This is a genomic window from Campylobacter sp. 2014D-0259, assembly GCF_008000505.1.
GTDB classification, from domain to species: domain Bacteria; phylum Campylobacterota; class Campylobacteria; order Campylobacterales; family Campylobacteraceae; genus Campylobacter_D; species Campylobacter_D jejuni.
The window spans coordinates 57,672-151,044 of record NZ_VOAQ01000014.1 but is presented as its reverse complement, the minus strand read 5'-3'; the positions used below and the strand labels follow the sequence as shown (position 1 = coordinate 151,044).

At 30.3% G+C, this 93,373-nt stretch carries 100 protein-coding genes and 2 pseudogenes (1 of these 102 running past the window's edge); 42 read left to right on the top strand and 60 right to left on the bottom strand.

The window, feature by feature from the left end:
* Positions 1–127: 127 nt before the first annotated feature.
* Both SR63_RS03130 and SR63_RS03125 read right to left on the bottom strand, forming a co-directional pair.
* Positions 128–865, bottom strand: coding sequence for a hypothetical protein (locus tag SR63_RS03130; protein WP_002877269.1), 738 nt, complete (start codon positions 863–865; stop codon positions 128–130).
* Positions 858–2,084, bottom strand: coding sequence for a membrane protein (locus tag SR63_RS03125; protein ID WP_002866017.1), 1,227 nt, complete (start codon positions 2,082–2,084; stop codon positions 858–860). Before SR63_RS03125 ends, SR63_RS03130 begins: the two co-directional genes overlap by 8 nt.
* Positions 2,085–2,211: 127 nt before the next feature.
* Here SR63_RS03125 and SR63_RS03120 point away from each other — a divergent pair, with 127 nt between their 5' ends.
* Positions 2,212–2,796, top strand: coding sequence for an IMPACT family protein (locus SR63_RS03120; protein WP_002866018.1), 585 nt, complete (start codon positions 2,212–2,214; stop codon positions 2,794–2,796).
* Positions 2,797–2,839: 43 nt separating this feature from the next.
* On the opposite strand, the gene SR63_RS03115 is transcribed toward SR63_RS03120, so the two are convergent.
* The 6 genes from SR63_RS03115 to SR63_RS03090 form a co-directional block, all read right to left on the bottom strand.
* Positions 2,840–3,223 (bottom strand): hypothetical protein, encoded by a 384-nt coding sequence (locus SR63_RS03115; RefSeq protein WP_002857569.1) that lies wholly within the window; start codon positions 3,221–3,223, stop codon positions 2,840–2,842.
* 75 nt (positions 3,224–3,298) lie between these two features.
* Positions 3,299–3,634 (bottom strand): hypothetical protein, encoded by a 336-nt coding sequence (locus tag SR63_RS03110; protein ID WP_002859498.1) that lies wholly within the window; start codon positions 3,632–3,634, stop codon positions 3,299–3,301.
* The gene (locus SR63_RS03105; protein WP_147498354.1) at positions 3,624–5,201 is read right to left on the bottom strand and encodes an ABC-F family ATP-binding cassette domain-containing protein; all 1,578 of its coding nucleotides are present in this window, start codon (positions 5,199–5,201) and stop codon (positions 3,624–3,626) included. The genes SR63_RS03110 and SR63_RS03105 overlap by 11 nt, the downstream gene beginning before the upstream one ends.
* A 77-nt stretch (positions 5,202–5,278) precedes the next feature.
* Positions 5,279–5,746: a hypothetical protein gene (locus tag SR63_RS03100; protein ID WP_002866020.1), complete on the bottom strand. Its 468-nt coding sequence runs from the start codon at positions 5,744–5,746 to the stop codon at positions 5,279–5,281.
* A gap of 49 nt (positions 5,747–5,795) precedes the next feature.
* The gene (locus tag SR63_RS03095) at positions 5,796–6,149 is read right to left on the bottom strand and encodes a hypothetical protein (protein WP_002783105.1); all 354 of its coding nucleotides are present in this window, start codon (positions 6,147–6,149) and stop codon (positions 5,796–5,798) included.
* 251 nt (positions 6,150–6,400) lie between these two features.
* Positions 6,401–6,823, bottom strand: a complete 423-nt coding sequence (locus tag SR63_RS03090) for a hypothetical protein (protein ID WP_012006651.1) — start codon at positions 6,821–6,823, stop codon at positions 6,401–6,403.
* Between the two features lie 166 nt (positions 6,824–6,989).
* Here SR63_RS03090 and SR63_RS03085 point away from each other — a divergent pair, with 166 nt between their 5' ends.
* Together SR63_RS03085 and SR63_RS03080 are read left to right on the top strand one after the other, a co-directional pair.
* Entirely contained in the window at positions 6,990–7,199 is a 210-nt protein-coding gene (locus SR63_RS03085; protein WP_002778401.1) for a transcriptional regulator, read from the top strand.
* Between the two features lie 60 nt (positions 7,200–7,259).
* Positions 7,260–8,216, top strand: coding sequence for a membrane protein (locus tag SR63_RS03080; protein ID WP_012006650.1), 957 nt, complete (start codon positions 7,260–7,262; stop codon positions 8,214–8,216).
* Positions 8,217–8,220: 4 nt separating this feature from the next.
* Here the strand turns inward: SR63_RS03080 and SR63_RS03075 are convergent, their stop codons facing one another.
* Together SR63_RS03075 and SR63_RS03070 are read right to left on the bottom strand one after the other, a co-directional pair.
* Positions 8,221–8,793, bottom strand: coding sequence for a YceI family protein (locus SR63_RS03075; RefSeq protein ID WP_002866323.1), 573 nt, complete (start codon positions 8,791–8,793; stop codon positions 8,221–8,223).
* A gap of 73 nt (positions 8,794–8,866) precedes the next feature.
* Positions 8,867–9,229 carry an HIT family protein gene (locus tag SR63_RS03070; protein WP_002857306.1) on the bottom strand — a complete coding sequence of 121 codons (363 nt, stop codon included), beginning with the start codon at positions 9,227–9,229 and terminating at the stop codon, positions 8,867–8,869.
* A gap of 106 nt (positions 9,230–9,335) precedes the next feature.
* Between SR63_RS03070 and SR63_RS03065 the strand changes: the two genes are divergently transcribed.
* Complete coding sequence (locus SR63_RS03065; protein ID WP_002861166.1) at positions 9,336–10,040, top strand: putative metalloprotease CJM1_0395 family protein; 705 nt, start codon at positions 9,336–9,338, stop codon at positions 10,038–10,040.
* A gap of 62 nt (positions 10,041–10,102) precedes the next feature.
* On the opposite strand, the gene SR63_RS03060 is transcribed toward SR63_RS03065, so the two are convergent.
* The 11 genes and pseudogenes from SR63_RS03060 to lgt form a co-directional block, all read right to left on the bottom strand.
* Complete coding sequence (locus tag SR63_RS03060) at positions 10,103–10,309, bottom strand: hypothetical protein (protein ID WP_063674916.1); 207 nt, start codon at positions 10,307–10,309, stop codon at positions 10,103–10,105.
* 31 nt (positions 10,310–10,340) lie between these two features.
* A pseudogene (locus SR63_RS08620) lies at positions 10,341–10,427 on the bottom strand (hypothetical protein); the annotation flags it as partial.
* Between the two features lie 170 nt (positions 10,428–10,597).
* On the bottom strand, positions 10,598–12,319 hold the full coding sequence (locus tag SR63_RS03050; RefSeq protein ID WP_002865876.1) for a GMC family oxidoreductase: 1,722 nt from the start codon (positions 12,317–12,319) through the stop codon (positions 10,598–10,600).
* Position 12,320: 1 nt separating this feature from the next.
* A complete protein-coding gene (locus SR63_RS03045) occupies positions 12,321–13,049 on the bottom strand; it encodes a gluconate 2-dehydrogenase subunit 3 family protein (protein ID WP_002865877.1) in 729 nt (242 codons plus the stop codon).
* Between the two features lie 135 nt (positions 13,050–13,184).
* Positions 13,185–13,889 carry a tetratricopeptide repeat protein gene (locus SR63_RS03040; RefSeq protein ID WP_002865878.1) on the bottom strand — a complete coding sequence of 235 codons (705 nt, stop codon included), beginning with the start codon at positions 13,887–13,889 and terminating at the stop codon, positions 13,185–13,187.
* Complete coding sequence (locus tag SR63_RS03035) at positions 13,889–15,718, bottom strand: dynamin family protein (protein WP_002865879.1); 1,830 nt, start codon at positions 15,716–15,718, stop codon at positions 13,889–13,891. Before SR63_RS03035 ends, SR63_RS03040 begins: the two co-directional genes overlap by 1 nt.
* On the bottom strand, positions 15,708–17,894 hold the full coding sequence (locus tag SR63_RS03030; protein ID WP_012006649.1) for a dynamin family protein: 2,187 nt from the start codon (positions 17,892–17,894) through the stop codon (positions 15,708–15,710). Before SR63_RS03030 ends, SR63_RS03035 begins: the two co-directional genes overlap by 11 nt.
* A 27-nt stretch (positions 17,895–17,921) precedes the next feature.
* A complete protein-coding gene (locus SR63_RS03025; RefSeq protein WP_002854302.1) occupies positions 17,922–18,647 on the bottom strand; it encodes a fumarate reductase iron-sulfur subunit in 726 nt (241 codons plus the stop codon).
* Entirely contained in the window at positions 18,640–20,631 is a 1,992-nt protein-coding gene (locus tag SR63_RS03020) for a fumarate reductase flavoprotein subunit (RefSeq protein ID WP_002854193.1), read from the bottom strand. Before SR63_RS03020 ends, SR63_RS03025 begins: the two co-directional genes overlap by 8 nt.
* Positions 20,615–21,397, bottom strand: coding sequence for a fumarate reductase cytochrome b subunit (locus SR63_RS03015; protein WP_002854660.1), 783 nt, complete (start codon positions 21,395–21,397; stop codon positions 20,615–20,617). The genes SR63_RS03020 and SR63_RS03015 overlap by 17 nt, the downstream gene beginning before the upstream one ends.
* 68 nt (positions 21,398–21,465) lie before the next feature.
* The gene (gene lgt, locus SR63_RS03010) at positions 21,466–22,281 is read right to left on the bottom strand and encodes a prolipoprotein diacylglyceryl transferase (protein WP_002854600.1); all 816 of its coding nucleotides are present in this window, start codon (positions 22,279–22,281) and stop codon (positions 21,466–21,468) included.
* Between the two features lie 89 nt (positions 22,282–22,370).
* Between lgt and SR63_RS03005 the strand changes: the two genes are divergently transcribed.
* Positions 22,371–23,270 carry a membrane lipoprotein lipid attachment site-containing protein gene (locus SR63_RS03005; RefSeq protein ID WP_147498353.1) on the top strand — a complete coding sequence of 300 codons (900 nt, stop codon included), beginning with the start codon at positions 22,371–22,373 and terminating at the stop codon, positions 23,268–23,270.
* A 73-nt stretch (positions 23,271–23,343) separates the two neighbouring features.
* On the opposite strand, the gene SR63_RS03000 is transcribed toward SR63_RS03005, so the two are convergent.
* The 8 genes from SR63_RS03000 to gatC form a co-directional block, all read right to left on the bottom strand.
* Positions 23,344–24,132 carry a shikimate dehydrogenase gene (locus SR63_RS03000; protein WP_002865881.1) on the bottom strand — a complete coding sequence of 263 codons (789 nt, stop codon included), beginning with the start codon at positions 24,130–24,132 and terminating at the stop codon, positions 23,344–23,346.
* Positions 24,129–24,965, bottom strand: a complete 837-nt coding sequence (locus SR63_RS02995; RefSeq protein ID WP_002854542.1) for an SPOR domain-containing protein — start codon at positions 24,963–24,965, stop codon at positions 24,129–24,131. Before SR63_RS02995 ends, SR63_RS03000 begins: the two co-directional genes overlap by 4 nt.
* Positions 24,966–24,978: 13 nt before the next feature.
* Complete coding sequence (locus SR63_RS02990; RefSeq protein WP_002859481.1) at positions 24,979–25,524, bottom strand: DUF1882 domain-containing protein; 546 nt, start codon at positions 25,522–25,524, stop codon at positions 24,979–24,981.
* Positions 25,521–26,765, bottom strand: coding sequence for a serine hydroxymethyltransferase (locus tag SR63_RS02985; RefSeq protein WP_002865882.1), 1,245 nt, complete (start codon positions 26,763–26,765; stop codon positions 25,521–25,523). Before SR63_RS02985 ends, SR63_RS02990 begins: the two co-directional genes overlap by 4 nt.
* Positions 26,762–28,267 (bottom strand): lysine--tRNA ligase, encoded by a 1,506-nt coding sequence (gene lysS / locus SR63_RS02980; protein WP_002854385.1) that lies wholly within the window; start codon positions 28,265–28,267, stop codon positions 26,762–26,764. The genes SR63_RS02985 and lysS overlap by 4 nt, the downstream gene beginning before the upstream one ends.
* Positions 28,268–28,741: a Fur family transcriptional regulator gene (locus SR63_RS02975; RefSeq protein WP_002854230.1), complete on the bottom strand. Its 474-nt coding sequence runs from the start codon at positions 28,739–28,741 to the stop codon at positions 28,268–28,270.
* 1 nt (position 28,742) lies between these two features.
* The gene (locus SR63_RS02970; protein WP_002865883.1) at positions 28,743–29,306 is read right to left on the bottom strand and encodes a CvpA family protein; all 564 of its coding nucleotides are present in this window, start codon (positions 29,304–29,306) and stop codon (positions 28,743–28,745) included.
* A gap of 67 nt (positions 29,307–29,373) precedes the next feature.
* A complete protein-coding gene (gene gatC, locus SR63_RS02965) occupies positions 29,374–29,658 on the bottom strand; it encodes an Asp-tRNA(Asn)/Glu-tRNA(Gln) amidotransferase subunit GatC (protein ID WP_002854550.1) in 285 nt (94 codons plus the stop codon).
* Between the two features lie 143 nt (positions 29,659–29,801).
* Here gatC and SR63_RS02960 point away from each other — a divergent pair, with 143 nt between their 5' ends.
* The 7 genes from SR63_RS02960 to SR63_RS02930 all read left to right on the top strand — a co-directional run bounded on the left by SR63_RS02960 (position 29,802) and on the right by SR63_RS02930 (position 35,967).
* Complete coding sequence (locus tag SR63_RS02960) at positions 29,802–30,380, top strand: hypothetical protein (protein WP_002865884.1); 579 nt, start codon at positions 29,802–29,804, stop codon at positions 30,378–30,380.
* Positions 30,377–31,375, top strand: a complete 999-nt coding sequence (locus tag SR63_RS02955) for a hypothetical protein (protein ID WP_002865885.1) — start codon at positions 30,377–30,379, stop codon at positions 31,373–31,375. Before SR63_RS02960 ends, SR63_RS02955 begins: the two co-directional genes overlap by 4 nt.
* Complete coding sequence (locus tag SR63_RS02950) at positions 31,372–31,662, top strand: hypothetical protein (RefSeq protein WP_063674915.1); 291 nt, start codon at positions 31,372–31,374, stop codon at positions 31,660–31,662. Before SR63_RS02955 ends, SR63_RS02950 begins: the two co-directional genes overlap by 4 nt.
* On the top strand, positions 31,649–32,278 hold the full coding sequence (locus SR63_RS02945; protein WP_002854234.1) for a type III pantothenate kinase: 630 nt from the start codon (positions 31,649–31,651) through the stop codon (positions 32,276–32,278). The genes SR63_RS02950 and SR63_RS02945 overlap by 14 nt, the downstream gene beginning before the upstream one ends.
* Positions 32,279–32,396: 118 nt before the next feature.
* Positions 32,397–33,743 (top strand): FAD-dependent oxidoreductase, encoded by a 1,347-nt coding sequence (locus SR63_RS02940; protein ID WP_002865886.1) that lies wholly within the window; start codon positions 32,397–32,399, stop codon positions 33,741–33,743.
* 48 nt (positions 33,744–33,791) lie between these two features.
* Positions 33,792–35,234 (top strand): pyruvate kinase, encoded by a 1,443-nt coding sequence (gene pyk / locus SR63_RS02935; protein WP_002865887.1) that lies wholly within the window; start codon positions 33,792–33,794, stop codon positions 35,232–35,234.
* Positions 35,235–35,331: 97 nt separating this feature from the next.
* Positions 35,332–35,967, top strand: coding sequence for a hypothetical protein (locus SR63_RS02930; protein WP_002860276.1), 636 nt, complete (start codon positions 35,332–35,334; stop codon positions 35,965–35,967).
* A gap of 30 nt (positions 35,968–35,997) precedes the next feature.
* Here SR63_RS02930 and pflB read toward each other — a convergent pair whose 3' ends face one another.
* The 5 genes from pflB to der are packed head-to-tail and all read right to left on the bottom strand — an operon-like array spanning position 35,998 to position 42,538.
* On the bottom strand, positions 35,998–38,460 hold the full coding sequence (pflB, locus tag SR63_RS02925) for a motility protein PflB (protein WP_002877519.1): 2,463 nt from the start codon (positions 38,458–38,460) through the stop codon (positions 35,998–36,000).
* A 9-nt stretch (positions 38,461–38,469) separates the two neighbouring features.
* Positions 38,470–39,705 carry a serine--tRNA ligase gene (gene serS, locus SR63_RS02920; RefSeq protein ID WP_002865890.1) on the bottom strand — a complete coding sequence of 412 codons (1,236 nt, stop codon included), beginning with the start codon at positions 39,703–39,705 and terminating at the stop codon, positions 38,470–38,472.
* Positions 39,706–39,715: 10 nt separating this feature from the next.
* Entirely contained in the window at positions 39,716–40,675 is a 960-nt protein-coding gene (gene trpS / locus SR63_RS02915) for a tryptophan--tRNA ligase (RefSeq protein ID WP_002877518.1), read from the bottom strand.
* The gene (locus SR63_RS02910) at positions 40,672–41,169 is read right to left on the bottom strand and encodes a shikimate kinase (RefSeq protein ID WP_002865893.1); all 498 of its coding nucleotides are present in this window, start codon (positions 41,167–41,169) and stop codon (positions 40,672–40,674) included. The genes trpS and SR63_RS02910 overlap by 4 nt, the downstream gene beginning before the upstream one ends.
* Entirely contained in the window at positions 41,156–42,538 is a 1,383-nt protein-coding gene (gene der, locus SR63_RS02905; protein WP_002865894.1) for a ribosome biogenesis GTPase Der, read from the bottom strand. The genes SR63_RS02910 and der overlap by 14 nt, the downstream gene beginning before the upstream one ends.
* Before the next feature lie 101 nt (positions 42,539–42,639).
* Between der and SR63_RS02900 the strand changes: the two genes are divergently transcribed.
* The 7 genes and pseudogenes from SR63_RS02900 to SR63_RS02870 all read left to right on the top strand — a co-directional run bounded on the left by SR63_RS02900 (position 42,640) and on the right by SR63_RS02870 (position 47,440).
* Positions 42,640–43,572, top strand: coding sequence for a DMT family transporter (locus tag SR63_RS02900; RefSeq protein WP_002877515.1), 933 nt, complete (start codon positions 42,640–42,642; stop codon positions 43,570–43,572).
* Positions 43,569–44,384 (top strand): 3-deoxy-8-phosphooctulonate synthase, encoded by an 816-nt coding sequence (gene kdsA, locus SR63_RS02895; RefSeq protein ID WP_002877513.1) that lies wholly within the window; start codon positions 43,569–43,571, stop codon positions 44,382–44,384. Before SR63_RS02900 ends, kdsA begins: the two co-directional genes overlap by 4 nt.
* Entirely contained in the window at positions 44,381–44,845 is a 465-nt protein-coding gene (ribE, locus tag SR63_RS02890; protein WP_002854278.1) for a 6,7-dimethyl-8-ribityllumazine synthase, read from the top strand. The genes kdsA and ribE overlap by 4 nt, the downstream gene beginning before the upstream one ends.
* On the top strand, positions 44,845–45,243 hold the full coding sequence (gene nusB / locus SR63_RS02885) for a transcription antitermination factor NusB (RefSeq protein WP_002854405.1): 399 nt from the start codon (positions 44,845–44,847) through the stop codon (positions 45,241–45,243). The genes ribE and nusB overlap by 1 nt, the downstream gene beginning before the upstream one ends.
* Positions 45,240–45,917 (top strand): annotated as a pseudogene (gene pyrF / locus SR63_RS02880) (orotidine-5'-phosphate decarboxylase); the annotation flags it as partial. The gene nusB and the pseudogene pyrF, both read left to right, overlap by 4 nt.
* 57 nt (positions 45,918–45,974) lie before the next feature.
* Positions 45,975–46,868: a protein-methionine-sulfoxide reductase catalytic subunit MsrP gene (gene msrP, locus SR63_RS02875; protein ID WP_002877511.1), complete on the top strand. Its 894-nt coding sequence runs from the start codon at positions 45,975–45,977 to the stop codon at positions 46,866–46,868.
* Positions 46,868–47,440 carry a sulfite oxidase heme-binding subunit YedZ gene (locus SR63_RS02870; RefSeq protein ID WP_063674914.1) on the top strand — a complete coding sequence of 191 codons (573 nt, stop codon included), beginning with the start codon at positions 46,868–46,870 and terminating at the stop codon, positions 47,438–47,440. Before msrP ends, SR63_RS02870 begins: the two co-directional genes overlap by 1 nt.
* On the opposite strand, the gene SR63_RS02865 is transcribed toward SR63_RS02870, so the two are convergent.
* From SR63_RS02865 to rpsU, 8 genes are all read right to left on the bottom strand, one after another.
* On the bottom strand, positions 47,405–49,117 hold the full coding sequence (locus SR63_RS02865) for an AAA family ATPase (RefSeq protein WP_002861139.1): 1,713 nt from the start codon (positions 49,115–49,117) through the stop codon (positions 47,405–47,407). The two genes, SR63_RS02870 and SR63_RS02865, sit on opposite strands and share 36 nt — an antisense overlap.
* Complete coding sequence (locus SR63_RS02860) at positions 49,117–49,941, bottom strand: hypothetical protein (RefSeq protein ID WP_002877506.1); 825 nt, start codon at positions 49,939–49,941, stop codon at positions 49,117–49,119. The genes SR63_RS02865 and SR63_RS02860 overlap by 1 nt, the downstream gene beginning before the upstream one ends.
* A gap of 10 nt (positions 49,942–49,951) precedes the next feature.
* A complete protein-coding gene (locus SR63_RS02855) occupies positions 49,952–50,428 on the bottom strand; it encodes a hypothetical protein (RefSeq protein ID WP_002854442.1) in 477 nt (158 codons plus the stop codon).
* Between the two features lie 8 nt (positions 50,429–50,436).
* Entirely contained in the window at positions 50,437–50,928 is a 492-nt protein-coding gene (locus SR63_RS02850; RefSeq protein WP_002854188.1) for a YajQ family cyclic di-GMP-binding protein, read from the bottom strand.
* Complete coding sequence (locus tag SR63_RS02845; protein ID WP_002866628.1) at positions 50,918–51,853, bottom strand: D-2-hydroxyacid dehydrogenase; 936 nt, start codon at positions 51,851–51,853, stop codon at positions 50,918–50,920. Before SR63_RS02845 ends, SR63_RS02850 begins: the two co-directional genes overlap by 11 nt.
* Positions 51,854–51,855: 2 nt before the next feature.
* Positions 51,856–53,025 (bottom strand): glutathionylspermidine synthase family protein, encoded by a 1,170-nt coding sequence (locus SR63_RS02840; protein WP_147498352.1) that lies wholly within the window; start codon positions 53,023–53,025, stop codon positions 51,856–51,858.
* Positions 53,026–53,034: 9 nt separating this feature from the next.
* Entirely contained in the window at positions 53,035–53,640 is a 606-nt protein-coding gene (locus SR63_RS02835) for a UPF0323 family lipoprotein (RefSeq protein ID WP_002866630.1), read from the bottom strand.
* A gap of 122 nt (positions 53,641–53,762) precedes the next feature.
* Entirely contained in the window at positions 53,763–53,975 is a 213-nt protein-coding gene (gene rpsU, locus SR63_RS02825) for a 30S ribosomal protein S21 (RefSeq protein WP_002780697.1), read from the bottom strand.
* Between the two features lie 159 nt (positions 53,976–54,134).
* Between rpsU and ccoG the strand changes: the two genes are divergently transcribed.
* The 5 genes from ccoG (at position 54,135) to cmeC (ending at position 61,920) form a co-directional block, all read left to right on the top strand.
* Positions 54,135–55,511 carry a cytochrome c oxidase accessory protein CcoG gene (ccoG, locus tag SR63_RS02820; protein WP_002866631.1) on the top strand — a complete coding sequence of 459 codons (1,377 nt, stop codon included), beginning with the start codon at positions 54,135–54,137 and terminating at the stop codon, positions 55,509–55,511.
* The gene (gene cmeR / locus SR63_RS02815; protein WP_002866632.1) at positions 55,498–56,130 is read left to right on the top strand and encodes a multidrug efflux system transcriptional regulator CmeR; all 633 of its coding nucleotides are present in this window, start codon (positions 55,498–55,500) and stop codon (positions 56,128–56,130) included. The genes ccoG and cmeR overlap by 14 nt, the downstream gene beginning before the upstream one ends.
* 93 nt (positions 56,131–56,223) lie before the next feature.
* Positions 56,224–57,327, top strand: a complete 1,104-nt coding sequence (gene cmeA, locus SR63_RS02810; protein ID WP_002866633.1) for a multidrug efflux RND transporter periplasmic adaptor subunit CmeA — start codon at positions 56,224–56,226, stop codon at positions 57,325–57,327.
* Complete coding sequence (gene cmeB, locus SR63_RS02805) at positions 57,327–60,449, top strand: multidrug efflux RND transporter permease subunit CmeB (RefSeq protein WP_002866634.1); 3,123 nt, start codon at positions 57,327–57,329, stop codon at positions 60,447–60,449. The genes cmeA and cmeB overlap by 1 nt, the downstream gene beginning before the upstream one ends.
* A complete protein-coding gene (gene cmeC, locus SR63_RS02800; RefSeq protein WP_147498351.1) occupies positions 60,442–61,920 on the top strand; it encodes a multidrug efflux transporter outer membrane subunit CmeC in 1,479 nt (492 codons plus the stop codon). The genes cmeB and cmeC overlap by 8 nt, the downstream gene beginning before the upstream one ends.
* Before the next feature lie 22 nt (positions 61,921–61,942).
* Here cmeC and cmeU read toward each other — a convergent pair whose 3' ends face one another.
* Positions 61,943–62,194, bottom strand: a complete 252-nt coding sequence (cmeU, locus tag SR63_RS02795) for a CmeU family protein (protein WP_002857293.1) — start codon at positions 62,192–62,194, stop codon at positions 61,943–61,945.
* Between the two features lie 127 nt (positions 62,195–62,321).
* On the opposite strand from cmeU, the gene SR63_RS02790 reads away from it, so the two are divergent.
* Positions 62,322–63,668, top strand: a complete 1,347-nt coding sequence (locus tag SR63_RS02790; RefSeq protein WP_002877497.1) for a coproporphyrinogen III oxidase family protein — start codon at positions 62,322–62,324, stop codon at positions 63,666–63,668.
* Here the strand turns inward: SR63_RS02790 and hemJ are convergent.
* The 4 genes from hemJ to SR63_RS02770 form a co-directional block, all read right to left on the bottom strand.
* Positions 63,665–64,117: a protoporphyrinogen oxidase HemJ gene (hemJ, locus tag SR63_RS02785; protein ID WP_002866637.1), complete on the bottom strand. Its 453-nt coding sequence runs from the start codon at positions 64,115–64,117 to the stop codon at positions 63,665–63,667. The genes SR63_RS02790 and hemJ overlap by 4 nt on opposite strands.
* Positions 64,101–64,571, bottom strand: coding sequence for a signal peptidase II (gene lspA, locus SR63_RS02780; RefSeq protein ID WP_002877495.1), 471 nt, complete (start codon positions 64,569–64,571; stop codon positions 64,101–64,103). Before lspA ends, hemJ begins: the two co-directional genes overlap by 17 nt.
* Positions 64,564–65,901, bottom strand: a complete 1,338-nt coding sequence (gene glmM / locus SR63_RS02775; protein WP_002857318.1) for a phosphoglucosamine mutase — start codon at positions 65,899–65,901, stop codon at positions 64,564–64,566. Before glmM ends, lspA begins: the two co-directional genes overlap by 8 nt.
* A gap of 93 nt (positions 65,902–65,994) precedes the next feature.
* Positions 65,995–67,020 (bottom strand): cytochrome-c peroxidase, encoded by a 1,026-nt coding sequence (locus tag SR63_RS02770; protein ID WP_002857587.1) that lies wholly within the window; start codon positions 67,018–67,020, stop codon positions 65,995–65,997.
* Between the two features lie 199 nt (positions 67,021–67,219).
* On the opposite strand from SR63_RS02770, the gene plsY reads away from it, so the two are divergent.
* The 5 genes from plsY to SR63_RS02745 all read left to right on the top strand — a co-directional run bounded on the left by plsY (position 67,220) and on the right by SR63_RS02745 (position 70,698).
* A complete protein-coding gene (gene plsY, locus SR63_RS02765; RefSeq protein ID WP_002860289.1) occupies positions 67,220–67,828 on the top strand; it encodes a glycerol-3-phosphate 1-O-acyltransferase PlsY in 609 nt (202 codons plus the stop codon).
* Entirely contained in the window at positions 67,813–68,130 is a 318-nt protein-coding gene (locus tag SR63_RS02760; protein WP_002854273.1) for a dihydroneopterin aldolase, read from the top strand. Before plsY ends, SR63_RS02760 begins: the two co-directional genes overlap by 16 nt.
* 78 nt (positions 68,131–68,208) lie before the next feature.
* Positions 68,209–68,880 (top strand): homeostatic response regulator transcription factor HsrA, encoded by a 672-nt coding sequence (hsrA, locus tag SR63_RS02755; RefSeq protein ID WP_002857553.1) that lies wholly within the window; start codon positions 68,209–68,211, stop codon positions 68,878–68,880.
* Positions 68,881–68,992: 112 nt separating this feature from the next.
* Positions 68,993–69,238 carry a YfhL family 4Fe-4S dicluster ferredoxin gene (locus SR63_RS02750; protein WP_002854647.1) on the top strand — a complete coding sequence of 82 codons (246 nt, stop codon included), beginning with the start codon at positions 68,993–68,995 and terminating at the stop codon, positions 69,236–69,238.
* The gene (locus tag SR63_RS02745; protein ID WP_002866641.1) at positions 69,238–70,698 is read left to right on the top strand and encodes a Ppx/GppA phosphatase family protein; all 1,461 of its coding nucleotides are present in this window, start codon (positions 69,238–69,240) and stop codon (positions 70,696–70,698) included. Before SR63_RS02750 ends, SR63_RS02745 begins: the two co-directional genes overlap by 1 nt.
* Here the strand turns inward: SR63_RS02745 and SR63_RS02740 are convergent.
* The 9 genes from SR63_RS02740 to SR63_RS02700 all read right to left on the bottom strand — a co-directional run bounded on the left by SR63_RS02740 (position 70,695) and on the right by SR63_RS02700 (position 77,935).
* Positions 70,695–71,492, bottom strand: coding sequence for a hypothetical protein (locus SR63_RS02740; RefSeq protein ID WP_002876919.1), 798 nt, complete (start codon positions 71,490–71,492; stop codon positions 70,695–70,697). The genes SR63_RS02745 and SR63_RS02740 overlap by 4 nt on opposite strands.
* On the bottom strand, positions 71,493–71,801 hold the full coding sequence (fliN, locus tag SR63_RS02735) for a flagellar motor switch protein FliN (RefSeq protein WP_002824739.1): 309 nt from the start codon (positions 71,799–71,801) through the stop codon (positions 71,493–71,495).
* Complete coding sequence (locus SR63_RS02730; RefSeq protein ID WP_002854524.1) at positions 71,801–72,223, bottom strand: chemotaxis protein CheX; 423 nt, start codon at positions 72,221–72,223, stop codon at positions 71,801–71,803. Before SR63_RS02730 ends, fliN begins: the two co-directional genes overlap by 1 nt.
* 70 nt (positions 72,224–72,293) lie before the next feature.
* A complete protein-coding gene (gene trpA, locus SR63_RS02725; RefSeq protein WP_002854645.1) occupies positions 72,294–73,043 on the bottom strand; it encodes a tryptophan synthase subunit alpha in 750 nt (249 codons plus the stop codon).
* Positions 73,036–74,214 (bottom strand): tryptophan synthase subunit beta, encoded by a 1,179-nt coding sequence (gene trpB, locus SR63_RS02720; RefSeq protein WP_002854204.1) that lies wholly within the window; start codon positions 74,212–74,214, stop codon positions 73,036–73,038. Before trpB ends, trpA begins: the two co-directional genes overlap by 8 nt.
* A complete protein-coding gene (locus SR63_RS02715) occupies positions 74,211–74,810 on the bottom strand; it encodes a phosphoribosylanthranilate isomerase (protein ID WP_002866645.1) in 600 nt (199 codons plus the stop codon). The genes trpB and SR63_RS02715 overlap by 4 nt, the downstream gene beginning before the upstream one ends.
* Entirely contained in the window at positions 74,797–76,398 is a 1,602-nt protein-coding gene (trpD, locus tag SR63_RS02710) for an anthranilate phosphoribosyltransferase (protein ID WP_002866646.1), read from the bottom strand. The genes SR63_RS02715 and trpD overlap by 14 nt, the downstream gene beginning before the upstream one ends.
* Positions 76,395–77,645: an anthranilate synthase component I family protein gene (locus tag SR63_RS02705; RefSeq protein WP_002866647.1), complete on the bottom strand. Its 1,251-nt coding sequence runs from the start codon at positions 77,643–77,645 to the stop codon at positions 76,395–76,397. The genes trpD and SR63_RS02705 overlap by 4 nt, the downstream gene beginning before the upstream one ends.
* A 164-nt stretch (positions 77,646–77,809) precedes the next feature.
* The gene (locus SR63_RS02700) at positions 77,810–77,935 is read right to left on the bottom strand and encodes a hypothetical protein (protein ID WP_002866648.1); all 126 of its coding nucleotides are present in this window, start codon (positions 77,933–77,935) and stop codon (positions 77,810–77,812) included.
* 121 nt (positions 77,936–78,056) lie between these two features.
* Here SR63_RS02700 and SR63_RS02695 point away from each other — a divergent pair, with 121 nt between their 5' ends.
* From SR63_RS02695 to SR63_RS02685, 3 genes are all read left to right on the top strand, one after another.
* A complete protein-coding gene (locus SR63_RS02695; protein ID WP_002854334.1) occupies positions 78,057–78,842 on the top strand; it encodes a sulfite exporter TauE/SafE family protein in 786 nt (261 codons plus the stop codon).
* A 72-nt stretch (positions 78,843–78,914) separates the two neighbouring features.
* A complete protein-coding gene (gene uvrA, locus SR63_RS02690; RefSeq protein ID WP_002866649.1) occupies positions 78,915–81,740 on the top strand; it encodes an excinuclease ABC subunit UvrA in 2,826 nt (941 codons plus the stop codon).
* A gap of 4 nt (positions 81,741–81,744) precedes the next feature.
* On the top strand, positions 81,745–82,188 hold the full coding sequence (locus SR63_RS02685; RefSeq protein WP_002866650.1) for a YqaA family protein: 444 nt from the start codon (positions 81,745–81,747) through the stop codon (positions 82,186–82,188).
* On the opposite strand, the gene SR63_RS02680 is transcribed toward SR63_RS02685, so the two are convergent.
* On the bottom strand, positions 82,144–83,151 hold the full coding sequence (locus SR63_RS02680) for a nucleoside hydrolase (protein ID WP_002866651.1): 1,008 nt from the start codon (positions 83,149–83,151) through the stop codon (positions 82,144–82,146). The genes SR63_RS02685 and SR63_RS02680 overlap by 45 nt on opposite strands.
* On the bottom strand, positions 83,148–84,509 hold the full coding sequence (locus SR63_RS02675; RefSeq protein WP_147498350.1) for an MFS transporter: 1,362 nt from the start codon (positions 84,507–84,509) through the stop codon (positions 83,148–83,150). The genes SR63_RS02680 and SR63_RS02675 overlap by 4 nt, the downstream gene beginning before the upstream one ends.
* Before the next feature lie 160 nt (positions 84,510–84,669).
* On the opposite strand from SR63_RS02675, the gene polA reads away from it, so the two are divergent.
* The 3 genes from polA to motB are packed head-to-tail and all read left to right on the top strand — an operon-like array spanning position 84,670 to position 88,847.
* Positions 84,670–87,309 carry a DNA polymerase I gene (gene polA, locus SR63_RS02670; RefSeq protein ID WP_002854726.1) on the top strand — a complete coding sequence of 880 codons (2,640 nt, stop codon included), beginning with the start codon at positions 84,670–84,672 and terminating at the stop codon, positions 87,307–87,309.
* 15 nt (positions 87,310–87,324) lie between these two features.
* Positions 87,325–88,101, top strand: coding sequence for a flagellar motor stator protein MotA (gene motA / locus SR63_RS02665; RefSeq protein WP_002854170.1), 777 nt, complete (start codon positions 87,325–87,327; stop codon positions 88,099–88,101).
* A gap of 2 nt (positions 88,102–88,103) precedes the next feature.
* Positions 88,104–88,847 carry a flagellar motor protein MotB gene (motB, locus tag SR63_RS02660; protein WP_002854333.1) on the top strand — a complete coding sequence of 248 codons (744 nt, stop codon included), beginning with the start codon at positions 88,104–88,106 and terminating at the stop codon, positions 88,845–88,847.
* Positions 88,848–88,852: 5 nt separating this feature from the next.
* On the opposite strand, the gene flhB is transcribed toward motB, so the two are convergent.
* Entirely contained in the window at positions 88,853–89,941 is a 1,089-nt protein-coding gene (gene flhB / locus SR63_RS02655; RefSeq protein ID WP_002857279.1) for a flagellar biosynthesis protein FlhB, read from the bottom strand.
* A 118-nt stretch (positions 89,942–90,059) separates the two neighbouring features.
* Positions 90,060–90,656 carry a peroxiredoxin gene (locus tag SR63_RS02650; RefSeq protein ID WP_002854219.1) on the bottom strand — a complete coding sequence of 199 codons (597 nt, stop codon included), beginning with the start codon at positions 90,654–90,656 and terminating at the stop codon, positions 90,060–90,062.
* Between the two features lie 205 nt (positions 90,657–90,861).
* Here SR63_RS02650 and SR63_RS02645 point away from each other — a divergent pair, with 205 nt between their 5' ends.
* The 6 genes from SR63_RS02645 to SR63_RS02620 form a co-directional block, all read left to right on the top strand.
* Positions 90,862–91,146: a DUF362 domain-containing protein gene (locus tag SR63_RS02645; RefSeq protein WP_002866653.1), complete on the top strand. Its 285-nt coding sequence runs from the start codon at positions 90,862–90,864 to the stop codon at positions 91,144–91,146.
* Positions 91,147–91,258: 112 nt separating this feature from the next.
* Complete coding sequence (ndk, locus tag SR63_RS02640) at positions 91,259–91,672, top strand: nucleoside-diphosphate kinase (RefSeq protein WP_002854376.1); 414 nt, start codon at positions 91,259–91,261, stop codon at positions 91,670–91,672.
* Positions 91,673–92,026, top strand: a complete 354-nt coding sequence (locus SR63_RS02635) for a hypothetical protein (protein WP_002854546.1) — start codon at positions 91,673–91,675, stop codon at positions 92,024–92,026.
* Between the two features lie 23 nt (positions 92,027–92,049).
* A complete protein-coding gene (gene rpmF / locus SR63_RS02630; protein WP_002858674.1) occupies positions 92,050–92,196 on the top strand; it encodes a 50S ribosomal protein L32 in 147 nt (48 codons plus the stop codon).
* Between the two features lie 5 nt (positions 92,197–92,201).
* Entirely contained in the window at positions 92,202–93,188 is a 987-nt protein-coding gene (plsX, locus tag SR63_RS02625; RefSeq protein WP_002854249.1) for a phosphate acyltransferase PlsX, read from the top strand.
* Positions 93,181–93,373: the start of a beta-ketoacyl-ACP synthase III gene (locus SR63_RS02620; RefSeq protein WP_002866654.1), read on the top strand. 782 nt of this gene lie beyond the right edge of the window; the window shows 193 of its 975 coding nt (coding positions 1–193); it begins with the start codon at positions 93,181–93,183; its stop codon lies beyond the right edge, outside the window. The genes plsX and SR63_RS02620 overlap by 8 nt, the downstream gene beginning before the upstream one ends.

The following is a 93,373-nucleotide window of genomic DNA, read 5'->3' as shown; positions in this document are numbered from 1 at the left end:
CTTTTTTTCAAAAAAGGAAATGAAAGTATAACCAATTAAACTTAAAAGGGGATTAAATAAAGGATTAAATAGTATAAATATTTGTGTAAGTATTTATATAAGTATTTGGTGGGTTGAAAAATGGGGGTTATATTTTAGAGCACTCGTAATTTTTATTTTTTATATTAACAAATTGACTTTTAAGTGTTTTAAAATCTGGAATATAAGCATAACCGCTAAGCGTATCTATAACGATACAAAGAGCATGCTTTTTTGATAACAAACGTATAATGCAATCTGAATTATTCTTTGCTAAAGTTTTTTCATATGCATAATTGGCATTTTTTAATGGAGAATACACTCTGCCCATTTCATCAAATACCAATCTAGTAAATCCCGAACAAGATCCTTTGAATTCAACCTTTTCTATTCCGAATCTTTTCGTAATATTAAATCTTTGTGTAGTTTTTTCATCATCTTTACTAATAACTCCACTTTGACCTGAATTCATTAATTTGTTATGATTGATTACATCAACAGCAATTTCTCTATCTATATTGATTTCAGTTTTGCCTAAATTAGCATTTCCATCGCCATTTTTATCCAAGAAAATAGTATATGTTTGATCATAACCTGTAGCAGCTGATTTTATAAAATAAATCTGCCACTTACTTTTAAACCACTCTCTTTTTGCGATAGCCAACTCATCAACTCTTATGCCTTCTTGCATCATGGCTAAACTTTGGGTATATTGGATATCATTAAGAATTTGTATTGCACCTTCTAATAGATTGTCTTTTTTTAAGTAAAGACTGCCTAAATTAAAAACTATACCTAAAATGAGAATTATAAACACAAATTCCAACAAACTGAAAGCTTTAATCATAGTTTAAAATCTGATATACTTTTTCATATTTTCCAAGTTTTACTTTAACAATTTTTTTGTCCATATCATGCTTATCGGCTTGTTTTAAAGCTTTTAAATAAAACTTATTGCTATTTTTTATTCCATAAAATCGCAATCTTTTTTGCAAACTTGGGGCTGTTGCAAGCTCTAAAACATCTTGTTTTTTTAATTCTAGTGCCAATTCTTTAGCAAAATGATAATTATTGGCAAAATGACGATTTGGATTGTTTATAAAATAATACAATAATTGATTAGCGACGATTAAAAAGTAACAAAATATCAAAAAAATTATAGAACATTCTATAAAGATTTTATACCTTAATCGAAAAACTGGCAATCTCACCCTATAACTTTGCATTAAAGTTTTTATAAGCAAAGGAGTGCAAATAACACAAAAAGGCAAAAAATCATCTAAAAAAAGTTTTTGTCTTAAAGAAAGCAACAAACAAAATACAAATGTTACGCTCATTAAAAACCATAATAAATTTTTATATTTTTGAAAAGTCAAACGATAAATAGTATAAAAAAAGTACACAAAAACCAAAGGAGAAAAACATGCAGCAAAAATTCCTAAGGTATCTAAAAAATAACCTCTTGGACGACCACCTGTATCAAAACCATAAAAACTGATACTCGCTCCAAACAAAACAAGAGATAAGGTAAATAAAATAGCATTTCTTTTATAAATCCCAAAAAAGAAAAAAGTTAAAAATAAAATATTAAAAGATTTATCAACAAATAATACTATAATCAATAATATATAAAAAAGCCATTTTTTTTCATATTCGTAAGCACATAATATAGCAAGGGTTAAAAAAATCACCAAAGATGCGGCATTAACCAGTAAAGCACTTGCAACAGTACCTGGTAATAAAACAAATAACAATAAAGAAAAAAAAGCATCAATTTTAGTTTTAGTATATTTTAAAGCTAGCAAATACAAAAGCAAACAACTTAAAAAATGAAAAAATAAAAAAGGAAGCCTTAAACCAAAATCATTTTGCCCAAAAATAAAAGTTCCAAAATGAGATATATAATAAAGCAAACTATGGGAAAAAATAAGTGATTTACCCTGCTCACCAAAATAAATATCAGCTTCATCAGCACTAATACTCAGTGTTGAAATTCCATAAAGCAAAGCCAACAAATCAAGACTAAGTAAAATGATGATAAGTTTATAATTTTTGATTTTTTCCATAATGAAAATTTTACAAAATTAAACTTAAAATATCAATGCAAATCATATAAATATCAAATATCTTAAAAATTAACATCAAATTGATTTTAGTTTTTATAAGTATAATTTTAAACAAAAAAAGGCAAAAATGCAAACTATTGATCAAATTTTTCAAACACAAATCGATATTAAAAAATCTATTTTCTTATCTTTTCTTTGCCCTTTTAAAGATTTTAAATTTTTAATAGAAACGCTAAAAAAAGAGCATCCAAAAGCTGTTCATTTTGTCTATGCTTATCGTGTTTTAAATGATTTTAATCAAATTGTAGAAGATAAAAGCGATGATGGAGAGCCTAAAGGAACTTCTGGAATGCCAACTTTAAATGTTCTAAGGGGCTATGATCTTATCAATGCGGCTTTAATCACTGTAAGATATTTTGGCGGTATAAAACTTGGTACAGGGGGACTTGTAAGAGCTTATAGCGATGCAGCAAATGCCGTGATTAATAATTCTTCTTTACTTTCATTCGAATTGAAAAAAAATATATCCATTGCTATTGATTTAAAAAATTTAAATCGTTTTGAATATTTTTTAAAAACTTATTCTTTTAATTTCACAAAAGATTTTAAGGATTGCAAAGCTATATTACATATCAAATTAAATGAAAAAGAGGAGCAAGAATTTGAAATTTTTTATAAAAATTTTGCACCTTTTGAAATAGAGAAATTATAAATTCTTGCAAGTAAATACAAAAGCTCCAAAATGGAGCTTTTGATTAAATTGCGTTCAATAAATCATTTAACAAAGTATTATTCTTACTTTGTTCATTTGCACCTTGTTGCACAAGATCATTGTGAACGCTAGCACTTTGAGCTCTCATAGACAACTCACCTTCATTTTGTCTAAAACGATAAGCGTAAACATTTGACATTTGAGCATAATTACTTAAATTTGAATTTGAGTTTTGCGCATTGCTTTGAAAACTATTGCTAGAATTTAAAGCATCTCCGCTTGACTTCTCATCCGCCTTATTTAATATATCCATAAAATCAGATTTTCCAGATGAAGAATAATCTTCAACCTGTTTATCCACCTGTTTATACTGACCACTAATAGCATCGTATTCATACGAGCTGATCGTTCTATAATTTACCTGCATAGTTTTCTCCTTTCAAAATATGCAAAAACTATACAAGCAAAAAGTGTTCCTTTTTTATGCAAAAATTAATGTTTTTCAATCATGATGAGTAGGCAAATGCTCCACATCAAGCTCATTATTAGCTATAAATTCTTCCTTGGCTTTTTTACAGTTTTCATCACGCATTTTGCGGTATTCATTGCGAATCGTGATTTCTTTATCGCTTAAAGGTCTATCTTCTAAAAAACTAATATGAAAATAAGTATCATCGCTCTTTGAATAAGTTTTATAAAAATCTATATAATCAAAATAATCCTTGCCATTATCAAACTCTACGACCTCTTCTATATAAATCGTAGGTCCAAAACCCTTGTGATTTTGCGTATAGTGCCCAAAACCTGCGCTGTATTGAATTCTAAATTTAGCCATCATTTTCTCCTAAAAATTCTTGATAAGTTCCACGAAAATCCGTAAGCTTACCATTTTCTAAATGCCAAATTCTATTAGCAAAAGCAGAAACTAACTCCCTATCGTGGCTGATACAAAGCACTACACCTTTGAAATTATACAAAGCTTCACCCAATGCAATAATACTTTCAAGATCTAAATGGTTATCAGGTTCGTCTAAAAGCAAGAAATTCGGACGCTCTAGCATTAAACGAGAAAGCATTAAACGATGTTTTTCACCCCCACTTAAACTTGCTGCCATTTTTTCTTGATCGCTGCCACTAAAAAGCATTCTACCTAAACACTTGCGGATTTCATCTAGATCTTTAAATTTTTCACTCATAAGCCATTCATAAAGTTTCAAATTTTCACAAATTAAATTACTTGTATCTTGAGGAAAATATCCAAGCTCTATAGTTGCCCCAAGGTGCATAGATCCAGTATCTGGACTTATAGCATGAGCGATGATTTTTGCCAAAGTACTTTTACCCACACCATTTGCCCCAATCAAAGCGATTTTATCATTTTTTTCTATTTTTAACTCCAAGTTTGAAAATAGTTGTTTATCATAAGCCTTGCCTATACCTTTAAATTCTAAAACTTCATTACCTATTTCACGATTGGCTCTAAACACTATACTAGGATCTCTACGACTTGAAATTTTAATCTCTTCAAGCTCTAGTTTTTCAAGTGCCTTAGCACGGCTCGTAGCTTGTTTTGCCTTAGAAGCATTCGCACTAAAACGGCGAATGAAATTTTCTAATTCTTCTCTTTCTTTTAAGGTTTTATCACGTTTAAGCTCAGCTTGTTTTGCCAAAAGCGTTGAAGCCATATACCAATCATCGTAATTTCCCGCAAAATCACGAATTTGTTTAAAATCCACATCCAAAATCCTTGTGCAAATTTTATTTAAAAAATGTCTATCATGAGAGATAACAACCAAAGTTCCTTCATGTCTTAAAAGCTCATTTTCAAGCCAAGAAATCGCCTCTAAATCAAGGTTATTTGTAGGCTCATCTAAAAAAAGCACATCCGCACCCAAAAATAAAACTTGAGCTAGTAAGACTTTAAATTTATCCGCACTTTGCAAGGTGCTCATCAAAGCATCAAAATCTTTAATCTTTAAAGAACTTAAAATTTTTTCACAACGCGTTTCACAATCATAATTTGGATCTTCTTCAGCCGTTATTATCTCAAGCTCACCTAAACGCTCATTGATCTCATCTGTAAATTCCTCGCTCATATAAAGCTTTTCTTTTTCTTTTAAAGCCTCATATAAACGCTTATTTGCACACATCACCGCATCTTTGATGGTGTAGTTTTCAAAAGCAAATTGATCCTGTCCTAAAACTGCGATTTTTAAACCTTCATCAAATACTATTTCACCACTACTTGACTCAATTTCTCCTGAAAGAATTTTTAAAAAAGTCGATTTTCCTGCACCATTAGCACCAATAAGTCCGTATCTTTGTCCTCTAACAAGCTTTAAATTAACATTTTCAAATAAAAGCTGATTTGCAAAACGCATAGTAAGATTTTTTACTTCAACCATGATTTTCCTTAAATTTTTTACTTATAAAAATTTTTAAGAAATTGTAGCGAAAAAGGCTTGAATTTTTAATTTTAAAATTAAATTTTTTGATAGTTAAAAATAAATTCTATAATTTTATTATAATTTTGTTTTTTAATTTTTTTATAGACTAAAAATAAATCTACTCCCCACCAAATAATGCCCAATAATAGAAAAATTCCAAACAACCCAAAAAAAATTTCAGAAATATCCAAGTTAGAATCATTTTCATAGCTAATTCCTAGTATCAAAAATAACACACAAGGAAATAAAGATAATATTATACGCAATATTCCTAATGCATAGTCTTTTATCATAAATCTATCGATTGCCAACCAACCTAAACTTAAAAAACCACATATCATACTCATAATTAGAGGTTTTATAGGATCTTGAAGTCTTAAAAATACCAAATTTGATAAAGCTTCTTTTTTATTTTGTAATTGTTCAAACTTAAGCTTTAAATTGAAAAAATCTTCTTGATTTATTTTATCTTGTATATTTAAAAGAAAAACATTATAGTCCATATCCAGTCTCCTCAAAATTAACTTTTTAAGGCATTTTTGCCTTAAAAAGTTATCTGGTAATTTCTACATATACCATACCATCATCAGTATATCTAGCAAAATACTCGATCCAAGCATCCCATTTGTAAGGGCGAGAATCAATACTTCCATTTGCTTTTACTTGAGCTTTACAATACTGTGTTTTACTTTCCTTATCGGTTAAATCGCTCATAAAACCGCTATAAGTAAATTTCAACTTTTTACGATCAACCTCAGAAAATCTACCAAAATTGTGTTCTAAAATAATCTCAGTTAAAACATTTTGTACATCTTGATCACTACATTTTGGAATACCGCTACTACAAGCACTCAAAAATACTGCCAAAATTCCAACAAACATAAATTTCGCATTAAAACATTTCATTAATTTCCTCCTTTTTTGTTCACCTAAATAATATTTTAGTTTCTCTTCATCTGTACCAAGTTCACCATTTTACTTGTAATCTCTAAAAAAACCTGTGCAATATTTAGAGCAACAGACAAAATATTTAAAAGCAATTTTCTTTATTGCTTAAGAATTCTAAACCTCACTTGCCACAAAAACAAAATTTACTAAAAACTTGATAAAAATATTTTGCAAACTTATTTTTGATTGTTTTTCATAAAAACTCGAAATTATTGTATAATATTTGCAATCTTTTCAAAATTTTGTTTTCTTAATTTTTTACCCACTAAAAACATATCTACAATCCACCAAATCCAATTAACAAGCCACAACAAACCATATATTATCCCTAAAGCACTATATGTAATCATTAAAACACCGCAAATCATAGCTACAATTGTAATTCCCAAGCGTATAAGCCCTAAAACCCAATCTCCTATCATAAAACGACCCACTCCAAAAGCACCAAATAAAAAAGTCCCTACCCAAAATACTAGAGCGGGACTTTTTAGCTTTATCATTGGAAGCTGTGCTACTACTTCTTTTTGTTTATCCTCATTTAAGCGATCAAATTTCTTTTTTAGCATCACGGTAGATGTTGCATCTTTTGGCAATTTATCGCCAATGCTGAAAAGAACCGAATTGAAATCCATAACTACTCCTTGAAAATTAAAAAATATCTCGAATTATTCCATACTATAACTTAATTAATATTGAAATATTAAATATATTTTATATAAAAGATTGAATATTTCAAGTGTTTTTAATAAAGAAATTTTAATGTAAAATTTTTTAAAGGCTAAATTTTTAAGGTAAAAAATGACAAAAAAGAGCAAGCGTGATATGGCATATGAACTAGACATTGATGTTAGCACTTTATATAATTGGAGAAAATATAAACCCAATTTATATCGTATTGTTATGCTTGGCTTTAAATTTGATGAACTTTTAGAAAATAGTAAAAAAACTCATGAAGAATTACTTCATATAGAACAAACTATACAAGATGAGATTGCTAAATTTAAATAAAGTCCACTTTTAAGCTTTTTTCTATACAATTATCACTTTTATTAAAATCAAGGATTTGAAATGTTTTTATTAGATTTTTTAATATCATTGAGTTTTATTTTTGAAATTTCAGCACTTGTGCTATCCTTTTACTTTAAAAATTCAAGAATTTTCTTTTTGACTTTAGTGCTATTAGGAGCTAAGTTGCCTTATTTTTATACAAGTTTTTTTCAAGCTAATTTATTTGTGGCTTTGTTTTTACCTATGATTTTTACTCTATTTTGCCTTGGAAAACATCATGCTTTAATTTTAAGTAAAAAAAATATCGCTTCAATTACAACCCTTATTTTTATAGGCGTTTTAAGCATCATTTTACCTAGAAATACTACTTTTAATAGTGCTGGTTTAGAATTCCATTTTATTACATTAAATTTTTTTAAACCTGTGAGTGAATTAGGATTTTTATTTTTTTTAGTCGGCTTAATACTCATTTTTATCAAAATCTTTAAAACTAAAGAATATTATCTTATTATCGCATTTTTTGCTGCATATTTTCAGTTTTTATTTCAAGAAGGAGCAGGAATAAGGTATTTTGAATTTGCAAGTTTAGTTTTTTGTTTTTATCTTTTAAATCACGCTTATAAATTGGCTTTTTTTGACATCTTAACAAAGCTACCTAATGAAAAAAGCCTTACACGCTTTACAAAGGGAAAAAACAACTATATCATTGCCTTGCTCCATTTTAATGAACTAAAAGACACTAAAGAAAGCTATGCCAAACTCATTTTAAAACAAATTGCAAAAATTTTAAAACGCTTTAGAGCAAAAATTTTTATCGTAGAAAATGATTTTATTTTAATTTTTAATGACAAAAATCAAGCTTTAAATCATCTTGCTTTTTTAGAATCCACCTTGAAAAACACGGAATTTAATTTAGAAAATGAAAATTTTAAACCGGATTTTAAATTGATTTGGCAAGAAAGTGAAGAAAATTTGGATAAAAATTTACAAAGTCTAAGAGCAAGACTCTTAGACTAAAAAATTATTTTTCGTTTGCTTCAACTTCGATATTTAAATTAATATCATCACTTAAAGTAATAGTTGAAGTACTTGTCGCAAATTTAAAATCAGAGCGTTTGATTTTTCCATTTAAAGAAAAGCCTATTTTTTCTTTTCCATCTTTGCCTTTAACTACACCGCCGATTTCAGTATCTAAAACGATATCTTTAGAAACTCCAGCTATAGTTAAAGTTCCTGTCATTTTACCTTTTTCATTATCGATTTTTTCATATTTTTTCATTGTAAAAGTCATATCAGGATATTTTTTTGCTTTGAAAAAATCATCTTGCTGTAAGTGATTATCTCTTGTTTGATTTTCTGTATTTACAGATGCGATTTTTATAGTTGCATCAAGCTTTTTAAATTCAGCACTCGCAGGGTCAAAATCAATCACCGCAGAATAATCTTTGAAATTTCCTTTTACATTGCTAATTTGTAAATGTTTGATTTTAAAACCTACATCTGTATGTGCTTTATCTAAAGTATATTCTTTAGCAAACAAACCTGTACTTAACAAAGACACCGCAACCAATGAACTTAATAAAACTTTTTTCATTTTTTTCCTTTTTTATAGTAATTTTCAATATAAAAATTTTATTAGATAAAACATAACAAATCATTAATAAAAATTAAAAAATTTTACTATTTAAAAATTTTACAAATTCTTCAAATTTAGGCAAATCAAGCTTTATTGCTTCTCTTTGCTGTTTTCCCCACATACACTCTGGAAAAAACGCATCTTCTTTAAATCTTGCCATAACATGAAAATGCACCCTTGGCACATAATTTGCAAAAGAGGCGATATTGATTTTTTCAGGTTTGTAAAATTCTATCATAGCCTTTTCACAAAGTAAAATTTTTTCAAAAAGTTCTTTTTGCAACTCTAAAGGACAATCGCTAAATTCTTTATAAATTTCTTTAGTAAAAATTTTAAGCCAAGGCACTTGAGCCTCCTCTTTCTCTATATAAATCAAATCATTTTCATAAATCATTACATTCCTTTGAAATTGTATTTATGATTATTTTACAAAATTTATCAAATTTTTAAGTCAAAATGCGTTAAAATTCCTAAAATTTAAAAAACAAAAAGGAGGATAAATGCAAATTAGTTCAAGTTATAACTCTTATGATTACTACTCTAGCAAACCTTCTTTTGATAAAACAAATCAATCTGATTCCACTCAAAAAGATGAAAAAAATCTTAGCGAAAATAAAGATGATAAAGAAAAAAATGGCGAACAAACCCAAATGGTTAATGGCGTAGAGCTAAGCCAAAAAGAAGTAGCTCAAGTTCGCGAACTCCAAAGTATCGATAGAAATGTAAAAGCTCATGAAGCTGCACATCAAGCAGCGGGCGGCGGCTTAGCAGGTGCTGCAAGTTTTACTTACACAAGAGGCCCTGATAATCAAATGTATGCTACAGCGGGCGAAGTTCCTATCAGCATGCAAAAAGGAAACACACCAGAAGAAACTATAGCCAATGCAAGACAAATCGCAGCAGCAGCTATGGCTCCTGCTGATCCTAGCCCACAAGACTATAAAGTTGCAGCAAATGCTACAAAAATGGAATTTGAAGCAAGAGCTGAAGCAATGAAACTTAAAGCCGAAGAAGCCAAAGAAAAAGAAGAAGAAAATAAAGAAAAAGATGACAAAAATTCAGAAAATAGCTTAGAAAAAACAGATAAAGATTCAAAAAACAACGATAAAAATTCAAATTTTGATAAAGACTTTAAAAATTTTGTCGCTAGAACTTATCAACAAAACTCGCAAAATAACGACATTAAATTCAATATCGCATCTTAAAATTCTTAGATTTAAATAAAAAATTTACGCCAATCTTCCTTATAAATAAAGCTTTTTTAAAGCTAAACGGACATGTCTAAAAATTTATCTTTTTTATTATCTGCTTTATCTGTATTTGTAGAATTACTTTGCTCTTCTTTTTTGGCTTCTACTTTTTTTGTATCTTCTTGCTGTTCCATAAGCTTTAAAGCATCATATATTTGATGAACTTCCTTAGGCATACATTTATGGAAACGATGACTTGAATTTGCATGTAAAATATTTAACATTTTTTATCCTTTTTATAATTTAAATTTTTGCATTTTCAATACTTTCATCTCTAATTTTAGTAAGTGTCTGCAGGGGATTATTTCCAAAATATCTATTAAAAGAACTTAAAGTAATCATCTTGCATACCACCCTCCAAGAGCAGACTACATTTGCCTTTTTGTATAATTGTAGTTTGAATAAGAATTTATACCATTAATCATTTTTGCTTTCCTTGATATTATATACTATATCGGAAGAAAATTAAAAATTTATAATCTTGAGAGTTTTCAAAAACTCTCAAGTTATTATCAAGCTAAGCTTTTTCCACTTTTATGATATTTTAAAATACCTTCAGCACAGCGATAAGCCAAAGCTCCCACAGTATCAGTTGGATTATATCCACTATTGTGTTGGAAATTTCCTGCTCCTACAACAAAAAGATTATCCGCATCCCAGTGTTGTAAATAAGTATTAACCACACTAGTTTCTCTATCTGCGCCCATGGTTGTTCCACCTGTGTTATGAGTAGATTGATAAGGCACAACGCTATAATCCTTAAGATAAGCACCTTTTTTGATTGATTTTACTCCTTGCATTCTTTTTGCTACCTCAGCTGTTTTATCTGTGATAAATTTATGCAAAGCTCTATCTTGATCGGTGAAATTATAAGTTAAGCGTAAAAGTGGCATACCAAAAGCATCTTTATAAGTTGGATCAAGACTTAAATAATTATTCTTATGAGGCAAAGAAGCACCTTGCCCTCCTACTGTAATAGCTCTTGTGAAATTATAGTTTAATGCTTTTTTAAATTCGGCACCCCAAGTTGGAGCTCCTGCTGGAAGTGGGGCTGATTGTATAGGGCGAGTTCCAAGCTGAACGCTATAAATCATAGCTCCATGAAGGAATTTTTCCTTAGAATGATCAAAATTATCTCCGTTAAAATCATCACTCGTAGTTCCTAAAGCACCTGAACCCATAAAGGTGTTAAATTGCTCATCAAAGAAAGCTGTTGTGCCCATATTCATTTGGTAACAATAATTTCTACCTAAAGTTCCTTTACCTGTTTTTGGATCGTATTGCTCGCCTATGTTGCTTACCATTAAAAGCTTAGCATTGTTAAACATATAACTTGTAAGTACAACTATATCAGCAGGCTGGATATACTCTTTCATCGTTCTAGTATCGACAAATTTTACCCCCGTTACTTTTCCGTCTTTTTTAAGAATTTGCGTTACATTGCTATAAGTGCGTATGGTGTATTTACCTGTGCTCATAGCCTTTGGAATTACTGTGTTTAAAGGACTTGCTTTTGCGCCATACTCACAACCAAAACGCTCACAATACGCACAGTATTGACAAGGAGCTAAATCTTGACCATCAGGGTTTGTATAGCCACCTTTAGAATTTGAAGCTGGCAAACGATAAGTGTGTAAATTTGAACTTTTTGCTGCACTTTCAAATCGTTTAAGCATTTTAGTATTTTCAAGAGGTTCTTGTGGATAAGGACTGGATCTAAAAGCTCCCATTTTTTCCGCTAAAGGATTTGGTTCACCTGATACCCCGCAGGTTTTTTCAAATCTATCATAATAAGGCTCCATATCCTTATAAGTCACGCCCCAATCTTGCAAGGTATAATCATTACCTAATTTATTACCATATCTTTGTTTGCTTAGGGTTTGAATTTCAAAGTCATAAGGCATAAACCTAAAAGTCCAACCATTCCAATGCACCCCTGCACCGCCAACATTATTACCCAATAAAAACGAACCCATTTTACGATAAGGCAAGGCTAAACCACTAGGATCATGGCGAAAAGTCACAGTGTCTTTTGAGCAATCTTGCATCAAACCATAATTAATCCCGTATCTCCACTCATCATGGATAAAATTAAAATTTTCAGTACTTTGCATATGTCCGCGTTCTAAACTAAGTACATTCAAACCTGCTTTAGTAAGCTCTGCAGCCACTATACCTCCAGTCCATCCTGCTCCAACTGTTACCACATCTACTTTTTTTAATACTTCAGCCATTTTAACTCTCCATATCTGCTAAACTCATAGGTTCAATGTTAAAAAATTCATCACTTGCAATTTTATCCACATAGCTCATTTGTGCACCTGGATATTGCATCATTCTCCAACCATTTTTATTATCATTTCCGCCATAAATTGGATCAGCTAAAACTCCAGCTACTGTCATATCTCTTAAAAGTGTGAAAAAATAAGAAGATTTAAAACCTGTAGTTTGAATTTTTCCTTTTTCAAAATCGCTTAAAATTTTATCCTGATCTCCACCTTTAAGCAAAGAAAAAGATTTTTTATAACGCTTTTGAGCATTTTCTTCAAGAGCATGCACACCTTCTAAAAAAATATCTTTGCGTTGCATAGGAGTTTGATAGCCTTGTTCGGCTTTGCCCTCCATGAAAGGCCCTTGCATATATTCTCTATCATTATAACCATAAGCACTAGCTAGCTGATTATCGATAAAATAAGGCACGCCTAAACCTATAGCTCCTTCTCCTTGCTCATCTTTAGGATAAATTCTTTCACAGGCTGCACTTAAGGTATCAAATTCAGTTTGAGTTTGAAAAAACATTCTACCTCTAACTTTATTTGATTTCCCTTGTGAAGCTTGATGCGAATGCGTAAGTTCTGCTGCCTTTAAAACAGCACCGCCACCTATAGTGCTAGCTGCTACTACAGAACCACCTAGAAGCCCTAGTTTAAAAAAGCTTCTGCGATCAATAATATTGTCTTGCATTACTTCTCCTTGATAATAATTTAAACAAGACTATATTAGTCCTATTAATATAAATTTAACTTTAAAAAGCGATAAATTTTGTGTTATTCTTAATTTTATTTAAGTATATCTTTGAAAGTAATGAAAATAGAACTTTTAATAAAGCTCTATATCTTTAGAATTAAGTTCTTTATAAGCTGCGCAAGCTTCTTGATGTTTTTGATCGCAAGCCATTCCAAAATATCTTTTTGCCTTTGTTAGATCTTGTTTTTCTAGTTGATTATAGCGTCCTAGCAAATAACAAGCCTCACCAAAACCTAAAGTGCAAGATTTAGAATAAAAAGCAAGAGCAGATTTTACACTTGCTTTAACAAGTTCTCCTTTATCATATAAAGATCCTAACTGATAACAAGCTCTTGCATTTTTTAAGTCACAAGATCTTTTATAAAAACTTGAGGCCATTTGTCCATCTTTTTCTTTTTCATAAAATAAAGCTATATTATTACAACTTAACGATTCTCCTAAAGTGCAAGCTTTATTAAAAGCCAAAAGAGCTTCATTTTTATAACCTTGATTTTGCAAAAGCAAAGCCATATTAGAACACGCATTTGCTAAACCCAATTTACAAGCTTTATCATAAAATTTATAAGCTTGATTTAAATCCTTACTCACACCCTTAGCACTTTCATGCATAAAAGCTAAAGAAAAACAAGCTTTAGAAATATCTTTTTCACAAAGATTCTTAAAAATTTCATAAGCTTTATCAAATTTATTTGCCTCGTAAAGTTTTAAACCCTCTTCTAATTCACTTAATGCAAATAATGAATTAAAAAATAAAAATAAAGCTAAAAATATTCTCATTAATCTTCCTTTATACTTTCTCTAACATTTAAAATCTGCGCTCTTCTTTTTTGAAGTTCTGCTTTTTTAAGATCTAAAAATTTATTTTTTTCTTGGATTAAATTTTGACTTTGTTCTAAGAAATTTTTTGCAATTTTTGTCAAAATAGGCTTATTAATAAGCAAAGCTTCAAACTCATAAACATTTAATTCATTTAAAACTCTTTCATAAATTTCACTTTTTTTGGGATAAAAAAGTACAAATTCAGAACTATCAAGCTCATAAAGAACACGGCTTTCATTGATTTTACGACTAAAAAATGCAAGGCTTAGTTTCGTAGCATTTTCATAATTTGTAAAAGCTTTAAGATTTAATTTTTCAAAAAATAAATCAAGCTCTAAAATACTTTTAAATAAAAGCTCCTTAAAATCTTTCAAAAAGTACTCATCGCTTGCATTGCAAAAAGCCCTTAATTCGCTAAAATTTTTATCACTTTGGAAAATGTGATCTTTTTGTATGTTTGAAAATTCTGCTTTAAAAAGCAAAATTTCTCTTTCAAGTATGTTTATAAAATCTTTTAATTTCATCTTAATTTCTTCAAAAGATTTATAAAGTTCATTTTTGATTTTTTTAAACTCTTTACTCATCACATCACTATTATAAAACATCGCCAAAAAAGCATCGTCACTTGAAATATAAGGCGCTTTATAATCATATCTTGTATATAAATCTTTCTTTAAAAATCCTTTGCTTTCTTTGTAAAAATAAGCATCTTTTTCCTTAACACTTGCAAAAATTTCACTAGAAATTCTTTCGCTAATGCTTTTAAGCTGTTCTAAAATCTGATGATTTAAAATTTCAATCTCTTTTAAAAAATTTTCATACGCTAAAAGTAAATGCTTTTCATAATTTTGAAATTGATTTAATAAACGATCAAAAATACCTACAAAAAGTTGATTTTCATCTTCTAAAATTTCGCATAAATTTAAAATTTTTCTTTTAACAAATTTTTCTTTTAAAGCTGTTGTATCTAGCTGAGTTAAAAAATCAAGCAAAGATTGAAAATTAGATTTTTCATAGCTTTGCTCATCTTTAGCTTCTTTGCAAGAAATAGCAATAAGCTCATTAAAATATTTTAAAAACACACTTTTTGCATAATTTAAAACATTATCTAGTTCTTCTGTGCTTAATTTATCTTTTTGATTTAATACACAAATGCTATTTTCTCCTAAAAGTTCCAAATTTGCTTTTATGGCATCTTCTTCACTTTTTTTACCTGCATTATCAATCAAACTTAACCAAATCGCCCCATGAATATTTTTAAGCTCATCAAGAGTTGTTAAAGTATCATTTTCATTTGCATTTAAACCTGGAGTATCTACAAGAGTAATTTTTTCAAGTAAAGGAATAGGTGCAAAAATATGCAAACTTTTTGCTTGTTTTACTTCATTTCTTTGATCCGTATAAAAGGCTAATTTTTCTATATTTGTGATAATATCACTTCCATCTTCAAATTCTACTCTTAAAAAATATTCTTTTGCATAGCGTAAAAAAGTAGGTTTAAAAGTAACAGGAACAACACCCGTAGGCAAACAATCACACCCTAATATCAAATTTAGCAAACTTGATTTACCACTTGAAAACTGCCCTATAATAGCGATATTAACATTCTTATCCAAAGAAAACACAAGCTCTTTTAATTCATTTTCTAAAGCATAACTTGCGTGCATAAAAGGCTCGTTAAGTTCCTTACAAAGCTCTTGAATACGCCCTTTAAAACTATCATCAAAACTCACACTATAGGTATTTTCATAGGCTTTTATAAAATCATTTAAAAGATTAATCTGCATTTAAAAGCCCCATTTCAAGTTGTTTTAATTTTTCAATTTTTTCTAAATTTTCTTCAAAAGAATTTAAAATATTAGCATCTTGATTTTTCAGACTCTGTAAAACTTTTTCAAGACTTTCTAATTTTGATTTTTGATTTTTTTCATAATGTTTTAATTTATCATTTAAAAACTCAAAAAATGCTCCATTGATATTTAAAGAGTTTAAAATTTCGCTCATTTTAAATTCTTTAAAAGTATCAAAAATAACCGTATCTAAATTCGTTTCAAGCTCATATAAATCTGATTTTAGATTGCTTAATTTTTCAATTTTCAATCTTAAAAGTGCAAATTTTTCGCTTTGAAAAATACTATCTATATTTTTTGAAATTCCATCTTTAAAACCTTCAAAACCATTGTCAAAATCATCTTTTAAAAAATCATATTTTAAAGATAAATTTGTTTTAAGCTCCTCGATTTTTTTAATATTTTCAAATTTAATTTCTCTTAAAATATCATTAATCCCATCTTTCGTGGTAATATCAACTATATTTAAAATACGAGAAAGATTAAGCTTTTGTGCATTATTTTTCAAATATTTAAACTCATCTATCAAGCGTTCTTTTAATTTTTTAACCAAAAGTAAAACAAGATTATCTATGCCACTATCTATATTTTTAAGTTTTGCAACGGAATTTGAAATTTCATCTTGTGCTTCTTTTAATAAGGTGTTTTGCTTTTGAAGTTCAAGTAAAAGCTTTTGATTTTCTTCACTTACACCTTGTTTATTCTCCTTAATAAGACGATTTTGCATTTCATATTCGCTTAGAATATTTTTAAGCTCTAAATGCAATTCTTTTTTGTAAGCTCTTAAGGCAATCTTACTTTTTTCTCCTGCGTAAAGCTCGTTAAAAAGATAGTTTTCAAATTCTTGCATACCACTTTTTTGCAAACTTTCCTTAGGCGCTAAACTCTTATAAAAATCACTTGCCATTTTAGCACTCACACATAAAAAATCAATCTTTTCCACCAAATTTTCATCTAAATCCACAAGTCTTGATTTTAAGCTTTCTTTGGTATAAACAATGACTTCTTCTAAATCCTTTTTGCTTAACAAATCCGCTTTAGTTAAAACAATTAAAAACTTACTCAGCCTTGAATTTAAAAGACAATGCACCAAAAAGTCTGCATCTTTTTGAGTCAAGCTTTGAGAAGCATTCATTAAATGAATTAAAAAATCACTTTCTCTAAGATACTCATTTGTAACAATTTCTCTTTGAACTACAACATCATCAAGCCCTGGAGTATCAACTATGGAAATATTATTTTTTAAAAAATCTAAATGACTTTTAATTTCTATTTTTTTAATTAAAGCTGAAATTTTATTTTTAGCTGAACTGAAATTTTTAAGCTCGCAAAGTGCGATATTTTGTATTAAAGGTTTATCTTTGATAAAATCCTGTATATTTACACTCTTATCCAGCTTGTCAATAAATTCTTTTAAATCTGCATTAAAGTGCGAACTTTCAAGTATATTTTGCCATTCTTTTTTATCCCAAAAATATATCTTTGCTTCTTCACTCTTACCATAGCTTAATACTGTTAAATTAGCTGTTTCAGGTATGTTTGAAACGCCTAAAAAATCTTCTTTTAAAAGAGCATTTAAAAGGCTTGATTTTCCTGCATTCATCACGCCAGTGATGGCTATATTAAACTCTAAATTTTGAAATTTTTCCAAAGTTTTTTGAAGTCTTGATTTTAAATTTTCATCAAAACTTAGCTTTTGAAGCTCTAAATTAATGGTGTTTAATTCTTTAAAATCATTTTGAAATAAAGCTTTTTGATCTATACTTTGAACTTTTTCTTGTGAAATAAAATCAAATATTTCAGTATTTTTTGAAATTTTTTCTAAAATTTTTAGAGCCTTAAGTAAATCTTGCTTTGGAATAAAACCTGATTTAAAAAGATTTAAAATACAAATTTGAGCATTTTGTATACTAAAAATATCCACTCTTAAATCAATTTTTTTGCAAAGCTCTTGAAATTCTTTTAAGAGAAAATATCTTTCATAATTGTCTTTATTGACACTTAAAATAATCGCACACTCGGCTGTATCAAGTTTGTTTTTATCTTGAAATTTAGCATCAAAATTTAAAAATTGGAGTTCATTTTGCCAAATTTTTTGGAATAATTCTTTCATAATCTTCCCCTTAAAAAGGGGAAAGATTTATTTATTTCTTTGAGCGACAAGTTGTCTTCTCATATAAGCGATTTTACTTTGTAAAGGTAATTCTTTAGGGCAATTATCTTCACAAGCAAGCAACGACATACAACCAAAAACACCATCATCATCGCCTACTAATTCATAAAAATCTTCCACACTTCTATGGTCATGCGGATCTTGTAAATATCTAGCTGTTCTTAAAAGCCCTGTAGCAGCTATGAAATTTGGGCGCATAAGTTTAGTTGCACAAGAAGCTACACAAATTCCACACTCTATACAACGATCAAGTTCAAAAGTTTCATCCGCAACTTCTGGCTCAATGCGTTCTTCAAGTTTAGAAATATCAGTTTCTTTTTCATTATGCACCCAGCTTTCAACACGCTTACACATGTCTTCAAACCACTCGCCTGTATTCACGCTTAAATCTTTAATATGCCTAAATGCAGGCATAGGCATAAGCTCTATCACTCCATCAGGATAATCTTTAGTCAAAGTTTTACAAGCAAGTTTTGGCACTCCATTAATCATCATTGCACAAGATCCGCAAATCCCTGCACGACAAACAAAGTCAAAACTCAGATCTGCATCCATTTTTTCACGGATCAAAGTCAAACATACAAAAACCGTCATAAAAGGAGTTTCTTCAAGCTCATAAGTCACAAAATGTGGTTTAGAAATTTTGCTTAAAGGATTGTATTTAAATGCCTTTATTGTCAATTTTCTACTCATAATCAACTCCTATTCTTTGGTTTGGTGCTTTATATTTAGCTTGCAATTCATAAGGCATTAAAGCGTTTTGAATTTCATAACGACCTTTGCCTTCAGCTTCCATTTTTTCACGGATAGCATCCACTTCAGCTTGGCGTTTTTCACTTAAAGGATTTTCTATAATATTTCCTTTAGCTCCATATCCACGGAATGCTGGTGGAATTTCCATTTTCATAATATCAAGCTCTTCGTATTCTATGCGTGGTAAGGTTTCGCCTTCTACCCAAAAAGTATTGGTTCTTTTCATCCAATTTAAATCATCTCTTTTTGGATAATCTTCCCTATAATGCGCCCCGCGACTTTCTGTTCTTAAAAGCGCTCCATAAGCTACGCAAAGTGCTATTTTTAACATTCTTGGCACTCTATACGCTTCTTCAAGCTCTGGATTTGCACAATCAAGTTCTTTACAATGTACTTTAACGTCTTGAGAATCTTTATAAAGTTTTTCAAGTTCATCTACTGCTTCTTTCAAACCTTCACCTGTTCTAAAGATGGCCACCTTATCCCACATGATTTCTTTCATTCTGTTTTTGATTTCAAAAACATTATGTTTACCTTCTTTATCTACTAAAGATTTTAAATATTGATACTCTTTAGTTAAGAAGTCTTTTACTACATTTGTATCAATTACTTCACCATTATTTTTACAATAATCTGCAAAATAATCTCCCACTATCATACCTGCTACAACAGTTTCAGCACATGAATTTCCACCTAAACGATTAAATCCGTGCATATCCCAGCAAGCTGCTTCCCCACAAGCAAAAAGTCCGTTTAACCATTGACTTTCACCCGTTGGTTTAGTTCTAATTCCACCCATAGAATAATGCTGCATTGGAAGAACTGGTGCCCAACCTTTTGGACCCTCGTCTGCTGGATCAATACCATTAAAAGTTTTACAAATATCTTGCACATCACGAAGATTTTTTTCCACATGAGCACGACCCAATATAGAAATATCAAGCCATAAATGATCCCCATAAGGGCTTTTTACACCTTTGCCTTTACGAATATGTTCCATCATTCTACGACTTACCACATCACGGCTTGCAAGTTCTTTTTTCTCTGGTTCATAATCAGGCATAAAACGATATCCATCCACGTCACGTAAAATTCCGCCATCACCACGACAACCCTCAGTAAGCAAAATACCGCTTGGTACAATAGGAGTTGGATGAAATTGCACTGCTTCCATATTTGAAAGTCTGCAAAGCCCTGTTTCAAGAGCGATGGCTGCACCCGTTCCTTCGCAAATTACCGCATTTGTAGTTTGTTTATAAATTCTACCATAGCCCCCTGTTGCTATCATGGTTCCTCTTGCAATATAAGCAATGAGTTGTCCATTAGTTAAATCTCTAGCAATTACACCTAAGCATTTTTTACCATCATGGATGATTCTTACCGCTTCCATTCTATCGATGATCTTTACTTGGTGCTTAATGGCTTCATTTGCTACACCATAAAGCATACAATGCCCTGTTGCATCTGCGATATAGCAAGTTCTCCATTTTTTAGTTCCACCAAAATCTCTAGCATTAATAAGCCCGTGCGCTTCTTCTTTTTCTTCAATCACAGTTTTTTGTGCATTGATTACAACAGTTCTTGGACCTTTAGTAACTCTAGTCCAAGGCACACCCCAAGCCGCAAGTTCACGCACTGCTTTTGGTGCAGTTTGAGCAAACATTCTTGCTACTTCTTGATCACAGCCCCAATCACTTCCTTTTACTGTATCTGCGAAGTGAAGATCTTCATTATCACCCTCACCTTTTGCCCCATTTGCTAAACTTGCCTGCATACCTCCTTGCACCGCTGCAGAGTGAGAACGCTTCACTGGACAAATACTTAAAAGTGTTACACTTTGGCCACTCTTTGCTACTTCAATAGCCGCTCTAAGACCTGCTAATCCTCCGCCTATTACTAAAGCATCACTATATTGTATATTCATAATTTGCTCCATTGTAGTTTTTTATCATCGCAGTAGTTTGGGTTTGATTTTGGTAGTTTTCATAACCTATTTTTATAAATGCTGCAAGACTTAACACACCTAAAACTAGGAAGAAAATACTGATTATCCATTTAGCAGTTTTAAGCTTTTTGCGACTTTCTTTTACATTTTTTCCTTCAAACCAACCCCATTTAACACAAAGTCTATAAAGCCCTATACTTCCATGAAGTTCAACACAGACTAAAAGAACAGCATAAAAAAGCCACATAAAATGACTTACAACCCTATCTCCTGACATATCGCCGCTGATTTTATCTGCATTGGTTACAATAAAAATAAGATGAGCAGAACCTAAGAAAAACATAATAAAACCTGTAAAAGCTTGAACCCACCATAACGAAGTATCGCTGTGATTCATTTTTTTACTGTGTGTTCTTAGTATTTGATACTGACGGTAATTAATAGGAAATTTTCTCATTGCAAGTAAAGCATGAACGAAAAAAACCACTAAAACACAGGCGGCTAAAAATGAAGTAAGATAACTCATAACAGGATTATCGTAAACAAATTTTAATTCTAAAAAATGCACTACAGAATTAAAAAAATCCTCACTGACTAAAATTGTAGAAACAAAAAGCATATGCACCCACATAAAAAGACCTAAAAAAAGCCCTGAGGCACTTTGGATAAAGTCTAATTTCGCAGGCATTTTACTTTTTTTGCCCTCAATGCTCTTACCCAAATAACCTTCGATAAGCTCACGCATCTTTACTCCTTTGTAAAAAGAAATTAAAAAAATCCATTTCATTATATTACAAAAGTCTTTAAGATAGATTAAATATTTACTTTTTTAAACTTTATACAAATATAAACTAACAAAGCTGTTATAAACATTATAAAACTTAAAATTTGCCCCATACTCATACCCCATAAAACAAAACCTATACCAAAATCAGGCTCGCGATAAAATTCACATATAAATCTTGCTAATGAATAAGCACCAGCATAAACAAGAATCAATTCCCCTTGAAAACTTTGCTTAAATCTTGCTAAATAAACTATAATAAAAACAACAATACCTTCTAAAAATGCTTCATAAAGTTGCGATGGATGGCGCAATACTCCATCAACATAAATTCCCCAAGGCACATTTGTAATGCGACCAAAAAGCTCTTGATTTAAAAAATTTCCTATACGACCAAAAACATAAGCCAATGGAACACTTAAAGCAACCAAATCAAGAAAAATCCAAGGATTTGTTTTATATTTTTTACAAAACAATAAAGTAGCTATCAAAAATCCTATAATTGCTCCATGATAACTCATACCTCGAATACCTACAAATTCACCATTAATATAAGGATTAAAAATTTGCCAAGGATGAGTAATATAATACATAGTATTTGCATCATAAATCAAAATATATCCAAGCCTTGCACCTAAAATAACCCCTATTTCAACCCATATAAAATAACTATCCAAATGTTTTTCATTAATGTCTAGTTGAAATTTTCTTACAAAAAATTTAGCCAAAAGCAAAGCCAAAAGCAAAGCTATAACATACATAATGCCATACCAATGCACCTTTAAACCAAAGATGCTAAAAGCTATAACATTAAAATTTGAATAAATATGCTGCCAAAATTCCATATATCTTTCCTAATTTTCTTTTATAAAAATATAACAAAAAAACTTTAACTTGCTATAATTAACACAAACACATTAAATAAAGGTAAAAAATGAAAAAATATATTTTACTTGCTAGTAGTATGTTAATTTTAGCAGCTTGTGGGGGTACAAGCAGTAATTTTGTCAATGTTTCTATGCCAAATTTTAAACCCCAAGTTCCAACAAAGGTTGAACCTATTGATTCTGGAGTAAGCATTGCTCTTGAGCCTATTAATATAGAACAAAATAACAATTATTCTGATTATTTTGAAAATTCAGTGCTTAAAATTCGCATAGAAAAAGAAATTGATCTTTTAAAACGAAATTTAGAAGAGCAGATCAAAACCATCGCTCAACTAAAAGGCTATAAAATAGTTACTACTAATCCAGACTATACTCTTAAAAGTTCAATCAGTATTTATACGGAAGAAAAAAATGCACAAAAAACAAGCAATTTTATGAGTGGAGATTATGTAAAATCCAATTTAGGTATAAATTTTAAAGGTAAAATAGATTTTATAGATGCACACAATCCACAAAATTCAACCAATCTTTCAAGCAGCACCAAACTAGATTCTTTAGTTGCGCTTAACTATCCTATTAAAAATGATGATGGGGTTGATATGTTTAAAACTACTATCTCCACCGTACCAACTCAACTTAATAAAGGTTTAGAGCAACCTGCTTTTGAAATTGATAAAAGTTTTTTAGCTTTTTATAAAAATACATTAAATACACTTTATAACAATCTTCCAAAAGCAACAGACATAGGCAAAACTATACCTAATACAAACAGTGGTTTTAATAGTTTTGATGGCGATGCTACTTTTGAAGAAAGTCTACCTCAAACAAACTCTAATCAAAATAATACAATTGAAAACACACCTACACAAAATATTCCTACAAATCCATCTTCAACAAATCAAAATAATCAAAGTAAAAATCAAGATGGGGTAGAAATATTTGAATGATAAAACTTGTGAGAAAATTAAACTTTCTCACACAAAAAATAAGATTTTCTTATACAAAAAAATAACTATCATTCTACTTTAAAATCAATGCCTGTTGCATTGCATTTTTTATCATCTCTCTTTTATCTCGTATTTCAAAAAAAAGCTCAAAAGCAAAAACCCCTTGCCATAAAAGCATATCAAGTCCATCTTTAATTTTTAAATGATACTCTTTACACAATCTATAAAAAGGTGTTTCTCTGCCATAAATTACCTCAAAAGCAAATTTAGCTTTAGGTAAAATTCTATCTAAAAGCTCTCTATCACAAGGTAAATTTTCATCTTTTAATCCAGCAGAAGTTGAATTTATAACCAAATCAAAGTCAAAATCTTGCAAGTTTTTATAAAGATAAGTTGGATAAGCTAAAAAATCTTTAAATCTTTCTTTACTACGATTAGCTATATACACTTCTACGCCTTTTTGTTTTAATGCATAAGCAAGCGCCAAAGCTGTACCTCCAGCACCCAAAATCAAAGCTTTTTTTATATTATCAAAATCCTTAATAGCCTCTAAAAAACCTAAAGCATCAGTATTATAAGCGTAAATTTTATCTTCTTTTAAGCATAAAGTATTTGCAGAGCCAATATTTCTAGCAAAATCATCCTTCACATCAGCAATATCTAAAGCTTTTTCCTTAAAAGGCAAAGTAATATTAGCTCCACTAAGTCCTAATTTAAAAAAATCTTCTCTTAAACAGTTAGCATTTCTTAAATGATAGCGTGTATAAATGCTATCAAGCCCTAAGGCATTAATAGCATTATTATGCATTCTAGGCGATTTAGAGTGAGAAATAGGATCGCCTATAACTGCTAAAAATTTCATTTTAAAGTGAAAGAAAAAGCATCTTTTGCAATATCCTTACGGATTTTAGCAAGTTCTGCTGCAATATCTGCCTTTTCAAATGGTCCTATTAAAACCTTGGTAATTTCTTTACCTCCAACTGTAGTTTTATAAAGTTTATAATCATAACCTTTCTGTTTTACAGAAGCAAGTTCTTTTGATTTTTGATCTAAATTACTTACTGAGAAAATTTGCACATAAATGCCCGATGCTAAACCACTTGGATGCACAGGTTTAGCATCAACATTTTTAAATAAATCATTTGCATTTTGTTCTTTTTTAGGGATTTGTTTTGTACTTTCTTTTTCTTTTTTTACAGCTGTTTGTTTTTTTGCTTCTTCTTTAGGTTTTGCAGTTTGTGTTACTTCTTGTTTAGGAGTACTTGCTTGTGGAGTGGTATTTTCTGAAGTAGTTGCTGTGGGTTCTGCTGGAACTTCTTGATCAGGCATAGCAAAATTTGTAGTATCATTGTTATTTGAACTAGAGGTTGTTGTATTTTGAGTTGTATTTTGTTCATCTTGAAATTGTTTTCTTAATGCCTCAAATTGATCTTCTGCTGAAGTATTATCTGTAATTGGCATACTTTCAAAAGAAGTATCATTGTTATTGTCTTGAGTTGCTATAGGTTCACTTGGCAATACACTTTGATTTTGCGTATTTTCATCACCACTACCATTAATAAGCTTCATAACTATCATGATAGCTAAAAACAAAATAACTAAAGCAATAACTCGTAAAAGAATTTTTTTTACTTTTTCACTTTTATTACTTTTTTCTAAAATAATATCATCAAATTCATTTTTTTGATTTTCCATAATTTGTCCTTTCTTACATATGCTTAGACCAAGAACTTCCTCGTTCTTTTTGATAAACCTCATAAGGCAATATTAAAATATTAAATTCCCTAGGTACATCCATACTAGGAAACACCTTCCATTCTACTGGCATTTTACTTGCAAACATCATTGAAAGTTTAGACGCTAAAGAATAACCTTCGTTTAACGCCGTGTGTCCTTTGTGAATATAAAGATGTAAATGTCCTGGAGTTTTAGTCTTATAGGCTGTGAAATTTATAAAACCTTCTTCTCTTAAAATAAGTTGTGCACGGTGATAAAATCTTTCAGCATTAAAACCATTATAATCAAAGACAATATTTTCTACTTTATTATCTTTTGTTATTAAATCATGAGCGACAACAATTTTTTTAGCAGCGTGTTCTCTCATGACATTTAAATTTAAAGGAGCATCAACTCTTTCAAATTTATCAAAAAATAAGCGACCTCTATGTGTAATTTTATTTACAATTTTATCGCGTCTTATATAATAATGATCGCCAATTATTTTAATTAGCGACATATCCATTGGTGAAATCAAAACATAGCCCTTTCATAAATAATAAAATTACTTGCAAGTTTTTTTAATTCTTGTTTAATATTCTCTTGTAATTTTTCATTATTAATATCATCTAAAATATCTGCAATATAATTTGACACAATTTCCATTTCTTTTTCTTTAAAACCTCTGGCAGTAAGCGCTGGAGTTCCAAGTCTTAATCCACTTGTGATAAAAGGACTTCTAATCTCTCCTGGAACGGTATTTTTATTTGCAGTAATACCTGCATTTCCAAGAGCTAAATCTGCATCTTTTCCACTAAATTCACGATCTAAAAAACTCATTAAAACAAGGTGATTATCCGTTCCATCGCTAACAAGTTTAAATTTTCTATCCATTAAAACATTAGCTAAAACTTGAGCATTGGTTCTTACTTGTTTTGCATAAACTTTCCACTCATCGCTAAGATTAAATTTAAATCCTACTGCTTTTGCAGCAATTACATGCATCAAAGGACCACCTTGAATACCTGGAAAAATGGCAGAATTAATTTTTTTAGCAAGCTCTTCATCATTTGTCATAATAATACCACCTCTTGGACCACGCAAAGTTTTATGTGTGGTTGAGCTTACTACATGAGCGTGCGGAAAAGGACTTGGATGCTCGCCTGCCACAACAAGACCTGCAATATGTGCTATATCAGCAAAAAGATAGGCACCTATTTCATCAGCAATTTCTCTAAATTTAGCAAAATCAATCACTCTTGCATAAGCACTAGCTCCACAAACTATTAATTTTGGCTTTTCTTTCTTAGCGATTTCTCTTACTTTTTCATAATCAATTCTTCCATCAAGTTCTACGCCGTAAAAACAACTTTCGTACATTTTACCCGAAGAACTTACTTTTGCACCATGAGTTAAATGTCCACCATGACTTAAATCCATTCCTAAAATTTTATCACCTGGATTAATCAAAGCCGCATAAACACCTTGATTAGCTTGAGAACCTGAATTAGGCTGAACATTAGCAAATTTACAATTAAAAAGTTTTTTACATCTTTCAATAGCTAGAGTTTCAATCTCATCAACAAATTCACAACCACCATAATATCTTTTACCTGGATAACCTTCTGCGTATTTGTTCGTCAAGATACTTCCTATAACTTCCATTACTTCAGGTAAAGTGAAATTTTCACTCGCTATCATTTCAAGACCTTCGCATTGACGCTCTAACTCTTTGTTTGTTAAATCAAAAATTTCTTTATCAAACATTTCTAAACTCATTCTTTCTCCTTTAGTTCTGATTTTAATGGACGCATTGCAGGAAACAATATCACATCTCGAATAGATTTTTTATTTGTCAAAAGCATAACAAGTCTATCTATACCTATACCCTGCCCTGCCGTTGGAGGCATTCCATAACCCAAAGCATTTACAAAATCTTCATCCATTTCGCAAGCCTCTTCATCGCCTGCATTTTTAGCTTCAATTTGTTTTAAAAATCTCTCATATTGATCAAGAGGATCATTAAGCTCATTAAAACCATTTGCCAATTCTCTTCCACAAATAAACAACTCAAATCTCTCAGCAATCTGAGAATCCTCATCGCTACGTCTTGATAAAGGACTTATGGAAATAGGAAAATCAATCACAAAAGTAGGATTGATCAATTTTTCTTCCACATAATTATCAAAAAGTTCAGCTTGTAAATGTCCAAGTTCAAGCTTTTCATTCGCTTCAAAACCATCTACTTTTAATTTAGTAAGAATTTTTTCCTTATCTTCAATTAAATCCCTATCCAAACCACCATATTTACAAAGTGCATCTTTGTAAGTAATTCTTTCAAAAGGTTTAGAAAAATCTATCATTTTTCCATCAAATTCTATTGTTTTTCCCAAATTAAGTTTATCTAAAAGTAAAGCAAAAAGTTCTTCAGTTAAATCCATTAAATCTTTATAATTATGATAAGCCCAATAAAATTCTATAGTTGTAAATTCAGGATTATGGGTTAAATCCATACCTTCGTTTCTAAAACAACGATTGATTTCAAAAACTGCCTCAAAACCACCCACTACAAGTCTTTTAAGATAAAGTTCTGGAGCAATTCTTAAAAATCTTTCTACGCCTAAAGAATTGTGAAAAGTTACAAAAGGCTTAGCGTTTGCTCCACCTGCAATCGGATGCATCATAGGAGTTTCTACTTCTAAAAAGCCTTTATTTTCAAAAAAATGACGAATCAAACTCACCACTTTAGAACGCACTAAAAAATCTTTTCTAACTTCTGCATTCATTATCATATCAACATAACGTTTACGATATCTTTGCTCAATATCTGTTAATCCATGATATTTTTCAGGTAAAGGAACAATAGCTTTTGTAGCGAGTTTTACTTCACTTGCATGCAAACTAAACTCACCTGTTTTAGTTACAAAAGGAAAACCTTTAACCAAAACAATATCACCTACTTCTAAATTCTTTTTCAAAATCGCATAAAGTTCTTCACCTACACTATCTTTATTAAAATAAATTTGCAAATTTGTATCTTCATCTTCAATGTTTGCAAAAATCGATTTCCCAGCTATACGCAAAAGTTTCAAACGTCCTGCAACAACAGCATTGACACTTTCATCTCTTTTTTCAACTTGCTCTAAAATATAAGAAAATTTATCCTTAAAAGTCTTTAAAGACATTTCTTTTTCTAAAAAATGAGGATAAGGATTGATCCCTAAATTTTTTAATTCCTTGGCTTTTTCTATTCTTTGCTGCTCTAAAATATTATCAAACATTTATATTTTTACCTTTGCTTTTTGATTGTTACAATCACCACAAACACCATAAAGCTGCATCAAATGCCCTGTAAGTTTAAAACCATGTTCTTTTGCAATCAAGGCTTGCTGTCTTTCTATAATAGGATTTTCAAACTCTATAATTTTTCCGCAATTTTTACATATCATATGATCATGGTGAGGTTTATTGGCAAGCTCGTATTTTTTACCTGCTGAACCAAAAGAAATGGAAGTTACCATTTCTGCTTCTTCAAGCAAATTTAAAGTACGATAAACAGTTGCAATTCCTACATTTAAATCGGGTTCAGCTTGTTTGATTTCCATATATAAACTTTCGGGTGTGTAATGAGTATCACTGTGATAAAGAGTTTTTAAAAGTACTTCTCTTTGCTTGGTATATTTAAGTCCGCCTTGTCTTAATATTTTTTTAAATCTCTCAAGTAAAACATCATATTCCACATTTTCTATCAGCATATCACTCCCCTTTTTGAGTATTGTTTAAATCACTTACAATATCTTGCAACTTTTCACTAGCATGATCTAGACTATTTTCTGTTAAAGGTTGATTCATAATAAAAGATCCAGTTTCTTTAAGCAAATTCAAAGTATAGCTATTTTTAGCAAAATTATCTAATTTATCATTTAAAAAATCGATTCTTGCTACACAAAAAACTAAAATTGCAAAAATTAAAAAGATTTTTGCCCCACCAAATATAAAGCCACCAATACGATCTAAAAAACCTAGGCCACTTAATTTGATCAACTTAGAAAGAAAATTACCTGCCAACAAACAAACTATCCAAAAAATAATTAATATGGCCAAAAATCCAGCAAATCCAGCTAAGCTTTGATTTTCTATCTTATAAAAAGTACTTTGTATAAATTCAGCCGCTTGAGTTGCGTATTTTGAAGCAATAAAAACACCACCAATAATACCCAAAAGTCCAAAAATTTCTTTTATCAAACCATTGATAATACCCTTAAGCCCTAAAAGCAAGGTAAATCCTAAAATAAAAGCATCAAACCAATAAAAATTCATTTCAATCACTCTCTGATTTTTTTTGTTTTAAATTTATTCTACAAATAAGCACTAAATGCTAAGTTAATCATTCTATGATTTTAGGAACAACAAAAAAATGTTCTTGTTTTTTTGGAGCACAATCTAAAACCTCATCAATAACATTGCTATTTCTTATCTCATCAATCCTCAAAGGAGCTCCACCTTTTATAGTGCTTACAGTAATCTCTTGGGAATCTAGATCAAGTTCGTTTAATTTTTCAACAAAATTCACAATTTCACTTAACTGTACAATGGTTTCATTTCTGTTTTTTGTTATTTGTAAAGCACTTAATTTTTCAAGCTTGCTTAATAATTTCTCATCTATTTGCATTTCTTAAACCTTAATAAAAAAGTTAAAATTTTGAAAATTATATCATAAAAAGCTTTAAATTGTTTAGGATATTTTGCAATTTATATGATACAATACCATAATTTTTCTATACAAAAATAAAAATATTTTTTCAAGGATAAATTTTGGGACTAAAAGATAATTTAAAAGCTGTTAAAAATGAACTTAACACAGAAGAACAATTTATAGAAAATTTTATCAAAGGAGAGAGATTTATACGCAAGTATAAATTTTATATATCTGCTGTCGTGATAATTTTAGTTGCTTGGTTTGCTGGAAATTTTATAATCTCAAAAATAAACGATTATAAAACAAAAGAAGCAAATGAAATTTATGCCAATCTAATACAAGATCCTAGCAATAAAAATCTTTTAGAACAACTTAAAAATAAAAATACCAATCTTTACGCTATCTTTTTACTAAAAGAAAATATTAATGATTTTAATAATACAGCTCTCCAAAATGAACTAAAACAAATTTATAATAATGCTCAAACAAACACTTTACTTAAAAATATTATTGCATTATCTTTAGGGGATAAATCGATATTTTTAAAAAATTATGATAAATTATTAGAAGCTTACAAACTTTTAGAGCAAAATAAAATCGAAGAAGCTAATGTTTTACTTTCTCAGATAAAAGAAAATTCAAGTTTAAATCAAATAGCTAAAAACCTCAAACATTATCAAGGCATTACACAATGAAAAAAATATTTTTAACACTATTTTGTTTAATATTTCTATGTGCTTGTGGCACTAAAAGACAATATTTTGAACCAGAACAAACCAATGGAGATTTAAGCCACAATGGTAATTTAAAAAGCAAAATCGTTGACTGGAATCTAGTTTCTGCAAAACTTAGCAATAATACTGCTATATTAAAAAATAATATTTCTATAGATAAGTTTAAACTTCCTAAAAATTATATACTTATAGCTTATCAAGATGGAGAATATTTTACCGCAGATGACAATGGGAATTTAAAAATTTTTGACAATTCTTATAATGAAATTTATAATTTTCAATTTGACGCTAGTGTTGTAGGAGTAGCTTCTAATGGAGATGATTTAGCCCTTGTACTTGCAAATAATACTATAGTTCTTGCAAATCGTTCTTTGGGTATTAAATTCAGTCAAACCCTAACCTCAGCTCCAGCTCAAGACAGTCGTACCGCTAATCCTATATTTTTAGACAATATCATCGTATATCCAACGCTAGATGGCAAAATTTTAATTCTTTCAAGAAACAATCTTCAAGTCATTAAAGATGTGGTTATTTCAGCAGAAAATTTTTTCAACAATGTAATCCATCTAAGTGTAATTGGAGATAAACTTATAGCAGCAACAGCTAAAAAAATCATTGTTGTAAGCCCTGCTAGAACTCTTTATCTTGACGCTGACATAAAAGATGTTGCACTTAGTGATGATGGTATTTTTATACTAGAAAAAGATGGCACTATTATTAAAACTGATTATAACTTAAGAAAAATTGCAGAAAAAAAATTTGAATTTGCTATTTTTGTAAAAAGCAATATATACAATAATTATTTATATATTTTTGAAAAAACAGGCTATCTTATCAAAATGAATCTAAATTTAGATAATACACAAGTATTTAAACTTTCAGAAGCTGTTGATAAAATTTCTTTCATGGGGAATGGTAAATTTTACTACGGAGATAAAATTTTAGATTTGCTATGATAAAAATTTTAGAACAAACAATAAAGGCTTTAAAATTAAATTTAAAGTCCTATGACTTAAGTATGTTGACTAGAAAAAAAAGTTATATTTGCGCTAAAGATCAAAATAACATTCTTTTTATGTATACAGGAAAAACAAAATTTTTAATGAAAGATGCCTTATTTTTAGAAAATCTAGCACAGCAAATTAACATAAATAACAAATATTTTTTTAGCATGGCTTCTCTTTGCTCTAAAGCAAAAAATCATCTAGAAATGAAAGGATTTAATATCTATGTTGCTCTGTGATATTGGGAATTCAAATGCTAATTTCCTAGATGATAACAAATATTTTACTCTTAGTATAGATCAGTTTTTAGAATTTAAAAATGAACAAAAAATTTTTTATATCAATGTCAATGAACATCTCAAAGAACATTTAAAAAATCAAAAAAATTTTATCAATCTTGAACCTTATTTTTTATTTGATACAATTTATCAAGGATTAGGAATCGATCGCATAGCAGCTTGTTATACTATTGAAGATGGAGTTGTTGTAGATGCAGGTAGTGCTATTACAATTGATATTATTTCTAATTCTATACATCTTGGTGGTTTTATCTTGCCAGGTATTGCAAATTATAAAAAAATTTATAGCCATATTTCACCACGATTAAAAAGTGAATTTAACACTCAAGTTAGTCTTGATGCATTCCCACAAAAAACCATGGATGCTTTAAGTTATGGTGTTTTTAAAGGAATTTACCTACTGATAAAAGATGCCGCTCAAAATAAAAAGCTTTATTTCACTGGTGGAGATGGGCAATTTTTAGCAAATTATTTCGATCACGCAATTTATGATAAACTTTTAATCTTTCGAGGAATGAAAAAGATTATAAAAGAAAATCCTAATTTACTTTATTAAAAATGTTACAAAAATTCTCATTGATATCAAACCTTAATGAAATTTAACTTTTTATAAAACAAATTCAATTAAACTTCTATTTAGAAAAAAGTTTATTAAAATAAAAAAAGGAAAAACAATGAGCCAACAAGAATTTGATGTGCTTGTCATCGGAGCTGGAATTTCAGGAGCAGCATTATTTTACGAGCTTGCAAGATATACAAATATTAAAAATATTGCTTTGATAGAAAAATATAATACAGCTGCAACATTAAATTCTAAGGGAACGAGTAATTCTCAAACCATTCATTGTGGAGATATTGAAACCAATTATACTTTAGAAAAAGCGCGAAAAGTAAAAAGAACAGCTGATATGATAGTTAAATATGGACTCATGCAAAATGCGCAAAATAATTTCATGTTTTCTCATCAAAAAATAGCTCTAGCTGTTGGAGATATAGAATGTGATTATATGAAAAAACGCTATGAAGAATTTAAAGAACTTTATCCTTATATAAAATTTTTCGATAAAGCAAAAATCAAACAAATTGAACCCAAGGTTGTTTTAGGAGAAGATTGCAATCAAGATAGACCTGAAAATATCTGCGCCATGGGTGTTGAAAGCGGCGAGGTTTTTACAACTGTAGATTTTGGGAAAATGAGTATAAATCTAATAGAACAAGCCCAAAAACAAAATAAAAATACTTTTGTTGCCTTTAATCAAGAAATTGTTCACATAGAAAAAAAGGATGATATTTTTATATTAAAAACCTCAAATCATCAAGAATACCATGCCAAAAGTGTAGTTGTTAATGCTGGGGCGCACTCTTTATATTTGGCGCATAAAATGAATTTAGGTATGGATAAGTCTTGTTGGCCTGTTGCAGGAAGTTTTTATTTAACCAAACAAAAACTTTTAAATGGCAAAGTTTATATGGTGCAAAATCCTAAACTTCCATTTGCAGCTCTTCATGGAGATCCTGATTTGCTTGCTGATATGAACACTCGCTTTGGACCTACTGCACTTGTTATTCCAAAACTAGAACGTTATCATGGACTAAAATCAGTTCCAGAATTTTTCGAAGCACTAAAACTTGATAAAACTGTTTTAAAAGTAACTTTTAATATGTTTAAAGATGCAACAATTAGAAATTACATCTTTTATAATTATCTTTTTGAACTACCTTTTATTGATAAAAGCTTATTTGTTAAAGATGCTAAAAAAATAGTTCCAAGTCTTAAAACAAGTGATATTTATTATGCAAAGGGTTTTGGAGGCGTAAGACCACAAGTTATTGATAAGACTAAAGGGGAATTAATGCTAGGTGAAGCAAGCATCACAGAGACCCCTGGCATTATTTTCAATATGACTCCAAGTCCTGGGGCAACAAGTTGTCTAGGAAATGCTGAAAGAGATGCAAAGCTTATATGTAATTACCTAGGAATGGAATTTAACGAAGATAAATTTTCTTCAGAATTATTGTAATCATTTTGTTTCTATTTTTAGCTACAATAATTTCAAAAGGAGTTTACCATGCTTAAAAAAACAAAAATTGTAGCCACAGTAGGTCCAGCAAGTGAAAAGGAAGAAATTCTACGCCAAATGATTATCAATGGTGTAAATGTTTTCCGTTTAAACTTTTCTCATGGAACACATGAGTATCATAAAAAAAACTTAGATACCATAAGAAGAGTAGCTAAAGAATTGCATACTCGTATTGGAATTTTACAAGACATTAGTGGTCCTAAAATTCGTACAGGTGAACTTAAAGAACCATTTGAATTAAAAAAGGGTGATAGACTTGATTTTTATCGTGAAACAATTTTAGGGGAGAAGATTGCTCAAAATCATTATAAAATCAGCATCAATCAAAAATCCATTTTAGATATGTTAAAAATTGATGAATATATTTATCTATATGATGGATCAATTCGTGCTAAAGTAGTAAGCATAGATAATCAAAAAATTGAAACCATTATAGAAAATGATGGTTTTTTAAACTCAAATAAAGGTATTAATTTTCCGAATACTAAAATCAATATTGATGTTATTACACAAAAAGATAAAAATGATTTACTTTGGGGTATAAAAAATGAAGTAGATTTTTTAGCAATATCTTTCGTACAAAATGCACACGATATTGATGAAGTTCGTGAAATTTTAGCACAAAATAACGCAAAAATATCTATTTTTGCAAAAATTGAAAAATTTGATGCAGTAGAAAATATTGATGAGATTATTAAATCTAGCGATGGCATAATGGTTGCAAGAGGAGACTTAGGTATTGAGGTACCTTATTATAAAGTTCCTAATATCCAAAAAGAAATTATACAAAAAGCAAACAATGCCTCTAAGCCTGTTATTACTGCGACTCAGATGCTTTTTTCATTAGCCAAAAGCAAAACCGCCACAAGAGCTGAAATTTCAGATGTTGCAAATGCTGTTTTAGATGGAACAGATGCAGTAATGCTAAGTGAAGAAAGCGCCGTTGGTATAGATCCTGCAAACGCTGTTGATATAATGTGCCAAACTATAATAGAAACAGAAAAACGCTATCCATATAACAAATTTAATGATTTTAATGATTTAGACAATACAGATAAAATCATGCGTTCTTCAGCTCATCTTGCAACAGATCTTAACGCTGATGCTATTTTTTCTTTAACAAGTAGTGGAAAATCTGCTATTAAGATTGCGAGATATCGTCCAAATATAGAAATCATAGCAGTAGGGCATTCTGAAAAAACCTTAAACTCTTTAAGTATAGTTTGGGGAGTTAATCCTGCGATCTTGGTTAACAAAAGTAATGAACTTACAGAATTATTAAAAGACTCTGTAAGATCAAGTGTTGAAAAAGGTTTTATGGATGAAGACAAATGCTATCTTCTAACTGCAGGCTTTCCAACAGGAGTAGAAGGTACTAGCAATCTTATCCGCATTCTCAATAAAGAGCAAATTGCTTATTATCTACAATAAAACATTAAATTCCTTTGAAAATAAGGAATTTAATGTCCTTATAAATTTTTTAAGTCAAAAGTCGATATAAATTAAAGCCTCACACAAAGGAGCAAATATGCAAGTGAATACTTTTTCAAATATCGCTAGCATGGCACAAACACAAGTTAGCAATAAGAAGGCAGATGATGCTAAGGAAAACACAAAAGACAAAAATGTTCAAAGTGCTAATTCTAGCAAGGATGTAGATAAAAATACCCTTGAAAAATTAAATGCACTTGGTGGAAAGGGCATTACACAAATTTACCTAGTTCAGTTTCAACAGCAAACAATGAATGCTGTAATAGGTTCGAGCAATGCCCAAACTGGACTAGATAGTCTTTTAAATGGTGCCAATTTAGATACTGCGAAATCTATACTTACAAATATTGATTTTGCATCCTTAGGCTACAGTGGCAAAAATCCACTTGATATGAATACAGATGAACTTCAACAACTTGTAAGTGAAGATGGTTTTTTTGGAGTGGAAAATACAGCCAATCGCATCGCGGATTTTGTTATTAAAGGCGGTGGCGACGATGTTGAAAAATTGAAAAAAGGTCTTGAAGGTATGAAAAAAGGATTTGAGCAAGCAGAAAAAATGTGGGGTGGAGAACTTCCTCAAATCAGTCAAGATACAATAGATGCGGCACTTAAAAAAGTTAGCGATCGCATTGATGAACTAGGCGGAAAAACTCTAGATCTTCAAGCTTAACTAAAAATGCTTAGAAATTTCTAAGCATTTTTAGTTGTTATTAATATCAAAAGTAAAAAATTCACTCTTAAAATTATTAGGTAAAGTTTTATACTGAGATATCGCAGCTTCATAGTTCTTTACTTCTTGATACAACATACCAAGAGCTGCTTTACTTTCTTTGTTATTTTTATCTGTAAGTTTAGAAAGCTGCAAAAGCGCTATAGCTGAATTTGGATTATTTGCACCTACGGCTGCTACGGCTGCTAAAAATAAAGTTTTAGTATCTTTAGCTCCATAATCATCAATCAAAGAATTGTAAAGCGCATAAGCCTCCTCGTATTGCTGTGCAAAAATATCCAAATAAGCTAAAGTTTGCAAAATACCCTCATCTTTTGCTCCTGAAACATTAATCAACTCTTTAAATTTCTGTCTTTCTAAATTTAAAAGCCCTGCAATATGCATTAAATTAACATAAAATTCCCTAGCGATACTTGGCCCACCAAAAACACTACGATAATCAAGTTTTAAATTTTTAAAATGAATTTGAGCATTTTGAGCATATTCTTTAATATTTAAATTTGAATTTAAAGAATTAAAATACAAAATATTTGCCAAAATATCTTCAGGCAACTCTGAACGCAATTTAGCAATTTTCACATCTACTTGATTATTAAGGTTATTATTTTTAGCAACAATAGCTTCAAAAATCAAACTCAAAGGCGTGTCTTTTTTTGTTTCATCTAAATAAGGAAGCATAGAAATATAATTATTATTAACTAAAAATAACATACTTTTTTGCATATTAGCTTTAAAATTAGAATCAGCAGCTATATTATCAAGAATTTCATTGTAAAGTTTAGTTGTATCAATATCAATTAATTTTGCACAAAACATAGCAAAAGCACCTGCTAAGTAATTTTTAGGATTAAGATGATATGAACTTGAAAAATGCTTATAAGCAAGTTCATAATTTTGCATTTGGGCATAAGTTAAAGCCAAATTATAATGTAAAATACTATGTTCTGGATAATCCTTGATAAGTTTTTGAAATTCTTGGTTAGCAAGGCGTAACTTCTGATTTAATGCATAGTTAATAATATTGGCAATTTTTACATTGGTAGATGAAAGAGCCTTGCTTGTATTAAGATAAACTCCCGCATCAGCACTATCATCAACGAAATCTGTAACATTAGCTTTTTTAATATATAAAGCAGCCTGCTTACTATCAAAAACTTGATAAGGCGCAAAATAAAAAAGCAAATCGAATTGATCTTTTTGTTTTTTTAACAAATCTTTTGAAAAAGAATTTTGAGCAACTGCTATATTAAAAAGATCCTTATTTAAACGAACTTGAATTTTATAAGCATCTAAAATCTTATATCTATCTTTATCATTATCATAAGAATTTTGCAAGCGCGCTAACATATCTTGATAATTTCCTGTTTTAATATCAACCAATGTTAAAGCCGCCAAACTTTGATTAAAATCTCTTTCAATTTTCATCGCTGTACTTAAAGCGACTTTAGCTTTAGCATATTCTCCTATTCTAGCGTATAAAAGACCTAAAGATAAACTAGATTCAAAATTGCCTTGAGAATTTAATTGCTGTATAGCCTTGGAATCAAAGTCCATTTTTGCATAAATTTTAGCAGACAAATACTTTGCAACATCAGAATACGGCTCCACATCTGTTCTTTGTAACATTTGTAAAGCCTCAGGGTAATATCCTTTGTAATAATTAATCAAGCTTAAATAATAATCATATAATTTTGATTTTCCTTCTTTTGGAAGATACACTTGAGCTAAATCAATATAATATCTAAATTTTTCCTTATCATTAAGCTTTAAAGCACAAACAGCAGCATTGATAGCAGCTACACTTTGATTTTCTCCATTGGCTATAGCTTTCTTGAAGCTTTCAAAAGCTTCTTGGAATTTATTCTCATTCATTTGAGAAACGCCTAAATTATAATTAGATAAAGATTCGTTATATACGGCAACTTGCTCATAAACTTTTAAAGCCTGTTCAACCTCACCCTTTAAATATAAAGCATTTGCTTTTTGGATCATACCATCAATTCTTTGCATATCATTGTATTTATATGATTCATCAGGCATAACAACAGGTTGTTCTAAAGGCTTAGAAGCTATAATATCTGGTTTAATTTTTCCTTCACTAAAAGTTAAATAAAAAAGTGTAAAAACTAAAATACAAATAATCCCCAAAGATAAACCCACAAGAGACATAAACTTACGATCTTTATACCAAGGCGTAGGCTCTTGACTTTCAACTTCTTCAAAAGTTGATACATCTTCAGGCGCACTTTCTCTTGTAAATTTAAAACCACTATCACTATTTTCTTGAGGTAATTCTTCTGGCAATGATGCAAATTCTTCATCTTCTGGAGCTTGCCCCTCTTGCCCTTTAAATCCCTCTAAACTCTCATCAAGTCTTGGTTGATTTAAGCCATCTTCGGGTTTTTCTAGTATTATATCTTCTTGTTCAGCCATCTATACTCTTTAAAAATATTTTTTCAAAGCATCAGGAATATGAATTTTTCCTTCTTTATCTTGATAATTTTCCATAATCGCTACCAAGGTTCTTCCTACTGCCAAAGATGAGCCATTAAGAGTGTGAACGAGTTCATTTTTTCCTTGTTCATTTTTATAGCGAATTTTAGCACGTCTTGCTTGAAAATCACGACAATTTGAAACCGAGCTAATCTCACGATATTTATTTTGTCCTGGAAGCCACACTTCAAGATCCACAGTTTTTGCTGCACTAAAACCCAAATCTCCAGTGCAAAGCATCAAATGTCTATGTGCTAAACCTAAAGAACTCAGCAAATCACTTGCACACTCAAGCATTTCATTAAACACACTATCACTTTGCTCAGGTTTAGTGATACTTACAAGCTCTACTTTTTCAAACTGGTGTTGTCTGATAATACCTCTTGTATCACGCCCTGCACTACCTGCTTCTTTTCTAAAACAAGCGCTATAACAAGTCATTTTTATAGGTAAAGTTTCACTCGCTAAAATTTCTCCACTATAAAGATTGGTTACTGGAATTTCAGAAGTTGAGATTAAATACAAATCCTCATCATCTACCTTATACATATCTTCTTTAAATTTTGGCAACTGACCCGTCCCAAACATAGTAGCACCATTTACCAAAAAAGGTACATTAACAAACTCAAATCCATGACTTCTATTAAAATCTATCATATAATTTACCAAAGCACGGCTTAATAAAGCTCCTTCGTTCTTAAGCACACAAAAACGGCTTTGTGAAATTTTTACCCCACGCACAAAATCAAGCCAATTTAAACTCTCGCCTAATTCAAAATGTTCTTTTGGAGTAAAATCAAAGCTAGGCGGATTTAATACTTTTTTAAGCTCCACATTTTCATCTTCATCTTCACCCACAGGCACACATTCATCAGGAATATTTGGGATGGCATGAGCGATTTCTTCAAGCTCATTTTCTAAAGCATTTACTTTAACGCTTTGCTCATTAATTTTGCTTTTATTTTCGCTTAATTTTGCTTTTAAACTTTCTTTATCTTCGGCTGTAGCAAGCTCTTTACTGAATTTATTTTGAAAAGCTTGAAATTCTTCTAAAGCTGTTTTTTCTTTTTTTAAACTTGCAAAAAGTTCAGCAAGTTTTTTTAAAATATTTTCATCAACTTTTTTATTTTTTAACTTTTTAGCCACTTCATCAAAATTATTTTGCAAATTTTTTAAATCTAGCATTTTCTACTCCTTAAAGTCCGATTTTTTCATAAATTTTTTGCATTTTTTCTTGGGCGATTTTTCTTGCTTTTGTCGCACCAAAATCCAAAATTTCTTTCAAATGTGAAGGCTTTTCTAAAAGCTCATTGTATTTTTCTCTCGCTTCTTTAAAATAAGCATTTACAAGCTCGTTTAAATACATTTTAAAATGTCCATAACCCTCACCACCTTTTTCATAGCGTATTTGTAATTCTTTTTGCCCTGATTCATCTAAAAAAAGCTTTGCGATTTTAAAAATATTGCAGTTTTCATGATCTTTTGGATCTTCTAAAGCGGTGCTATCTGTAACTATGGAAGAAATTTGTTTTTTTAAGGTTTTTTCACTGCTAAAAATATCTATAGTATTTTGATAAGATTTACTCATTTTTGCCCCATCGGTGCCTACAACTACAGCTACTTCTTCATTAACTTTAGCCTCTGGAAGGGTAAAAATTTCACCCCATTCATTATTAACTTTTAAAGCAATATCGCGTGCGATTTCAACATGCTGGATTTGATCTTTTCCTACAGGGACAATTTGTGTATCAAAAAGCAAAATATCAGCTGCCATTAAAACAGGATAAGAAAAAAGCCCATGTGAAGCACTAAGCCCCTTAGCAACTTTATCCTTGTAACTATGCGCACGCTCTAATAAACCCATAGGAGTAAATTGCGATAAAATCCAATAAAGCTCCATAACTTCCTTAACGTCACTTTGCAACCAAAAAACGCTTTTTTGAGGATCTATACCAAGGCTTAAAAAAGCCGCAGCAGCTTTTAAGGAATTTTGTTTAAGTTTTTCTCCATCTTGAGAAGAAGTCATGGCATGATAATTAGCAATAAACATAAACATTTGGCTTTTTTCTTGTGCATCTACCATTTGCTTAATCGCACCAAAATAATTACCTATATGCAAATCGCCACTTGGCTGAAGGCCTGTTAATACTCTCATTTTATCACCTTTTTAATCTCGCTTAAAAGCTCATCTATATTTTTATTTTCTATATTTAAAATAAAATTTGCCTTTAGTTCATACTTGCTTAAACGCTCATTATATAATTTTTTTGCTTTAATTTCATCATAAAATAAAGGTCTTTTAGAAATTTCATCTTTGTCTAAACGCTTTTTTAAATATTCAAAACTTGCTTTTAAATAAATACAAAAACCTACTTTTTCTAAATTTGAAACATTAACAAAACCCCCGCCTGTAGCAATACAAGTTTTCTCACAAGAACTAAAAAAATCAGCCATTTTTTGCTCTTGTTCTCTAAAAAAAATCTCGCCTTTTTGTGCGAAAATTTCACTGATTTTTTGATTAAATTTTTGTTCTATTAAAAAATCACTATCTAAAAAAACAAGATCTAAATCCTTAGCCAAAGCTCTTGCTAAAGTGCTTTTTCCAGAACCCATAAATCCTATAAAAACGATATTTTTAGCTTTCATCATTTTCTTTACTGCCCTTTTTACGCGAAGCAATCACTAAAGGCACACCTTCGAAATTAAATTCTTTTCTGATTTGATTTTGTAAATAACGCTTATAGCTAAAATGCAAGGCCTTAGGACGATTCATAATAAGCGCAATTTTTGGCGGTGCTAAGTCGTATTGTACTGCATAATAAATTTTAACCAATTTCCCATAATCATGCGGCAAAGGATGTGATCTTGTGGCATTTTCTATCAGAGTATTAAGCTTAGAAGTTTGGATTTTTTGAGTGAAATTCTCAAAAATTTGCAAAATTTTATCGAGTAAAACATGCACCCTTTTTCCACTTAAAGCCGATACGCTAATCACAGGTGCGTAAGCTAGAAATTTAAAACGATCAAGATGCAATTCTTTTACAGTTTTATCAAAATCCATCTCACTTTTATCCCATTTATTTAAAACAATAATCACACCCAAATAATGCTTAGCCACAAGCCCAGCAATGCGTTCATCAAGTTCGTTAAAGCCCTCATGCGCATCTAAAACCAAAAGTGCTATTTGAGAATGAGATAAAATTTTTTCCGTGCGATTTAGGGCAAAGCGTTCGAGTCCTTGAATTTTACCCCTTTTTCTAATACCTGCAGTATCAACAAATTCTATCACTTTATCTTTATGAACTACACTTTCATTAACAGGATCTATAGTAGTTCCTGCGATAGAACTTACAACACTGCGTTCTTGTTTAACCAAAGCATTTAAAAGACTTGATTTTCCAACATTTACACGCCCTACAATACCCACTCTGATATGATTTTGATCGACTTCTTTAAATTGAAATTCTTTTCCTTCTTCATAATGCTCTAAAAAATCTTCTAAATTTTCTTCTTCATCAGGGATTAAAAACTCTTCATGTAAAAATTTTTCAAGCCATTCATAAAGTTCATCTAAGCCTACATTATGGGTTACTGAAAGATTGAAGATTTCCTTTACTCCAAAATTTGCAAACTCCCAAGCCCTTTCTTCATCTTTTTTATTATCTACTTTATTAACCACTAAGGCTATAGGTTTTCCAAGTTTTTTTAAAGAATAAAAAAACTGTCTATCCTCATCATCAGGCGCTAATTTCCCATCAACTAGATAAAGTATGATATCGCTTTCTTTAGCTACTTTTAAAGTGTTTTTTTTCACATTTTTAAAAAGTTCATCACTTTCATCAAGCCCTCCACTATCAATAAGCATGGCTTTTTTTGAATGAATATGAATTTGCGTTTTATTTGTATCTCTAGTTGTACCTGAAATATCACTTGTAATAGCTATTCTTTGTCTTGCCATTCTATTAAAAAGACTTGATTTTCCAACATTTGGCTTGCCTATAAGTATGATGCTTTGCATTTTTTTCCTAGAAAATTATATTTTTAAAATTATATAAAATTTGGCTTAATATTAAGCAAAAAAAGACTAGAATTAGCCCAGATTTTAGTCAAGGAAAAAAAATGCTAAAAGTAATCAAGCATAATTTAGGAATTTATTTCATGATTTTAGCATGTTTGGATTTTGCACTTATGGGAGCTTGTGCAAAAATTCTTAGCAAGGAAATGAGTTCTATAGAAATTATGTTTTTTAGAAATATCATAGGAATTTTTTTCATAGTCTATCTTTTAAAACGATCTAAGGCACATAAAGAAGGGGGACATTTTTGGCTCTTGGTATTTCGTGGAGTAGTAGGCACGCTTTCACTATATATGTTTTTCTATAATGTTTCAAATATTACACTAGGTGGAGCTTTTGCTTTTCAAAAAACTGCTCCTATTTTTATTACTTTAATAGCTTTTGTTGTTTTTAAAGAAAATATTGGCATCAAAGGCTGGATAGGAATTTTAATAGCATTTGGTGGAGTGCTTTTAATCGCTCAACCTTGGGCTCATAATTTAAATCATTCAGGCTTTGATTTAAAAAATTCAGTTATAGGTATCACGAGTGGATTTTTAGCCGCTTTAGCTCTTACAAGTGTAAGAGAACTTAGAAAATCTTACACTACAGAACAAATTGCCTTTTCTTTTATCCTTTTAGGAACCTTAATGCCTTTAATTTCTATGATCAGTGCTGAATTTTTTGAACCACAGCATCTTGATTCTTTACATTTAGATTTCATTCTAGCACCTTTTGTGATGCCAAGTCTTACAGCTTGGCTTATCATTGCCATTATGGGAACTTTAGGCACCATTTATCAAATTCACGTCACTAAAGCTTATGGTATCGCTAAACAAGCAGGAGTAGTTGCTGGAGTTAGTTATCTTGATGTGGTATTTAGTATGATAGTTGGGATAATTTTAGGAGATAATTTACCAAGTACTATGGTTTTTTTAGGTATAATAGGCATTATTTTTGGTGGATTAATTTTAGTTAAGAACAAAGGAAAAAAATGAAAAAAATGATACTCATTGCTGGTCCTTGCGTGATAGAAAGCAAAGATTTGATTTTTAAAGTTGCTGAACAGTTAAAAAATTTTAATGAAAATCCAAATATAGAATTTTATTTCAAATCAAGTTTTGATAAGGCCAATCGCACAAGTATTAATTCTTTTCGAGGTCCTGGTCTTGAAGAAGGATTAAAAATTTTACAAAGCGTAAAAGATGAATTTGGTATGAAAATCTTAACCGATATACACGAAAGCAATCAAGCAGCAGCCGTAAGTGAAGTAGCTGATGTCTTGCAAATTCCTGCTTTTTTATGTCGTCAAACCGATTTACTTGTAGCCGCAGCAAAAACTAAGGCAAAAGTTAATATCAAAAAAGGGCAATTTTTAAACCCAAGCGATATCAAATACAGTGTTAAAAAAGTTCTACAAACCCGTGGCATAGAAGATGAAGGCTATGAAGCTGCTCAAAAAAATGGTGTTTTTGTAGCTGAAAGAGGAGCTAGCTTTGGCTATGGAAATCTAGTAGTAGATATGCGTTCTTTAGTTATCATGCGTGAATTTGCTCCAGTTATTTTTGATGCTACCCATAGTGTACAAATGCCAGGGGCTGCAGGTGGAAGTAGCGGGGGGAAAAGCGAATTTGTAGAACCTTTAGCAAGAGCGGCAGCAGCCGTAGGCATAGATGGCTTTTTCTTTGAAACACATATTAATCCTTGCGAGGCTTTATGCGATGGACCTAATATGCTTAATCTTACACGCCTTAAAAATTGCGTTAATACATTACTAGAAATACAAAATATCATAAAGGAAAACAAATGAATATTATTGAAGGAAAATTAAATTTAGACTCAAATACAAAAATTGCTATCATTAATGCAAGATTTAATCATATCATCACAGATCGCCTTGTAGAAGGAGCAAAAGATGCTTTTTTAAGACACGGAGGCAAAGAGGAAAATCTAAGCCTTATACTTGTTCCTGGTGCTTTTGAGCTTCCGTATGCATTAAAAAAAGCTATAGAAAGCAAAAAATTTGATGCAATTTGTTGCGTAGGTGCAGTAATTCGTGGCTCAACTCCGCATTTTGACTATGTTTCAGCAGAAACCACCAAAGGCATAGCCAATGTGAGTTTAAATCATAATATCCCTGTAAGCTTTGGTGTTTTAACTACAGATACAATAGAACAAGCCATAGAAAGAGCTGGAAGCAAGGCAGGTAATAAAGGCTTTGAAGCTATGACAACTGTAATCGAGATGTTAAATTTAAGCAAGGAGCTTTAATGGCAACGCGTCATCAAGTTCGCCAAAGCGTCATCTCCTTGCTTTATGCTTTTGAATTAAATTCTCAAAACAACGTTTTTGTAGATGAAATTTTAGATGAAAAAAAAATACGCAATGAACAAAAAAATTTTACCTTAAATTTATATCATGGAATTTTAGACAATTTAAACAATATTGATGAAACCTTAAATTCATTTCTAAATGATAATCAAATTACAGCTTTAGGACATGTAGAAAGAGCTATACTAAGACTTGGGGCTTATGAGTTACTTTTTACCGATACTCCTAGCGCCATTGTTATCAATGAGGCTATAGAACTTGCCAAAGAACTTGCTAATGACAATTCTCCAAAATTTATAAATGGAGTTTTAGATGCCTTGATAAAGGCTAAAAAATGAAGCTTTGTGTCGCACTTGATCTTTCTACAAAAGAAGAATGCTTGCAACTTGCTAAAGAATTAAAAAATTTAGACATATGGTTAAAAGTAGGTTTAAGAGCATATTTAAGAGATGGTTTTAAATTCATAGAAGAACTTAAAAAAGTTGATGATTTTAAAATATTTCTTGATCTTAAAATTCATGATATTCCCAACACTATGGCAGATGCTTGCGAAGAAATATCAAAACTTGGTGTTGATATGATCAATATCCACGCAAGTGCTGGAAAAATAGCTATGCAAGAAGTTATGACACGGCTTAGCAAATTTTCAAAAAGACCTTTAGTTTTAGCAGTTTCTGCTCTTACGAGTTTTGATGAAGAAAATTTCTTTAGTATTTATAGACAAAAAATCGAAGAAGCTGTAATTAATTTTTCAAAAATATCCTATGAAAATGGACTTGATGGTATGGTATGCTCTGTTTTTGAAAGTAAAATCATCAAAGAACACACTCAAAGAAATTTCCTAACTCTCACTCCAGGAATTCGTCCATTTGGAGAGAAAAATGATGATCAAAAACGCGTCGCTAATTTAACAATGGCTAGAGAAAATTTAAGCGATTTTATAGTAGTTGGACGCCCTATTTATAAAGATAATAACCCTAGAAAAATTTGCGAAAAAATTCTACAAGAAATTTAATAATCATTATCCTTGTTATGTTTTAATAATAAAAATTTTTAACAAGGAAAAATTATGATTATAACCCCTGAGAATTTATATAAAAAAAGAAGAGATTTTTTAAAACTTGGAGCAGGTGCTTTAATAAGTTCAAGCGTGCTTGCTTCTAAATTATCTGCTTTAAATTTCACAAGCGATACTAATCCAAACAAACTTGAAATCAGCGATGAAGAACTTGCTACAAATTATGTCAATTTTTATGAATTTTCAACAGATAAAAAAAAGGCTGTATCATTGGCACAAAATTTCAATACTCAAAATTGGAAAATCGATATCAGTGGAGAAATAGAAAAACCTTTAACTTTAAGCATGGAAGATATTTTAAAATTCTCACTAGAAGAAAGAATTTATCGTTTTCGCTGTGTTGAAACTTGGTCTATGGTGGTACCTTGGGTAGGCTTTGAATTGCGTCGTTTGATTGAAATGGCAAAACCTACAAGCGAGGCAAAATTTGTTAAATTCACCACTCTTTTAGATAAGAGCCAATTTCCCGATCAAGACGCTTTATTTCCAACTATAGACTATCCTTATGTAGAAGGACTTCGCATGGATGAAGCTATGCATCCTCTTACCTTGCTTGCAGTAGGAATGTATAAAAAAGCCTTAAAGCCTCAAAATGGTGCTCCAATACGCCTTGTTGTTCCTTGGAAATATGGCTTTAAAAGTATTAAATCCATAGTTAAAATAGAATTTACCAAAGAACAGCCTAAATCCACTTGGGAAAGTTACGCTCCAAGTGAATATGGTTTTTATGCTAATGTCAATCCTAATGTTTCTCATCCTAGATGGTCTCAAGCTAACGAGAGGGCTTTAGGAGACTTCTTTACCAAACCTACTTTAATGTTTAATGGCTATGAAAAAGAAGTGGCAAGTTTATATAAAAACATGGACTTGAAAGTGAATTTTTAATGCGGACAAAATACTTTAAATTTCTTGCTTATTTTAGCTTTATCATAAGTTTAATATATGGCTTTTATCATATCATAAAAGCCTTTGATTTTGTAAAAGAAGCCTATATTTACACCGGAATATTTGCTTTAATCTTTTTAAATTTAAGTCTTTTATTTTCTTTACTTAAATTTAAAAAAACAAAAAATTATCCTAAAATTTTAGGTATTTTTGCAGCTTTTTGGGCGATTTTACACTTTTTAAATTATTTTATTTTTGATAGAAATGCTCAAATTTCAAGGCTTTTCGATGATATTTCACATCGTTTATTAGAAGTAAGTGGATTTATCGCATTTTTAATCATATTTTTAATGCTTTTAAGTTCTTTTGAAATCTTTAAAAAACTTAGTAAAATCAGAAAACTAGGATATTTATGCTTAGTTTTGGCAAGTTATCATTATTTTTTAACCCCAAAAGTTCCTATGTTTTGGGAATGGAGTGCTTTAATTGTAGCTTTGTTTTATTTTATAGTTCGCTATACAAAAACATTAAAAAAGTTAAAATCCAACAATCTTACTTTTATCAAAACTTGAATTTAATTCTTTTTGTATGCTTTCTATAAAATCTTGCATTTTAAAAACCCCATCTTGTGATACAGCTACTTTCAAAGCTGTATTCTTTACTACCATTAAAATTTGTGCTCCACTTAATTCATAATTTGATAAAATATTTATATCAAAATCTTTTTCAAATAATGCTTTTTTAGGTAGAAATTTTTCCCAAATTTTAAGCCTATCTTTAAAATCAGGTTTTTTAAATTCTATCTTATAATCAAATCTTCTTGAAAATGCACTATCTAAGCTTTCTAAAAAATTTGTCGTAGCGATAATCACACCACTAAAACGCTCAATTTGCTCTAAGAATATATTTTGCATTTGATTATGCATTTTATCACTACCACTACTTCCATCTACACGCGTACTTAAAAACTGATCAGCTTCATTGAGAAGTAAAATAGGACTTTGTTTACAAGTTTGCACGATATTTTTATAAGTATCAAAAATTTTTCTTACATTTTGCTCACTCTCTCCAACCCATTTGCTCAAAATTTTAGAACAGTCAAAACTAAGAACAGATTTTTTCATTGATTTAGCCATAGCTAAAGCTGACATAGTTTTTCCAGTACCAGCAGGACCATAAAAAATAATTTTAGCTTCTATATTTTTATTACTCTTTATACCCCAAGAATGAAGTCTTTCTAGGACTTTTTTATCTTGTTGTTTTAAAATATTTTCTAAAAGCTCTTTTGTATTTTCAGGCATAATAATATCATTGATGTCAGTGCTTGGTTCTATAAGCTCGAAAATATCTTGATCTTTTAAAACACTTTCAATTTTGATTTTTTTACTTTGTTTTGGTTCAAAATTTATAATTCTTTGTAAAATTTCATCGATAATAAAAAAACTTTTAGAAATATCTCCAAAAGCATTTAAATATTCATCATACTCGATTAAGTTTAAAAGAGGAGCATTTTCTTGTAATAGTTTTTTATTTTTATGCCTTTCTAAATCATTTTCACTGATTAAAGAAAGTAAAGAATTCATTTCTCTAGAAATCGAACTTTCATTACTTAAGGCGTATTCTTCTTTTAAAAGTGCTAGAAAAATAATTTGTTCTTTATGTTCAAGATTGTATTCTTTAAAAATATCAGCCAATACATTATAAAATTTACTTTTTTTTAGTCTTTCTTTGATATGTTTTTCATAAAGTTTAATTTGATTTTTTATTTCACTATTATAAGCACTTTTTTGTATAAAACTTAATCTTTCGTATAATTGAATACGCACAAATTCATCTTTTAAATATTCTAAATAATCTGCATAAGCCTCTTGTTTCTCAAAGTTTAAACGAGGTTTTGCTTCTAAAAATTCTAAAAAATATTCACTTAGACTAAGCTCACTTTGCAATAAGGCAAGAGTTAATGTTTGAGTTTTATTATTTTCTAAACTTTTAAAAAAACTCGAATTTTGATTTACAAAACCTCTTTCGATAAGTTTTTTTAAATCCTCCAAAGCATCAAGATAAAGATACTTATCATTTCCAAAAATTGTCGATAATAAAGTAAAGGCATTGATAGAAGAAATAGAAACGACATAATTTCTACAAAGCTCTCTAAGAATCAAAGCTTCATTTTTAGCACACTTAAGCTCTTTATAAATTTGAGTATCTTCTATATTTTTCAAACTTAAAAAATTTTTTAATTTTTCCATTATTTTTTAAATTCCTTAAGCTCATCTTCATTAAATTCTACGCAAATATTTTCATCTAAAAAATGACCTTCAAAAGGTAGATAACAAATTTTTAGTTTTCCATTATTAAGCAAAAAATTATTATTAAATTGTAAATTTTGCAGATCTTCAAAACACTCATCACATGTATTTTTAAGCTTCTCATGTAAAAGATTTTGAAATTTTTGATTTTCAGTATTATACAAATCATTTAGTTTTACAAATGCGTGAGCATTAATATCATAAACAAAATTATTTAACTCTAAAATAGCACGACTCATACCATCTTCATAAAAATAATACCATTCTTCAAAACTAATTTTTCCATCTTGTAAAAAAATAGGTTTTTGGCGAATTTGCTCAAAGCTAAATACACCCTTATGAACAGGATGAAATTCTTTAAAATCATCATTAAAACCTATAAAATCAAGACTACGCTTTATACGAATGCCATCTTGCGTTTCGACAAGTTCTAAAGTAGTTGTTCCTAAATTTTCTCCTTGAAAATTTTTATTATCATACGTAAGCATTTTAGAAGAATTGATTTTATATTTTTTACGCTCATCCTGCCAAAAATCATTTGTCTTAACGAGCGGAATCTCTAAATTTCCATTTATATCATCAACAATTAAAAAACTAGAACTTGTTTGATTTTTATCCCTGTCAAAAAGTGGGGTCATAGGTGCATTATCATAAACTATGGCAAAAATTTCTTTATCCTGCAAATGATAAAAATACAATTCACCTTTATAAACTTGCGCTAAAGCTAGATTTACAAAGCAAAATACCAGTAAAAAAAATTTCAAACTCTATCCTTCAATTTTGAATATGCGTTAAGATAATTTTAGTATGTGAAATTTTATCAAAAAAACTTACTTTATTATCACAAACTTGATAAAAAATTTCATAATTTTTTGCTTTTAAATTTTGCTCAAAACCACAATCAGTTTTTTCTAAATTTTTACCCTGCCATAAAGCATTTGCCTTTAAAATATCACTTAAAATATCATCATAATATACATTTTTAAAAAATTTTTGATTAAACACTTTTTTATCATAACACACTGCATTGATACAAATTTTATCTTTGATTTTGAGTTCAAAAAAAGCTTGCCCTAGTTTATAAACTTCCAAATTTAAAGCATTATTTTCTTTTTTTAAAAAAGCTGCGTCATTGATTTTTATCATAGGAGAAGCAATCAAAACCATCAAGCTTTGACTTGAAAAATTTTGATTTTTCACACTACAAGCACAAAGAAAAAAAATAAAACACAGAGCTAAACAATGCTTCAAATTTGACCTTATTTAAGATTTTTAAAACTGATATTTAACTCTAAATCAAGCTCTTTTACAAGCTTCATTACAGCTTGTAAATCATCAATTTGTTTTGCTACAACACGAATTTCTTCACCACGAATCGAAGAATTAACTTTAAGTTTGCTATCTTTGATAGCTTTATTGATTTTTTTGGCATTTTCACTATCAATAGCATCGTTTGCTTTCAAATTTAAACGAAACATTGCTCCACTTTCACGAGAAAGCTCTTTAATAGCATTAGGATTAATTCCTCTTTTGATAAGTTTAGAAATCACTATATCTTTTAAAACATCAAGCTTTCCTTCACTAGAAGAACTGAGTTTAAAAATACTCTCTTTTTCGCTTAAATCAATCTCACACTTAATTCCTTTTAAGTCATAACGACTATCAAGTTCTTTTTTAGCTTGTTCAAAAGCATTTTTTAACTCTTGTTTATCCAAAGCTGCTGAAATATCAAAACTATGTTCACTTGCCATTTTCTATCCATTCTTTTAAATTATTATAAACTATATCCATTAAAGCATTTAAAGCCTCCTTGCTCGCCCACGCAACATGAGGAGTGATAATAAGATTTTCTTTATTTTTAATGCTTAAAAGTGGATGATTTTTCATCATAGGTTCAATTTCTAAAACATCAAGCCCTACACGAATATTTTTTTCATCTATGATTTTAGCTAAATCATTTTCATTGACAATCCCACCTCTTCCTACATTAATCAAAATCGCATTATCTTTTAAATGCTTTAATTCTTCAAAGGCGAGTAAATTTTTGGTTTTTTCATTTAAAGGTGCGTGGATACTTATAATATCGCAAGTTTTTAATAAATCTTTTAATTCCAAATGTACAAAATCTGCGTTTTTATTAGCTCCACTCGTAGAATAATAATAAATTTCGGCTCCAAAAGCCTTTGAAATTTTTGCCACTTCTTTACCTATGCTTCCTAAACCTATAATACCATGTTTTTTACCACTTAAGGTGTTTAAAATTCTACTATAATCTGTAAAAATAGGACTTTCACACCATTTACCCTCTTTGCTCCATTTGTCATAATAAGGTATTTGATTTAAAAAAGCAAACATAAACGCAAAAGTATGTTGCACCACACTCATAGTAGAATACCCAGCAGCATTTTTTACAATAATACCTTTTTCTTTAGCATACTCAATATCGATATTATTAATCCCTGTTGCAGTTTCTAAAATGAGTTTTAAATTTTTACAAGCATCAATCACATCTTTATCAATTACAACCTTGTTTGTCATGGCGACATTAGCATCTTTTAAACGCTCTATGGTTTGCTCTTTATTTGTTGTAGTATAAATTTGCAAAGAACCAAATTTTTCAAAAATACTTAAATCATAATCCCCTAAAGTTGCCGCATCTAAACAAACAATTTTCATTTCTAATCCTTTATAATATGTCCTACAAATTTAGAATAATTATCAAGCACAAGTCCTCCTTTTCTAAATCCTAAGCCACACCCTTCATAAGCAAAGAAAACACCTGCTTGATAGTATTCGTTTTCACATGAATTAAACTCTACATATTCTTGATAAATAACCTTATTATTCCCATAAGGACCTACATTCTCATGTAAAGTTTTTCCATCTTTAATTATACTGATATTTGCGCCTTCTCTACCAAAAACAGGTTTTTTAACATAGTTTTTACCTTCCAAAGGAGTATCTTTTGTTTCTAAAAGTAATGGATGATTTGGATAAAGTTCCCATAGAATTTTTAAAATTCCCTTAGATTGAAATAAAAGCGTATAAGCAGGATTTAAAATAATTGCTCTTTGATTACGCATAATTTGAGTTAAAAGCATGGCAAGTTCACCCTCTTCTATGGCTATATCTTCCCAAGGAATAAGCTTAAACCAATACTCATAATTTTCACCCTCTTTAAAAACACCCTCTTCACTAAATTCCACCTCATCTACAAAGGAAAAATTAGTTTGAAAACCTGCTTCATTGGCTATATGAGAAAGCAATTTTGTAGTGATTTCTTCTTCTTTACTTCCTGCAACACTTGAAAAAAGAATTTTCCATCCTTGATAATGCTCTTCAAACCCTTCAACACTTTCATCAAGGGTAATAAGTCTTTTAAAATTATCCATCAAACTTTCATAAATGCTGTTAAATTGTGCACTTTCATCCATTCCATTTTGTTTTAAAAGCGCCCATTGTAAAATCGCACTTTCAAAAAGAGCAGTAGGGGTATCAGCATTAAATTCTATAAGTTTTATAGGCTTGTCATCAAGTCCACCCGCTAAATCAAAACGCCCATATAAATGCCAATGCACTTCATTTTCCCAACTCATCTTAATCGCATCAATAAGATTAAAAGGAATTCCAAGCTCATCAAAACGATCATTATCAATCACTTCTTGCGCTGCAGCAATAAACATATCATAAAGTTCATTTACTGCTTCATAATAAGCATTAGCTTCGCTTTCTTTAACACAAACTAACTTATTGCTAATATAATCACTTCCATCTTCATCTGTATGCCAAGAAAAACCTATATTTTCTAAATAATCTTTTTGAAGTTTATCTACTTGTAGTAATTGCATTATTTATCCTTAAGAGCCAAAAGAGGAACTAGAACTTGCAGCTTTAGAGCCTCCACCAAAAAAACCTGATTTTTTAGCACTTGAAGTAGAACTTGTTGTGCCTGCTTTATTAAAACTATTGACACTTCTTTGATAAGCACTTTGATTTGAAAAAGCACCGCGTTGTTGATTAGCAAAATTTTGATTATTGAAAAGTTTTGAACCTATCCAACTTCCCAAAATAGCACCTGCAGCACTTGCGAGTAAAGTTTCTCCTAAACTCAATCCCCCACTACTGATTTGCCCATTATCTTTAGTTAAATTTGAAGTTCCATTGTCAATTTTAGCTGCTTCTTCTTTAATCAAAGCATCCATTTCTTCTTTGGATAAAATTCTTTCTGTACCATTAAGATCTTTTAAAACTACCCTTGTTTCATCACTTGGATATTGATCTTTGATTTTATACTGCCCTGGAGCTGTTTCTTCGATAATTACAAAAGCTCCTTGAGCATTAGCTGCTTGATTTAAAGTATCTGCATTGTCATTATTACTTCCACAACCTGCTAAAGCACCTCCAGCAACAGCTGCTAAACCACCTATCATACCAATTTGAATGATTTTTTTGATTTTTTTCATAGAGTTTATCCTAAAAACAGAAAATTTAAATTTAGAAATTTTAACAAAAAATAATAAATACTTTTTAATTTAATACCAAATGAAGTTCGTAGATATAAAAAAAGCCCTTTCGGGCTTTTGGGTTAGAGTCTTGACTCGTAGCGTCTAAGCATATAAAGTCTTTTAAGCATTTTTTTGCGTGCTGAAATTTTTTGTTTTTTGCGAATTTCAGTCATAGGCTCGAAAAATCTTCTTGCTCTTACTTCAGTTACAACTAGATTTCTATCTACTTGTTTTTTGAATTTACGATACGCTTCATCAAAAGACTCGTTAGGATGCACCTTGATTCCTGGCACAGTCCTCACCACCTTTCTGTGTAAATTTTTGTTGTGAAATATAATTATAAAACACTTCTTATTAATTCTAACTTAGAAAGCATTTAAAAATTGTTTTAGTTTTTATCGGTTATAATCCTTAATTACAAAGTGCTAAAAAATTATAATTAAGGTCTAAAAATGCAAGGACACATTACAAACTATACAAAAAAACGATATTTTGTATATTTAATTGCAAGTATTATCATATTTGCCCTACCTTTCATAAGAATTAATGAGAATCATTTTTTTCTTTTAAGTTTTGATCATTCTAAATTAAACCTATTTTTTATTTCTTTTTCAACACAAGAATTTTATCTCATGCCTTTTGTTCTTATATTTCTTTTTTTATTTATTTTTTTTATTACAACTTTAGGTGGAAGAATTTGGTGTGCTTGGAGTTGTCCACAAACGATTTTTAGAGTTATATATAGAGATATCATACAAACTAAATTTCTTAAAATTCGCAAAAATATCAATAACAAACAAAAAGAATATGGGGGGCAATATTTTAAAAAATTTCTTGGAGTAATAATTTTTTATTTTATATCTTTAGTTGCTGTTAGTAATTTACTTTGGTACTTTATTCCTCCTGAAGATTTTTTCAATTATATTCAAAATCCTGGCGAGCATCTACTTTTACTTGGAATTTTATTTTGTGCTAGCTTACTTTTTACTTTGGATATTACCTATTTACAAGAAAAATTTTGTGTTTATGTCTGTCCTTATGCAAGAATACAATCTGTAATGTTCGATCATGATACAATGCAAGTGATCTACGATGAAAAACGCGGGGGCTTGATCTATGATGGACACACCAAACTTCATAAAAAACCGCCTGAGGGAGAATGCATAGGTTGTGAAGCCTGTGTTAGCATCTGTCCAACTCATATTGACATACGCAAAGGAATGCAACTTGAATGTATTAATTGTCTTGAATGTGCCGATGCTTGCTCTAAGGTACAAAGCAAATTTAATCGTCCAAGTTTGATCAATTGGACAAGTGCAAAAGCTATTGAAACGCGTTCTAAGGTTCATTATTTAAGATTTAGAACGATAGCATATTTTATAGTTCTTTTAATTGCTTTATTGGCTTTAATCATCATGGGAAGCAAAAAAGAAAGCATGCTTTTAAATATCAATCGTAGTAGTGAATTATATAATATTTCAAATGTTAAAGGTGAATTAGTCATTTCAAATGCTTATACCTTTTTGTTTCAAAATACAGATTCTAAACCTCATGAATATTATTTTACAGCAAATTTAGAAGGAATAAATGATGGAATTGAAATCATAAGACCAAACAAACCTTTTAAATTAAAAGCAGGAGAACAAGTCAAAAAAATAGTTGTTATCAGGGCTACAAAAAATTTAGCAAATAATGATAAAAAAGATGTAATCTTTCCTTTACATATAAAAGCTTACGCAAAGGATAATGAAAAAATTTCGGTTTTTAGAAAAAGTATATTTGTATACCCTAAAAGCACTCTTATAAAGGATAAAAATGAACTCAAATAGAACACCATCACAAAAAGTTTTAGCCAGACAAGAAAAAATCAAAGCAGTGGCCTTAGAGCTTTTTTTAACAAAAGGATACCAAGAAACAAGTTTGAGTGATATTATTAAATTATCCGGAGGATCTTATTCTAATATTTATGATGGTTTTAAAAGTAAAGAAGGGCTATTCTTTGAAATTTTAGATGACATATGTAAAAAACACTTTCATCTTATTTATTCCAAAACACAAGAAATTGAAAATGGCACTTTAAAAGAAATTTTAACTTCTTTTGGTTTAGCTTTTATAGAAATTTTCAATCAACCAGAAGCTGTAGCTTTTGGTAAAATTATCTATTCTCAAGTTTATGACAAAGATAGACATCTTGCCAATTGGATAGAAAATAATCAACAAAATTTTTCCTATAACATACTTATGGATTTTTTCAAGCAACAAAATAATTCTTATATGAAAAAAAATGCAGAAAAACTTGCTGTTCTTTTTTGTACTATGTTAAAAGAACCTTATCATCATCTTAATGTTTTAATTAATGCTCCTTTGAAAAATAAAAAAGAACAAAAAGAACATGTTGAATTTGTTGTAAACGTTTTTCTAAATGGGATCAATGGCTCCAAAGCTTAAAAATAATTTTATTAACCAAAATTAAGATATAATTAGCCAAAAATTTTTGTAATAAATATTACAATTTTTAATTTAATTTTTCAAGGCAAAACCATGAAATTATTTCAAAAAAATACTATTTTAGCTTTAGGTGTTGTGCTTTTACTCACTGCTTGTAGCAAAGAAGAAGCACCAAAAATACAAATGCCGCCTCAACCTGTAACAACCATGAGTGCTAAATCTGAAGATTTACCACTTAGTTTTACTTACCCTGCTAAACTTGTCAGCGATTATGATGTCATTATAAAACCTCAAGTTAGTGGCGTAATAGTAAATAAACTTTTTAAAGCTGGGGATAAGGTAAAAAAAGGACAAACATTATTTATTATAGAGCAAGATAAATTTAAAGCTAGTGTTGATTCGGCTTACGGACAAGCTTTAATGGCTAGAGCAACTTTTGAAAATGCAAGCAAGGATTTTAATCGTTCTAAAGCTCTTTTTAGTAAAAATGCAATCTCTCAAAAGGAATACGACTCTTCTCTTGCTACATTTAACAATTCAAAAGCTAGTCTAGCAAGTGCTAGAGCACAACTTGCAAATGCAAGAATTGATCTAGATCATACCGAAATAAAAGCTCCTTTTGATGGTACTGTAGGAGATGCTTTAGTTAATATAGGAGATTATGTAAGTGCCTCAACAACTGAACTAGTTAGAGTTACAAATTTAAATCCTATTTACGCAGATTTCTTTATTTCAGATACAGATAAGCTAAATTTAGTCCGCAATACTCAAAGTGGAAAATGGGACTTAGACAGCATTCATGCAAATTTAAATCTTAATGGAGAAACCATTCAAGGCAAACTTTATTTTATTGATTCGGTTATAGATGCTAATAGTGGAACAGTAAAAGCCAAAGCCGTATTTGATAACAACAACTCAACACTTTTACCAGGTGCTTTTGCAACAATTACTTCAGAAGGTTTTATACAAAAAAATGGCTTTAAAGTGCCTCAAATAGCTGTTAAACAAGATCAAAATGATGTTTATGTTCTTCTTGTTAAAAATGGAAAAGTAGAAAAATCTTCTGTACATATAAGCTACCAAAACAATGAATACGCCATTATTGACAAAGGATTGCAAAATGGCGATAAAATCATTTTAGATAACTTTAAAAAAATTCAAGTTGGTAGTGAAGTTAAAGAAATTGGAGCACAATAATGTTTTCTAAATTTTTTATCGAAAGACCTGTTTTTGCTTCAGTTGTTGCAATTATCATTTCTTTAGCTGGAGTCATAAGTCTTACAAATTTACCTATAGAACAATATCCTTCTTTAACTCCTCCTACAGTTAAAGTAAGTGCAACTTACACAGGAGCTGATGCACAAACCATTGCTTCAACAGTTGCAAGTCCTATCGAAGATGCAATCAATGGCGCGGATAATATGATTTACATGGATTCAACTTCAAGTTCTTCAGGAACTATGAGTTTGACTGTCTATTTTGATATCGGTACAGATCCTGATCAAGCCACCATAGATGTTAATAATAGAATTTCAGCCGCAACTGCAAAAATGCCAGATGCAGTTAAAAAACTTGGAGTAACAGTTAGAAAAACTTCCTCAACAACACTTGCTGCAATTTCTATGTATTCAAGTGATGGTTCAATGAGTGCAGTAGATGTATATAACTATATCACTTTAAATGTGTTAGATGAGTTAAAAAGGGTTCCAGGAGTTGGAGATGCAAATGCTATAGGAAATCGTAATTATTCTTTAAGAATTTGGCTCAAGCCTGATTTATTAAATAAATTTGGAATCACAGCTACTGATGTAATTTCTGCGGTTAATGACCAAAATGCCCAATACGCAACTGGTAAAATTGGCGAAGAACCTGTAACTCAAAAATCCCCTTATGTTTATTCAATCACTATGCAAGGAAGATTGCAAAATCCTAGTGAATTTGAAAACATTATTTTAAGAACAAATGATGATGGATCATTTTTAAGACTTAAAGATGTAGCTGATGTGGAAATAGGATCACAACAATACAGCTCACAAGGACGATTAAATGGCAATGATGCAGTTCCGATTATGATCAATCTTCAATCAGGGGCAAACGCATTGCATACAGCAGAACTTGTTCAAGCTAAAATGCAAGAACTTTCAAAAAATTTCCCAAAAGGTTTAACATATAAAATTCCTTACGATACAACAAAATTTGTAATAGAATCAATCAAAGAAGTTGTTAAAACTTTTGTTGAAGCTTTAATTTTAGTTATTATTGTTATGTATATGTTCTTAAAAAATTTCCGTGCAACCCTTATTCCTATGATAGCTGTACCTGTTTCATTGTTAGGAACTTTTGCTGGACTTTATGTTTTAGGTTTTAGTATTAACCTACTTACGCTTTTTGCTTTGGTTTTAGCCATAGGGATCGTTGTAGATGATGCGATCATAGTTGTAGAAAATATCGATAGGATTTTACATGAAAATGAACAAATAAGCGTAAAAGATGCTGCCATTCAAGCGATGCAAGAAGTTAGCTCTCCGGTTATTTCAATTGTTCTTGTGCTTTGTGCTGTTTTTGTACCAGTTTCTTTTATATCAGGTTTTGTTGGAGAAATTCAAAGACAATTTGCTCTTACCTTAGCTATATCTGTAACTATATCAGGTTTTGTTGCTCTTACCTTAACACCTTCTTTATGCGCACTCTTTTTGCGACGTAATGAAGGAGAACCATTTAAATTTGTAAAGAAATTTAATGATTTTTTTGATTGGAGCACCTCTGTATTTAGCGCAGGAGTAGCATATATTCTAAAAAGAACCATTCGTTTTGTTTTAATTTTTTGTATTATGCTTGGAGCGATTTTTTATCTTAATAAAGCTGTGCCAAATTCTTTAGTTCCCGAAGAAGATCAAGGTTTGATGATTAGTATTATCAACCTTCCTTCAGCTTCAGCACTCCATAGAACAATTTCAGAAGTTGATCACATAAGCCAAGAAGTTTTAAAAACTAATGGAGTTAAAGATGCAATGGCTATGATAGGATTTGATCTTTTTACAAGTTCACTCAAAGAAAATGCCGCTGCAATGTTTATAGGTTTGCAAGACTGGAAAGATAGAAATGTAAGTGCTGATCAAATTATAGCCGAACTTAATAAAAAATTTGCTTTTGATCGCAATGCTTCAAGTGTATTTATAGGCTTACCTCCTATACCTGGATTGAGTATCACAGGCGGTTTTGAAATGTATGTTCAAAACAAAAGCGGAAAAAGCTATGATGAAATACAAAAAGATGTAAATAAACTTGTTGCTGCGGCCAACCAAAGAAAAGAACTATCAAGAGTAAGAACAACACTTGATACAACTTTCCCTCAATACAAGCTTATAATTGATAGAGATAAATTAAAACACTACAATCTTAACATGCAAGATGTTTTTAACACGATGAATGCAACTATAGGCACTTATTATGTTAATGATTTTTCTATGCTAGGTAAAAACTTCCAAGTAAATATCCGCGCAAAAGGTGATTTTAGAAATACACAAGATGCATTAAAAAATATTTTTGTAAGATCAAATGATGGAAAAATGATACCACTTGATTCTTTCTTAACTTTACAAAGAAGTTCAGGGCCTGATGATGTAAAACGATTCAACCTTTTCCCAGCGGCACAAGTTCAAGGTCAACCCGCACCAGGTTATACTTCAGGTCAAGCTATAGAAGCGATTGCTCAAGTAGCAAAAGAAACTTTAGGGGATGATTATTCCATAGCTTGGAGTGGATCAGCTTATCAAGAAGTTTCTAGCAAAGGAACAGCAAGCTATGCTTTTGCTTTAGGTATGATATTTGTCTTTTTAATTCTAGCTGCCCAATATGAAAGATGGCTTATACCTTTAGCAGTTGTAACAGCTGTACCTTTTGCGGTATTTGGATCATTTTTATTGGTATATTTAAGGGGATTTAGCAATGACATATATTTTCAAACAGGACTTTTGCTCTTGATTGGACTTTCAGCTAAAAATGCTATCTTAATAGTAGAATTTGCAATGGAAGAGCGCTTTAAAAAAGGCAAAGGAGTTTTTGAAGCAGCTGTTGCAGCAGCAAAACTTCGTTTTCGTCCTATCATAATGACTTCTTTGGCATTTACTTTTGGGGTCTTGCCAATGATTTTCGCAACAGGAGCAGGAAGTGCTTCAAGACACTCTTTAGGAACAGGGCTTATTGGTGGAATGATCGCAGCATCAACTTTAGCGATATTCTTTGTGCCTTTATTTTTCTATCTTTTAGAAAATTTTAATGAATGGCTAGATAAAAAAAGAGGTAAGGTTCATGAATAAAATAATTTCAATTAGTGCTATAGCAAGTTTTACTCTTTTGATTTCAGCTTGCTCTTTAAGTCCAAATTTAAATATTCCCGAAGCAAACTATAGCATTGATAATAAGCTTGGAGCCTTATCTTGGGAAAAAGAAAACAATAGCTCTATCACAAAAAATTGGTGGAAAGACTTTGATGATGAAAATTTAAATAAAGTGGTTGATTTAGCACTTAAAAATAATAATGATTTAAAACTTGCCTTCATACACATGGAACAAGCTGCTGCTCAATTAGGTATAGATTTTAGCAGTTTGTTGCCAAAATTTGATGGTAGCGCAAGCGGTAGTCGTGCAAAAACAGCTATAAATGCTCCAAGCAATCGAACCGGGGAAGTAAGTTACGGTAATGATTTTAAAATGGGGCTTAATTTAAGCTATGAAATCGATCTTTGGGGAAAATATCGCGATACATATCGCGCCTCAAAATCAAGCTTTAAAGCAAGTGAGTATGATTATGAAGCTGCAAGACTTTCTGTTATTTCAAATACAGTTCAAGCTTATTTTAATCTTGTAAATGCTTATGAAAATGAAAATGCTCTTAAAGAAGCCTATGAATCTGCAAAAGAAATTTATAGGATCAATGATGAAAAATTTCAAGTTGGCGCTGTAGGTGAATATGAACTTGCTCAAGCAAGAGCCAACTTAGAAAGTATGGCTTTACAATATAATGAAGCAAAATTAAATAAAGAAAATTACCTTAAAGCTTTAAAAATTTTAACTTCAAATGATTTAAATGACATACTTTACAAAAATCAAAGCTATCAAGTTTTTAATCTTAAAGAATTTGACATTCCAACTGGAATTTCAAGCACCATCTTGCTTCAACGTCCAGATATTGGCTCTTCTTTAGAAAAATTAACTCAGCAAAATTATCTTGTTGGAGTAGCTCGCACGGCTTTCTTACCTAGCCTTTCTTTAACAGGATTATTGGGATTTGAAAGTGGGGATTTAGATACCTTGGTTAAAGGAGGTTCTAAGACTTGGAATATAGGTGGAAACTTTACTCTGCCTATTTTTCATTGGGGTGAAATTTACCAAAATGTAAATTTAGCTAAACTTAATAAAGATGAAGCTTTTGTAAATTATCAAAATACTTTGATTACTGCTTTTGGAGAAATTCGCTATGCTTTAGTAGCTAGAAAAACTATACGCTTACAATACGATAATGCACAAGCAAGCGAACAATCTTATAAAAGAATCTATGAAATTGCTAAAGAACGCTATGATATAGGAGAAATGTCTTTGCAAGATTATTTAGAGGCACGTCAAAATTGGCTTAATGCTGCGGTTGCTTTTAATAATACTAAATATTCTTATGCCAATTCCATAGTAGATGTAATCAAAGCATTTGGTGGAGGATTTGAGCAAAGTGAAGATACGAGTAAAAATATAAAAGAAGAATCAAAAAATTTAGATATGTCTTTTAGAGAATAGTTTGTTCTATTCTCTAAATAAATCAAAAATCTTTGTCTAAATCTGCATCTGTAATTTCATAAGCCTTGTAAATAGCAGGCAATAATTTTCTTATAGCATAATCAAAATGATAAAATTGCTTATATACCTCTTCTGGATTTAAATTTTTAGCATTCTTAAAATCAAATACTTCAGTATTATTGATTTTGGCAATATTTTCATCAAAATAAGAGTAAAACTCTGCTCTTTGTTTAAACAAAGCATTTAAATTTTGAACAATTTTGGCTTTATCCATTTTATATCCTTTTTAAATAATTTAAAAACTTAATCCCATTTTTTATTTAAGAAATAAAAAATTTACTCCTATTTTAGCTAAAAATTGATAAAGTTATGTCTTAAATATTTTAATATATAGGCCACTTATGAATTTATTTCAAAATTTAGCTTTAAAATACTCTCATACTATGATGGAAAAATCCCTCCAAAAAGGTTTCAATGTCGAACTTTTAAAACAACCCAAAGAAAAAATTCCAAAACAAGACAAAAGCTATATGCTTTATGCCCATGTACCTTTTTGCCATACTTTTTGTCCTTATTGTAGTTTTCATAAATACTATTATGATGAAAATTTAGCCAAAGTATATTTTCAAAATCTTAGAGAAGAAATTAAAATCATGAAAGATAAAGGTTTTGATTTTAGCTCCATGTATGTGGGTGGTGGTACAACACTGATTAATGAAGAGGAATTATTAAAAACCTTAGAACTTTGTAAAAAGTTATTTAACATAAAAGAAATTTCATGCGAAAGCGATCCAAATCATATTGATCCAAATAAGCTTTCTATGTTTAAAGGTATAATTGATCGTTTAAGTTGTGGGATTCAAAGTTTTGATGATGAAACTTTAAAAAAAGTGGCAAGATATAATAAATTTGGTTCATCTAAAGAACTTCAAGAAAAAATTTCAAAAGCTTTAGGAATTTTACCTATTTTTAGTATAGATCTTATTTTCAATCTTCCAGGACAAAGCGAAAAACAACTTTTAAATGACTTAGAAATTGCTAAAAATTTAGCCCCGCAACAAATCACAACCTATCCTTTAATGAAATCAAATCTTACCAAAGATAATATCGCTAAAAGTTTAGGAGTAAGCATTAAAGATAATGAATTTACTTATTATCAAATCATACGCGAATTTTTTAAAGACTATACTCAAAACAATGGTTGGAGTTTTTCTTTGGAAAAAAATAAACTCAATGACGAATATGTCAGTTCTCATCATGAATACCTAGGAGTGGGCAGCGGGGCTTTTAGCTTTTTAGATGGGGAGCTTTTAATTAATGCATTTAATCTAAATGATTATGCTAAATTTATACAAGAAAAACAAAATGCTAATATAGCCAAAGCTTGTTTTGATAAAAAAGAAATTATCAAATATATCTTTTTAACTGAAATTTTTTCAGGGAAAATAGAAATTGATAAATTCAACAAAACTCTAAATTGCAACCTCGAAAAAGAACTTTTCATAGAACTTTTAGGGCTTAAAACAAGTGGTGCCATCATAAAAGATCAAAATGCTTTAATCGCAACTGAATTTGGTCAATATCTTTTTGTGGTTTTAATGAAAGATTTTTACACAGGAATGGATCTTGTGCGTGCAGTATTTAGAGATGATAAGCGTCTTAAAAATAAAGATTATATCGATATCATGAAAGAAAATATTGATCCGCTTAACTCCGCTAGTATGGAATTTAAAGCGGAGACAAACTAAAAGGGGCGAATAACCATCATTAAAGCGATAATAATAAACATTATAGTTGGGAATTCATTATAAATTCTAAAGTATTTCCCACTTTTAGCAGAAGTATCATTTGCTAAAGCTTTTAAACAATAATAATTATGTATATGAAAAATAATCAAAAGTGTAACACAGGTAAGTTTAACATGCATAAAACCCGCACCTACCATTAAAACTTCCTTATGAGCATGTAACATTAAACTTCCTGTGATTAAAGTTACAATCATTGCAGGAGTTTGTATATAAAAATAAAGTTTTCTTTCTTGAATTTTTACAATCTCGACAAAACCTTTATTGTCTTTATGTTCAGCATGATACACAAAAAGACGAGGTAAATAAAAAAGTCCAGCCATCCAAGAAACAAATGCCAAATAATGCACCCATTTAATCCAAAAATAATAATCATTAATCCATTCTGTCATCTTTTTTCCTTTTTTTAAATATTTCTTGTATTAAAATCAAAGCCACACTTATATTTATCATGACATCTGCAACATTAAAAATAGCAAAATTAAACCATTTATGCCAAAAAAACATATCCACTACACCTCCGTGTATAAAACGATCCAATAAATTTGAAACGCCAGCACCAAGCATCATTCCAAAAGCTATGCTATGAGTTTTTAAAAGTGTTTTTTGCCAAAAAAGATAAATAAAAAGCACGACAATTAAAGCAAGATGTAAATATTTTAAATTATGTTCTAAAAAACTCAACATTGAAAAAGCTACGCCTGTATTTAGAGCATAAGTTAAATCTAAGTATTCACTCTGCCATCTAAGTCCTGCTAAAGTTAAGGATTTTACCCATTGATCAAGGACAAAAACCAAAACAAAGGCACCCCAAAAATAAAAAATAAATTTAAAAGTTTTAGCCATTTAAAGCTTTCTTAAAAAACTCCACAACATTTTTCATTTCTTTTTCTAAGAGCTTAATATCTTTGGCTTCTAGTAAAAGTCTTATCAAATTTTCTGTTCCAGAATAGCGAAATAAGGTATTGATATTTTTATTTTCTAAATCTTTTTTTAATTCTTTTAAACCTTTAATTTTATCTAAATCTTTTTTTTCTGCAATTTTAAGATTGGTTAAAAGCTGAGGATAAGGTTTGACTTGACCCAAAATAGAGCTTGCAGATTTTTTCTTAGAAAGCATTAAAGCACTAAATTGCAAAGCAGCTATCAAACCATCTCCAGTTTTTGCATAATCACTAAAAATAATATGCCCACTTTGCTCTCCGCCAAAATTTCCACCATTGGCTTTTAATTTTTCAAGCACATATTTATCGCCCACATTACAAGTATCAAGTTCTATGCCATGTTTATTTAAAAATTCTTTTAAAGCACCATTACTCATTATAGTGGCTACAACACTTGATTGTAATTTACCTTGTTCTTTAAGATAAAGTGCTAAAACTCCTAATAAACTATCTCCATTAGCCACTTCGCCTTTTTCATCTACAACCACCAAACGATCTGCATCACCATCAAAAGCAAAGCCTACATCTGCACGCAAACGCTTTACCTCAGCAGCTAAATTTGCAGGATGTAAAGCTCCACAATTTTCATTGATATTAAGTCCATTGGGTTTATCGCTCATTACTATAACTTCAGCACCTAATTCCTTAAAAACAGTAGGTGCTACCTTATAAGCTGCTCCATGAGCCACATCTAAAACCACACGCAAAGACTTTAAAGTAAGATCTTTTGGAAAAGAATTTTTAATAGAAACAATATACCTTCCTATAACATCATCAATTCTTTTTGCTTGACCAATTTTCTCCATATCTACCTTAGAGGCTTGTATAAGCTTATCATCAAAATAAATTTCTTCTATTTTTTTCTCTATATCTTCACTGAGTTTATTTCCATGAGCATCAAAAAATTTAATACCATTATCATAATAAGGATTGTGAGAAGCTGAAATCATAATCCCTGCATCACAACGCATATCTTCAGTTAAGAATGCAATCGCAGGAGTTGGCATAGGACCAATTTGTATAACATTATACCCTATAGAAGTAAGCCCTGAAACAATAGCATTTTCTATCATATAGCCGCTTCTTCTTGTATCTTTTCCTACTAAGATATTATTAGTAATACTTTTATCTTTAAAATAAATACCCGCAGCCATTGCTAAACGCATAGCCAAAAAACTATCTAAAAATTCACCCGCTTTTCCACGAACTCCATCAGTTCCAAAAAGTTTCATTGCAAACCTTTCTAGCAAAATTTAAAGACAATTATAACAAAGCTAAGATAAAGAAATTTAAACAAGCTCTAAAATTAGAGCTTGTTTGGAACCTTATAGTTCAGGTTTAGGAGTTTTTTCAGTAGAAATAGGAAGTTGTGGATAAACAATTGCTGGTTTTGTTCCTGTTAAAGATTTTAAGAAAGTTTCAATACTTTTTGCTTCTTTATCAGAAATTTTAATGCCAAGTTGCACACTACCCATTTCCTTAATAGCATCTTTTAAATTCCAAATCGCACCATTATGAAAATATGGAGCAGTTTCAGCAACATTTCTTAAAGTTGGAGTTTTTACCATGCCATTTGCATCACCTTTAAAATCACCTAAATTTGCAAATTTATATTTACCAGCAACTTCAAACGCTTGCATATTGCCACCTAAATTCACACCATTATGACAAGCTACACAACCTTTATCTATAAAAAGCTTTAAGCCTTTTTGTTCTTCTTTTGTTAAAGCTTTTTCATCGCCTTCTAAAAATTTATCAAAACGAGATGGAGTGATCAAAGTTCTTTCAAAATTTGCAATTGCATCAGCAATATTGTCAAAATTTACACCGCTTTTACCATAGATTTTTTTAAACTCACTCACATATTCAGGCAAAGATGAAATTTTTTCTACTGCAAGTTTAGCAGGAGTTGCCATTTCAGGATCAGCTTGGATTGGACCTTTAGCTTGATCGGCTAATGTTCCTGCACGACCATCCCAAAATTGAGTATTATTTAAAACTGCATTATAAACTGTTGGTGAATTTAAATGATGAGGATTTGCTGTCCATTTATGACCTATTGCAGTACTGATTCCATCTGTTCCACCAAGTCCTACATTATGACAGGTATTACAAGAAATGATACCACTTTTTGAAAGACGTGGTTCAAAATAGAGCTTTTTGCCAAGCTCTGCTTTTTCAAGAGTAAATTCACTAGCCTTTACTCCATTTTGTTTTAAAATTTCATCAACGCCTTTTTGATCTTTTGGTAAGGCAACAAGACCTGAATTTTTAGCTTCATCTATAAGACTTGCAGCATTTAAGCTTGAAAAAGCAACTAAGGATGCGATTAGCAATGATTTTACTTTCATTTATAAACTCCTATTAAAGATAAATTAAAATAAAATAATAATCATTTAGAGCTTAAATAAAAATAAATATTATTAAAAAATATTTACAATTAATTAATACTATTTTTATCTTAAAAATTATTTTTTGTTTATTTATTTTCATAAGATATAATTTTTAGTTATAAATCTTAAAATTTTAAGATGATTTGAAAAGGATATTATGGAAAATTTAATAATTTACGCTTTTATATATCTTTTAGGTTCAATCCCTTTTGGGCTAATCCTAGCTAAATTTTTTGCTAAAACTGATATCAAAAAAGAAGGTTCAAAAAGTATAGGAGCAACCAATGTTTTAAGAGTAGTAAAAGAAAAAAATCCCAAACTAGCAAAAAAACTTGCCATTGCTACAATAATTTTAGATTTTGCAAAAGCAGCTATTCCTTTACTAATCTTGAAATTTCTTCATTATGATCAAGCTTTGCTTTGGAGCGTCGCAGTTTTGGCTATTTTTGGACACTGTTTTTCAATTTACTTGTTATTTGAAGGAGGGAAAGGCATAGCAACAGGAGCAGGCGCTATGATAGTTTTACTTCCATTGGAAGTGCTTACAGCATTTATTGTGTGGGTAGTTATTGGAAAAATTTTTAAAATATCTTCGCTAGCTTCTTTAGCAGCGTTACTTGCTTTTGTTATAAGTTCTTTTATATTTAATTATGACTTAGAAATTCATACACATGCACCCGTTTTCATTATCGCTTTTATTATAGTATATAAACATCTACCTAATATTAAAAGATTGATTTTTAAAGAAGAATGCAAAGTCATATAAAAATAAAATTTCACTTTAAGTGTATCATTGGTATATTAGATTTCGAAAGAAGAAAAAAACAAAAAATTATTATCAAGCTTAAAGCTAAAGCAAATGAATTTTTAAATTATGCAGAGGTAATTACCAAAATTAAAACATGGTATAAAAAAGAAGAATTTTACACCCTTGAAGAGTCTTTAGACTTTGTAAGCTTAAATTTAAAAAAAGATTTTCCTAATTTAACCAATCTTAACATAAAAATTTTCAAACCCCATATAATAAAAAATGCTACAGTTGGGGTTAAATTGAAAAAAAAATATTAATTTTTTTTTAAAGATATCTAAACATTTACTTAAGCTATGATATAATTCTTTAAATTTTTCTTAATAAGGATAGAACAAATGAGAATTTTAGTTATAGAAGATGAGATTAGCCTAAATAAAACAATTATAGACAATCTTAATGAATTTGGTTATCAAACTGATTCTTCTGAAAATTTTAAAGATGGAGAATACTTTATCGGCATTAGACATTATGATTTAGTTTTAGCAAACTGGACTTTACCTGATGGAGATGGAGCGGAACTTGTTAACACTATTAAGCATAAATCTCCAAGAACTTCGGTTATGATTATGTCTTCAAAAACAGACAAAGAAACAGAAATCAAAGCTTTGAAAGCTGGAGCTGATGATTTTGTTAAAAAACCTTTAGATTTTGATATTCTACTCGCAAGAATTGAAGCAAGACTAAGACTTGGCGGAACCAATGTTATTAAAATTGAAGACTTAGTTATTGATCCAGATGAGGAAAAAATTACTTATAAAGGTCAAGATATAGAACTTAAAGGAAAACCTTTTGAAGTTTTAACGCACTTAGCAAGACATTCGGATCAAATTGTATCCAAAGAACAACTTTTAGATGCCATCTGGGAAGAACCTGAGCTAGTAACTCCAAATGTTATCGAAGTAGCTATCAATCAAATTCGTCAAAAAATGGATAAACCATTAAATATATCTACCATAGAAACAGTTCGTCGTAGAGGATACCGTTTCTGCTTCCCTAAAAAATCTTAACAATTTTGCACCTTCGGTGCAAAAAATTTATCTTTATTTCTATTTTTATATTTTATTTAAGTTTGGTTATTGTATAAACTAAAATTATTTTTTAAATTTTTGAAAGGTTATGATGTCTCTTTTAATTACAAAAGACTGCGTATGTTGTGATGCTTGCAGAGAAGAATGTCCTGATGAAGCTATTTATGAAAATAGTCCAATTTATGTAATAGACCCTGATCTTTGTTCAGAGTGCGTTAATGATTTTTCAGAGCCTGCCTGTATTGTTGCTTGCCCATATGAATGTATCATTCCTGATCCTGATAATGTAGAAACTATAGAAGAATTAAAACTCAAACATAGAGATAGAGAATTTTAATGGCAAAAAAAACAGCCGTTGTTGATCTTGGCTCAAACTCCATTAGAATGGTGATTTTTGAAAAAACTTCTAGATATGGTTTTTATACAACTTGCGAATACAAACGCAAAGTAAGACTTGGAGAAAATGCTTATAATAATGGCAAAATTCTCCAAGAAGAAGCCATGCAAAGAGCCGAAGATGCCTTAGCTTTTTTCAAACAATGCGCTTTAAAGCATAAGTGCAAAAAAATATTTATAGTAGGCACATCAGCCTTAAGAGATGCCCCAAATTCAAAAAATTTCATTAAAAGAATCAAAGATAATCTGTCTTTAAATATACGCTGTATAGATGGAAAAAGCGAAAGTTACTTAGGTGGTCTTGCAGCTCTAAATTTATTAAGTCCTTTTAAAGATGGAACCACTTTAGACATAGGTGGTGGTTCTAGTGAATTGTGTTTAATAAAAAATAATAGAATTATTTCTTGCATATCTCTTGATATTGGCACTGTTAGGCTAAAAGAATTGTTCTATGATACTGGAAAAATGGATTCTTTAGAAGAATTTATAAAACCAATTTTAGAACAAATTCCTAAAGAATTTTGCAATCAAAACCTTATTGCAATAGGTGGAAGCTTAAGAGCAATATCTAATTCCATCATGCAAAAAAATTCCTATCCACTGAAAAATTTACATGATTTTCGCTATATGCTAGATGAAGAAAAAGGGCATATTTTAAAAATTTTTAATTCAAACTTAGACTCTTTAATCAATTTTGGCATAAAAAAGGATCGTTTTGATACCATTAAAGAGGGTATATTTATTTTTTTAAAGATTGCGGAAAAAATAAAAGCCAAACAAGTTATCACGAGTGGGGTTGGAATCAGAGAAGGAGTTTATTTGCAAGATTTACTTCGTCCTAAAATCACTTTTCCACCAAATTTTAATCCTAGTTTAAAATGTTTACAAGATAAATTTTTACAATCAAAACAAAAAAATAAAACTCCACATTTTGCTCTGCAAATTTTTACAACCCTTAAAAATCTTCATAAACTTAACGATAACTATAAGCATACTTTACTAAATGCTGCTAAATTATGCCATATTGGAGAATATTTAAATTTCTATTTTGCTAATGAACACTCTGCTCATTTTGTACTAGGTGGATTAAATTATGGATTTTCACATAAAGAAAAAGCTTTAATTGCTAGCATTATTAAGCTTAATGGAAAAAAAGTTAACCCTTATAATCTTGAACCCTATAAACAACTTTTACCCAATATTCATACCATTTCATGGCTTAATTTTATTTTGTGCCTAGCTAAAACTTTAAGCACAAATGAAGATAAGATTGATTTTGCTTTTGCAAACAATACTCTTTATATATATCAAGAAAACAAAATTCTTAATTTACCCAAAGATGAGCTCAAAAAAATTGCAAAACCAGCTACCATAGCATTAGCAATCAATCAAAAAATTTAAGATTTTTTACCTTTTTGACGCTGCTCTATAAGATTTTGAATTCTTTTTTTATTCTCTTCAAAAAAAGAATCAAAATTTTTCTCTGTTTTTTCTGTATGTTTTATTATTTGTTCCTCTGGAATTTCAACACTTTCTAAAAGCACATTGGAATTACCTATTATCATTGTATAACGTTTATTAGCGTGATCAAAAACAACAAGTTGATTATTTTTATCTAAAAATCTTTGGAAAATCATAGTAAAATCTCTAGAAACATTGTTATTTTTATAAACCATAGTCTTTTTAAACCACCAAAGCACTATTAACAAAATAACTAAAATCAGCATTACTAAGATATAATTTGTATAATCATACCCTTCTAAACTTGTACTTTTTGGTTTAGGCATTAATTCTTGAGAATTATTCGCAGTAGTTGTAGGTACAGATTCGATATTTGCTTTTCCTTGCTCTATAGCTCGTATCCTTACTCCAAATTTATCATTGATAGAGCTAAGTTCTAAATTAATATTTTGTTTGTTTTGTAGCATAATATAGGTATTATTATTTTTAGAACTAATACTAATTTTATCTACAAGTTGAGAGTTAAGTTCTTTTAATTCATCTTTAGAATACGTTAAATCACTAAAAGTTAAAAGAGTTAAATTTTTTTCTTTTTTTTGAGAAATCTTGCCATTATAGGCATTATCAAAAGAAAGCATTAAATCTACTCGATCATTTCTATCGTAGATATTAAAACTAATCAGCTCAACACTATATAAAGGTAAAATTAAAAAAAATAATACTAGCAATCTCATTTAAATTTCTTTTTTAAAGTATTGAAGCACAGTCTTAGAATCCAAAATTTCATTAATTCTTATAGCGAGATTTTTTTCATAAACCATAACCTCGCCTTTGCCAAAAATTCTTTTATTGATATAAAGCTCAACGCTTTCTCCAGCAGGCTTTTCAAGATCAATAACCGAACCTACTTCAAGTTTTAAAAGCTCCGCTACACTCATATTTGTAGTTCCAAGCTCGCTTACAAAATCTACTGTAATATCTAAGATATCTTCATAAGATTGTAAAAGCCCATGATGAATGTTAAACTCTATATCATCGCTCATTATTTGCAATATCCTATTCTAAAATAACAATTTTCAAATTTATAAGTTAAAGCTTCATCTAGAACTATTTCAGAAAAATCAACTTTTCCTAAATATTCCGGAATTCCGAGTTTATACTCGTCATCACCCTTGGCATCATTTAACAAATTTTTAGCATAACCTATAATCTGATTGGCACATTCTTTAGTTAAATCGCACCAGTCATCTTCTTTAAATTTTTCATCATTAATTAAAATTTCTGCAATTTTTTTTAAAAATTCTTTTGGAAAAAATAAATAAAAATTACATTCTCCTTCGCTTTTGCCCATGATAGGAATACTCGCTCCATAAAGTTCGCCGCTTATATCTTGAGCTGCTTCAATGCGAAGTCTTAAGATATGCTCGCAAAAATGAGTGATGGAATACTCAAGAATCTTTAACATAGCTACCACCTTTATAAAAAACTTAATTTAAAATTATAGTAAATATAAAATAAAAATATGTTTTAAAATTTTATTTTTTGAAAATTTCTTCAATATCTTTCATTATTATATCCAAATTTCCTTGTTTAAAACACTTTACTATGCTAGTTCCCACAATCACTCCATCAGCAACTTTTCTCATTCTTTTTACATCTTGATTATTTTGAATGCCAAAGCCTACAAAAATAGGCAAATTTGTAAAAGATCTGATTTCTTTTACTTTATCTTGTAAGATTGCTTCTTCGACACTTTTCGTACCTGTAATACCTATGCTTGCTAATAAATAAATAAAACCTTTAGCATGTTTTACTAACTTTTTAACCCTTTCTTTAGGGGTTGTAACACTTACAAGTGTAATTAAAGCTATATTATATCTTTCACACTCTTTAATTAAATCATCACTTTCTTCAAAACTCAATTCAGGCACAATCAAAGCACAAATCCCTAAAGATTTTGCTTTTTTCACAAATTTTTCCAAGCCATAAGAAAAAATTAAATTATAATAAACCATAAAAACCAAAGCTTTTTTAGTTTTTATCCTAGCTAAAAGCTCAAAAACACTATGAATATCCACGCCTTGATCAAGAGCTATTTTTGCCGCATCTGCAATAATCTCACCATCGGCAATAGGATCACTATAAGCAACACCAAGTTCTAAAATATCAATAGGGCTTTGATCCAATCTTTGCAAAAAAGCTTCACTTGTTTGAAGATTTGGATAACCTAAAACCGTATAAGCCACATTTGCATTTTCTTTATAAAATTTTCTAAAATCAACCATAAATCACCCCTTTTTTATAATCTCTAATCATTTGCATATCTTTATCTCCCCTGCCTGAAAGATTTACTACTATCACGCTTTTCTTTTTTAAAGTTGGACAAAGTTTTTCTAAAAATGCCAAAGCATGCGAACTTTCAATCGCTGCAATAATACCTTCTTCTTTACAAAGTAATTTTAAAGCCTGCATACATTCTTCATCACTTATAGCATGATATTGCGCTCTTTTGCTTTCAAATAAAAAAGCATGCAAAGGACCAATTCCTGGATAATCAAGCCCTGCAGAAACACTATGTACAGGCAAGATATTGCCTAAATCATCTTGTAAAACCTTGGTTTTCATACCGTGAATAATGCCTGTTTTTCCCTTATTTAAAGTCGCTGCATGATAAGGCGTATCAATGCCAAGCCCCCCTGCTTCAATACCTATAAGTTTAACATTTTCATCTTTGATAAAATCATAAAAAATCCCAGCTGCATTGCTTCCACCCCCAACAGCTGCGATAATATAATCTACTTTTTTATTGAGTTTTTGAAGTTGCATTTTGCATTCTTTTCCTATAATACTTTGAAAATGCATTACCATTTTAGGATAAGGATAAGGACCTACCGCACTTCCAACCACATAAAAAATATTTTTAATATCTCCAACCCAAGCTTGAATAGCCGCAGTAGTAGCTTCTTTTAGAGTTTTAAGCCCACTTTGTACTGCATGAATTTTAGCACCCAAAAGCTCCATTTTATAAACATTTAAAGCCTGTCTTTGCACATCGGTTGCCCCCATATAAATTTCACATTCAAGTCCTAAAAGTGCTGCTGCAGTGGCTGTTGCAAGCCCGTGTTGACCTGCTCCTGTTTCTGCTATGATTTTTTTCTTTCCCATTTTTTTTGCTAAAAGGGCTTGAGCGATGGCATTATTGATTTTATGTGCTCCGGTATGATTTAAATCCTCGCGTTTTAAATAAATTTCATGCTGATATTTTTTGCTTAAATTTCTAGCAAAATAAAGTGGAGTAGGACGCCCTACATAAGTTTTTAAAAGCTCGTTTAATTCTTTTTTAAAGAGTTTATCTTTAGAAAATTTCAAAAAAGCACCTTCTAGCTCATTTAAAGCAAACATTGCACTTTCAGGCAAAAACTGCCCACCAAAATCCCCATAATACGCTTTTTTCATTTTTTCAACTCCTTTAAAATTTGTTTTATTTTGTTGATATCTTTTAAGCCTTTTTCATCTTCAAGTTTTGAATTAAGATCTAAAATTTTAGCTCCCGTTTGTACAGCCTTATGAACATTATCCAAACCTATGCCTCCAGCTAATATAAAATCTTTAGTATAAGAACCTAATAAAGTCCAATCAAAACTTATTCCATTACCGCCCTTTAAAATTCCCTTAGCATCAAAAAGTACTAAATTAGCAAAAATTTCACTTTTTAAATCTAAACTATTTTCCACACTAATCACCTGCCAAACAAAAACATTTTGCACCTTTAAAATTTCAAATTCTTCTTTGGTAATAGTGCGATAAATTTGTATCCCATCAAGCTTAGCTTCTTTAATACATCTTAAAATTTGTTCCAAATTTTCATCTACAAAAACACCGACAACTTTTTTATCTTTTTCATGAAAAATTGCACTTAAATTTCTTGCTTGTTCTAAACTCACTCTTCTTGGACTTTTAGCAAAAATAAATCCAAAAAAATCAATATTTAAAAAAGCTAAATCTTTGGCATTTTTTTCATCTTTAATACCACAAATTTTAAGCTTTAGCATAAGCTTGATACTCCTTAAAATATTCTATAACCTTACCTGAATAAATGGCTTCTAAAATCATATCTTTAGCCACTAAAGGCGAACTTGCTTTATTGGCTGTATAAAGTGCAAACATAGCATTTAAAACTACCAAATCAAATTTTGCCCCTTGCATTCTACCGCTTAAAATATCTTTTAAATCTTTAGCGTTGTCATATGCACTAGATCCTATGATTTCACTATGAAAAGCTCTTTTAAAACCAAATTGTTCAGGACAGATAGAATACTCTAAAATTTCTCCTTCACAAAGCTCATAAATTTTACTTTCATCGCAAATACTAAGCTCATCCATACCATCATTTCCTCTTACCACTAAAGCTTTTTTGCGTCCTAAATTTTTTAAAACCTCTATCAAAAGCCTATGCACAGGTGCGTGATAATTTCCCATAAGTTGATATTTTAACTTTAAATTAGGGTGCAATAAAGGACCTAAAACATTAAAAACCGTTCTTACTCCAAGTCTTGATCTGATCTCTTTAAGTTCTCCTACTAAAGGATGAAAAAATGGAGCATGTAAAAAACTAAGCCCTTGATTATTTAGTTGTTTTAAAACTGATTCTAAAGTATTTGGAGTAGTTATACTTAAAGCTTCTAACACATCTGTACTTCCACTAGAACTTGAAATGGCACGATTTCCGTGTTTGGCTACTTTTACTCCTAAAGCTGCTAAAATAAAAGCACTAGTCGTAGAAACATTGATACTTTTAAAACCATCTCCACCCGTTCCACAAATATCAATCATCTCACTCTCATCACTAAAAGTTTGAGAATATCTTAAAATTTGTCTTACAAAAGCACTTAAAGATTTTTCGTTTAAAGACTTTTCAGTGATTAAAATCAACAAAGCCGCCACTTGCAAAATTTCATAATCTTTAGACATAATAATCTTACAAATTTGCTCAAAATCATCGCTTTGTAAAAAATGATTTTCACTCATTTTTTGCAAATAAAAACTTAAAGGATTTTCTTGTTTTTGTGATTTTTTTATATCTTGTTTTAAAAAATTAGAAAAAAGTTGTAAGCCATATTCACTAAAATAGCTTTCAGGATGAAATTGCACACCATAATAAGGTAAATTTTTATGTCCCAAAGCCATAATCACACCCTTTTCATCAAGGGCTAAAATTTCAAGCTCATCACTAAGCTGTTTAACCTCTAAAGAATGATAACGCATCACGCTAAAATTTAAAGGTAAATTAGAAAATAATTCATTTTCCCTGCACTGTTTTATCAAAGAATTTTTTGCATGCATAGGCTCTTGCATCTTAACCACTAAAGAATCAAAAGCTAAAGCTAAAGCTTGATGTCCTAAGCAAATGCCCAAAACAGGGATATTAAGCCTTGCTTTAAAAATTTCAAGACAAATCCCACTTTGACTTGGATGCTTTGGACCAGGACTTAAAATAATATGAGTAGGATTTAAATTTTTAATTTCACTCAGAGAAATTTCATCATTTCTTCTTACTAAAATTTCATCATTGCTGAGTTGCTCTAACATGCTTTTAACATTAAAAACAAAAGAATCATAATTATCAATTAAAAGTATCATTGATTTTCCTTTTTTAAATTTTCAAAAGCTACCAAAAGCGCCCTACGTTTAGCACAAATTTCTGCATATTCTTTTTGACTCTCACTTTGCAAAACAATACCCGCCCCACTTGCCAAATAAGCCTTATCTTGAGTAAAAAAAGCGCAACGAATTAAAATCGCTAAAGTTATGTCTTCGTTAAAATTTAAAAATCCTACCGCACCACCATAAACTCCACGATCGCAATCCTCAAGCTCACTAATGATCTCTAAAGCTCTTATTTTAGGAGCTCCGCTTAAAGTTCCCGCTGGAAAAACTGCCTCAATCACATCGAAAATACTCGCATCTTCTTTCATATTGGCATACACTTCACTCACTATGTGCATTACAAATTTATTTTTAATAATAGAAAAAAGATTTTCCACTCTTGTTTGAGTGCCAAATTTAGAAGCATCATTTCTTGCTAAATCTACAAGCATCTTATGTTCACTAAGTTCTTTTTCATCACTTAAAAGATCTTTTTCTAAAGCTAAAAGATCACAGTTATTTTCCAAATTTCTAGTTCCTGCAATAGGGGCTAAATAAATCTCTCTTTTTTTAATTTTTAATAAAAACTCTGGAGAAGAACCCAAAACAACACCATATTTGCTTGGAAAATAAAACATATAAGCACTTGGATTTAAAGTACTTAAACTCTCATAATAGTCAAAAGCATTTACTTGATGCTTGATGCAAAGTTGCTTACTTAAGACCACTTGAAAAATATCTCCACTTAAAAGATATTCTTTAGCTTTTTCACACATTTTTAAAAAATCATTTTTCTCATCTTCTAAAGAGTTTAAAATTTCAAAATCATTTTTTTGTTTCGTTTTTATTGGCTCAATATCATCTTTTAAATATTCAAAATATTTTGAAGCGCCAAATTTAAAAAACATTTTGCTATTTTTCTCATAAATCAAATAAGCTTTAGCATTGGCAAATAAAAATAAAGGAAAATCATAATTTTTCTTAGAAGAAAGTGGAATTTTTTCAAACAAAGATACAAAATTCGCACTAAAAACTCCAAAAAATCCAGCAAAGTCACAAATTTTATTCTTGCTTAAAGCTTCATAATATTTTGCCTTAAACTCGCTAAATGATAATTCATTAGCATCTAAATAATCACAATCAATCCCTATAATTACCTTAGTCAAATCCTCTGCAAAATAAGAATTTTCAAATTTTTCAAGGATTTGTCTGTAATAAAAATTTACATTTTTAACAAACATAATAAACCTTTTTTTAAAAAATAAATTAAAATAATATTAAAGAAAAAATTTAGATAAAAAGAAGTTTAGAAACGCCAAGAGCGAAGAGTATGTGTAAGTTTTAAAATCAAAGAATTACTAAAAAAATCATTTTCACTCATCTTTTACCTTTCTTATAAAATATTTCAAAAATTAAGACTTTTATGAAAATTTTTAAAGTCTAAATTAATTTTAATCAATAAATATAAATTTTGCTTTAAATTTAAAATAGATATTATAAAATCTTTATATTTTATAATATTTTGAAACATTTTTACGATGCTTAAAGTTACCAAAAAATATTCTATTGTTATAAAAAACTAAGATAATACTTAGCTTAATAAGATAAAATTGTTCCGTATTTGAAATATTTAATATTTTTTAGGAAAAGCTATGGAAATCACAGATTTACCTTATCTAATCATAGGAATCATTTCAGGTATTGCTTCTGGACTTTTTGGCATTGGTGGAGGTATGATTATCGTTCCTTCTATGTTCGCACTTGGAGCAAGTGCTCACCATGCTATCGGAATTTCAGTATTGCAAATGATTTTTGCAGCAGTTTTTGGCTCTTATATTAATTATAAGAAAAAAAATCTAAATCTTAAAGATGGTATTATGATAGGTTTTGGAGGACTCATAGGGGCAAGCTTTAGCGGAATGCTTTTAAAAGCTTTAAGTGATGTAGCTCTTACTAGCGTATTTTTGGCGGTAAGTTGTATATTTTTTATCAAATATGCTTTTGGAATTAAAGAAAACATTGTGCAAAATCAAAGAAGCGTTTGGGTAAAGAATGTCATTTTATTTATTGCTGGAGCTTTTACTGGTATTTTTGCTATTTCTTTGGGAATTGGTGGTGGACTTTTAATTGCTCCGATTTTAGCTTATTTTTTAGGCTATGATAGTAAAAAAGTTGTTTCTTTATCCTTGTTTTTTGTTATTTTTGCTTCAGTCTCTGGTATTATATCTTTTTCAAATTCTGGAGTTATAGACTCTGAAGTTATTCATAAAGGAATACTAGTAGGTATAGCTTCTATGGTTGGAGTTTTTATAGGAATTAAAATCATAGAAAAAATGCATATTTCAGCTCATAGAAAAATTTTACTTTGCGTATATGCCTTATCAATACTTGGAACCACCCACTCTTTACTTAATAAGCTAAATCTTATAAATTTTTAACTTGGATTTATCCAAGTTCTTTTAATATTATTATGCTAAAATCTTAAATTTATTTAATGTTTAGGAAAGACTATGAACGATACCATAAAAATCATTGGTGCAAGAGAAAATAACCTAAAAAATATCCACCTTGAAATTCCCAAAAACAAACTCATTGTTTTTACAGGACTGAGTGGGAGTGGAAAATCAACCCTTGCTTTTGGCACTCTTTATGCCGAAGGACAACGCCGTTATATAGAAAGTTTAAGTGCTTATGCCAGACAATTTTTAGATAAGGTAGGCAAACCTGATGTCGATAAAATCGAAGGTTTAACCCCAGCCATTGCTATAGATCAAAAAACCACTTCTAAAAACCCACGCTCTACTGTAGGAACCATCACTGAAATTTATGATTATCTAAGACTTTTATATGCAAGAGTGGGCATTCAACATTGTCATCAATGTGGACAAAAAATCTCATCTATGAGTGCAAGTGATATAGTCAGTGAAATTTTAAAATTTCCAAAAGGTGCAAAAATCATCATCTACGCTCCACTCATACGAGAAAAAAAAGGAACTTATGCAGATTTACTTGAAAATTTACGCAACAAAGGCTATGTAAGAGCTCAAATTGATGGAGTTTTAGTAAGACTTGATGAAGAAATTGAACTGGCCAAAACCAAAAAACACACCATTAAACTTGTCATAGATAGGCTTGAAATTCAAGAAGATTTACTTTCTCGTCTTGCAAGCGATATAGAAAAAGGCTTACAAGAAAGCTTTGGAGAAATAGAAATAGAAGTTTTAAATCATGAGGAAATAAACCTTAATAAACACTATCATTTTAGCGAACACTGCGCTTGTTTTGATTGTAAAATTTCCTTTGTTCCACTTGAACCTTTAAGCTTTTCTTTTAATTCTCCAAAAGGAGCATGCGAAGCTTGTGATGGACTTGGCATTCGTTATACTTTAGATATGAAAAAAATTATCGATGAAAATTTAAGCCTCGAAAATGGTGCTGTTAAAATCATGTATGGTTTTAACAAAAGTTATTATTATAAATTCCTAATCGCCTTTTGCGAACAAAATGAAATTCCTATCAAAATACCTTTTATGCAATTAAACGAAGAACAAAAACGTCTTGTATTGTATGGTAATGCCAAAACTATAGAATTTCTTTGGAAAAGAAATCGTCTAAAACGCACCTTTGAAGGCGTGGTTAAAATGGCTTATGAAATGCTAAAAGATGAAAAAGATTTAGCCGAATATATGAGTGAAAAAATTTGTAAAGACTGCGGTGGGCATCGTTTAAAACCCGAAAGTTTAGCCGTGAAAGTAGCCAAAAAAGGCTTGGGTGAAATTTTAGATATGAGCATAGAAGATAGTACGGCCTTTTTTGCAGATGAGAAAAATTTTTCCTATTTAAGCGAGCAACAAAAACTTATTTCTAAACCTATCCTAAAAGAAATCAACGAAAGATTGTTTTTCTTGTATGATGTGGGGCTAGGTTATCTTTCCTTAGGGCGCGATGCAAGAACGATTAGTGGGGGTGAAGCACAAAGAATCCGCATAGCTTCACAAATTGGCAGTGGTTTAAGTGGAGTGATGTATGTCTTAGATGAGCCTAGCATAGGACTTCATGAAAGAGATACTGCAAAACTGATTAAAACTTTAAGAAATTTACAACAAAAGGGCAATACCCTAATTGTCGTAGAGCATGATAAAATGACTATAGAAGAAGCAGATTTTATTGTAGATATTGGCCCAAAAGCAGGAAAATTTGGAGGTGAGGTTGTATTTAGTGGAACTTATAAAGAACTTTTAAAAAGCAAAAGCGAAACTGCACTTTATATGAATGGTAAAAAACAAATTTCACAACTTCAAAACAGAGCACAAAAAGAATGGCTTGAACTTAAAAATGTAAATATTAACAATATCCAAGATTTAAGCGTAAAATTTCCTTTACAAAATTTAGTCGCTATAACAGGAGTTTCAGGTTCTGGAAAAAGTTCTTTGATACTTCAAACCCTACTTCCTTTTGCACAAGAGGAATTAAACCGCGCTAAAAAAGTTAAAAAACTTGGTGGGGTGCAAATAGAAGGACTTGAAAAACTTGATAAAGTCATTTATCTTGATCAAAGCCCAATTGGACGCACACCACGTTCAAATCCTGCCACCTATACAGGTGCTATGGATGAAATCAGAAATCTTTTTGCCGCCACTAAAGAAGCTAAAATGCGTGGTTATAAAGCAGGACGCTTTTCTTTTAATGTTAAAGGTGGAAGATGTGAGAAGTGTAGCGGAGATGGAGAAATCAAAATAGAAATGCATTTTTTACCTGATGTTATGGTAGTTTGTGATACTTGTCAGGGCAAACGCTACAATGATGCCACGCTAGAAATCAAATATAAAGGCAAAAATATCAGTGAAATTTTAAATATGAGTGTTTTAGAAGCGAGTGAATTTTTTACAGCCGTTCCTAAAATCAAGCAAAAATTAGACACTCTAGTAAAAGTGGGTTTAGACTATCTAACCCTAGGACAAAATGCCACCACCTTAAGTGGAGGTGAAGCACAAAGAATCAAACTTGCTAAAGAACTAAGCCGTAGCGATACAGGAAAAACGCTTTATATACTTGATGAACCTACAACAGGACTGCATTTTGAAGATGTCAATAAACTCATCTTAGTTTTACAACATTTGGTTGATCTTAAAAATTCGGTTTTTGTAATAGAGCATAATTTGGATGTGATTAAAAATGCTGATTATATCATCGATATGGGGCCTGAAGGCGGAGTTAAAGGTGGAAAAGTTATAAGCACAGGAAGCGTGGAAAAAGTCGCTAAAGAACACAAAAAAACCCGTTCTTACACAGGATATTATCTAGACTTAGAGCTTAAAAATACACAAAAATCATAATTTTATGTTTGATTTTTTATATAATGATATAAGTTATTTAGGACTTTTTATAGTGTGTTTTCTTTCAAGCACACTATTACCTTTGGCAAGCGAAGCCTTTGTTTTAGGCTTTATAAAACTTGATTTTAATCCAAATTTAGTGCTTATCGTAGCTACTTTGGGTAATACCTTAGGAAGTTTAAGTACTTATGGCTTGGCTTATCTTGGTAAGCAAAAAATTTTAGAAAAATACTTTAGCAAATCCTTGAAAAAATTAGAAAATTTCAATGCTAATTTTGCTAAATTTGGAAGTATATTTGCTTTTTTTACTTTTTTACCTTTGGTGGGAGATCTTTTTGCCTTGGGACTTGGTTTTGCGAAATATTCTTTTTTAAAAACTATATTTTTTATCTTACTTGGAAAATTAAGTCGTTATGCTTTCATAATTTTCATAGCAAACTCCTTTTAAAAGCCTCTCTTTTATAAGTTTTAAAAGCTTTGTATTATCTACATTTTTTAAAATTTTAACACAATTTTTAGTGCTTAAATCCACCCCCATACTCATTTTTGGCTCTTTAAAACAACGCCAACTCATACCTCTTGCCAAAGAACTATCGCAAATAACATCAGCATAACACTCATCAAAATCTGCAATACTAGAATCTAATGCGTAAGCTATCGTTAAAGCGTCATGTATCCAAGTTCCCTTTGTACCACGTGTTTTAGAAGCATAATCAATCCAAACACCTAAAGTTTCAACGATAAAATCACATAAAATATTCTTACCTTGCAACTCTTTTAAATCCTCGTGTGTTAATAAAGTCTGCATGGTTGCATTATAAGGCACGAGTGTAATTTTAGCTCTTGAATTTAACACTATACTAGCCGCCTCAGGATCGAAACCAAAATTTGTATCTTTAGTATAATAAGGCATATCAAAACTACCGCCCATAATAAAAAGCTCTTTAAGATTTATATCAAAATCTTTAAAAATTTTCATAGTCATAGCGATATTTGTCAAAGGTCCTATCGCACAAATAGAAATTTCTTTAGGATTTTTACTCACCAACTCACCCATTTTAAAAATCGCATCAGGATTTATATTTTCTAAAATTTCGGGACTTTTTATATTTTCCCAAAGATATTCAAGTTTAAAATTTTTTACACTTTCATCAAGTCTTTGACGCCAAGCTTTACTTGGTTCTTTTAGGGCTTCATTCGCTCCTAAATAAACAGGAATATTTAAATTTAAACGTTTAAATAAATCCTTAGCCACACTATAGGCAACAAGGCTTGGAACATTACCGCAAACCGTGCTTAGCATTTCAAGTTTGATTTCTTTAGATGCCAAAATCAAAGCAAGCGCTAAACCATCATCGGTATTTGCTCCTGCAATAGCATTGCCTATATCTGTGTCTAAGATAAGTCTCATATCGCATCTTCTATTTTATTTAAATCTCTACCTCTAGTTTCTGGCGCAAAAAATGTAGTCACAAAACCTATACCTGCAGTTAATACAAAATATGTCGCAATAGGCCACCAAGTGCCATAATACGCAAGCAAAGCAGAAGCCACCATAGGCGCTGTTCCTCCTGAAAGAATAGAACCTAGCTCCTTAGCAAAAGCCATTTTTGTATAACGGTTTTTTACCCCAAAAAGTTCTACACCCCAAGCCGCTTGTACACCAAAAATCCCTAAAGATGCTAAAGACATACCTACAATAATAGTTAAAATCACAATAATTTCATTTTTACTATCTAAAAGCATAAAAGCAGGAAAAGCATAAATCATCAAAAGTAAACAAAACATTCTATAAGTAATACGTCTTCCAAATCTATCACTTAAATAACCTGCCAAAGGAATAACCAAAAAACCCACCAATGAAGCTATCATCACTGCTGTAGTAGCTACTGATTTGTCTAAAAGTAAAATTTTAGTCACATAACCTACAATAAAACCTTGCGCAAGATAAGAAGGTCCATTTTCACCTATTCTTAAGCCCACCATAGTCCAAAAAGCACGACTTCTTTGCCAAAAACTTCTTTCATCTTTTTTCATATGCTTTTCGTTATTAAGACGCAATTTCATCATTTCATTTTTTTGCTTTTCAAAAACAGGGGTTTCTTTGACATGAAAACGAATATATACAGCAAAAAGAGCGATTAAAATACTTCCCATAAAAGGAACTCTCCAACCCCATTCTTTAAAACTTGCCTCATCCATTTGCACCATCAAAAGCCACACAAAAGACGCAAGTAAAGTTCCACTATTTGATCCTAAAGCAATCACAGAAGAAACAAGCCCTCTTCTCTTGCTAGGAGCATATTCTCCTAGCATAACTGTTCCACCTGAAAGTTCAGCTCCTGCACCAAAACCTTGCATAAAACGTAATATAACCAAACAAATAGGCGCCCAAACACCAATTGCTGCATAACTTGGAATAAAACCTATGAGAGTAGTTGAAATTCCCATTAAAGCAACAGTACTCATCATAACATTTTTTCTTCCATGTTTATCACCTAAATAACCAAAAAACAAAGCCCCAATAGGTCTTGCAATAAAACCTATGCCATAAGTTACAAAACTAAGCAAAAGTGCGATTACTGGAGTTTGCTCAGGAAAAAATACTTCTGAAAAAATTGTTGCAGCTGCTAAACCATAAAGTGCAAAATCTGCATATTCCATAGCAGTTCCCAACCAGCAAGAAAAAACTGCCTTTTTAAAAACTTTCCTACCTTCAGGTGTATTAAAATTCTTATCCGCAATTCCATCAATTTGCTGATTTGTCATTACATTATCCTTATATTTTAATATATTTTTTTATAAATAATTTGTAATTATGGCTAAAAATTGCAGTGTTTTTGCTTAAAGATCTTAAATTGTAGACATTTTAAGCAAAATTTTGAAATAATACAGCTTAAAAATATATTTTATTAAAGAAGAAATTATTATGAAAACTTTAACTATTATCGATACTTTTGGATTTTTTTTCAGACTTTACTACGCATTAAAAGGTTTTAAAAATTCACAAGGACAAGCTAGTGGAATGATTAGCGGTTTTGCAAATTTTATTTATAGCTTAAAAAATGAACATAAAAGTGATTATATTGTTTTTGCATTAGACTCCAAAGGAAAAACTTTTCGTAGCGAAATTGATCCAAACTATAAACAAAATCGCACTCCACCACCACCTGAACTTCTAGAACAAATTCCAATTTGCATAGAGATGATAGAAAAAATGGGTTTTATAAGCGTTTCTCAAGAAGGTTATGAAGCCGATGATATCATCGCTTCTTTTGTAAGAACTTGTGAAGATAGGGATATTTTTGTACGCATTATCACTCAAGATAAAGATCTTTATCAACTCATAAAAGATGGTAAAACAAGCATTTACAGTCCTATTTCTAAAAACGACTATGATGAAGCAGCGTGTTTAGAAAAATACGGAGTAAAACCTCATCAAATCAGAGATTTTTTAGCTCTTTGCGGAGATAGTTCTGATAATATTCCAGGCGTTAAAGGTATAGGTGCAAAAGGGGCTAAAACCTTACTTGATGAATTTGGTAGTATAGAAGGAATTTATGAAAATTTAACCCTAGTACGCAACGAAAGAAGTCGTAATTTGCTTTTAGAGGGTAAGGAAAATGCATTTTTAAGCAAAAAATTAGCCTCTTTGTATGAAAATTTAGAAGTGCAAGATCTTATAGAAAAAGCAACTTATCCTGATGAAGAACCTCTTTTAAAAATACTTGAAATTTTAGAACATTACGAACTTAATACTTTGCTTAAAAAACTGCGTCAAAATCCTGATAATAAAGATAAAAATTTAGGTTTTAAAGCCACTTTAATACAAGATGAAAACAAACTTTTTGAAATTTTAAATACCCTTGATAAAGAAAGTATTATTGCTTTTGATACCGAAACCACAGGACTTGATACAAAAGAAGCAAAAATTGTTGGTTTTAGTTTTTGCATGAGTGAAAATGAAGCTTTTTACGTGCCTTTAACTCATAACTATCTTGGAGTAGGTGAGCAAATCTCATTGCAAAGCGCCAAAAAAGCTATAGAAGTAATCTTTAATCATTTTGTTATAGGACACAATCTCAAATATGATTTTAAAATCATTCAAAACAATTTTGGATTAAATTTACCTCAAAAATACGCAGATACAATGATTTTAGCATGGCTTAAAAATCCTTCTTTAAGAGTAAATATGGATGATTTAGCTTTAAGACTTTTTAATTATGAAACCTTACATTTTGAAAGCCTTGTTAAAAAAGGAGAAAATTTTGCAAGTGTAGAGCTTGAAAAAGCTTGCAAATATGCTGCGGAAGATGCTTATATCACTTTAAGATTTTATCTTTATTTTTTAAAAAATCTTGAAACTCCTTTGCTAGAACTTGCTAAAAACTGCGAATTTGATTTCATTAAAATCATTATGATGATGGAAGAAAATGGCATAAAGCTTGATACAAATGCACTTGAAATCCTTATGAAAAAATTTGAAAATGAAATCAAAAATTTAAGTGAAGAAATTTATACTCTTTGTGAGGATAGATTTAACCTAAACTCACCTAAACAAGTAGGTGATATACTTTTTGAAAAACTTAAACTTCCAAGTGGAAAAAAAGGAAAAACAGGATATTCTACCGATGAAAAAGTTTTAAATGCACTTTTAGATAAACATCCTGTAATTGCCAAAATTTTAGATTATAGAGAACTTGCCAAACTTTATTCCACTTATTGCGAACCTTTGTTAAAACTAGCGTTAAAAGATAAAAATTCACGCATTTATTCAAGTTTTTTACAGACTGGAACCGCTACAGGACGCCTTTCATCTAAAGATCCAAATTTGCAAAATATTCCTGCACACGGACAATACGCAAAAGATTATAAATCTTGCTTTGTAGCTAAAGATGGATTTAGTTTTATCTCTCTTGATTATTCTCAAATCGAACTGAGAATGCTTGCGCATTTTAGCGAAGATGAAAAACTTTTAAATGCTTTTGCTAACGATGAAGATATACATGCAAGAACAGCTATAATGATTTTTGGAGAAAGCAATTATGAAACCAGAAGTGTTGCAAAAAGTATAAATTTTGGACTTATTTATGGCATGGGCTATAAAACTTTAAGTCAAAATTTAAAAATAGAAGCTCATTTAGCCAAATCTTACATAGAAAAATATTTTGAAAATTTTACTAGTATTAAGAAATATTTTGAAACAGTTAAAAACAAAGCTAAACAAAATGGTTTTATCACTACTTTAAGCGGTCGCAAGCGTTATTTTGATTTTGAAAACGCAAAACCTATGCAAATTGCCATGTATGAAAGAGAAAGCATTAATTCAATCTTACAAGGCTCAGCAGCTGATGTAATCAAACTTGCAATGTTAGAAATCAACAAGGAATTAAATGAAGATAAAAAGCTTATTTTGCAAATTCACGATGAATTAATTTTTGAAGTAAAAGATGATTTATGTGAAAATTTTGTGAAAAAAACTAGAGATATTATGGAAAATATAGTAAAATTAAAAGTAAAATTAAAAACAAGCTCAAGTATCGCCAAAAATTGGGGCGATTTAAAATAATCAAGGAGATATTTAATGGATCTTTCAACCATACTGGGAATGGTGCTTGCAGTTACTAGTATTTCAGTAGGAGATATACTAGAAGGTGGTAATCCTTTACATGTTGTGCATCTTTCTTCCTTTCTTATAGTTATGCCAACGGCTGCATTTTGTGCAATGACTTCTACACATAAAAAAATTGTAAAAGCAGCTTATAAAGAACTCAAAGTTGTCTTTAAAGGTTCTGGAGTAAATCTACCTGAAAGGATAGCCCAGTTAATAGAATTTGCTATTATTGCAAGAAGAGATGGTCTTTTAGCGTTAGAATCAAGAACCAATGAGATTGAAAATGAATTTTTAAAAAATGCTATGATGATGCTTGTAGATGGTAAAAGCTTTGAAGAAATTCACGAAAGCATGGAAATACAAACCGAACAACTTGAAGAGCATTATAAAGAATGCGCAGAATATTGGATAGTATTTGGAGAAACTTGCCCTACTATGGGACTTGTTGGTGCGGTTTTTGGTCTTATTCTAGCTCTTAAATTACTAGATAATCCTCAGGCAATGGCAGCGGGTATTTCAGGTGCTTTTACAGCTACGGTTACTGGGATTTTTGGTGCTTATGCGCTTTTTGCCCCTTGGGGAAGAAAAATGAAAGCTAACGGAATGGATCTTGTAAAAGAGCAAATTGTCATCACTGAAGCCATAAAAGGAATTGCAGAAGGTGCGAACCCTAGAGATTTGGAAGCTAAGCTTTTTAATTTCTTAAGTCACGATGATCCAAAAATTTCACAATTTGATAAAGGTTAAAAATGGCCAAGAAACATAAATGTCCAGAATGTCCTGCAGGTGAAAAATGGGCTGTACCTTATGCAGACTTTCTAAGTTTGCTTTTGGCACTTTTTATTGCTCTTTGGGCAATTTCTAAAACAAATCCTGCTAAAGTAGAGGCTTTAAAAACTGAATTTGTTAAAATCTTTGATTACACCTCTACTCAAACAGTCAAAGAAGAGAGTAAAACTCAAGAAAAATATAAAGGCGCAGCAAAAGAAGAAAGTGATGAACTCAAATCATTAAAACAAATGACTATGACGCAGCAAGAAACTATCAAACGTCTTCAAGCGGCTCTAGATCAAAGCGACAATCAGGTTGCTCTTAACCTTCCATCTAAAGTTGAATTTGAAAGAGGTAGCGCTCAAATCGTTTCAGCTGATATACAAGATTATTTAAAACGTATGGCTGAACTAACAACATATTTGCCACCTCAAGCAAAAATAGAAATTAGAGGCTATACAGACAATAGCGACTCTATTATAAGAAGTTATGAACTCGCCTACCAAAGAGCGGAAAATGTATTAAAATATTTTATAGAAGGTGGAGCAAATTTAAAAAACATTAGCATTAAAAGCTACGGGCTTAATAATCCTATCAATGGAAATCCACAAGCTCTAGAAAATAATAGAGTAGAAATATATTTTAAAGTTGATACAGCAGATACAAGTACTCAAAAATCGGTTCTTGAGCTTATTAACAAAATAGGAACTAAAGCACCTTAAAAGTTTTAGTTTCCTTTTTTTACTTGACCAGCTAAACGACTCTTATTATTTGTATTATAAACAAATCCTAGCACCTCAGCTACAGCTTTAAACATTTCCCTAGGAATAAGATCATTAACATCACAAGCTTTATAAAGCTCTCTTGCTAAAGGAGGATTTTCATAAACTACAACATTATTTTCATAGGCTACTTGTTTTATGCGAAGAGCGAGAAAATCCACTCCTTTAGCAACAACCCTAGGGGCTTGTTCTTTACTTGTATCATAACGAATAGCTACGGCATAATGCGTTGGGTTTGTGATCACCACATCCGCACCTGCAACATCTTGAACCATACGACGACGCGCAGCTTCCATTTGAAGTCTACGAATTCTACCTTTAACCTGAGGATCTCCTTCCATTTGTTTATACTCATCTTTTATTTCTTGTTTGCTCATACGCAAACCTTTAAAATACTGAAAACGCACCAAAAAAACATCTAAAACAGCAATAATTAAAAAAGCAACTATAACAATAGCTGCTAAAACAATAGCTCTGTCTCTTAGCCAAGTAAGCTGTGCAACCATAGTATAAAGCTCAACTCTTGGAAGCTCTTGCATAAATTTAAGTAAAACTATAAAAGCTATAGTAAAAACAATACCCACTTTTAAAATAATTTTTATACTTTCAACAATTTTTTTCAATGAAAAAAGGTTTTTTAAACCTTTTAGAGGATTGATTTTTCCTAAATTTGGCATAATAGGTTTAGTTGTAAAAATAAAACCAAATTGCATAATATTTCCCAAAACCCCAGCAATCATAATACTTAAAACAATAGGTGCAAGAATAATTAAAACCTCAAAAATGCTTTTAATCATAATGGCTTGAATAATACGCAAATCAAATTCAACACCAATAAAACTTTGATAGTATCTATATAAATTTACAATTCTCTCGCCCATAAAACTCATCATAAATAAAGTTATAGTTACTCCAATTATCAAAGTTACAATAGCTGCCGCATCTTGAGACTTTGGAACATTACCTTCTTTACGCGCATCTTCTATCTTTTTGGACGTGGGTTCTTCTGTTTTTTCTTGATCTTCGCCTGCCATATTTTAGCCTAAATAAAAATTTTAATATGTGTGTAAAATTATAGTAGAAAATTTATGAATTTCAATTAAAGAATAAAAATGAAGAAAAAGCCTCGTAAAGAGGCTTTATACTAAGAAATTAAAGTTTAGCTTCGTTTTTGCCAAGATATTCAGCCACGCCTTTAGGGTTAGCTTTCATACCTTCATCACCCTTATTCCATCCTGCAGGACAAACTTCACCATGCTCATTTGTAAAAAGCATAGTATCAACCATTCTTAACATTTCATCTATATTTCTACCTAGTGGTAAATCATTAACCACAGCATGGCGAACTGTTCCATCAGCATCAAGCAAGAACGAACCACGAAGGGCAACTGCTTCTGCATAAAGTACATCAAAATTTCTAGCAATCTGCTTAGTTAAGTCAGCAACAAGCGGAAATTTAACCTGACCAATACCACCTTGATTTACTGGAGTATTTTTCCAAGCAAAATGTGAAAATTCATTATCTCCTGAAATTCCAATTACTTCAATGCCACGGTTTTTAAATTCTTGATATCTTTTGTCAAAAGCTATAATTTCTGAAGGACAAACAAAAGTAAAATCTTTTGGATAAAAGAATACTACCGCTCCTTTTGGACCTATGTTTTTATAAAGATTAAAATCTTGAACAATTTCATTGTTTCCCAATACTGCTGGAGCAGTAAAATCTAAAGCTTTTTTAGTAACTATCATATTTTCTCCTAAATAATAAATTTTATTGATAACGAAATTATATCGTTTAAATCTTTATTTTTTTTTAAATATCTAAAATAATATTAAAAATTTAAGAAAGTTATAATTATTATCAAATAATGTAAATTTTTGATTATCAAAATTTACATTATTTAAGAATTTTATGCTAAAATCTTTTAAATCTTAATATTAAAAAGGAGAAAAAATGGCTGTAAAAATTACAGATATATGTATTGCTTGTGGTTCTTGTATTGATGAGTGTCCAGTGAGTGCTATCGTTGATGATGTTAACAATCCAGAAGGCGAAGATAGATATTATGTTTATGCAAACAAATGCGTTGAATGCGTAGGACATAATGATCAACCCGCTTGTGCTAGTGCTTGCCCAACAGATGGATGTATAGTTTGGAGTGCTGTAGAATCAGGACAACCAAGTCGTGATAATATTGGCGCTGATATGAGAAGTGGGGACACTCCAGTTTTTGCATAATTTTAAAAAATTAAAAAGCTAGAGATTCCTAGCTTTTTCTTTTAATTTAACTTTCTTTAAACAAATTCAAGTATAATTTTAAGCTTTATTAAAATAAGGAGTTATTACAAAGATGGAAAAAACTTTATCTATAATTAAACCTGATGCTGTTAAAAAAGGTGTTATAGGAAAAATTTTAGATCGTTTTGAAAGCAATGGATTAAGAATCGCTGCAATGAAAAAAGTTCAACTTAGTAAAGAACAAGCTGAAAATTTTTATGCTGTTCATAAAGAAAGACCTTTTTTTAAAGACTTGGTTGAATTTATGATTAGCGGTCCTGTTGTTGTTTCTGTACTAGAAGGAGAAGGTGCTGTATTAAAAAATAGAGATTTAATGGGAGCGACAAATCCTAAAGAAGCTAAAGCAGGAACAATTAGAGCCGATTTTGCTGAGAGTATTGATGCTAATGCTGTTCATGGAAGTGACAGCTTGGAAAATGCAAAAATAGAAATTGATTTTTTCTTTAAACCAAATGAAATTTGCTAAATGAAAATCCCTTTTTCTAAGATTAATACAAAGGAATATCCTTTTAAACTTAATCTTGAAAATATGATTTTTGAGGGAAATTTAGTAAAAATAAATTCTAAGCTTGTTAAAATAAATGCTATTATGCAAGGTTTTATCTATAGACCTTGTGATAGTTGTGGAACTGAGTTAGAACTTGAAATTAAAGAAAATTTAGAACTTTTTGCAAGTGATGGTATTTTTAAAGATGAAGCAAACGAATTGAGCAATACTATAGAATTTTTCGATGGACATATTGATTTAATAGAAGTTGCTATCAGCGAGCTTGAAGCTTATTTAAGTGATTATTTTTATTGCATAAATTGCAATAATTAATTAAATTTTATAAAGGAGAAAAAATGGCAGTACCAAAGAGAAGAGTGAGCAAAACTCGTGCAGCTAAACGCAGAACTCACTATAAAGTTAGTCTTCCTATGCCTATAAAAGACAAAGATGGAAGCTACAAAATGCCTCACCGTGCGAATCCAACAACTAAGGAATATTAAAATCAATGATTAACATTGCCATTGATGCAATGGGTGGTGATTTTGGAGAAAAACCCATTATAGAAGGCGTTTTAAAGGCGCTAGAAGCAAAACCTTTTAACGCTATCTTAGTGGGAAATTCTAAAATTCTAAAACCTTTAATACCAAAAAAATTAGAACAATATATACAATACGAAGAAGCTAGTGAAATTTTTTCGATGAATGAAAATGCCACAGATGCTTTAAAAAATAAAGAAACAACCATATACAAAGCTATTAATTTATTAAAAGAAAAAAAAGTAGATGCTGTAGTTTCAGCGGGTCATAGTGGAGCAAGTATGTCTTTGGCTACCTTAAGGCTTGGAAGACTTAAAGGCATTTCAAGACCTGCTATTGCCACTTTAATGCCAAATATCATTAACAAAACTTTACTTTTGGATGTTGGAGCTAATACAGATTGTAAAGCTGAAAATTTATTTCAATTTGCCATAATGGGTGAAGTTTATGCTAGAGCAATCATGCAAATTCAAAAACCACGCCTTGCTTTACTTTCTAATGGTGAAGAAGAATGCAAAGGTAATGAACTTACCAAAGAAAGTCATCAGCTTATGAAAAAAATTCCAAATTTTATAGGTAATGCTGAAGGTAGAGATATTTTCAATGGTGAAATAGATGTTTTAGTCTGTGATGGTTTTGATGGAAATGTTATTTTAAAGGCTTGCGAAGGTGTAGCAACAGCTATTTTTCAACTTCTAAAAAACGAAGTAAAACAATCTTTTATTTCTAAAATAGGTGCTTTACTTATGAAGCCATCTTTTAAAAAATTAAAAAAACACACAGATTGGCAAGAATATGGCGGAGCACCCCTTCTTGGAGTTAATGGCTGTGTGATCATAAGTCATGGAAAAAGCGATTCTAGAGCTATTAAAAATGCAATTTTTCAAGCTATAAATTTTAGCCAATCTCATATCAATGAACTTATAGAAAATGAACTTGGGAAATACAATGCTTAAAGCCAGTCTTAAAAGTATAGCTTCTTATATTCCAGAAAAAATTTTAAGCAATGCTGATCTTGAAAAAATGGTAGATACCACCGATGAATGGATCACTAGACGCACAGGTATTAAAGAAAGGCGCATTGCTAGTGAAAATGAAAATACTAGCGATTTGGGCACAAAAGCTGCATTGAAAGCCATAA

Excerpts from the sequence above, each read along its gene's own strand:
- SR63_RS03130 (WP_002877269.1), bottom strand. The coding sequence starts at position 865 with ATGATTAAAGCTTTCAGTTTGTTGGAATTTGTGTTTATAATTCTCATT.
- SR63_RS03125 (WP_002866017.1), bottom strand. The coding sequence starts at position 2,084 with ATGGAAAAAATCAAAAATTATAAACTTATCATCATTTTACTTAGTCTT.
- SR63_RS03120 (WP_002866018.1), top strand. The coding sequence starts at position 2,212 with ATGCAAACTATTGATCAAATTTTTCAAACACAAATCGATATTAAAAAA.
- SR63_RS03115 (WP_002857569.1), bottom strand. The coding sequence starts at position 3,223 with ATGCAGGTAAATTATAGAACGATCAGCTCGTATGAATACGATGCTATT.
- SR63_RS03110 (WP_002859498.1), bottom strand. The coding sequence starts at position 3,634 with ATGATGGCTAAATTTAGAATTCAATACAGCGCAGGTTTTGGGCACTAT.
- SR63_RS03105 (WP_147498354.1), bottom strand. The coding sequence starts at position 5,201 with ATGGTTGAAGTAAAAAATCTTACTATGCGTTTTGCAAATCAGCTTTTA.
- SR63_RS03100 (WP_002866020.1), bottom strand. The coding sequence starts at position 5,746 with ATGGACTATAATGTTTTTCTTTTAAATATACAAGATAAAATAAATCAA.
- SR63_RS03095 (WP_002783105.1), bottom strand. The coding sequence starts at position 6,149 with ATGAAATGTTTTAATGCGAAATTTATGTTTGTTGGAATTTTGGCAGTA.
- SR63_RS03090 (WP_012006651.1), bottom strand. The coding sequence starts at position 6,823 with ATGGATTTCAATTCGGTTCTTTTCAGCATTGGCGATAAATTGCCAAAA.
- SR63_RS03085 (WP_002778401.1), top strand. The coding sequence starts at position 6,990 with ATGACAAAAAAGAGCAAGCGTGATATGGCATATGAACTAGACATTGAT.
- SR63_RS03080 (WP_012006650.1), top strand. The coding sequence starts at position 7,260 with ATGTTTTTATTAGATTTTTTAATATCATTGAGTTTTATTTTTGAAATT.
- SR63_RS03075 (WP_002866323.1), bottom strand. The coding sequence starts at position 8,793 with ATGAAAAAAGTTTTATTAAGTTCATTGGTTGCGGTGTCTTTGTTAAGT.
- SR63_RS03070 (WP_002857306.1), bottom strand. The coding sequence starts at position 9,229 with ATGATTTATGAAAATGATTTGATTTATATAGAGAAAGAGGAGGCTCAA.
- SR63_RS03065 (WP_002861166.1), top strand. The coding sequence starts at position 9,336 with ATGCAAATTAGTTCAAGTTATAACTCTTATGATTACTACTCTAGCAAA.
- SR63_RS03060 (WP_063674916.1), bottom strand. The coding sequence starts at position 10,309 with ATGTTAAATATTTTACATGCAAATTCAAGTCATCGTTTCCATAAATGT.
- SR63_RS03050 (WP_002865876.1), bottom strand. The coding sequence starts at position 12,319 with ATGGCTGAAGTATTAAAAAAAGTAGATGTGGTAACAGTTGGAGCAGGA.
- SR63_RS03045 (WP_002865877.1), bottom strand. The coding sequence starts at position 13,049 with ATGCAAGACAATATTATTGATCGCAGAAGCTTTTTTAAACTAGGGCTT.
- SR63_RS03040 (WP_002865878.1), bottom strand. The coding sequence starts at position 13,889 with ATGAGAATATTTTTAGCTTTATTTTTATTTTTTAATTCATTATTTGCA.
- SR63_RS03035 (WP_002865879.1), bottom strand. The coding sequence starts at position 15,718 with ATGCAGATTAATCTTTTAAATGATTTTATAAAAGCCTATGAAAATACC.
- SR63_RS03030 (WP_012006649.1), bottom strand. The coding sequence starts at position 17,894 with ATGAAAGAATTATTCCAAAAAATTTGGCAAAATGAACTCCAATTTTTA.
- SR63_RS03025 (WP_002854302.1), bottom strand. The coding sequence starts at position 18,647 with ATGAGTAGAAAATTGACAATAAAGGCATTTAAATACAATCCTTTAAGC.
- SR63_RS03020 (WP_002854193.1), bottom strand. The coding sequence starts at position 20,631 with ATGAATATACAATATAGTGATGCTTTAGTAATAGGCGGAGGATTAGCA.
- SR63_RS03015 (WP_002854660.1), bottom strand. The coding sequence starts at position 21,397 with ATGCGTGAGCTTATCGAAGGTTATTTGGGTAAGAGCATTGAGGGCAAA.
- lgt (WP_002854600.1), bottom strand. The coding sequence starts at position 22,281 with ATGGAATTTTGGCAGCATATTTATTCAAATTTTAATGTTATAGCTTTT.
- SR63_RS03005 (WP_147498353.1), top strand. The coding sequence starts at position 22,371 with ATGAAAAAATATATTTTACTTGCTAGTAGTATGTTAATTTTAGCAGCT.
- SR63_RS03000 (WP_002865881.1), bottom strand. The coding sequence starts at position 24,132 with ATGAAATTTTTAGCAGTTATAGGCGATCCTATTTCTCACTCTAAATCG.
- SR63_RS02995 (WP_002854542.1), bottom strand. The coding sequence starts at position 24,965 with ATGGAAAATCAAAAAAATGAATTTGATGATATTATTTTAGAAAAAAGT.
- SR63_RS02985 (WP_002865882.1), bottom strand. The coding sequence starts at position 26,765 with ATGAGTTTAGAAATGTTTGATAAAGAAATTTTTGATTTAACAAACAAA.
- lysS (WP_002854385.1), bottom strand. The coding sequence starts at position 28,267 with ATGTTTGATAATATTTTAGAGCAGCAAAGAATAGAAAAAGCCAAGGAA.
- SR63_RS02975 (WP_002854230.1), bottom strand. The coding sequence starts at position 28,741 with ATGCTGATAGAAAATGTGGAATATGATGTTTTACTTGAGAGATTTAAA.
- SR63_RS02970 (WP_002865883.1), bottom strand. The coding sequence starts at position 29,306 with ATGAATTTTTATTGGTTTGATGCTTTTATTTTAGGATTTACCTTGCTT.
- gatC (WP_002854550.1), bottom strand. The coding sequence starts at position 29,658 with ATGCAAATAGATGAGAAATTATTAAGCAAGCTTGAAAAATTAAGTGCT.
- SR63_RS02955 (WP_002865885.1), top strand. The coding sequence starts at position 30,377 with ATGAAAAAAATATTTTTAACACTATTTTGTTTAATATTTCTATGTGCT.
- SR63_RS02950 (WP_063674915.1), top strand. The coding sequence starts at position 31,372 with ATGATAAAAATTTTAGAACAAACAATAAAGGCTTTAAAATTAAATTTA.
- SR63_RS02945 (WP_002854234.1), top strand. The coding sequence starts at position 31,649 with ATGTTGCTCTGTGATATTGGGAATTCAAATGCTAATTTCCTAGATGAT.
- SR63_RS02940 (WP_002865886.1), top strand. The coding sequence starts at position 32,397 with ATGAGCCAACAAGAATTTGATGTGCTTGTCATCGGAGCTGGAATTTCA.
- pyk (WP_002865887.1), top strand. The coding sequence starts at position 33,792 with ATGCTTAAAAAAACAAAAATTGTAGCCACAGTAGGTCCAGCAAGTGAA.
- SR63_RS02930 (WP_002860276.1), top strand. The coding sequence starts at position 35,332 with ATGCAAGTGAATACTTTTTCAAATATCGCTAGCATGGCACAAACACAA.
- pflB (WP_002877519.1), bottom strand. The coding sequence starts at position 38,460 with ATGGCTGAACAAGAAGATATAATACTAGAAAAACCCGAAGATGGCTTA.
- serS (WP_002865890.1), bottom strand. The coding sequence starts at position 39,705 with ATGCTAGATTTAAAAAATTTGCAAAATAATTTTGATGAAGTGGCTAAA.
- trpS (WP_002877518.1), bottom strand. The coding sequence starts at position 40,675 with ATGAGAGTATTAACAGGCCTTCAGCCAAGTGGCGATTTGCATATAGGT.
- SR63_RS02910 (WP_002865893.1), bottom strand. The coding sequence starts at position 41,169 with ATGATGAAAGCTAAAAATATCGTTTTTATAGGATTTATGGGTTCTGGA.
- der (WP_002865894.1), bottom strand. The coding sequence starts at position 42,538 with ATGCAAAGCATCATACTTATAGGCAAGCCAAATGTTGGAAAATCAAGT.
- SR63_RS02900 (WP_002877515.1), top strand. The coding sequence starts at position 42,640 with ATGCTAAAAGTAATCAAGCATAATTTAGGAATTTATTTCATGATTTTA.
- kdsA (WP_002877513.1), top strand. The coding sequence starts at position 43,569 with ATGAAAAAAATGATACTCATTGCTGGTCCTTGCGTGATAGAAAGCAAA.
- ribE (WP_002854278.1), top strand. The coding sequence starts at position 44,381 with ATGAATATTATTGAAGGAAAATTAAATTTAGACTCAAATACAAAAATT.
- nusB (WP_002854405.1), top strand. The coding sequence starts at position 44,845 with ATGGCAACGCGTCATCAAGTTCGCCAAAGCGTCATCTCCTTGCTTTAT.
- msrP (WP_002877511.1), top strand. The coding sequence starts at position 45,975 with ATGATTATAACCCCTGAGAATTTATATAAAAAAAGAAGAGATTTTTTA.
- SR63_RS02870 (WP_063674914.1), top strand. The coding sequence starts at position 46,868 with ATGCGGACAAAATACTTTAAATTTCTTGCTTATTTTAGCTTTATCATA.
- SR63_RS02865 (WP_002861139.1), bottom strand. The coding sequence starts at position 49,117 with ATGGAAAAATTAAAAAATTTTTTAAGTTTGAAAAATATAGAAGATACT.
- SR63_RS02850 (WP_002854188.1), bottom strand. The coding sequence starts at position 50,928 with ATGGCAAGTGAACATAGTTTTGATATTTCAGCAGCTTTGGATAAACAA.
- SR63_RS02845 (WP_002866628.1), bottom strand. The coding sequence starts at position 51,853 with ATGAAAATTGTTTGTTTAGATGCGGCAACTTTAGGGGATTATGATTTA.
- SR63_RS02840 (WP_147498352.1), bottom strand. The coding sequence starts at position 53,025 with ATGCAATTACTACAAGTAGATAAACTTCAAAAAGATTATTTAGAAAAT.
- SR63_RS02835 (WP_002866630.1), bottom strand. The coding sequence starts at position 53,640 with ATGAAAAAAATCAAAAAAATCATTCAAATTGGTATGATAGGTGGTTTA.
- ccoG (WP_002866631.1), top strand. The coding sequence starts at position 54,135 with ATGCAAGGACACATTACAAACTATACAAAAAAACGATATTTTGTATAT.
- cmeR (WP_002866632.1), top strand. The coding sequence starts at position 55,498 with ATGAACTCAAATAGAACACCATCACAAAAAGTTTTAGCCAGACAAGAA.
- cmeA (WP_002866633.1), top strand. The coding sequence starts at position 56,224 with ATGAAATTATTTCAAAAAAATACTATTTTAGCTTTAGGTGTTGTGCTT.
- cmeB (WP_002866634.1), top strand. The coding sequence starts at position 57,327 with ATGTTTTCTAAATTTTTTATCGAAAGACCTGTTTTTGCTTCAGTTGTT.
- cmeC (WP_147498351.1), top strand. The coding sequence starts at position 60,442 with ATGAATAAAATAATTTCAATTAGTGCTATAGCAAGTTTTACTCTTTTG.
- cmeU (WP_002857293.1), bottom strand. The coding sequence starts at position 62,194 with ATGGATAAAGCCAAAATTGTTCAAAATTTAAATGCTTTGTTTAAACAA.
- SR63_RS02790 (WP_002877497.1), top strand. The coding sequence starts at position 62,322 with ATGAATTTATTTCAAAATTTAGCTTTAAAATACTCTCATACTATGATG.
- hemJ (WP_002866637.1), bottom strand. The coding sequence starts at position 64,117 with ATGACAGAATGGATTAATGATTATTATTTTTGGATTAAATGGGTGCAT.
- lspA (WP_002877495.1), bottom strand. The coding sequence starts at position 64,571 with ATGGCTAAAACTTTTAAATTTATTTTTTATTTTTGGGGTGCCTTTGTT.
- glmM (WP_002857318.1), bottom strand. The coding sequence starts at position 65,901 with ATGAAACTTTTTGGAACTGATGGAGTTCGTGGAAAAGCGGGTGAATTT.
- SR63_RS02770 (WP_002857587.1), bottom strand. The coding sequence starts at position 67,020 with ATGAAAGTAAAATCATTGCTAATCGCATCCTTAGTTGCTTTTTCAAGC.
- plsY (WP_002860289.1), top strand. The coding sequence starts at position 67,220 with ATGGAAAATTTAATAATTTACGCTTTTATATATCTTTTAGGTTCAATC.
- SR63_RS02760 (WP_002854273.1), top strand. The coding sequence starts at position 67,813 with ATGCAAAGTCATATAAAAATAAAATTTCACTTTAAGTGTATCATTGGT.
- hsrA (WP_002857553.1), top strand. The coding sequence starts at position 68,209 with ATGAGAATTTTAGTTATAGAAGATGAGATTAGCCTAAATAAAACAATT.
- SR63_RS02750 (WP_002854647.1), top strand. The coding sequence starts at position 68,993 with ATGTCTCTTTTAATTACAAAAGACTGCGTATGTTGTGATGCTTGCAGA.
- SR63_RS02745 (WP_002866641.1), top strand. The coding sequence starts at position 69,238 with ATGGCAAAAAAAACAGCCGTTGTTGATCTTGGCTCAAACTCCATTAGA.
- SR63_RS02740 (WP_002876919.1), bottom strand. The coding sequence starts at position 71,492 with ATGAGATTGCTAGTATTATTTTTTTTAATTTTACCTTTATATAGTGTT.
- fliN (WP_002824739.1), bottom strand. The coding sequence starts at position 71,801 with ATGAGCGATGATATAGAGTTTAACATTCATCATGGGCTTTTACAATCT.
- SR63_RS02730 (WP_002854524.1), bottom strand. The coding sequence starts at position 72,223 with ATGTTAAAGATTCTTGAGTATTCCATCACTCATTTTTGCGAGCATATC.
- trpA (WP_002854645.1), bottom strand. The coding sequence starts at position 73,043 with ATGGTTGATTTTAGAAAATTTTATAAAGAAAATGCAAATGTGGCTTAT.
- trpB (WP_002854204.1), bottom strand. The coding sequence starts at position 74,214 with ATGAAAAAAGCGTATTATGGGGATTTTGGTGGGCAGTTTTTGCCTGAA.
- SR63_RS02715 (WP_002866645.1), bottom strand. The coding sequence starts at position 74,810 with ATGCTAAAGCTTAAAATTTGTGGTATTAAAGATGAAAAAAATGCCAAA.
- trpD (WP_002866646.1), bottom strand. The coding sequence starts at position 76,398 with ATGATACTTTTAATTGATAATTATGATTCTTTTGTTTTTAATGTTAAA.
- SR63_RS02705 (WP_002866647.1), bottom strand. The coding sequence starts at position 77,645 with ATGTTTGTTAAAAATGTAAATTTTTATTACAGACAAATCCTTGAAAAA.
- SR63_RS02700 (WP_002866648.1), bottom strand. The coding sequence starts at position 77,935 with ATGTTTCAAAATATTATAAAATATAAAGATTTTATAATATCTATTTTA.
- SR63_RS02695 (WP_002854334.1), top strand. The coding sequence starts at position 78,057 with ATGGAAATCACAGATTTACCTTATCTAATCATAGGAATCATTTCAGGT.
- uvrA (WP_002866649.1), top strand. The coding sequence starts at position 78,915 with ATGAACGATACCATAAAAATCATTGGTGCAAGAGAAAATAACCTAAAA.
- SR63_RS02685 (WP_002866650.1), top strand. The coding sequence starts at position 81,745 with ATGTTTGATTTTTTATATAATGATATAAGTTATTTAGGACTTTTTATA.
- SR63_RS02680 (WP_002866651.1), bottom strand. The coding sequence starts at position 83,151 with ATGAGACTTATCTTAGACACAGATATAGGCAATGCTATTGCAGGAGCA.
- SR63_RS02675 (WP_147498350.1), bottom strand. The coding sequence starts at position 84,509 with ATGACAAATCAGCAAATTGATGGAATTGCGGATAAGAATTTTAATACA.
- polA (WP_002854726.1), top strand. The coding sequence starts at position 84,670 with ATGAAAACTTTAACTATTATCGATACTTTTGGATTTTTTTTCAGACTT.
- motA (WP_002854170.1), top strand. The coding sequence starts at position 87,325 with ATGGATCTTTCAACCATACTGGGAATGGTGCTTGCAGTTACTAGTATT.
- motB (WP_002854333.1), top strand. The coding sequence starts at position 88,104 with ATGGCCAAGAAACATAAATGTCCAGAATGTCCTGCAGGTGAAAAATGG.
- flhB (WP_002857279.1), bottom strand. The coding sequence starts at position 89,941 with ATGGCAGGCGAAGATCAAGAAAAAACAGAAGAACCCACGTCCAAAAAG.
- SR63_RS02650 (WP_002854219.1), bottom strand. The coding sequence starts at position 90,656 with ATGATAGTTACTAAAAAAGCTTTAGATTTTACTGCTCCAGCAGTATTG.
- SR63_RS02645 (WP_002866653.1), top strand. The coding sequence starts at position 90,862 with ATGGCTGTAAAAATTACAGATATATGTATTGCTTGTGGTTCTTGTATT.
- ndk (WP_002854376.1), top strand. The coding sequence starts at position 91,259 with ATGGAAAAAACTTTATCTATAATTAAACCTGATGCTGTTAAAAAAGGT.
- SR63_RS02635 (WP_002854546.1), top strand. The coding sequence starts at position 91,673 with ATGAAAATCCCTTTTTCTAAGATTAATACAAAGGAATATCCTTTTAAA.
- rpmF (WP_002858674.1), top strand. The coding sequence starts at position 92,050 with ATGGCAGTACCAAAGAGAAGAGTGAGCAAAACTCGTGCAGCTAAACGC.
- plsX (WP_002854249.1), top strand. The coding sequence starts at position 92,202 with ATGATTAACATTGCCATTGATGCAATGGGTGGTGATTTTGGAGAAAAA.